The 115,343-nt window shown below is 49.1% G+C and carries 102 protein-coding genes, 5 tRNA genes, 1 other RNA gene and 3 pseudogenes (1 of these 111 running past the window's edge); 67 read left to right on the top strand and 44 right to left on the bottom strand.

All coding sequences use genetic code 11. The features are described from left to right. From UF06_RS14120 to sucD, 5 genes are all read left to right on the top strand, one after another. Window positions 1–430 carry the 3' portion of a succinate dehydrogenase iron-sulfur subunit gene (locus UF06_RS14120; RefSeq protein ID WP_045571007.1) on the top strand. 281 nt of this gene lie to the left of the window's left edge, so only the last 430 of its 711 coding nucleotides appear in the window; its start codon lies beyond the left edge, outside the window; the stop codon is at window positions 428–430. A 102-nt stretch (window positions 431–532) separates the two neighbouring features. Next, entirely contained in the window at window positions 533–3,355 is a 2,823-nt protein-coding gene (gene sucA / locus UF06_RS14115; RefSeq protein ID WP_045571006.1) for a 2-oxoglutarate dehydrogenase E1 component, read from the top strand. Between the two features lie 28 nt (window positions 3,356–3,383). Beyond that, window positions 3,384–4,592: a 2-oxoglutarate dehydrogenase complex dihydrolipoyllysine-residue succinyltransferase gene (gene odhB / locus UF06_RS14110; protein ID WP_045571005.1), complete on the top strand. Its 1,209-nt coding sequence runs from the start codon at window positions 3,384–3,386 to the stop codon at window positions 4,590–4,592. 190 nt (window positions 4,593–4,782) lie between these two features. Continuing rightward, window positions 4,783–5,949: an ADP-forming succinate--CoA ligase subunit beta gene (gene sucC, locus UF06_RS14105; RefSeq protein WP_045571004.1), complete on the top strand. Its 1,167-nt coding sequence runs from the start codon at window positions 4,783–4,785 to the stop codon at window positions 5,947–5,949. Further along, a complete protein-coding gene (gene sucD / locus UF06_RS14100; RefSeq protein ID WP_039424829.1) occupies window positions 5,949–6,821 on the top strand; it encodes a succinate--CoA ligase subunit alpha in 873 nt (290 codons plus the stop codon). The genes sucC and sucD overlap by 1 nt, the downstream gene beginning before the upstream one ends. A 75-nt stretch (window positions 6,822–6,896) precedes the next feature. On the opposite strand, the gene znuB is transcribed toward sucD, so the two are convergent. Continuing rightward, complete coding sequence (gene znuB, locus UF06_RS14095) at window positions 6,897–7,682, bottom strand: zinc ABC transporter permease subunit ZnuB (RefSeq protein WP_045571003.1); 786 nt, start codon at window positions 7,680–7,682, stop codon at window positions 6,897–6,899. Next, the gene (znuC, locus tag UF06_RS14090) at window positions 7,675–8,460 is read right to left on the bottom strand and encodes a zinc ABC transporter ATP-binding protein ZnuC (protein ID WP_045571002.1); all 786 of its coding nucleotides are present in this window, start codon (window positions 8,458–8,460) and stop codon (window positions 7,675–7,677) included. The genes znuB and znuC overlap by 8 nt, the downstream gene beginning before the upstream one ends. A gap of 80 nt (window positions 8,461–8,540) precedes the next feature. Between znuC and znuA the strand changes: the two genes are divergently transcribed. From znuA to UF06_RS14065, 5 genes are all read left to right on the top strand, one after another. Next, window positions 8,541–9,413 carry a zinc ABC transporter substrate-binding protein ZnuA gene (gene znuA / locus UF06_RS14085; RefSeq protein WP_045571055.1) on the top strand — a complete coding sequence of 291 codons (873 nt, stop codon included), beginning with the start codon at window positions 8,541–8,543 and terminating at the stop codon, window positions 9,411–9,413. Window positions 9,414–9,589: 176 nt separating this feature from the next. Beyond that, the gene (locus tag UF06_RS14080) at window positions 9,590–12,964 is read left to right on the top strand and encodes an AraC family transcriptional regulator (RefSeq protein WP_045571001.1); all 3,375 of its coding nucleotides are present in this window, start codon (window positions 9,590–9,592) and stop codon (window positions 12,962–12,964) included. 659 nt (window positions 12,965–13,623) lie between these two features. Continuing rightward, window positions 13,624–13,851, top strand: coding sequence for a FeoA family protein (locus UF06_RS14075; RefSeq protein WP_045571000.1), 228 nt, complete (start codon window positions 13,624–13,626; stop codon window positions 13,849–13,851). Further along, the gene (feoB, locus tag UF06_RS14070) at window positions 13,852–16,125 is read left to right on the top strand and encodes a Fe(2+) transporter permease subunit FeoB (protein ID WP_045570999.1); all 2,274 of its coding nucleotides are present in this window, start codon (window positions 13,852–13,854) and stop codon (window positions 16,123–16,125) included. It begins immediately after the preceding gene. Beyond that, on the top strand, window positions 16,122–16,352 hold the full coding sequence (locus UF06_RS14065) for a FeoC-like transcriptional regulator (protein WP_045570998.1): 231 nt from the start codon (window positions 16,122–16,124) through the stop codon (window positions 16,350–16,352). The genes feoB and UF06_RS14065 overlap by 4 nt, the downstream gene beginning before the upstream one ends. Window positions 16,353–16,403: 51 nt before the next feature. On the opposite strand, the gene UF06_RS14060 is transcribed toward UF06_RS14065, so the two are convergent. After that, window positions 16,404–16,832 carry an HIT domain-containing protein gene (locus UF06_RS14060; RefSeq protein WP_039424844.1) on the bottom strand — a complete coding sequence of 143 codons (429 nt, stop codon included), beginning with the start codon at window positions 16,830–16,832 and terminating at the stop codon, window positions 16,404–16,406. Window positions 16,833–16,958: 126 nt separating this feature from the next. Beyond that, on the bottom strand, window positions 16,959–18,692 hold the full coding sequence (gene argS, locus UF06_RS14055; RefSeq protein ID WP_045570997.1) for an arginine--tRNA ligase: 1,734 nt from the start codon (window positions 18,690–18,692) through the stop codon (window positions 16,959–16,961). 218 nt (window positions 18,693–18,910) lie between these two features. Here argS and UF06_RS14050 point away from each other — a divergent pair, with 218 nt between their 5' ends. Further along, complete coding sequence (locus UF06_RS14050) at window positions 18,911–19,513, top strand: VOC family protein (RefSeq protein ID WP_045571054.1); 603 nt, start codon at window positions 18,911–18,913, stop codon at window positions 19,511–19,513. A gap of 51 nt (window positions 19,514–19,564) precedes the next feature. Here the strand turns inward: UF06_RS14050 and purU are convergent, their stop codons facing one another. Beyond that, window positions 19,565–20,398, bottom strand: coding sequence for a formyltetrahydrofolate deformylase (purU, locus tag UF06_RS14045; protein WP_045570996.1), 834 nt, complete (start codon window positions 20,396–20,398; stop codon window positions 19,565–19,567). Between the two features lie 195 nt (window positions 20,399–20,593). On the opposite strand from purU, the gene UF06_RS14040 reads away from it, so the two are divergent. From UF06_RS14040 to rnd, 8 genes are all read left to right on the top strand, one after another. Then, complete coding sequence (locus tag UF06_RS14040; protein ID WP_045570995.1) at window positions 20,594–20,791, top strand: hypothetical protein; 198 nt, start codon at window positions 20,594–20,596, stop codon at window positions 20,789–20,791. 107 nt (window positions 20,792–20,898) lie between these two features. Further along, a complete protein-coding gene (locus UF06_RS14035) occupies window positions 20,899–22,818 on the top strand; it encodes an ATP-dependent DNA helicase (protein WP_045570994.1) in 1,920 nt (639 codons plus the stop codon). Then, on the top strand, window positions 22,819–23,520 hold the full coding sequence (gene tsaB / locus UF06_RS14030) for a tRNA (adenosine(37)-N6)-threonylcarbamoyltransferase complex dimerization subunit type 1 TsaB (RefSeq protein WP_045570993.1): 702 nt from the start codon (window positions 22,819–22,821) through the stop codon (window positions 23,518–23,520). It begins immediately after the preceding gene. Window positions 23,521–23,555: 35 nt separating this feature from the next. Continuing rightward, entirely contained in the window at window positions 23,556–23,852 is a 297-nt protein-coding gene (locus UF06_RS14025; RefSeq protein ID WP_045570992.1) for a hypothetical protein, read from the top strand. A gap of 42 nt (window positions 23,853–23,894) precedes the next feature. After that, window positions 23,895–24,449, top strand: coding sequence for a Slp family lipoprotein (locus tag UF06_RS14020; protein WP_045570991.1), 555 nt, complete (start codon window positions 23,895–23,897; stop codon window positions 24,447–24,449). Beyond that, a complete protein-coding gene (locus UF06_RS14015) occupies window positions 24,449–25,303 on the top strand; it encodes an alpha/beta hydrolase (RefSeq protein WP_045570990.1) in 855 nt (284 codons plus the stop codon). Before UF06_RS14020 ends, UF06_RS14015 begins: the two co-directional genes overlap by 1 nt. Window positions 25,304–25,429: 126 nt before the next feature. Continuing rightward, window positions 25,430–27,127: a long-chain-fatty-acid--CoA ligase FadD gene (fadD, locus tag UF06_RS14010; protein WP_039464413.1), complete on the top strand. Its 1,698-nt coding sequence runs from the start codon at window positions 25,430–25,432 to the stop codon at window positions 27,125–27,127. A gap of 87 nt (window positions 27,128–27,214) precedes the next feature. Next, window positions 27,215–28,330 carry a ribonuclease D gene (gene rnd, locus UF06_RS14005; protein WP_045570989.1) on the top strand — a complete coding sequence of 372 codons (1,116 nt, stop codon included), beginning with the start codon at window positions 27,215–27,217 and terminating at the stop codon, window positions 28,328–28,330. Between the two features lie 98 nt (window positions 28,331–28,428). On the opposite strand, the gene minE is transcribed toward rnd, so the two are convergent. The 3 genes from minE to minC are packed head-to-tail and all read right to left on the bottom strand — an operon-like array spanning window position 28,429 to window position 30,191. Continuing rightward, a complete protein-coding gene (gene minE, locus UF06_RS14000; protein WP_039424871.1) occupies window positions 28,429–28,692 on the bottom strand; it encodes a cell division topological specificity factor MinE in 264 nt (87 codons plus the stop codon). A gap of 3 nt (window positions 28,693–28,695) precedes the next feature. Beyond that, window positions 28,696–29,508, bottom strand: a complete 813-nt coding sequence (gene minD / locus UF06_RS13995) for a septum site-determining protein MinD (protein WP_039433895.1) — start codon at window positions 29,506–29,508, stop codon at window positions 28,696–28,698. A 20-nt stretch (window positions 29,509–29,528) separates the two neighbouring features. After that, the gene (gene minC / locus UF06_RS13990; RefSeq protein WP_045570988.1) at window positions 29,529–30,191 is read right to left on the bottom strand and encodes a septum site-determining protein MinC; all 663 of its coding nucleotides are present in this window, start codon (window positions 30,189–30,191) and stop codon (window positions 29,529–29,531) included. Window positions 30,192–30,366: 175 nt separating this feature from the next. On the opposite strand from minC, the gene UF06_RS13985 reads away from it, so the two are divergent. From UF06_RS13985 to UF06_RS13970, 4 genes are all read left to right on the top strand, one after another. Continuing rightward, window positions 30,367–30,648 (top strand): YcgL domain-containing protein, encoded by a 282-nt coding sequence (locus tag UF06_RS13985; protein ID WP_039445542.1) that lies wholly within the window; start codon window positions 30,367–30,369, stop codon window positions 30,646–30,648. Window positions 30,649–30,692: 44 nt separating this feature from the next. Beyond that, the gene (locus UF06_RS13980) at window positions 30,693–31,664 is read left to right on the top strand and encodes a lytic murein transglycosylase (RefSeq protein ID WP_045570987.1); all 972 of its coding nucleotides are present in this window, start codon (window positions 30,693–30,695) and stop codon (window positions 31,662–31,664) included. Between the two features lie 58 nt (window positions 31,665–31,722). Next, window positions 31,723–32,667, top strand: coding sequence for a LysR family transcriptional regulator (locus UF06_RS13975; protein ID WP_045570986.1), 945 nt, complete (start codon window positions 31,723–31,725; stop codon window positions 32,665–32,667). Window positions 32,668–32,890: 223 nt separating this feature from the next. Next, window positions 32,891–34,090: a NupC/NupG family nucleoside CNT transporter gene (locus tag UF06_RS13970; RefSeq protein ID WP_045570985.1), complete on the top strand. Its 1,200-nt coding sequence runs from the start codon at window positions 32,891–32,893 to the stop codon at window positions 34,088–34,090. Between the two features lie 317 nt (window positions 34,091–34,407). Here the strand turns inward: UF06_RS13970 and UF06_RS13965 are convergent. From UF06_RS13965 to UF06_RS13880, 18 genes are all read right to left on the bottom strand, one after another. After that, a tRNA-Pro gene (locus UF06_RS13965) sits at window positions 34,408–34,484 on the bottom strand. Window positions 34,485–34,625: 141 nt separating this feature from the next. Beyond that, window positions 34,626–35,855 (bottom strand): beta-ketoacyl-ACP synthase, encoded by a 1,230-nt coding sequence (locus tag UF06_RS13960; RefSeq protein WP_045570984.1) that lies wholly within the window; start codon window positions 35,853–35,855, stop codon window positions 34,626–34,628. After that, window positions 35,852–36,577: a 3-ketoacyl-ACP reductase FabG2 gene (locus UF06_RS13955; protein WP_045570983.1), complete on the bottom strand. Its 726-nt coding sequence runs from the start codon at window positions 36,575–36,577 to the stop codon at window positions 35,852–35,854. Before UF06_RS13955 ends, UF06_RS13960 begins: the two co-directional genes overlap by 4 nt. Beyond that, on the bottom strand, window positions 36,574–37,038 hold the full coding sequence (locus tag UF06_RS13950) for a hotdog family protein (protein WP_045570982.1): 465 nt from the start codon (window positions 37,036–37,038) through the stop codon (window positions 36,574–36,576). Before UF06_RS13950 ends, UF06_RS13955 begins: the two co-directional genes overlap by 4 nt. Beyond that, window positions 37,031–38,218, bottom strand: coding sequence for a beta-ketoacyl-[acyl-carrier-protein] synthase family protein (locus UF06_RS13945; RefSeq protein ID WP_045570981.1), 1,188 nt, complete (start codon window positions 38,216–38,218; stop codon window positions 37,031–37,033). Before UF06_RS13945 ends, UF06_RS13950 begins: the two co-directional genes overlap by 8 nt. Window positions 38,219–38,232: 14 nt before the next feature. Then, the gene (locus UF06_RS13940) at window positions 38,233–38,841 is read right to left on the bottom strand and encodes a DUF3261 domain-containing protein (protein WP_242402017.1); all 609 of its coding nucleotides are present in this window, start codon (window positions 38,839–38,841) and stop codon (window positions 38,233–38,235) included. Continuing rightward, entirely contained in the window at window positions 38,838–41,147 is a 2,310-nt protein-coding gene (locus UF06_RS13935; protein WP_045570979.1) for an MMPL family transporter, read from the bottom strand. The genes UF06_RS13940 and UF06_RS13935 overlap by 4 nt, the downstream gene beginning before the upstream one ends. Further along, window positions 41,137–41,757: an outer membrane lipoprotein carrier protein LolA gene (locus UF06_RS13930; RefSeq protein ID WP_045570978.1), complete on the bottom strand. Its 621-nt coding sequence runs from the start codon at window positions 41,755–41,757 to the stop codon at window positions 41,137–41,139. Before UF06_RS13930 ends, UF06_RS13935 begins: the two co-directional genes overlap by 11 nt. Then, complete coding sequence (locus tag UF06_RS13925; RefSeq protein ID WP_045570977.1) at window positions 41,751–42,197, bottom strand: acyl-CoA thioesterase; 447 nt, start codon at window positions 42,195–42,197, stop codon at window positions 41,751–41,753. The genes UF06_RS13930 and UF06_RS13925 overlap by 7 nt, the downstream gene beginning before the upstream one ends. A gap of 8 nt (window positions 42,198–42,205) precedes the next feature. Next, window positions 42,206–43,750 carry an aromatic amino acid ammonia-lyase gene (locus UF06_RS13920; protein WP_045570976.1) on the bottom strand — a complete coding sequence of 515 codons (1,545 nt, stop codon included), beginning with the start codon at window positions 43,748–43,750 and terminating at the stop codon, window positions 42,206–42,208. Then, entirely contained in the window at window positions 43,728–45,437 is a 1,710-nt protein-coding gene (locus UF06_RS13915; protein ID WP_045570975.1) for a glycosyltransferase family 2 protein, read from the bottom strand. Before UF06_RS13915 ends, UF06_RS13920 begins: the two co-directional genes overlap by 23 nt. Further along, complete coding sequence (locus UF06_RS13910; RefSeq protein ID WP_045570974.1) at window positions 45,430–45,801, bottom strand: 3-hydroxyacyl-ACP dehydratase; 372 nt, start codon at window positions 45,799–45,801, stop codon at window positions 45,430–45,432. The genes UF06_RS13915 and UF06_RS13910 overlap by 8 nt, the downstream gene beginning before the upstream one ends. A 19-nt stretch (window positions 45,802–45,820) precedes the next feature. Next, on the bottom strand, window positions 45,821–47,194 hold the full coding sequence (locus tag UF06_RS13905) for an AMP-binding protein (protein ID WP_045570973.1): 1,374 nt from the start codon (window positions 47,192–47,194) through the stop codon (window positions 45,821–45,823). Window positions 47,195–47,201: 7 nt separating this feature from the next. Then, complete coding sequence (locus tag UF06_RS13900; RefSeq protein WP_045570972.1) at window positions 47,202–47,759, bottom strand: hypothetical protein; 558 nt, start codon at window positions 47,757–47,759, stop codon at window positions 47,202–47,204. Window positions 47,760–47,762: 3 nt separating this feature from the next. Continuing rightward, the gene (locus tag UF06_RS13895) at window positions 47,763–48,017 is read right to left on the bottom strand and encodes an acyl carrier protein (RefSeq protein ID WP_039424926.1); all 255 of its coding nucleotides are present in this window, start codon (window positions 48,015–48,017) and stop codon (window positions 47,763–47,765) included. A gap of 16 nt (window positions 48,018–48,033) precedes the next feature. Further along, window positions 48,034–48,294: a phosphopantetheine-binding protein gene (locus UF06_RS13890; protein ID WP_045570971.1), complete on the bottom strand. Its 261-nt coding sequence runs from the start codon at window positions 48,292–48,294 to the stop codon at window positions 48,034–48,036. A gap of 82 nt (window positions 48,295–48,376) precedes the next feature. After that, window positions 48,377–49,135 carry a lysophospholipid acyltransferase family protein gene (locus tag UF06_RS13885; protein ID WP_045570970.1) on the bottom strand — a complete coding sequence of 253 codons (759 nt, stop codon included), beginning with the start codon at window positions 49,133–49,135 and terminating at the stop codon, window positions 48,377–48,379. Continuing rightward, on the bottom strand, window positions 49,132–49,863 hold the full coding sequence (locus UF06_RS13880) for a beta-ketoacyl synthase chain length factor (RefSeq protein ID WP_045570969.1): 732 nt from the start codon (window positions 49,861–49,863) through the stop codon (window positions 49,132–49,134). Before UF06_RS13880 ends, UF06_RS13885 begins: the two co-directional genes overlap by 4 nt. Before the next feature lie 74 nt (window positions 49,864–49,937). On the opposite strand from UF06_RS13880, the gene UF06_RS13875 reads away from it, so the two are divergent. The 11 genes from UF06_RS13875 to ugpC all read left to right on the top strand — a co-directional run bounded on the left by UF06_RS13875 (window position 49,938) and on the right by ugpC (window position 64,208). Further along, window positions 49,938–50,327 (top strand): hypothetical protein, encoded by a 390-nt coding sequence (locus tag UF06_RS13875; RefSeq protein WP_045570968.1) that lies wholly within the window; start codon window positions 49,938–49,940, stop codon window positions 50,325–50,327. Window positions 50,328–50,359: 32 nt separating this feature from the next. Continuing rightward, window positions 50,360–51,433, top strand: a complete 1,074-nt coding sequence (locus UF06_RS13870; RefSeq protein WP_045570967.1) for a class I SAM-dependent methyltransferase — start codon at window positions 50,360–50,362, stop codon at window positions 51,431–51,433. Window positions 51,434–51,452: 19 nt separating this feature from the next. Continuing rightward, on the top strand, window positions 51,453–52,706 hold the full coding sequence (locus UF06_RS13865; RefSeq protein ID WP_045570966.1) for an NAD(P)/FAD-dependent oxidoreductase: 1,254 nt from the start codon (window positions 51,453–51,455) through the stop codon (window positions 52,704–52,706). A gap of 205 nt (window positions 52,707–52,911) precedes the next feature. Beyond that, window positions 52,912–55,929 (top strand): M6 family metalloprotease domain-containing protein, encoded by a 3,018-nt coding sequence (locus UF06_RS13860; protein ID WP_045570965.1) that lies wholly within the window; start codon window positions 52,912–52,914, stop codon window positions 55,927–55,929. A gap of 149 nt (window positions 55,930–56,078) precedes the next feature. After that, a complete protein-coding gene (locus UF06_RS13855; RefSeq protein WP_045570964.1) occupies window positions 56,079–57,548 on the top strand; it encodes a protein adenylyltransferase SelO in 1,470 nt (489 codons plus the stop codon). Between the two features lie 108 nt (window positions 57,549–57,656). Next, entirely contained in the window at window positions 57,657–58,385 is a 729-nt protein-coding gene (locus UF06_RS13850) for a response regulator (RefSeq protein WP_045570963.1), read from the top strand. Between the two features lie 12 nt (window positions 58,386–58,397). Next, complete coding sequence (locus UF06_RS13845) at window positions 58,398–59,834, top strand: ATP-binding protein (protein ID WP_045570962.1); 1,437 nt, start codon at window positions 58,398–58,400, stop codon at window positions 59,832–59,834. Between the two features lie 119 nt (window positions 59,835–59,953). Next, on the top strand, window positions 59,954–61,201 hold the full coding sequence (locus tag UF06_RS13840) for an ABC transporter substrate-binding protein (RefSeq protein ID WP_045570961.1): 1,248 nt from the start codon (window positions 59,954–59,956) through the stop codon (window positions 61,199–61,201). Between the two features lie 111 nt (window positions 61,202–61,312). Next, window positions 61,313–62,236: a sugar ABC transporter permease gene (locus UF06_RS13835; RefSeq protein ID WP_045570960.1), complete on the top strand. Its 924-nt coding sequence runs from the start codon at window positions 61,313–61,315 to the stop codon at window positions 62,234–62,236. After that, window positions 62,233–63,090: a carbohydrate ABC transporter permease gene (locus UF06_RS13830; RefSeq protein WP_045570959.1), complete on the top strand. Its 858-nt coding sequence runs from the start codon at window positions 62,233–62,235 to the stop codon at window positions 63,088–63,090. Before UF06_RS13835 ends, UF06_RS13830 begins: the two co-directional genes overlap by 4 nt. 5 nt (window positions 63,091–63,095) lie before the next feature. After that, the gene (gene ugpC, locus UF06_RS13825; protein WP_045570958.1) at window positions 63,096–64,208 is read left to right on the top strand and encodes a sn-glycerol-3-phosphate ABC transporter ATP-binding protein UgpC; all 1,113 of its coding nucleotides are present in this window, start codon (window positions 63,096–63,098) and stop codon (window positions 64,206–64,208) included. Here the strand turns inward: ugpC and UF06_RS26880 are convergent. Then, window positions 64,205–64,381, bottom strand: coding sequence for a hypothetical protein (locus UF06_RS26880; RefSeq protein WP_156478459.1), 177 nt, complete (start codon window positions 64,379–64,381; stop codon window positions 64,205–64,207). The genes ugpC and UF06_RS26880 overlap by 4 nt on opposite strands. 274 nt (window positions 64,382–64,655) lie before the next feature. Here UF06_RS26880 and UF06_RS13820 point away from each other — a divergent pair, with 274 nt between their 5' ends. From UF06_RS13820 to UF06_RS13810, 3 genes are read left to right on the top strand one after another with little or no spacing between them, the layout of a single operon-like run. Continuing rightward, the gene (locus UF06_RS13820; RefSeq protein WP_045570957.1) at window positions 64,656–65,654 is read left to right on the top strand and encodes a TRAP transporter substrate-binding protein; all 999 of its coding nucleotides are present in this window, start codon (window positions 64,656–64,658) and stop codon (window positions 65,652–65,654) included. 57 nt (window positions 65,655–65,711) lie between these two features. Then, window positions 65,712–66,380 carry a TRAP transporter small permease gene (locus tag UF06_RS13815; RefSeq protein WP_045570956.1) on the top strand — a complete coding sequence of 223 codons (669 nt, stop codon included), beginning with the start codon at window positions 65,712–65,714 and terminating at the stop codon, window positions 66,378–66,380. A gap of 3 nt (window positions 66,381–66,383) precedes the next feature. Next, entirely contained in the window at window positions 66,384–67,745 is a 1,362-nt protein-coding gene (locus tag UF06_RS13810) for a TRAP transporter large permease (protein ID WP_045570955.1), read from the top strand. 76 nt (window positions 67,746–67,821) lie between these two features. Here UF06_RS13810 and UF06_RS13805 read toward each other — a convergent pair whose 3' ends face one another. Further along, entirely contained in the window at window positions 67,822–69,165 is a 1,344-nt protein-coding gene (locus tag UF06_RS13805; RefSeq protein ID WP_045571053.1) for a sigma-54 dependent transcriptional regulator, read from the bottom strand. Next, window positions 69,165–70,955: an ATP-binding protein gene (locus tag UF06_RS13800; protein ID WP_045570954.1), complete on the bottom strand. Its 1,791-nt coding sequence runs from the start codon at window positions 70,953–70,955 to the stop codon at window positions 69,165–69,167. The genes UF06_RS13805 and UF06_RS13800 overlap by 1 nt, the downstream gene beginning before the upstream one ends. Before the next feature lie 89 nt (window positions 70,956–71,044). Between UF06_RS13800 and UF06_RS28385 the strand changes: the two are divergent. The 8 genes and pseudogenes from UF06_RS28385 to UF06_RS13765 all read left to right on the top strand — a co-directional run. Beyond that, a pseudogene (locus UF06_RS28385) lies at window positions 71,045–71,245 on the top strand (hypothetical protein). Window positions 71,246–71,501: 256 nt separating this feature from the next. Further along, complete coding sequence (tig, locus tag UF06_RS13795; RefSeq protein ID WP_045570953.1) at window positions 71,502–72,800, top strand: trigger factor; 1,299 nt, start codon at window positions 71,502–71,504, stop codon at window positions 72,798–72,800. Window positions 72,801–72,905: 105 nt separating this feature from the next. Further along, window positions 72,906–73,532 carry an ATP-dependent Clp endopeptidase proteolytic subunit ClpP gene (clpP, locus tag UF06_RS13790; protein ID WP_039433834.1) on the top strand — a complete coding sequence of 209 codons (627 nt, stop codon included), beginning with the start codon at window positions 72,906–72,908 and terminating at the stop codon, window positions 73,530–73,532. Window positions 73,533–73,602: 70 nt separating this feature from the next. Further along, window positions 73,603–74,883: an ATP-dependent protease ATP-binding subunit ClpX gene (clpX, locus tag UF06_RS13785; protein ID WP_045570952.1), complete on the top strand. Its 1,281-nt coding sequence runs from the start codon at window positions 73,603–73,605 to the stop codon at window positions 74,881–74,883. 116 nt (window positions 74,884–74,999) lie between these two features. Continuing rightward, window positions 75,000–77,351: an endopeptidase La gene (gene lon, locus UF06_RS13780; protein ID WP_045570951.1), complete on the top strand. Its 2,352-nt coding sequence runs from the start codon at window positions 75,000–75,002 to the stop codon at window positions 77,349–77,351. 193 nt (window positions 77,352–77,544) lie between these two features. Further along, on the top strand, window positions 77,545–77,817 hold the full coding sequence (locus UF06_RS13775) for an HU family DNA-binding protein (RefSeq protein WP_045570950.1): 273 nt from the start codon (window positions 77,545–77,547) through the stop codon (window positions 77,815–77,817). A 175-nt stretch (window positions 77,818–77,992) separates the two neighbouring features. Further along, window positions 77,993–79,852 (top strand): peptidylprolyl isomerase, encoded by a 1,860-nt coding sequence (gene ppiD / locus UF06_RS13770; protein WP_045570949.1) that lies wholly within the window; start codon window positions 77,993–77,995, stop codon window positions 79,850–79,852. A 132-nt stretch (window positions 79,853–79,984) separates the two neighbouring features. Then, window positions 79,985–80,206 (top strand): annotated as a pseudogene (locus UF06_RS13765) (helix-hairpin-helix domain-containing protein); the annotation flags it as partial. A gap of 115 nt (window positions 80,207–80,321) precedes the next feature. Here UF06_RS13765 and rrtA read toward each other — a convergent pair. Further along, on the bottom strand, window positions 80,322–80,873 hold the full coding sequence (gene rrtA / locus UF06_RS13760; protein ID WP_045570948.1) for a rhombosortase: 552 nt from the start codon (window positions 80,871–80,873) through the stop codon (window positions 80,322–80,324). A 3-nt stretch (window positions 80,874–80,876) separates the two neighbouring features. Between rrtA and UF06_RS13755 the strand changes: the two genes are divergently transcribed. Continuing rightward, window positions 80,877–81,488 carry a DTW domain-containing protein gene (locus tag UF06_RS13755; RefSeq protein ID WP_045570947.1) on the top strand — a complete coding sequence of 204 codons (612 nt, stop codon included), beginning with the start codon at window positions 80,877–80,879 and terminating at the stop codon, window positions 81,486–81,488. Here the strand turns inward: UF06_RS13755 and UF06_RS13750 are convergent. The 3 genes from UF06_RS13750 to UF06_RS13740 form a co-directional block, all read right to left on the bottom strand. Then, window positions 81,485–82,804, bottom strand: a complete 1,320-nt coding sequence (locus tag UF06_RS13750; RefSeq protein WP_045570946.1) for an anti-phage deoxyguanosine triphosphatase — start codon at window positions 82,802–82,804, stop codon at window positions 81,485–81,487. The two genes, UF06_RS13755 and UF06_RS13750, sit on opposite strands and share 4 nt — an antisense overlap. 20 nt (window positions 82,805–82,824) lie before the next feature. After that, window positions 82,825–83,409, bottom strand: coding sequence for a 5'-deoxynucleotidase (gene yfbR / locus UF06_RS13745; RefSeq protein ID WP_045570945.1), 585 nt, complete (start codon window positions 83,407–83,409; stop codon window positions 82,825–82,827). 80 nt (window positions 83,410–83,489) lie between these two features. Further along, a complete protein-coding gene (locus tag UF06_RS13740) occupies window positions 83,490–84,704 on the bottom strand; it encodes a pyridoxal phosphate-dependent aminotransferase (protein ID WP_039424998.1) in 1,215 nt (404 codons plus the stop codon). A gap of 242 nt (window positions 84,705–84,946) precedes the next feature. Between UF06_RS13740 and UF06_RS13735 the strand changes: the two genes are divergently transcribed. From UF06_RS13735 to UF06_RS13705, 7 genes are all read left to right on the top strand, one after another. Then, window positions 84,947–86,269, top strand: coding sequence for an isochorismate synthase (locus UF06_RS13735; protein ID WP_045570944.1), 1,323 nt, complete (start codon window positions 84,947–84,949; stop codon window positions 86,267–86,269). Then, window positions 86,266–87,969, top strand: a complete 1,704-nt coding sequence (menD, locus tag UF06_RS13730; RefSeq protein ID WP_045570943.1) for a 2-succinyl-5-enolpyruvyl-6-hydroxy-3-cyclohexene-1-carboxylic-acid synthase — start codon at window positions 86,266–86,268, stop codon at window positions 87,967–87,969. Before UF06_RS13735 ends, menD begins: the two co-directional genes overlap by 4 nt. After that, window positions 87,932–88,723 carry a 2-succinyl-6-hydroxy-2,4-cyclohexadiene-1-carboxylate synthase gene (gene menH, locus UF06_RS13725; protein ID WP_045570942.1) on the top strand — a complete coding sequence of 264 codons (792 nt, stop codon included), beginning with the start codon at window positions 87,932–87,934 and terminating at the stop codon, window positions 88,721–88,723. Before menD ends, menH begins: the two co-directional genes overlap by 38 nt. Before the next feature lie 26 nt (window positions 88,724–88,749). After that, window positions 88,750–89,616 (top strand): 1,4-dihydroxy-2-naphthoyl-CoA synthase, encoded by an 867-nt coding sequence (gene menB / locus UF06_RS13720; protein WP_045570941.1) that lies wholly within the window; start codon window positions 88,750–88,752, stop codon window positions 89,614–89,616. A 111-nt stretch (window positions 89,617–89,727) separates the two neighbouring features. Then, complete coding sequence (gene menC, locus UF06_RS13715; protein ID WP_045570940.1) at window positions 89,728–90,714, top strand: o-succinylbenzoate synthase; 987 nt, start codon at window positions 89,728–89,730, stop codon at window positions 90,712–90,714. Then, a complete protein-coding gene (gene menE, locus UF06_RS13710; protein WP_045570939.1) occupies window positions 90,711–92,150 on the top strand; it encodes an o-succinylbenzoate--CoA ligase in 1,440 nt (479 codons plus the stop codon). The genes menC and menE overlap by 4 nt, the downstream gene beginning before the upstream one ends. A gap of 97 nt (window positions 92,151–92,247) precedes the next feature. After that, window positions 92,248–92,427: a hypothetical protein gene (locus UF06_RS13705; RefSeq protein WP_045570938.1), complete on the top strand. Its 180-nt coding sequence runs from the start codon at window positions 92,248–92,250 to the stop codon at window positions 92,425–92,427. Here the strand turns inward: UF06_RS13705 and UF06_RS13700 are convergent. The 3 genes from UF06_RS13700 to UF06_RS13690 form a co-directional block, all read right to left on the bottom strand. Then, the gene (locus UF06_RS13700; RefSeq protein ID WP_139046362.1) at window positions 92,424–93,284 is read right to left on the bottom strand and encodes a putative sulfate exporter family transporter; all 861 of its coding nucleotides are present in this window, start codon (window positions 93,282–93,284) and stop codon (window positions 92,424–92,426) included. The two genes, UF06_RS13705 and UF06_RS13700, sit on opposite strands and share 4 nt — an antisense overlap. 173 nt (window positions 93,285–93,457) lie before the next feature. Next, window positions 93,458–95,332, bottom strand: a complete 1,875-nt coding sequence (locus UF06_RS13695; protein ID WP_045570937.1) for an MFS transporter — start codon at window positions 95,330–95,332, stop codon at window positions 93,458–93,460. A 15-nt stretch (window positions 95,333–95,347) separates the two neighbouring features. Then, window positions 95,348–95,938 (bottom strand): TetR-like C-terminal domain-containing protein, encoded by a 591-nt coding sequence (locus UF06_RS13690; RefSeq protein ID WP_039464453.1) that lies wholly within the window; start codon window positions 95,936–95,938, stop codon window positions 95,348–95,350. Between the two features lie 245 nt (window positions 95,939–96,183). On the opposite strand from UF06_RS13690, the gene UF06_RS13685 reads away from it, so the two are divergent. Next, complete coding sequence (locus tag UF06_RS13685; protein WP_045570936.1) at window positions 96,184–97,056, top strand: Tim44 domain-containing protein; 873 nt, start codon at window positions 96,184–96,186, stop codon at window positions 97,054–97,056. Window positions 97,057–97,236: 180 nt separating this feature from the next. Here UF06_RS13685 and UF06_RS13680 read toward each other — a convergent pair. The 4 genes from UF06_RS13680 to UF06_RS13665 all read right to left on the bottom strand — a co-directional run bounded on the left by UF06_RS13680 (window position 97,237) and on the right by UF06_RS13665 (window position 97,817). After that, a tRNA-Tyr gene (locus UF06_RS13680) sits at window positions 97,237–97,321 on the bottom strand. Window positions 97,322–97,402: 81 nt separating this feature from the next. Further along, a tRNA-Tyr gene (locus UF06_RS13675) sits at window positions 97,403–97,487 on the bottom strand. A gap of 80 nt (window positions 97,488–97,567) precedes the next feature. After that, a tRNA-Tyr gene (locus tag UF06_RS13670) sits at window positions 97,568–97,652 on the bottom strand. A gap of 80 nt (window positions 97,653–97,732) precedes the next feature. Next, window positions 97,733–97,817: transfer RNA gene (locus UF06_RS13665), tRNA-Tyr, on the bottom strand. 376 nt (window positions 97,818–98,193) lie between these two features. Between UF06_RS13665 and UF06_RS13660 the strand changes: the two genes are divergently transcribed. Genes UF06_RS13660 through UF06_RS13650 form a run of 3 tightly spaced genes read left to right on the top strand, consistent with a single transcriptional unit; the run spans window position 98,194 to window position 102,733 of the window. Then, a complete protein-coding gene (locus UF06_RS13660) occupies window positions 98,194–99,258 on the top strand; it encodes an efflux RND transporter periplasmic adaptor subunit (protein ID WP_045570935.1) in 1,065 nt (354 codons plus the stop codon). A gap of 2 nt (window positions 99,259–99,260) precedes the next feature. Continuing rightward, a complete protein-coding gene (vexH, locus tag UF06_RS13655) occupies window positions 99,261–102,374 on the top strand; it encodes a vibriobactin export RND transporter permease subunit VexH (RefSeq protein ID WP_045570934.1) in 3,114 nt (1,037 codons plus the stop codon). A 38-nt stretch (window positions 102,375–102,412) separates the two neighbouring features. Further along, window positions 102,413–102,733 carry a DUF1244 domain-containing protein gene (locus tag UF06_RS13650; RefSeq protein ID WP_039445713.1) on the top strand — a complete coding sequence of 107 codons (321 nt, stop codon included), beginning with the start codon at window positions 102,413–102,415 and terminating at the stop codon, window positions 102,731–102,733. 59 nt (window positions 102,734–102,792) lie between these two features. Here the strand turns inward: UF06_RS13650 and UF06_RS13645 are convergent, their stop codons facing one another. Further along, window positions 102,793–103,878 carry a PLP-dependent cysteine synthase family protein gene (locus UF06_RS13645; protein ID WP_039433807.1) on the bottom strand — a complete coding sequence of 362 codons (1,086 nt, stop codon included), beginning with the start codon at window positions 103,876–103,878 and terminating at the stop codon, window positions 102,793–102,795. A 124-nt stretch (window positions 103,879–104,002) separates the two neighbouring features. Between UF06_RS13645 and UF06_RS13640 the strand changes: the two genes are divergently transcribed. Beyond that, window positions 104,003–104,467, top strand: coding sequence for an Lrp/AsnC family transcriptional regulator (locus tag UF06_RS13640; RefSeq protein WP_039445624.1), 465 nt, complete (start codon window positions 104,003–104,005; stop codon window positions 104,465–104,467). A 31-nt stretch (window positions 104,468–104,498) separates the two neighbouring features. Here the strand turns inward: UF06_RS13640 and tesB are convergent, their stop codons facing one another. Next, the gene (gene tesB, locus UF06_RS13635; RefSeq protein ID WP_045570933.1) at window positions 104,499–105,362 is read right to left on the bottom strand and encodes an acyl-CoA thioesterase II; all 864 of its coding nucleotides are present in this window, start codon (window positions 105,360–105,362) and stop codon (window positions 104,499–104,501) included. Between the two features lie 174 nt (window positions 105,363–105,536). Between tesB and UF06_RS13630 the strand changes: the two genes are divergently transcribed. Further along, window positions 105,537–105,962 (top strand): YbaY family lipoprotein, encoded by a 426-nt coding sequence (locus tag UF06_RS13630; RefSeq protein WP_045570932.1) that lies wholly within the window; start codon window positions 105,537–105,539, stop codon window positions 105,960–105,962. Window positions 105,963–105,998: 36 nt separating this feature from the next. Here the strand turns inward: UF06_RS13630 and UF06_RS13625 are convergent, their stop codons facing one another. Further along, window positions 105,999–106,301: a DNA base-flipping protein gene (locus tag UF06_RS13625; protein WP_045570931.1), complete on the bottom strand. Its 303-nt coding sequence runs from the start codon at window positions 106,299–106,301 to the stop codon at window positions 105,999–106,001. Window positions 106,302–106,449: 148 nt separating this feature from the next. Between UF06_RS13625 and UF06_RS13620 the strand changes: the two genes are divergently transcribed. The 6 genes from UF06_RS13620 to UF06_RS13600 all read left to right on the top strand — a co-directional run bounded on the left by UF06_RS13620 (window position 106,450) and on the right by UF06_RS13600 (window position 113,254). Then, window positions 106,450–107,193 carry a hypothetical protein gene (locus UF06_RS13620; protein ID WP_039433796.1) on the top strand — a complete coding sequence of 248 codons (744 nt, stop codon included), beginning with the start codon at window positions 106,450–106,452 and terminating at the stop codon, window positions 107,191–107,193. Window positions 107,194–107,330: 137 nt separating this feature from the next. After that, the gene (locus UF06_RS13615) at window positions 107,331–109,304 is read left to right on the top strand and encodes a GGDEF domain-containing protein (RefSeq protein WP_045570930.1); all 1,974 of its coding nucleotides are present in this window, start codon (window positions 107,331–107,333) and stop codon (window positions 109,302–109,304) included. Window positions 109,305–109,483: 179 nt separating this feature from the next. After that, window positions 109,484–109,580, top strand: an RNA gene (gene ffs, locus UF06_RS24520) — signal recognition particle sRNA small type. 119 nt (window positions 109,581–109,699) lie between these two features. Continuing rightward, window positions 109,700–110,323 carry a TnsA endonuclease N-terminal domain-containing protein gene (locus UF06_RS13610; protein ID WP_017420303.1) on the top strand — a complete coding sequence of 208 codons (624 nt, stop codon included), beginning with the start codon at window positions 109,700–109,702 and terminating at the stop codon, window positions 110,321–110,323. 2 nt (window positions 110,324–110,325) lie between these two features. Next, window positions 110,326–112,191, top strand: coding sequence for a Mu transposase C-terminal domain-containing protein (locus UF06_RS13605; protein ID WP_045570929.1), 1,866 nt, complete (start codon window positions 110,326–110,328; stop codon window positions 112,189–112,191). After that, window positions 112,157–113,254 carry a TniB family NTP-binding protein gene (locus UF06_RS13600; protein WP_045570928.1) on the top strand — a complete coding sequence of 366 codons (1,098 nt, stop codon included), beginning with the start codon at window positions 112,157–112,159 and terminating at the stop codon, window positions 113,252–113,254. Before UF06_RS13605 ends, UF06_RS13600 begins: the two co-directional genes overlap by 35 nt. A 3-nt stretch (window positions 113,255–113,257) precedes the next feature. Here UF06_RS13600 and UF06_RS13595 read toward each other — a convergent pair whose 3' ends face one another. Next, window positions 113,258–113,566: a helix-turn-helix transcriptional regulator gene (locus tag UF06_RS13595; RefSeq protein ID WP_017420300.1), complete on the bottom strand. Its 309-nt coding sequence runs from the start codon at window positions 113,564–113,566 to the stop codon at window positions 113,258–113,260. A 101-nt stretch (window positions 113,567–113,667) separates the two neighbouring features. Between UF06_RS13595 and UF06_RS13590 the strand changes: the two genes are divergently transcribed. Next, window positions 113,668–114,204, top strand: a complete 537-nt coding sequence (locus tag UF06_RS13590) for a hypothetical protein (RefSeq protein WP_020480147.1) — start codon at window positions 113,668–113,670, stop codon at window positions 114,202–114,204. A 2-nt stretch (window positions 114,205–114,206) separates the two neighbouring features. Next, window positions 114,207–115,217: pseudogene (locus UF06_RS13585) on the top strand (DEAD/DEAH box helicase family protein); the annotation flags it as partial. Between the last annotated feature and the right edge of the window lie 126 nt (window positions 115,218–115,343).

The following is a 115,343-nucleotide window of genomic DNA, read 5'->3' as shown; positions in this document are numbered from 1 at the left end:
TTTGCCTGTAGTACGCGATCTTATCGTTGACATGACACAGTTCTACGACAACTATGCGAAAGTTAAGCCATTCTTGATCGATGACGGTGCGTTGCCACCTTCTCGCGAGAATCTGCAATCTCCAGAAGAGCGTGCGCATTTGGATGGTTTGTACGAATGTATCATGTGTGCATGTTGTACAACATCTTGCCCATCGTTCTGGTGGAACCCGGACAAATTTATCGGTCCAGCAGGTCTTTTGGCTGCATATCGTTGGTTGATTGATAGTCGCGATACTGCAACAGATGAACGTCTGTCCAATCTTGATGACGCATTTAGCGTTTTTCGTTGCCATGGCATCATGAATTGTGTAAGTGTTTGTCCTAAGGGACTAAACCCAACAAAAGCCATTGGTCACATCAAAACAATGTTGGTCAATCGTTCGGTTTAATAGACAAAAATTGCCGGCTAACTCTTAACCAGATTTAGCCGGCTCTTATAGTAGCTCGGCGCAGACCGAAGCAAACGTGAAAACTACTGGTTAAGGGAAAATATGCACAACGGCGTGATGAAGGCATGGCTCGAGTCTTCACACTTGGCTGGCGCCAATGCAATGTATGTAGAGGACCTCTACGAACTGTATCTAAGTGATCCCGATCTGGTAAGTGAGGAGTGGAAACGTGTTTTTGATGAGTTGCCCAAGCACTCAGAAGTGGCTGAACAGCCGCACTCACGTGTCCGTGACTACTTCCGACGACTCGCTCAAGAAACAAAGCATTACAGTGTCCAGGTCAGTGATCCAGATGTCGATGCTAAGCAAGTAAAAGTACTACAGCTGATAAATGCCTACCGCTTCCGCGGCCATGAAGCAGCTCAGTTAGACCCCCTAGGGTTGTGGCAACGTCCTCAAGTGGCGGAGCTTGATCCTGCATTCCACAATCTCACTCAAGATGACTTCGAAGAGACTTTTAACGTAGGTTCTTTTGCCATTGGCCAAGAAACTATGCAGTTGAAAGACATCTTTAATGCCCTGAAAAAAACCTATTGTGGTTCGATTGGTGCAGAATACATGCACATGACCGACACAGAGCAAAAACGTTGGATTCAGCAACGTCTTGAGTCTGTTATCGGCCAGCCTTCCTTCGAAAAAGAAGAAAAAATTACATTCCTGGAAGAGCTGACCGCAGCAGAAGGTCTCGAGCGCTACCTTGGCGCAAAATTCCCCGGTGCTAAACGTTTCTCTTTGGAAGGCGGTGACGCCATGATCCCAATGATGAAAGAGTTGATTCGTCATGCGGGTAAAAGCGGTATGCGTGAAGTGGTAATTGGTATGGCTCACCGAGGCCGTCTCAATATGCTGGTTAACGTTTTGGGTAAGAAGCCACAAGATCTGTTTGACGAATTTGCCGGTAAACACGGCGAAAGCTGGGGAACGGGTGATGTGAAGTATCACCAAGGCTTCTCTGCAGATTTCGCTACTCCCGGCGGTGATGTGCACCTTGCCTTAGCATTTAACCCGTCCCACTTGGAAATCGTTAACCCAGTGGTGGTGGGGTCGGTACGTGCTCGTCAGGATCGCCTTGGCGATGAAGATGGCAGTAAAGTCCTACCTATCACGATTCATGGTGATTCGGCGATTGCAGGCCAAGGTGTCGTGGCAGAGACGTTCAACATGTCTCAAGCCCGTGGTTACTGTGTCGGTGGTACTGTTCGTTTGGTTGTGAATAACCAAGTTGGTTTCACGACCTCAAACCCACGTGATACGCGTTCCACCATGTACTGTACCGATATTGCCAAGATGGTACAGGCACCGATTTTCCACGTTAATGCCGATGATCCAGAAGCAGTCGCTTTTGTGACGCGTATTGCCTTAGATTACCGCAACGAATTTAAACGCGATGTCGTGATTGACCTTGTTTGTTACCGCCGTCATGGTCACAACGAAGCTGACGAGCCAAATGCCACTCAGCCTCTGATGTACCAAAAGATCAAGAAGCATCCAACACCGCGTAAGCTGTACGCCGACGTGCTGATTGATCGCAACGAGTGCGATATCGAAACCGCAACCCAAATGGTCAATGAGTACCGTGATGCGCTTGACCACGGTGAAGTGGTGGTCAAAGAATGGCGCCCAATGGCTCTACATTCTGTAGACTGGTCTCCTTATCTGGGGCACGACTGGGAAACACCTTGGGCAAACGTATTCGATAAAAAACGTTTAGTCGAGCTAGGACGACGCCTATGCCAATACCCAGAAAGTCACGTTTTGCACAGTCGAGTGAGCAAGCTCTACAGTGATCGTGTTGCGATGATTGAAGGGGAGAAAGAGTTCGACTGGGGGATGGCAGAGACGCTTGCCTATGCGACCTTGCTTGACGATGGAAAACGTATTCGTATTTCTGGTCAAGATTCAGGCCGTGGAACCTTCTTCCATCGTCACTCTGTACTACACAACCAAACTGACGCCAGTACCTATATCCCATTGGCAAACATTCATGACAAACAAGGCCCATTCGAGGTGCTTGACTCTGTGTTGTCGGAAGAAGCGGTGCTGGCATTTGAATACGGTTATGCAACGGCAGAACCAGGTGGTCTGACCATCTGGGAAGCGCAGTTTGGTGATTTCGCTAACGGCGCTCAAGTTGTGATTGACCAGTTCATCTCTTCTGGTGAGCAGAAGTGGGCTCGTTTGTGTGGCTTAACGATGTTGCTGCCACACGGCTATGAAGGTCAAGGCCCTGAACACTCTTCTGCACGTTTGGAGCGCTACCTTCAGTTGTGTGCAGAACAAAACATGCAAGTGGTTGTACCATCAACCCCTGCGCAGGTTTACCACATGATTCGTCGTCAGGTGGTTCGCCCAATGCGTCGCCCACTGATTGTGATGTCGCCGAAGTCGCTGCTACGCCACCCATTGTGCACATCAACGCTGGATGAGCTGGCGAACGGTACATTCTTACCAGCGATTCCGGAAATTGACAACCTTGATCCTGCCAAGGTCAAACGTGTCGTTTTCTGTTCTGGTAAAGTCTATTTTGATCTACTGGAACAACGTCGTAATAGTGAGCAAGAGGATGTGGCGATTGTTCGTATCGAGCAACTTTACCCGTTCCCACTCGATCAGGTGAAGGACGCCATTGCGCCATACGTCAATGTTGAAGACTTTGTATGGTGTCAGGAAGAGCCTCAAAACCAAGGTGCTTGGTACTGTAGTCAACACAATTTCCGCGCGGCCATTCCAGTTGGCGCAGATCTAAAATACGCCGGCCGCCCGGCTTCTGCTTCACCAGCAGTAGGCTACATGTCGGTGCACTTGAAACAACAGAAAGCGTTGATAGAAGACGCTCTGAACGTGAATGCAAAAACTTCGGATTAAGAACTAGAAGTGAAAGGAAGAAACAGACATGACAATTGAAATTCTGGTTCCAGACTTACCTGAATCAGTCGCGGACGCAACCGTAGCGACTTGGCACAAGAAACCGGGCGACAGAGTAGAACGTGATGAAGTTCTCGTCGATATTGAAACGGACAAAGTCGTTTTAGAAGTACCTGCGCCAGAAGCGGGTATTTTAGAGGCTATCCTAGAAGACGACGGTGCTACGGTGCTTTCAAAGCAGCTTCTTGCGCGCCTAAAACCCGGCGCAGTGGCAGGCGAACCAACCAAAGACACGACTGAAGAATCGGTAGCTTCACCAGACAAGCGCCACAAAGCTTCGCTAACGGAAGAGAGCAATGACGCATTGAGTCCAGCTGTCCGCCGTTTGCTGGCTGAACATAACCTAGAAGCGCATCAAGTGAAAGGCACAGGTGTTGGTGGCCGTATTACACGTGAAGATATCGAGGCGCATTTGGCTAACGCGAAAGCGGCAGTCAAAGCTGAGGCTCCTGCCGTTGTTGCTGCGCCAGCTGCGGCTCGCAGTCAAAAACGCGTACCGATGACTCGTCTACGCAAAACGGTGGCAAATCGTCTGCTTGAAGCGAAAAACAGCACAGCAATGCTGACGACGTTTAACGAAGTGAACATGAAGCCAATCATGGATCTTCGTAAACAGTACGGAGATCAGTTCGAAAAACGTCATGGCATCCGTCTCGGCTTCATGTCTTTCTATGTCAAAGCCGTTACTGAAGCGTTGAAACGTTATCCGGAAATCAACGCCTCGATCGATGGCGATGACATTGTGTATCACAACTACTTTGATATCAGCATGGCGGTATCAACACCACGTGGTTTGGTTACGCCAGTACTGAAAGATTGTGACACGCTAGGTTTTGCTGATGTTGAAAAAGGCATCAAAGAGCTCGCTATCAAAGGTCGCGATGGCAAATTGACAGTAGATGAGCTGATTGGCGGCAACTTCACTATCACCAACGGTGGCGTATTTGGTTCACTGATGTCAACCCCAATCATCAACCCACCACAATCCGCCATTTTGGGTATGCACAAGATCCAAGATCGTCCAATGGCGGTTGACGGTAAGGTTGAAATCTTGCCAATGATGTATTTAGCACTCTCTTACGATCACCGTTTGATTGACGGACGCGAGTCTGTTGGTTTCCTCGTGACAGTGAAAGAGCTGCTGGAAGCTCCTGCACGTCTGCTGCTCGATGTGTAATCGAAATTAGACGTTCGGTCACAGATGGCTGGACGTCTAAAGTTTTCAGGGCTAACTCGCTCAACGTCTGGCCTTCATTTGAGTCATCTGTGGCTTATTTGAGAAGCACCCTACGTACGTATAGCGCAGCGGTTGCTGCACTTTATGGAAATAATAAATCCCATAAGGGATAAACATACGGAATAACACAATGAATTTGCATGAATATCAAGCCAAACAGCTGTTTGCAGAATTCGGTTTGCCTGTACCGGAAGGCTACGCTTGTGACACCCCACAAGAAGCGTTTGAGGCTGCAGGTCGTATTAGTACAGCCAAGAAAGTCGTAAAATGTCAGGTTCACGCTGGTGGCCGCGGTAAAGCGGGCGGTGTTGAACTGCACGATACTAAAGATGGTGTGAAAGAGTTTGCACAAAAATGGCTAGGTAAAAACCTAGTTACTTATCAAACCGATGCAAATGGTCAGCCAGTCACCAAGATCCTTGTTGAAGAAGCGTCAAACATCGCTAACGAACTGTACTTGGGCGCGGTAGTCGACCGTGCAACGCGTCGTATCGTTTTCATGGCATCTACCGAAGGTGGTGTGGAAATCGAGAAAGTGGCGGAAGAAACGCCAGAGCTGATCCACAAAGCGGCTATCGATCCACTGGTAGGCCCTCAGGCATATCAAGGCCGTGAACTGGCTTTCAAACTTGGCCTTACGGGCGATCAGATCAAACAGTTCGTGAAAATCTTCATGGGTTTGGGTCAGATGTTCTCTCAGTATGACCTGGCACTATTGGAAATCAACCCGCTAGTGATCACTGCTGAAGGCAATCTGCTGTGTTTGGATGGCAAGATCAACATCGATTCAAACGCGATGTACCGTCAGCCAAAACTGCGCGAAATGCACGATCCTTCGCAGGAAGATGCTCGTGAAGCGCACGCGGCGCAGTGGGAACTGAACTATGTCGCACTCGATGGCAACGTAGGTTGTATGGTTAACGGCGCTGGCCTAGCAATGGGCACCATGGATATCGTTAACCTGCACGGCGGCAAACCTGCCAACTTCCTAGATGTCGGCGGCGGCGCAACGAAAGAGCGCGTTGCAGAAGCATTCAAGATCATCCTATCTGATGATAACGTGAAAGCGGTATTGGTTAACATCTTCGGCGGTATTGTCCGTTGTGACATGATCGCAGAAGGTATCATCGGCGCCGTAAAAGAAGTCGGTGTTAACGTACCTGTGGTTGTTCGTCTCGAAGGAACCAACGCTGAGCTAGGTCGTAAAGTGCTTGCCGAGTCTGGTCTGGATATCATTGCAGCTGAGTCGCTAACCGACGCAGCTCAGAAAGTTGTTGCTGCTGCGGAGGGCAAATAATGTCTGTACTAATTAACAAAGACACCAAAGTAATCTGTCAAGGTTTCACCGGTGGTCAAGGCACATTCCACTCCGAACAAGCGATTGCTTACGGCACACAAATGGTTGGTGGTGTTTCTCCAGGTAAAGGTGGCCAAACTCACCTAGGCCTGCCAGTCTTCAATACCGTGCGTGAAGCGGTGGAAGCAACGGGCGCGACAGCAACGGTTATCTACGTTCCAGCACCATTTTGTAAAGATGCGATTCTCGAAGCGATCGATGCAGGTATTCAACTGATCGTCACGATCACCGAAGGCATTCCGACGACCGACATGATCGACGTGAAAGTGAAGCTGGAAGAAACTGGCGTGCGCATGATTGGCCCTAACTGTCCGGGTGTGATTACGCCTGATGAATGTAAGATCGGCATCATGCCAGGTCACATTCACAAGAAGGGCAAAGTGGGTATCGTTTCTCGCTCTGGTACTCTGACGTACGAAGCAGTAAAACAAACCACAGACGAAGGCTTCGGTCAGTCTACCTGTGTTGGTATTGGTGGCGACCCAATCCCGGGTTCAAACTTTATCGATATCTTGAAACTGTTCCAAGAAGACCCAGAAACTGAAGCGATCGTCATGATTGGCGAGATCGGTGGTACAGCAGAAGAAGATGCTGCTGCGTTTATCAAAGAAAATGTGACTAAGCCAGTGGTGTCTTACATCGCAGGTGTGACCGCGCCTCCAGGCAAACGTATGGGCCACGCCGGCGCAATCATCTCTGGCGGTAAAGGGACAGCGGACGAGAAATTCGCTGCACTGGAATCGGCTGGGGTGAAAACAGTCAAGAGCCTTGCTGACATCGGTAAAGCGTTGCGTGAAGTAACAGGTTGGTAATCTGACCAAACAATAGAGTAAAGCCAGGCTCATGCCTGGCTTTATTTTTACTTGATAAATGTGGTGGTCGCACACTTAGCTGTTGCGTGGTACGAGCTGTGAAAGCACAAACAAGCTTGTTGCGCTGATGACGACAGATGGCCCAGCAGGTGTATCGAAATGCCATGAAAGCGTTAAGCCAGACAAAACCGAGATAACGCCTAAAAACGCAGCCGTAAACGCCATTTGTTCAGGAGAAGAGGCAAAACGTCTGGCGGTAGCGGCGGGGGTAATCAGCAGAGAGGTCATAATAAGAGCGCCGACAAACTTCATCCCGACAGCGATGACAATGCCGACCATGAGCATCAGTACCAGACGAATCAAATCGGTGTTGACTCCTTCCACTGCGGCTAACTCTTCGTTCACCGTCGTTGACAGTAGCGGGCGCCAGAAAATAAACAAGGCGGCGGAAATCGCCACGACGCCAGCGTAAATGAACAGCAAATCTTGTGCGGAGACCGCCAAAAGATCGCCAAACAGATAGCTCATCAAGTCCACACGTACATTATCTAAAAAGCTTACCGCGACTAAACCGATGGAAAGTGCGCTGTGGGCGAGAATGCCAAGCAAGGTATCTGACGCAATCAACTGTTGTTTTTGCAAAGTGACCAAAATGACCGCTAAAGTCAGACAGCAGACGACTAAGGCTAAGTAGAGATTGATATCGAGCAGAAAGCCGAGCGCTAATCCCATCAGGGATGCATGGGCTAGAGTGTCACCAAAATAGGCCATTTTCCGCCAAACAACGAACGAGCCAAGAGGTCCGGCGATAAGTGCGATACCGATACCGGCGAGAATCGAAGGCAACAAAAATTCAATCATGATGATGTCCGTGATGATGATGACCGCAGCTTGTCGCCTCGCCGGAAACGGGTTGACCCGCTAAATCATGGTGGTGATGATTGTGTTGATGGTGATAAAACGCCAGCGATTGCTGAGTGGCTTTGCCAAACAACGCAATGTAAGAGGGGTGCTGGGTAATATCTGCGGGCGAACCTGAACAACAGATATGGTGCTGCAAGCATATGACGTCGTCAGTTTTCGCCATCACGAGATGAAGATCATGAGACACCATAAAGACCGCACAGTGGAAGCGATGACGAATACTCTCAATGAGCTCATACAGGTCAATTTGCCCTTGAATGTCGACGCCCTGAGCAGGTTCATCCAGCACCAACAGATCTGGCCGTTGCAGTAGGGCCCGAGCAAGCAAAATGCGCTGAGTTTCGCCCCCAGAGAGTTTGTGCATATTACTCTCTAGCAAATGCTCCGCGCCAACCAGTTTCACCGCTTCAAGCGTTTCTTGCGGACTGTATTTGCCTGAGAGATTGAGAAAGCGCTTTACCTTTAGCGGGAGCGCATCATTGAGTTTGAGTTTCTGTGGCACGTAACCGACTTTGAGCTTGTCCTGGCGAGTAACGCTACCATCACTGGGTTTGACCAGACCAAGGATAACTTTGACCAGTGTGGATTTACCCGCACCGTTTGGCCCGATAAGTGTGGTGATTTTACCTTTATGCAATTCGAGGTTGATATTATCTAGGACTGCTTTTTCGTCAAAAGTTACGCACAGGTTCTTTAGACTGACTAACGCCGACATGAATGGAACTTATTTGCAATTGATGAGTGTTATAAAGTAACATTTTACTACACTTAATGCTACTGCCTTACTGGGGAACGATGATGCGCGCGTTTTTAACTGGATTCTTACTTTTATTGCCAACCACGGCCGGGGCTGTGGAGGTTCTTACCAGTATTAAACCCATCCAAATGATTGTCCATGAACTTATGCTTGATGTCGATAAGCCGGATGTACTACTCGCTAGCAATGCTTCTCCACATGATTATGCGTTGCGTCCTTCTGATATGAAGAAAATCCGCCATGCTGACTTGGTGATTTGGTTTGGCCCAGGTTTAGAGCCTTTTATGGAAAAGTTGCTGGAAAGCCATCCGCAGGTGATCACGATCGGCGCTATTAAGGATATTCCGCTGCGTGAATATCAAGATGATCACGGTCATGAAGGACACAATCATGGTAACTATGATCCTCACTTCTGGTTAGGCGTGGATGTCGTTACTATCGCGGCCAAAACAATCAGTGCAAAACTGGTTGAATTGGATTCGGCCCACCAAGAGATTTACCAGCGCAATCTCACTCGTTTTCTTACGCAGTTGTCCAGTACGGATGTGCAACTTAAAAAGCAACTGAACGACGTTTCGACGCTCGGTTACTTTGTTTTTCACGACGCTTATGGGTATTTTGAGTCTCGATACCAGTTGAACAACCTTGGCCATTTTACCGTAAGTCCAGAGCGAAAGCCGGGCGCGAAAACCTTGATCCAGATCCGCAACCGACTGGCAAAAGGGGATGTGCAGTGCGTGTTTGCTGAACCGCAATTTACGCCAGCCGTAGTGGATACGGTGATTGGTAACAGTCCTGTGAATCGAGGCGTGCTAGACCCGATTGGCAGCAAGTACACCGTTGAAAATGGCAGCTACTTCCGTTTTCTCAACGGCTTGGCTGGCGATTATCTGCAATGTCTTAAGCAATAATAACGATTTTACCGAACCAGTTTACGTGATCTAACAAGAAAAATAGCGCAAGTTGACGCCATGAGCCTTTCATCAGCTCGTAATTGATATATCATACCAGATAATTATCAGCTCAAAATAACACCATTGCTGATGAGTGTCCGGTTGATGACCTGACGTATGAAAGGAATGTTCTCTTGCTCCGTATACTGGCCCTCATACTATTTGGGCTTGTGCTGCCGTGGGTAGCACAAGCTGAAAATGGCCAATCTGTTATTTTCTATCCACTGCCCGGACAGGAGCAGGGTACCTTTGTGGCTGCAAAAAACCTTTTTATCGGGAAAGAAGGTGGGCTGTGGATCCATGATGTGCATGGCCGGGTTCAGTTCTATGATGGCAACACGGTGCTTCCCAAAAAAGGTAGCCTTTTAGAGTTCAACGCTGAACAGGTCGCCTTTCATGAGGGGAGTTTCTGGACTTTTGTTGACAATGAAGTCTTTCAAACCTATCCAAATCGTAAACGCTCCTTAGTGTTTAGCCTCAGTCCTGGTACGCAAATTCGCAAAATCGGCAGTTCAGACCAGTATATTTGGGTCAGTGACGGGATTAATTTTTACACCTATAACGTAGAAAATGGCCTGCTTGATACCTACTCGCTGCTATCACTTTATCAAAACAATCATAGTAGTTACGTCTATATCAATGATGCGCAACGTGTACTCAGTAAATGGGTGTTGGGCACAACCGCAGGGGCTTATCTCTCACAAGACAAGCAGTTTACCCACATCAAAGCGTCGGGTAAGCATACGGTCTCGAAACTCTATTTTTCCAATACCCGCCGCGAGTTGTTAGTGGGCACTATGCGTGGAGCTGTGCTGGTGAATATTTTCCAACCGTTACAACAAGAAGTGACGATTGGAGACTCTCATGTATTGTCCATTAGCGAAACGAGCCAAGAATATTGGGTAGGAACAGAACATGGGTTGTTTAGCTATTCATTTCTGGATGGGCAAGTTACGCCAGTCCAATCTTCTGCACATCAAGGAATTGACTTAGCAAAAAGGAAAATCTACGCACTGGTGAATGATGGCAGCGGTGGCATCTGGATCGCGACCAATGCAGGTTTGCTTTATCACTCTTTATTTAGTCGTAAGTTTGAACGGTTTAGTCCTTTCTCAGTTGGGAATGCGAGCCGATTGACGGGATACATCCACAAAGCGCTGTATGATTCTTCTGGGGGGCTGTGGCTGCAAGATGGACAAACTCTTTATCGTATGGACTCAGAACGCGTGCTCATACCTATCCATCTACCGGGGAAAGTCAACGACTTCGCTATTGCTCATCAGCAAGCTTGGATTGCAACGGATAAAGGGGTATTTATCTACGATATTGTCAAGCAACGCCTTAGACAAAATGAGGCAGTTGCTGAACTGGCGGGTAGGTCCGTTGACTATGTTGCCATCGATCAGCAAGGCACGGTGTGGTTTAACGGCGGCTATCGCTTGTTTGCTTTAGACGCGGTTACGCAACAACTAAAAGATTATGGCGACAGATGGATAGTAGCTACTTACTTACCCGCACAGGTCCTCGGTCTTGAAGTCGATACAGGAGATCGTCTGGTTGTTCGCACGGACCACGGTGCTTACACTTTGGCGGAGAATAAAATTCGCTTTGATCGTAGCAGTTCTGTGCTGGGCGAAAGCATTGATATAGTCCGTGCTATGGACGAGACCCTTTGGCTGGCAGGTTCGTATGGGCTCTATCGTAAACGTAAAGGTGACAACACTTTTATCGAACTTCCTTTGCCACAGGAGAACGTGAGGCCAGCTTGTTTAATTCCAGATAAAGAAGGGGTTTGGATGTCAAGTTCGGTAGGATTGAGTTTTTACAATTTTGCCGGAGAGCTAGTCAAGCATTTTGGTGAACCGAACGGGGTTCTAAGTAACGAGTTTTTACAAGGTGTGTGTGCGTCGAGCGCGCTGAATGAGGGCGCTCTTGGACAACTGCTGTTTGGCTCTAAAGAGGGGCTGTTGTTTGTTAATCGTCAAGAGCTGTTGATTTCAAAACTCCCCCCTGTACAGGCGGTGATCAGCCAAATGCGGGTCGATAACCAAGTGCTGGTTACAGGCTATCATCAATCCGTTCCTGATCTTATTCCCTATGGTGCTTCGGTCAGTTTTATGCTTGGCGTTATGCCCGTTGCGTATAACCAGTCACTTTATTACCGTTTGAATCAAGATAAGTGGCAAGCCACAGAAGCTGGCCAAATCGCTTTTGAGCATCTCTCGCCAGGCTCTTATCAGCTAGAAGTGAAAGCGGCACAAGGGAACATGCCTGGGGCATCGATTCATTTTGTCGTCGAAGAGCCTTGGTATCTAACCAAAGTTGCCTGGTTGCTGTTTGCGTTCTCTTCGTTTGCGCTTGTCGCTCTGCTGTTTGTTTGGCGTTCGCGCTATGTAATGGCACACAACCGTGAGTTAATGGCCCAAGTTGCCTTGAAAACCAATCAGTTGCGGCATCAGAGCCGAGTGCTACTCAACAGTAACCAACAGTTGCGTAAACAGATACAAGTACGCAATCTCTTGGTGGATAACGTAGCTAAATCGGTGAAATCTAGCTTAAATGCCATTGTTCCTCAGTCTGACGTTTTGTTGGAGGGAGATAGTCGTGATCATCTGAACAAAATCCACATGCAGTTGGATGAATTGCTTAGTTCCCCTAACGGGTCAGAGGAAAACGCGCTTCAACAGTATAATTTAAGCCAAGTGATACACTCTGTGGTGGCCGTATGGTTTGACGATCTGACAAAAGCGGGTATCACAGTTGATATGAGTCAAGCGCAAGCCAATGTCAGAATCACGGTTGATTGTTTCAATTTGGATGTGATCTTGAATAGCATCCTCGCGAGTGTCGTGCGGCGAACCTACCGTGGACAGACGTTGGAAATTCATCTGCGAGAAGCAGAGCAGTATGCGGAGTTGTCATTTATTGACTACGGAAATGCGCTGCCTTTGAGTTTATCTGGTGACGCTCTAAGCAGCAGTGTGGGAAGTAAAACTCAGATAGACCTAAGTATTGAAAACGTACCTGCGTTGGTTGCAGCCAGCGGTGGTCAATTTAGTGCCTTTATCGGTGATGCCCGCAATAAATTGCATCTTTGTTGGCTAAAAGCGCCCGAGTTCGATTACCTACCCGCGCCGCTGTTGCCTGGCATGGAAGAAATGAAGCCGCCAGCAACGCCAGAACTCGACTGGCTAAACAAAGTAGAAAGTCTGGTTGCAGAACACTATCAAGACGCGGAATTTGGTACTGCTATGGCAGCGAAGATGTTGTATGTTTCGGAGCGAAGTTTACAGCGCCGCTTCAAGTCAGCCAGTGGAAGAACGTTTAAAGATTATCTTACCGAAGTACGTTTAGAGCGTGCGTGTGAAAGCCTACTTGCCGGCGAGAAAATTGCCGATGTCGCCTTTTCTTCTGGTTTTAACGATCCTTCCTATTTTAGCCAACGGTTTAAAATACATTTCGGATTATCCCCTTCAAAATTTGCAACGCACCAACAAGAGCAAGATTAATCAACGCACCACTACTTTTGGCAACTTTCGCTAATGCTAATGATTTAGGGTTAGTTTGTTGGCTGAGACTAGCGGCAGAACGTTAATGGGTTGAGAAACAGCGGTCTGGTGCAACAATATCCTACAGAACTCAATGACGACTAATGAAGCGTAGTTAGAAGCGTGCAGTAAAGAATTGAGCGTGTTTGAGAAGTGACGAGAGTAGAAAAAAATATCGTGGTATAGCCGGGGGGACTATACCACGGGTGTCAAGGACACCTTCGCTTGCTGCCGGAGTGACACGAGTAAATCGCGTCACCTCTGGAATTTCTGAGAGAACGTGCTCTCGATGGGTTCACTATATGAGAACTCACTTATTTTCTTTATAAAAATAACGCCATCATTACCTGACTAATACGACATTATAATTACCTTTTTGTTAAGCATTTGAAGATAAACGATTTATTACATTATTTTACGGAATTGTAAAAATATTGCCAATTTAAAGTTTGAATACGGATGGTGATTTTGACGAAAGTGACGAGGCGTAAATTGACGAAAGTTACGGCTTCAAAAATGTAAACTTTGATTTCACGCAATAAAGCGATGGGTATTGAACGATAAAATTACACCACTAATAATAATCCTTCTCATTTCAATTTCCGATTAAGGTACCCATCATGAAGTTATCCGAATTAGCGCAGGGGCAGCGTGCGACCGTGTGCGCTTTCCTCTCTCTCTCAACTGATGTCAGGAAAAAACTCATGGTGATGGGGATATTGCCAGATACCGAGATCAGACTGATACGCCGCGCACCGATGGGTGACCCGCTGCAAGTCGAAGTTCGTGGTGTTTCTCTCGCCGTTAGGGAAAACATTGCCGCGCAGATCGAAGTGGAGAGCAAATAAATGCAGTATCAAATTCTGACCGTTGGCAATCCGAATAGCGGTAAAACAACGTTGTTCAATGGTTTGACAGGTGCAAAACAGCAAGTGGGAAACTGGGCGGGGGTCACCGTTGAGAAAAAAACTGGTCGTTACATGCACGCCGGAGATGATTTTTCTCTGACGGATCTGCCCGGTATTTATTCACTCGACAGCGGTAATGACAGTAACAGTATTGATGAATCGATTGCCGCTCGAGCTGTATTAACACCCCCCGCCGATCTGATTATCAATGTTGTGGATGCGACAAGTCTTGAACGTAGTCTCTATATGACGTTGCAGCTGCGTGAACTTGGGCGACCAATGATTGTGGTGCTGAACAAAATGGATGCTCTGAAGAGAGAGCGACAACTACTCAGCGTCGATGAGCTGGAGAAAGTGTTAGGTTGCCCTGTGGTCACCCTGTCTGCCACCGATAGCAAACAAGTTCTCCAGTTTAAAGAAAAACTGCATAAACTTTTGTTACAGGGGGTAGCGCTAAACGACGTTGGATTAGATTACGGCACCGAGATGGAAGCGGCGATCAAAAATTTACAGCCGATGTTTACGAGTGCTGAAGTCGCTTACCGCGCGTTGGCGATTCGTGCTCTGGAATCGGATACTCTTGTGCTAAATGGCCTTAGTGAAGGTCAACGAAATCAAGTCTTGGTGCAAAAAGGTAATCTAGATCTTGATATCGACTTGCAAGTAGCCAATGTGAGATATACGTTTTTGCATCAAATCTGTAAGCGTGTGCGTCGTACCGAGGGCAAGTTAAGTCGCAGCACCACCGAGACCTTGGATCAGTTCATCCTCAACAAATGGATCGGCATCCCTTTCTTTTTTGTTGTCATGTATTTGATGTTCATGTTCTCCATCAATATTGGCAGTGCCTTTATTGACTTCTTTGACATCGGTGTAGGGGCTTTACTGGTTGATGGCGGCCACCACTTGCTTGATGACCATTTACCTGTATGGCTAGTGACGATTTTAGCCGATGGCATTGGTGGCGGCGTACAAACGGTTGCTACCTTTATTCCAGTGATTGCTTGTTTGTACCTTTTTCTCGCGATGCTAGAGAGCTCCGGCTATATGGCAAGGGCCGCATTTGTGTTGGATAAAGTGATGCAGAAAATTGGCTTGCCGGGTAAGGCTTTTGTACCACTGGTGTTGGGCTTTGGCTGTAATGTGCCTTCAATTATGGCAACGCGCACTTTAGATCAAGAACGTGAGCGAAAGCTGGCTGCATCAATGGCCCCTTTTATGTCCTGCGGGGCTAGATTGCCCGTTTATGCCCTTTTTGCTGCCGCCTTTTTTCCCGGCGCGGGTCAGAACGTTGTTTTTGCTTTGTACCTGCTTGGCATTGTGGCGGCGATTTTTACCGGGCTGTTTTTGAAGAAGACGTTGTATCCTGGCAGTAGCGACAGTTTATTGATGGAAATGCCTGACTACGAATTCCCGACGATGCAAAACGTGCTGTTAAAAACATGGCAAAAGCTAAAACGTTTTGTATTGGGTGCAGGGAAGACCATCGTTATGGTAGTCGCCATTCTCAGCTTTCTGAATTCGCTTGGCACTGATGGCAGTTTTGGTAATCAGGACAGTGAACACTCCGTGTTGTCGAAAGCGGCGCAGGTAGTCACGCCAATTTTTGCACCGATAGGCATTACCCAAGAGAACTGGCCTGCAACTGTAGGGATTATCACGGGGATTTTTGCTAAAGAAGCTGTGGTGGGGACGTTGAACAGCTTATACACCACGTCCGGTGAGGAAGAAGCGGCAGAGTACGATTTGGCAGACAGTTTAAAAGAAGCGGTGATGACAATTCCAGCTAATTTAGCTGGCCTGAGTTTTTCCGACCCGTTGGGGATTGAAGTGGGCGATCTGTCCGATTCAACAGCAGTTGCGGAAGAGCAAGCCGTGGATGCCTCGATTTTTGGTAATTTAAAAGCGAAGTTCGCTTCTGGCCACGCCGCGTTTGCCTATCTGATCTTTATTTTGCTTTATACGCCCTGTGTTGCGGCGATGGGGGCTTATGTGCGTGAGTTTGGTGCGCCTTATGCTCGCTTTATCGCCCTGTGGACGATGGGATTGGCCTATAGTGGAGCGACATTCTATTATCAAGCGGCTCACTTAGCCGATCACCCTGCGCGTAGTGTGGTATGGATGGTCGCTATTATTCTACTGTTTGTCTTGACCTATCAGCTACTGAGACAAGTGGGTAAAAAAGAGCGCAGCTTAGAGGCAACGTTAGCGTGATCTTAGATGAACTGTATCAGTATATCGCCGCGCAAGGGATGGTTTCTCGTCGTGATTTAGCCAAACACTTTGGCATGAGTGATGACGGTGCTGATGCCATGCTTAACGTGTGGATCAAGAAAGGTAAGATAAGTCGCTTAGTTGATACCAACCAAGCGAATCACGTCACTCGTGTGCGCTACACAGTGACAAAGCAACAGGGCTTGTCTCTCACCGTCACAATGTGACCATAAAGAAAAGAGCCGCATCTGAAGCGGCTCTTTTTCATACCTGCGGAATTATCCTTTTTGAAACAGTGAGCTCAATGACAACACATTGCGGATGCGTTCGAGCATCTCTGCTTGCTCTGCTTCGTTGCGGAACTCACCTTGCGTATTTCCCCAAATTGGGCCGGGCCAGGCAACATCGGTCTGAAAACGCGCAATATGATGGATGTGCAGCTGCGGCACCATGTTACCTAATGCGCCAAGGTTGAGTTTGTCTGGGCGAAAAGTCGCTTCCAATGCTTGGCTAACGGCTTGAGATTCGAGCAAAAACTGTTGCTGCTCTTGCATGGGTAAGTGGTGCAGCTCTTTTAAGTTGGCACGTTTGGGTACCAATATAACCCACGGCACGGCATTGTCTTTATGCAGCAATGCCACACACAGCGGGAAGTGACCGATGAGAGTGGTGTCTTTTGCCAATTGAGGGTGCAGTTCAAAACTCATTGTTGTTGTCCGGTTTGAAGAGAGTGAAATCAGTATACGTCAGATAAAACAAAAGGTTGACGCTTTCACGTCAACCTTTCTTAATTGCCTAGAACCTAGAACCTAGAACCTAGAACCTAGAACCTCTTACATACGCTCCAACGTATCGATACCGAGTAGAGACAGACCTTGCTTGATGGTCTTCGCTGTTAGCGCTGCTAGTTTTAGACGGCTTTGTTTCACTGCTTCATCTTCAGCCACTAGGATAGGGCACGCTTCGTAGAAGCTAGAGAACTGGCCTGCGAGTTCGAATAGGTAGCTACACATGATGTGTGGTTGACCTTCACGCGCGACAGATTGCACCGCTTCTTCAAACTGCAGCAGTTTGGCGATAAGCGCTTTTTCTTTCTCGTCAGTGATCTTGATATCACCTTGTAGCTCATCCATAGAAACGCCAGCTTTAGCGAATACAGAGGCTACGCGAGTGTAAGCGTATTGCATGTACGGTGCCGTGTTGCCTTCGAATGCGAGCATGTTGTCCCAATCGAACACGTAGTCTGTAGTGCGGTGTTTCGAAAGGTCGGCGTACTTCACCGCTGCCATTGCTACCGTGTTCGCGATCGCTTTCTTCTCGTCTTCTGCGAGTTCTGGATTCTTAGACTCGATCAGCTGCGCTGCACGAACTTCTGCTTCATCTAACAGATCGGCCAGACGAACCGTACCACCAGCGCGCGTCTTAAATGGACGACCATCTTTGCCGAGCATCATGCCGAACGCGTGATGCTCAAGAGAGACAGATTCTGGCACGTAACCGGCTTTGCGAACGATAGTCCACGCTTGCATCAAATGCTGATGCTGGCGTGAATCGATGAAGTACAGTACGCGGTCCGCGCCTAGCTGCTCGTAACGGTATTTCGCACACGCGATGTCGGTTGTGGTGTAGAGGAAGCCGCCATCACGCTTTTGGATGATCACGCCCATTGGCTCGCCATCTTTGTTCTTGAACTCTTCAAGAAACACCACTTGCGCGCCGTCATCTTCAACCGCTAAGCCTTTCTCTTTTAGATCGGCAACAATCCCTGGCAGCATGTCGTTGTACATGCTTTCGCCCATCACGTTTTCACGTGTTAGTGACACATTGAGTCGGTCGTAGTTGCGCTGGTTTTGGATCATGGTGACATCCACCAGCTTCTTCCACATCTCGGCGCAGAATTCGTCACCGCTTTGCAGCTTAACTACGTAGCCGCGAGCTTTTACCGCGAACGCTTCGTCTTCGTCGTAAAGCTTTTTCGATTCGCGGTAGAAGGCTTCCAGATCAGCCAGTTCCATGGAAACTTCGCCAGACTCTTGCTGTACGCGCTCAAGGTTGGCGATAAGCATACCGAACTGAGTGCCCCAGTCACCGATGTGGTTGGCGCGGATCACTTTGTGGCCTAGAAACTCAAGAGTACGCACCACTGCATCGCCAATAATGGTTGAGCGCAAGTGACCAACGTGCATCTCTTTGGCTACGTTTGGCGCCGAATAATCGGCTACGATGGTTTTCGCTTCTTCAGCGGCTACGCCGAGGCGTGCATCTGCCAATGCGGCATCGGCTTGTTTAGCGAGGAACTCTTCACTAAGGAAAATGTTGATAAAGCCCGGACCTGCGATTTCGGTTTTGCTTGCAATGCCTTCTAGGTCTAGAACATCCAGTACTTTTTGCGCAAATTCTCGAGGGTTGGTACCCAGTTGTTTTGCTACGCCCATAACGCCATTGGCCTGGTAATCACCAAATTGTGGCTTAGCGGATTGGCGAACTGCTGCAGGGCTGCCTGCAGGAGCGCCAGCAGCTTCGAGAGCCTGAGATACTTTGTCGTTAATAAGTGCTTGGATATTCACACGCGTTTCCTTCAATTCAAGGACGAAAAACCCAGAAAGCAAGTGGCCGGGTTCTGTTTGAGTTCACAAAAATGACGCTAATGATAACAATTTTCTTGGTGATCATATAGAGAGGATTTGGTGAAATTTCGACTTTTTCCAGCAAGATGAAAATGCCTGCGATTTTGCGATGGAGTTGCTACTATGAGGCCGAAAATCCGAGCTTTCGTGAGAGCAAAATGAATAGATTACTAGAAGAAAAACGCCTGACACCTGTGCAAATGCTTGAAGATTTAGACGGTTTTATGCAAAAAATTGAGTCTTTAGCTGATTTGCTGCAATTAGATTTGAGTTTAGCTCAGGCTGATCATCTGGCGCTGCGAATTAATCAAGCACATCTTGCCAAGGCGGCGCATCTGGCTTGGTCTGATTATGGCGAGACTATTTCCGAGGCGATGATCAATGGTCGGCCCATTATCGTGATCGCCTTCAAGCAACCATTGCATGCGCGTGGCTGGAAAATCGAATGTTTGGAGTTGCCATACCCTGCACCGGGGAAAACTTACCACAGCGAAAGTTGGGAGCATGTGGAATTTGTCGTGCCTTCGCACGCGCAAAGTGCCGAGGCATACCTAGAGGACTTACAGCATACCTATCCCGCTTTTGGTGCTCAGTTTGCCAAGCTGGAAGAACGAGGTGTGAAGACCAAGCTGTCGAGCCCGAAAGGGGAGGGGGAGCGTTTGAATAACCCAACTGTGGCGTTTAAGTACCAAGGCGTCTGTATTAAGCTTCATCCGCACTCCCTCAAACGCATTGTTGAATCGGAACAAAACGCGCATTAAAAAAATAGAGGGTTGCCACTTGGCAACCCTCATTCACTGCTAAGTCAAATCTTAGAGAATCACGGTCTTATTGCCGTAGACAAAAACATGGTCGTTAAGCACTTTATTCAGCGCTTTGCTCAAGACATTTTTCTCCACGTCACGCCCAGCCTGCGCCATATCTTGCGCACTGAAATTGTGATCAACAGGAATAACGTCCTGTTTGATGATCGGCCCTTCATCTAAATCATTGGTGACAAAGTGGGCAGTGGCGCCAATGATCTTGACGCCGCGCTCATAGGCCTGTTGATAAGGCTTGGCACCGATGAACGCTGGCAAAAAACTGTGGTGAATATTGATGATCTTGTGGTGGTATTTCTCGACAAAAGCTGGGGTCAAGACGCGCATGTACTTTGCCAGCACCAGATAATGCGGCTGGTAGCGGTCAACCACCTCCAGCATTTTCTGTTCATGTTCTTCGCGGCTTAACCCTTCGTGCGACACATAATGGTATGGAATATCAAAACGCTCGGTAAGGGTCTGCAATTTGTCGTAGTTACCAACCACAGCGGCGATCTCGACATCGAGGCTGCCATCGTAGTTCTTCATCAGAATATCGCCCAGACAGTGGGCTTCTTTAGTTACCAAAATCACAATGCGCTTGCGCTCAGAGCTGACCAGTTTACGCTTTGCTCCGCTTGGCAAAGCTTGGTCTAGATCGGCGAGAAAGGTGTGATCGTTGAAGTATCCTTCCAGTTCGGTGCGCATGAAAAAATGACCGCTGGCGTTATCTACGAACTCATTGTTGTGAATGATATTAAGTTGGTGTTTGTAACAGATGTTGGTGATTTTCGAGATCAGACCCGGCGCGTCTGAGCAATGAGTCAGTAGTGTTTTCTTTTCCATATTTAAGATACTTCCGTGAATAATTTTTTTATGGTACGAATAATTGTTTGGGCGTCGAATAGTGAGCTAAACCGCAATACAAGGCTAATAGATAATCTATTATTAATTTGGTTTCAACATATTCTCTGGGCCAAACGTTTTGCTAAAGAGGATTGCTGAGAAGAGCCGTCAAAACGATACACAAGGTGGTAACTTATGGACAAAGATCTATTGGCTCGAAAACTGTACCTAGAAAGAGTCTCGACTCTGGTCGGTCAGCACGAAATCGATGAGGAGCTTATTACGGAGATGTGGCAAAATCGCGCCTCCCCAGCAGAAGCAGCCAAAGTCATTTTAGAGGGTGAACATTTTAGCGGTCCGGCATGGCTAAACCGTTACCTGAATCGCAAATAATCGAACAGCATAGATTCTACATCACTGCGAGGCGAGCCAAATCCGATTCGCCTCGGCTTCGCAAAACTGCCATAATCAGCCCCACTTATCCATCACCAGCATACAGAATGATAGCCAAAACCTTCTCTTCCAAAGGCGCATTAGGCAAAGCCATCCCTGGATTTCAGGCTCGTCAGCCGCAAATTGACATGGCCGAAGCGGTCAGCCAGGCGATTCAAGACAAGAGTCAACTGGTGGTGGAGGCAGGCACCGGAACCGGAAAAACCTTTGCCTATCTTGTACCTGCATTATTGAGCGGCAAGAAAACCATTATCAGTACTGGATCGAAAAACTTGCAAGAGCAGCTCTTTCACCGCGATCTGCCGTTGATGGTCGATGCGTTGGGTTTTTATGGTCAGGTTGCGTTGCTAAAAGGACGTTCGAATTATCTCTGCTTAGACAGGCTCAGCCGACAAATGGTGGAAGTGCATCATCATGAGGCCGATTCGACGCAATTGAGTCAACTGGTCAAAGTGCGCAGTTGGTCGTCGGAGACCAAAACGGGCGATCTGGGTGATTGTGACGATTTGCCAGAAGACAGCCCGCTGATTACGACCATCACATCAACCAATGACAATTGTCTGGGTAAAGAGTGCCCGAGCTATCAAGATTGCTTTGTCCTTAAAGCACGCAAAAAGGCGCTGGATGCCGATGTGGTAGTGGTTAACCACCACCTATTTTTAGCCGATTTGGCGATCAAAGAGACCGGATTTGGCGAACTGATCCCGGAAGCCGATGTGTTTATTTTCGATGAAGCCCATCAGTTGCCGGATATCGCCAGCGAATATTTTGGACAATCACTCTCAAGCCGACAGATCCACGATCTCGCCAAAGACATCGAGATTGCTTATCGCACGGAAGTGAAAGACATGCGTCAGTTGCAAAAAGTGGGCGATAAGCTGGTGCAAACCTCGATGGATATGCGCATTGTGCTGGGAGAGCCCGGTTTTCGTGGCAACTGGCGTGATGCGTTGCAGTCACCATCGATAAAGCGTGAAGTCGAGCGCTTAGTCGATGCGTTAGATCTCACCATCGATGTGCTTAAATTGGCGCTCGGGCGCTGCCAGTTGCTCGATACGGCCTTTGAGCGGGCCAATTTGATCAAAGCGCGCTTGGAGCGCGTGTGCGATACCAGCGTAACGGGGTATTCTTACTGGTTTGATACCTCCCCCCGTCATTTCACCCTGCACATTACTCCGCTGTCGGTGGCCGATAAGTTCCACGAGCAGATTGAGATGAAACCGGGCGCGTGGATTTTTACCTCCGCGACTTTGGCGGTCAATAGCGATTTCGGCCACTTCACCGCAAGATTGGGGCTAAAACCCGCGAAACAGTTCTCGCTGCCTAGCCCTTTTGATTATCAGCAGCAGGCGCGTCTTTGTGTTCCGCGCTATCTGCCTGAACCCAATAGCCCCGGTTTAGCCGACAAACTGGTGCGTATGTTAGCGCCGTTGATTGAAGCGAACCAAGGGCGCTGTTTTTTCCTTTGTACCTCTCACAGCATGATGCGTGAACTGGGTGAACGCTTTCGCGAGGTGCTCAGTTTGCCCGTGCTGCTGCAAGGGGAAATGAGTAAACAGAAAACGCTGGCAGAGTTTATGGTGCTGGGTAATGCGCTACTGGTGGCGACAGGCGCTTTTTGGGAGGGGATTGATGTTAGAGGTGATGCGTTAAGCTGTGTTATCATCGACAAACTTCCTTTTACATCACCCGATGACCCCTTGCTCAAAGCACGAATTGAAGATTGCCGCTTGCGGGGTGGAGAACCTTTTGAACAGGTCCAGTTGCCTGATGCCGTTATCACCTTAAAACAAGGGGTAGGACGTCTAATTCGCGATCAAAAAGACCGCGGCGCACTGATTATCTGTGATAACCGCTTGGTGACCCGTGAGTATGGTGGCGTCTTCCTCGCCAGTCTCCCTCCGATCCCAAGAACACGCGATCTGGACATCATTCAACAATTTCTAACAGAACAAACAGAGAACTAAATGAGCGCAAAAATTCTCGCTATCGACACAGCCACGGAAAACTGCTCTGTGGCACTCCTAGTTGGTGAGCAAGTTTTCTCACGCAGCGAAGTGGCTCCGCGTGACCATACCAAAAAAGTGTTACCTATGGTGGACGAAGTGCTGCAAGAAGCAGGGCTGACTTTGCATGATCTGGATGCGCTAGCGTTCGGCCGAGGCCCGGGCAGTTTTACTGGCGTGCGAATTGGCATTGGTATTGCACAAGGTTTAGCGTTTGGTGCGGATTTGCCCATGATTGGCATTTCGACACTGGCGGCGATGGCGCAGGGCAGCTATCGTCAAAATGGGGCGACTCATGTGGCGACGGCGATTGATGCACGAATGAACGAAGTGTACTGGGGACGTTACCAGCGCCAAGAAGATGGCCGTTGGCAGAATGTAGATGACGAATGTGTTATTCCCCCTGCCGATTTGGCGGCGCAGTTAGACTCAGATGTACAGACTTGGACGACAGCGGGAACAGGTTGGGATGCGTACTCCGATGCGTTGGGCGCATTGGCCATTTCTGTTGAAAAAGGCGACATCCTCTATCCAGACGCGCAAGATATTGTGGTGTTAGCAGGTCACGAATGGGCAGCGGGAAACACCGTCGCGGTTGAAAACTCGAGCCCGGTGTATCTGCGTGATAACGTTGCGTGGAAGAAATTGCCTGGGCGAGAGTAGTCGCCCAACTCACTGAATAATAATGGTGGAATGCGATGGCCTCAATTAATGGTTTACCTCCTGCGATTATTCCCGGCACGGGCCGGACCAATAAGAGCAGCCGTAAAAAGGTCAATAAAAGCCAGCAACAAGTCGCACAACCTTCCAAGGTGGCCGATGCGGTGGCGCATTCCATCCGTCATGTCTCTCAAGCGGATGTAGAGCGTGCCCAGTTGCAATACGACCTTCCTGAAGGACGCGCGCGCCGAGCGATGGAAGAGTATATGGATGTAATGAATCAAGCGCGTAGAGAGGAACTTGCCCAACTCGTTGGTGTCGATATCTACGTGTAGCGCTCTGGCAATGTGCATTGAAACGTTAAAGGTGAGTGAAAGATGAAAAAAGAGTGCCGTTTACTATTCACACTGGTTGCGCTGTTTACCGTCAGTGCCTGTAGTTCGCTGCCAGAAGAGCTCAATGCGCGCAATGAGTCTGTGCTAACGGATTACAAAACCTTTGCCAAGCAGCAAGGCCAAGTCACAGAGGAAGTTCGTCTTGGTGGTGTGATTGCCAAAGTCGATAATCTATCAGATAAAACCCGAATCGAACTGGTTAATTTGCCGATAAGTAAAGAAGGCAAGCCCGATATCGGCCAAGAGCCTAGTGGCCGTTTTGTTGTCTACCTTCCTGGGTATCTTGAACCTGTCGCATTCAGTCAGGGTCGTCTAATGACGGTTGTGGGGCAAGCTGGCGGTGAAGAAAAAGGCAAAATTGGTGATTATGATTACGTCTTCCCTGTGATCCAAGCTTATGGTCACCGACTCTGGACCATCGAAGAGCGAGTCCGAGTTTACGACACTTCCACTTATCTCTATCCTTGTTACTCCATTTCTTGCCGCCAACTGCGTGATTTCCCTCGTGATGGAAAAATCATTAAAGACGTCAACTAATGCGTGATTCCCGTTATACGCTGGCGGACTTGAGTCTCGCGGCACTTGAGATTGGTGATGCAAAAACGGCTGATTTATCAGTCGTTTTTATTCATGGCTGGTTAGATAACGCCGCCAGTTTTCTCTCTGTTATGCAGCATCTTCATCATCTTTGCCCTAGATTGCATCTGTGTGCGATCGATCTGCCGGGGCATGGGCATTCTGACCACAAAGCATCGGGCAATTTTTACCCTTTTCACGACTACATTGATGATATTCATCAGTTTTTGCACATTTTATCGCCAAACAGACTGCTGTTAGTCGGCCATTCTCTTGGTGCATTGATTGCGAGTTGCTATAGTGCCGCCTTTGCTGAACAGGTGGATGCACTGGTTCAGATAGAAGGTTACGGGCCTTTGGCTGAAGCCCCGCAAAACGCGGTTCAAAGGCTCAGGCAAGGGGTGCTCAGCCGTAATCGTTTGCGTACCAAACCCTCCCGTAATCTCGCCAGTTTTGACGAGGCACTACGCCTTCGCGTGATGGCAAATCAGCTTTCTCCAGATCTGTTACGGCCGATCGTCGAGCGCTCAGTGATTGAGCAGCAAGGCACTTGGCAGTGGCGGCATGATGCAAAATTGAAATGCGACTCGCTCTATCGCATGTCCCACAAACATGCTGCAACAATGGTAGAGCAGATTTCTTGTTTTCATCTGGTCATATTAGGCGAAAATGGCTTTCGCGAGCTTAAGGATTTCAGCCACTTAAACGTGAGCAATCCTGCAAAAATCGCGACAGTTGCGGGCGGTCATCATTGTCATTTAGAGCAATCGCTCGAGGTGGCTCAGCGAATTCTTGGTGTAGTTAACAAAATTTAAACAAGTGTTTGAGAGTTTCGTGCTCAAGCATGACGGCTGTGCTGTAATAGCGAACAAAATAAGAAAGGACGCTATTGCGCAAGACAAAAGTCTTTCGTTAGCCAGCTATTGACGAGGAGTAACATCGTGGAAAAACCATGGCTTTCACGTTATCCAAGTGACGTACCTGAAACCATCAACCCAGACCAGTATGAATCGCTGGTGGAAATGTTTGAGCAATCGGTGCAAAAGTACGCCGACCAGCCTGCGTTCATGAACATGGGCTCGGTGATGACGTTTCGCAAATTAGAAGAACGCAGTCGTGCTTTTTCTGCCTATCTGCAAAACGAGCTCAAGCTGAAAAAAGGCGATCGTGTTGCCTTGATGATGCCAAACCTGCTGCAATACCCAGTTGCGCTGTTTGGCGTGTTGCGCGCCGGTCTTATCGCGGTTAACGTCAACCCTCTTTACACTCCTCGCGAGCTGGAACACCAGTTAAACGACTCTGGCGCCAAAGCGATTGTGATTGTCTCCAACTTTGCCAACACGCTTGAGCAAATCGTTGATAATACGCCAGTGAAACACGTGGTTTTGACGAGTTTGGGGCAAATGTTGCCACGCGCGAAAGGTACCATTGTTGATTTTGTCGTCAAATACGTCAAAGGCATGGTGCCTAAGTATGATCTGCCTGGGGCGATTTCAATGCGTAAAGCGCTGCACAAAGGGCGACGCCTGCAATACGTCAAACCGTTTATGACCGGCGATGACATCGCCTTTTTGCAATACACGGGTGGTACCACAGGCGTGGCAAAGGGCGCGATTCTCACCCACCGCAATATGGTGGCAAACGTCTTGCAAGCCAAAGGCATGTATGGTCCTGTCCTGAGTCAGGGGCGTGAGTTAGTGGTAACGGCTTTGCCGCTTTATCACGTTTTTGCGCTGACCGTGAACTGTTTGCTGTTTATCGAAATGGGTGGCCGTAACCTGCTGATTACCAACCCTCGAGATATTCCTGGGTTCATTAAAGAGCTGCAAAAGTATCCCTTTACTGCGATTACCGGGGTCAATACGCTGTTTAATGCCTTGGTTAATAATGAAGATTTCCACGAGTTGAACTTCAGCAATCTCAAACTTGCTGTGGGCGGCGGCATGGCGGTGCAGCGGGCGGTGGCGGAAAAATGGAAAAAAACCACAGGTTGCTACCTGCTTGAAGGTTACGGATTAACCGAGTGTTCACCTCTGGTTGCCGCCTATCCGCACGACTTGGTTGATTACAACGGTTCAATTGGCCTGCCTGTTCCTTCAACCGAGGTGCGTATTGTCAATGATGAAGGCGAAGCCCTAGCCAACAGCGAAACGGGTGAGCTGCAAGTGCGCGGCCCGCAGGTGATGCAGGGGTACTGGCAGCGTCCGGAAGCGACCAAAGAAGTGATCAATAGCGAAGGCTGGTTATCGACCGGGGATGTGGTGAAGTTCGATCAAGAGGGCTTTTTGCACATTGTTGATCGTAAGAAAGACATGATTTTGGTCTCCGGTTTCAATGTCTATCCGAATGAGATCGAAGATGTGGTTGCGCTGCATGGTAAAGTGCTGGAAGTGGCCGCCATTGGACAACCACATGAAGTCTCTGGTGAAGTGGTGAAAATCTACGTGGTGAAGCGTGATCCAAGTTTGACCAAAGAAGAAATCATCAACCACTGTCGCCAGCATCTCACCGGTTATAAAGTGCCGAAGCTGATTGAATTCCGCGAAGAGCTGCCCAAGACTAATGTCGGAAAAATATTGCGCCGAGTATTGCGTGACGAGAACGACGCAAAACTGGCGAAAAATGATGCCGCTGCGTAATCCGCGCAAAGTGTAACAATCAATGCTAGAATGCCAGCCTATGTTTTCAGGCTGGCATTTTTATTTTCAAGCGATAGCGAGTGACGAGTGAATTATCAGATTATTACCGATGAAAAAGAGCTCAATAGGGTCTGCCACCAAGCGCGACAAGCGGATGTGGTGATGTTGGATACCGAATTTGTTCGAACGCGAACCTACTATCCTCAACTTGGCTTAATTCAGTTATTTGACGGGGAAAACTTGTCGCTCATCGACCCAACGACAGTGAAAGAGATGGATGCTTTCGTTGAGTTGTTGCAAGACACTGCGGTGATTAAAGTGCTGCACGCTTGCGGCGAAGATTTAGAAGTGTTTCACAACGCTTTTGGTTGCACGCCAGTTCCCATGGTCGATACGCAAATTATGGCGGCCTTTCTCGGTCACGGGCTGTCTACTGGCTTTGCCGCTTTGGTTGAGCAATATTTGCACGTTCAACTGGATAAAAGTGAATCCCGCACGGATTGGCTAGCGCGCCCATTGTCAGACAAACAGCTGGAGTATGCCGCGGCTGACGTGCATTATTTGCTGCCGCTGTATGACATTTTGCGAGACCAAGTGCAGCAGGCCGGCTGGTGGCAAGCCGCGCAGCAAGAGAGTGAACTACTGGCGGGCAAACGCGTGCGCACCCCAGATTTAGCAAACGCCTATCTCGAGATCAAAGGGGCATGGCAACTTAAACCGCGTGAATTGGCCATCTTGAAGCCGCTCGCGACTTGGCGAATGCAGGAGGCAATTCGTCGTGACTTGGCGCTCAACTTTGTCTTTAAAGAGCAAGATTTGCTAACGGTTGCCCGTTTGGGCCTCACTAGCTTTAAACGCATGGAGCAAGAGGGGATGGATTTACGTTCCGTGCAGCGCCATGGCAATAAAATTGCGGCCATCGTTAGAGAAGCGCTAACGACGCCGGCTGACGAGTATCCTGAAGAGATAGACCGTTTGATGGACTTGCCGGGTTATAAGCAGCTGTTTAAGCAGCTCAAAGATCAAGTGACCTTAGCAACGAAAAACACCGGTCTGGCCTCAGAGTTTTTGGCATCGAAGAAGCAAATTAACCAGTTGATTACCTGGGTGTGGAAAAAGGATCGCGATCCAGAGAGTTTGCCGGATCTGATGCAAGGTTGGCGTTTGCCCATTTTGGGCGAAAAAATGAATGCGCTAATCTAAGCGCGGAATATGCGGAATATAAAAAAGACAGATGGTTTGATCGTCTGTCTTTTTTTGTAAGCAAAACACAACAATATGTGTTTTTACAGCGCCTGCGCTTATTTCTCTTCGTCGGGTAACTTGACGTTCAGCTCCAGAACCGAAATATCATCGTCTTTATGTTCGAAAGTGAGATCGACCATCGACGGGTCAACGGCAACATACTTGCTGATCACTTTCAAAATATCTTCTTTTAACTGAGGAAGATAAGAAGGCGCGGGATCGTTCTGGCTACGACGTTCCGCCACAATAATTTGCAGACGTTCTTTCGCCAAGCTGGCAGAACTCTTTTTTTGTGGGCGGAAAAACTCTAAAAGTGACATAAACTAGCCTCCGAACAGTCTTTTGAACAGTCCTTTCTTCTCTTCCGTCAGGAAACGAAAATCCACCTGTTTACCCAGTAGACGTTCGACCGTATCCGCGTAAGCCATACCAGCATCCGATGCTTCATCAAAAATGACTGGCACCCCTTTGTTCGAAGCATTTAGCACCGCTTGGCTTTCTGGAATGACGCCAAGCAGAGAGATGTGCAGGATCTCTTCCACGTCTTCCACGCTGAGCATCTCGCCTTGACTCACACGAGTTGGGTTATAACGTGTTAATAACAGGTGCTGTTTCACGGGTTCAAGCCCTTGCTCGGCGCGCAGTGATTTTGAATCCAAAATACCGAGAATCCGGTCGGAGTCGCGAACCGAAGAGACTTCTGGGTTGGTGGTCACAATCGCTTCATCTGCATAGTATAGCGCCATCAGCGCGCCTTGCTCGATGCCTGCTGGCGAGTCACAAATGACAAAATCAAAGCCCATTTCATCCAATTGATCCAGCACGCGTTTTACGCCATCTTTGGTCAGTGCGTCTTTATCGCGGGTTTGCGATGCAGGCAGAATGAACAGGTTCTCAGTGCGCTTGTCTTTAATCATCGCCTGATTGAGGGTGGCTTCGCCGTTAATCACGTTGACGAAATCGTATACAACGCGACGTTCACAGCCCATGATAAGGTCTAAGTTACGCAGGCCAATGTCAAAATCGATCACGGCCGTTTTTTTGCCTTGTAGCGCGAGGCCAGAGGCAATGGCGGCGCTTGACGTGGTTTTACCAACCCCACCTTTGCCAGACGTAACAACAATAATGCGTGCCATTGTGTTTTCCTTTCTAATCTTTAAAGAGTGAGCAATTCGAGGTGGAGTGATTCATCCACTAGGCTCAACATAATTTTTTGTTGCCAGAATTCGCGGTCGATCTGATCGCTCAGCCAGTAGTTTCCAGCGATGGAGATCAGCTCCGCTTGCAAATCATGGCAGAGTATTCTTGCTTCTTTTTGACCACTCGCGCCAGCGATAGCTCGCCCGCGTAGGGTGCCGTAGATATGAATCGAGCCATCGGCAATCACTTCGGCACCGGCACTGACGTGACTTAAAATGACCAAATCCGCGTCTTTGGCATAAATTTGTTGTCCGGAGCGAACCGGCGTACGCACCACTTTCGTCGGAGCAATTTTAGCCGGAGCTTGGGTCGGTGATTTGCTGGCTGACATAATGGCGAAACCCGCTTGTGAAGCGAGATTTTGCGTGCGCTTATCTTTGCAGCCCGTAATGCCAACTGGGATCAAGCCCGCTTTTGCAATCCCCTGTTTCAGGCGGTCGAAGTCGATATCGCCTTCGACCTCGGCAATATTGATCACGACTGGGGCAGAGGCGAAAAACGCCGGTGCTTGGTCAACTTTTTCTTGCACAAATTCAATGGCGCTGTCGACCGAGCAATCTGTTAGGTGCAACACCGACAAGGTGAAGCTGCTACCTTTTAAATCAGGGGTACGAGACATCCGATACTTCTTGCCTTTATTGAAAGAGCGTTGTCTTTTACTAAGGTTGTCATGTTATATTTCATCCCTGCACGCAGCAAGTTATCTTGCGGTCATTTAGGTGATTTTGTCTGAAAAATTACGTTTTAATTAAATTTCGCGTGTCGGATGCGGAAATTAACAAAAAAGGCTTGTCATGCTTTGTTCTATCTATAAAAGTTCTAAGAAAGAAGGCACATATCTTTACATTCCTAAAAAGGATGATTTTTCAAAAGTTCCTGAACAATTAATGGCAATGTTTGGTAAGCCACTGCCAGTAATGACGATAAATTTGCAAGGTCGTACGTTGGCGTTGGTCAGTGTCGAGAAGGTTCGCGAATCACTAATAAATGACGGTTTCTTCTTGCAACTGCCGCCACCACCGAAAAATCTTCTCGAACAACATAAAGAACGCAAAGCGCAGCAGAAGTCAGATTAACGGCGTGGCTGGGTTTGCGGGCCGATTGGCTCAAGGAGGGCAATATGAGAACACTGTTAACAGCGATGCTCGGTATGAGCCTAAGTGCTTCGGTATGGGCGAACTCGGAAAGTTTCGAGCAGTATATTGAACGCTTGAAAGCACAAGCGCGCTCGGAAGGTATTAGCGCACAAACCATTGCGCAGGCGTTTCACAATGTCGAGTACAAGCCCCGAGCGGTAAAAGCGGATCGCAATCAACCAGAAAAAAAACTGACGCTGGATGAGTATCTTCCACGCGCGGTGCCCGATTGGAAAGTACAGCAGGCAAAAGATCTCTACCAAAAACATGGCGCAGAACTGAAGCAAATTGCTGAACACTATGGCGTGCAAGCGCGCTTTATTGTCGCGCTTTGGGGCGTAGAAAGTAATTTCGGTAAATTTACCGGCAATTTTCCTGTGGTCGACGCGCTCGCGACTATGGCCTATGAAGGGCGACGCGAGGCGTTTTTCCGCGCCGAAACCATGGCGGCGTTGAAGATTCTCGATCAAGGACACATTGAATACGAGAATTTTAAAGGCTCTTGGGCGGGAGCTATGGGGCAATGTCAGTTTATGCCCAGTTCGTTTTTGGCCTACGCTGCTGATGGCGATGGTGATGGCAAAAAGGACATCTGGAGCAATACCCACGATGTATTTGCCTCGACCGCTAGTTATCTCAGCCAGTCTGGTTGGGATGACAAGTACACTTGGGGGCGGCAAGTAAGAATCCCTAAAGGGTTTGACCTTTCCTTGCAGGGCAGGGAAGAAGCCAAAGGTAAGTATTTGCAAGAGTGGAAAAAGCTAGGTATTACCAATTATGTGGGCGGGGCGTTGCCGATGCTCAATCAAGATATCAAAGCCTGGCTGGTGATGCCGGATGATGAAAATGGCCGGGTTTACTTGGTGTACAACAATTACAATGTACTAATGAAGTGGAACCGCTCTCACTACTTCGCTCTGGCCGTTAGCCATCTGGCTGATCGCATTAAAGATTAACCACCAACTTAGGCTTGTCTCATGCGTTGCGTGATGGCAAGGCCTTCTTAACGACAACATGTTATCTGAACGCGCAGCACAAATGGTGGTTTTTTCCGCCTTGGTTAAACATCGCAACTTCACTCAGGCGGCGAAAAGCTTAGGTGTGTCGGTTTCACACGTCAGTAAGCAGCTTGCGTTACTCGAAGCCTCGCTTGGCATCAAGCTGATTCAGCGCACCACGCGCAGTTTTACGCCGACCGAAGCAGGGCTGAGCTTTTATCGTCATTGCCATCAGGTGGTGCAAGCGGTGAACAATGCGCAGTCTGAAATGGAGAGCCAGCGTGATGAGGTGGCTGGTTTGGTGCGTATCGGTTTGTCGCAATCTTTCGGTACGTTGCATGTGCTGCCTGCGATCGACGAGCTGCGTCAGCGCTACCCACAATTGCAAGTCGAATTGCACCTGTTTGATTATAAAGTGGATATGTTAGACGAAGGGCTGGATGTGTGGATCACCAACCACGAGAAATTGCCAGAGGGGTATATTGCCCAGCGTTTGGCCGATTGCCAATTCGTGGTTGCTGCGTCACCCGACTACTTAATGCGTCACGACACGCCTGCACATCCAACGGACCTTAGCGAGCATAACTGTTTGATTTATCGCAGTTGGGAACGTGATTACACCAGCTGGGCTTTTCGCCGCGCCGACGAAGAGTTATGCGTCAAAGTAGCAGGCAACTATTCCGTTGATTTGGCCGAAGCAGTGCGCGATGCCGCGATTGCCGGATGGGGGATAGGCTATCTTGCCACCTATTTGCTGAGTGATGAGTTTCGCAGCGGAAAACTGATTCAGCTATTGCCAGAATGGCGCGCCAGCCAGCAAATGCCGTTTTATGCGGTCTACCCAAGTCGTCAACACATGCCAAAGAAAACCTCAGCGGTGATCGAATTTATTCGGCAAAAGATCGGCGCACCATGTCACTGGGATCAAAAGCTGTTGCCTTATATCACCATTGCGCATTGAGTGATTTTCGTCACATATTATTTCTCTGTTGGGAAACATTTTCCTTATATGGAAACAATACCAAATAGCAAACGTTTATCTTGATTTTTTTCAAAGAGTTAAGTGTATAGGCGTTGGCTGCTGTTCTTCCTGTTCCACTTTATTAACATTCCCGACTTGCATCCCGCGTTTGTCACTATACAATCCGCGCCTTCCTTGTTCCCCCTCTCTCTGGAAACCTTCTATGAACTCTTTACTGGGTATTGTGGCCATTATCGTTGTCGCGTGGCTATTATCTACCAACAGAAAAAACATTCGTTTGAAAACAGTACTACTGGCGTTTTGTCTGCAAGTCGCGTTTGCCTTACTTGTGCTCTATGTTCCTGCGGGCAAAAATGCGCTGAATACAGTGACGGGCGCTGTGTCAGGATTGATCAACTATGGGCAGGAAGGCATCGCTTTTCTGTTCGGCGGTTTGGCAACCGGCGGTTTCACTTTCGCCATTAACGTGCTTGGGATCATCATTTTCTTCTCCGCGCTGATCTCGGGTCTGTATCACATTGGCTTGATGCCCAAAGTGATCAATTTGATTGGTGGTGGCCTACAGAAACTGCTCGGTACGGGAAGGGCTGAATCGCTCTCCGCGACGGCGAATATTTTTGTCGGCATGATTGAAGCCCCCCTTGTGGTCAAACCGTACCTAAAGCACATGAGTGATTCGCAATTTTTTGCAGTGATGACTTGTGGTCTTGCCTCGGTTGCTGGTGGTACCTTGGTCGGGTATGCCTCGCTCGGTGTAGAACTGAACTATCTGATTGCTGCTGCGTTTATGTCGGCACCAGCGGGCCTGTTAATGGCGAAGATCCTCATGCCAGAGACAGAAACTGAGCCACAAGCGGCACAGATGGAAAACATTGAAATGCCAAAAGCCACCAATGTGGTGGAAGCGATGGCCGATGGCGCGATGTCGGGGCTACGCATTGCCGTTGCGGTGGGCGCGACACTGCTGGCGTTTGTCAGTGTGATTGCGCTGTTAAACGGCATGTTGGGTTGGATTGGCAGCTGGTTTGGTATCAGCCTGAGTTTTGAGCTGATCCTCGGCTATTTATTTGCTCCCGTCGCGTGGCTGCTAGGTATTCCTTGGCAAGAAGCGATCACCGCAGGCTCATTGATTGGCAATAAGATCGTTGTTAACGAGTTTGTCGCTTTTATTCAGTTGATGGAAGTGAAACAGCAACTAAGTGCTCACTCTCAAGCGATTGTGACGTTTGCGCTGTGTGGTTTCGCCAACATTTCGACCATGGCGATGCTGATTGGTGGTTTAGGTAGCTTAGTGCCGGAGAAACGTACCTTTATCTCGACCTATGGTTTTCGCGCCATTGCCGCTGGTGTGCTGGCAAACCTAATGAGCGCCTCGATTGCTGGTGTGATCTTAAGCTTGTAATTCGTCTACGCCATTGAACTTGGCAGATAGCATTGTCACTTCTGGACAAAGCCGATGCTGTCTGCCTTTATTCTTTCTCTTCTCCCTGATTTTCTTGTAACTCTTCTCTACGCGGTTCGCGCCTTTCCCACTGCTATTCCCTTTCTTTCTCATGCAAAGCGACAAGTAGGAGCATTTGATGGACGGCCAAAAAAGCGGTTACATGAAATGATGAAATGATGAAATGATGAAGAGATAAGGATTGAAGATTGGCGCTGTTAAGCTATTTTAGGCGAGAAAGCAAAAGAGAGAGCCGAAGCTCTCTCTTTCTAGGTGTATGGTCGGACTGAGAGGATTTGAACCTCCGACCCCCGACACCCCATGACGGTGCGCTACCAAGCTGCGCTACAGTCCGATGGCGTCTACTCTAATCGGAAGTTCTGGTTAGGTCAACACTTTGTTTCACAACAATAAAAGCTCGTTGATAGAATGACCAGTTTGCGCATTTAATGGCCAGAAAAAGTGAGCCACAATATTGAGCGCCGTAATGGCAAAGTTAATCACGTACGCGTTTAAAGATGATCGAGGTGTTAATGCCACCAAAAGCAAAGTTGTTGCTCATCAGATACTCGATATCCATCTCGCGCCCGTTGCCTGTGATGTAATCGAGATCGCCGCATTCGGGGTCGAGATTGTTGAGGTTGAGAGTGGGGTTAAACCAACCGCTGTTCATCATCTCAATCGCGATCCAAGCTTCAATTGCGCCGCAAGCGCCCAACGTGTGGCCAAAGTAACTCTTTAGTGAACTGATAGGCACCTTGCCGACGGCATTTTGTGTGGCGTTGCTTTCGGCAATGTCACCTCTGTCGGTGGCGGTGCCGTGGGCCGACACGTAGCCGATGTGTTTCGGATGTAGATTGGCGTTTTGCAGTGCCATCTCCATGCAGATTTGCATCGTTTCCATTTGTGGCTGAGTGACGTGCGCCGCATCGCAATTGCTGGCGAAACCGATAATTTCTGCGTAGATCTTCGCCCCTCGAGCCACCGCATGTTCATACTCTTCCAGCACCAGTGTTCCCGCGCCTTCGCCAATCACCAGCCCGTCACGATCTTTGTCGTAAGGGCTCGGCGTGGTTTTCGGTGCATCGTTTTTCAGACTGGTGGCAAAAAGGGTGTCAAAAACGGCGGATTCTGTCGGGCATAACTCTTCTGCTCCACCTGCGACCATGACGGTTTGGTAACCGTGCTTGATGGCCTCATACGCATAGCCAATCGCTTGGCTACCTGACGTGCAGGCGCTGCTGGTGGGAATCACTCGGCCCCGTAAACCGAAAAACAGCCCAACGTTGACTGCGGTGGTGTGTGGCATCATCTGTACATAAGTGGTCGCGGTGATCGCTTTGGTGGTTTTATCGTTGAGCATCACGCCGAAAGCACCGATCGCATCGGTAGAGCCAGTTGATGACCCATACGCGATACCGGTTTGGCCATTGGTTAGCACCTTATGACCTATTAAGCCTGCTTGCTTGAGCGCATTTTCCGTTGCGACGGTGGCGAGCTTGGAGACGCGCCCCATGCCGCGTACCTGCTTGCGTTTATAGTGCGATGGGAGTTCAAAATCGACCACGGGGGCGGCGAGTTTTGTGTTTAGCCCTTCATATTGCGCGTAGTTTTCCATGTAGCGCGTGGCATTTTCTAAGGCTTTGAGACGCGGCTCAACGCAGGCCCAATCATGACCAAACGCGGTCACACCAGACATGCCAGTGACAACGACTCTGCGGTTCATATTAAACCTCCGTTGACCGAAATCACTTGGCGGGTAACATACCCGGCGATGTCGGACATCAGATAGCTGACCAAACCAGCAATCTCTTCAGGTTGCCCCATACGGCGCATCGGCACTTGCGGTAATGCATGTTCTTTGACGTGTTCATCGACCATACCTGTATCGATTAAGCCGGGCGCAACACAGTTAACGGTGATTTTGCGTTTCGCCAGTTCAAGTGCCAGCGATTTGGTTGCGCCAATCACACCCGCTTTTGCCGCTGCATAGTTGGTTTGGCCACGGTTGCCCATCAAGCCAGACACCGATGCCAGCGTGACGATGCGTCCACCTTGACGCTTTTGCACCATCGGCATGACGCATGGGTGCAGCACGTTGTAGAAACTGTCGAGATTGGTGTGGATCACGCCATCCCATTCTGCCTCTGTCATCGCTGGAAACGCAGTATCGCGTGTGATACCGGCATTGTTGACCACGCCATAATATGCGCCGTGAGCGGCGATGTCGCCTTCAAGCTGTTCTCGGCATTGGGTGCGATTACTGATGTCAAACTGGATTAAACGGCCTGTGCCGCCCTGTGCCTGAATGGCTGCTAAGGTTTCTTCAGCGCCGTTTTTATCTCCCATGTAATGAACGGCGACGGAAAACCCATCTTTTGCCAATTGAATCGCAATGGCTTTACCAATTCCTTTACTGGCCCCGGTGACTAACACTTGTCGGGTCATTGTTGACTCCTGATTTTCATTTCTTGTAATTTTTCTTCGGTTGGTACGTAAACATTCAACTGGCATTGTGCAAGCAATTGGCCAGCCAGTTCGATTTGACCGCTAAAGACGGCCATACCGCTGTCTTGCATGATTTGTTCGGCGAAAATATCCAGCGTTTGGCCCTGGAGGAAAAGATCGCAATGGGCTTGATAACGGCGGCTGCCGAGTAAGAAACCGATCGGTGGTTGTTCGCCTTTCTGCAGTGCATGATAACCAGACCAAGCGGCAATCGACTGAGCCATAAATTCAATGCCGACGTAAGCGGGAATGCTGCATGTTTCGCTGTCAAAAAAGACATTGTGTTCACCAATGTCTACTTGGCAGTGAATGCGAGTTGGCTGTACGTCTATCGCGCGATCAATCAAAATCATCGGCGCATCGTGTGGCAGCAGAGTGGCGATGTCAGCAAGGTTATTCATGAGTGAGTCCAAAAATTAGCGCAATGTTGTTGCCACCAAAGGCGAATGAGTTGCTTAAAATCGCTTTCTTCTTAAGCTTGGTAGGCGTTTCCACCAAGCGGATTGCAATATCTTCTGCTTTGTTCTGGCATCCTTGCTGCGGCAAATCCAGATCGTATTTGAGGATGTTCCAAGCGATAGCCGCTTCTACCGCGCTGGCGGCGCCCAAGGTATGACCGGTGAGATGCTTGGTTGAGCTGACGGGCACTTTGTCACCAAATACACGATAGATGGCTTTGCTTTCCATGCTGTCGTTGAGTGGGGTAGCAGTACCGTGTGCGTTGACATAGCCAATATCCTCGGCAGAAAGATGGGCATCGAGCAGTGCCTTTTGCATCGCTTCTTCAGCGCCGTTGCCTTGAGGATGAGGTGCGGAAATATGGTGCGCATCTGAGCTGTCGCCGCAGCCAAGCAGAGCGACATCACTGGATTCTAAGCTCAGCAACATAAAAGCCGCTGCTTCGCCGATATTAATCCCATCGCGATCGGCACTAAAGGGCTGACAATGCTGGTTTGACAATGCTTCTAAACCGTTAAAACCGTTGAGGGTTAGACGGCACAGGGTGTCTACGCCGCCGACAATCACAGCATCGGCCATACCCGTTTGCAACAAGCGTTTGGCCGAGATAAACACGCGGCCGCTGGATGAACAAGCGGTCGAGATGGCGTAGCTTGGGCCTGTGAGGGCGAAATAGTCGGCGACAAAATCACTGACGTTGCCGAGTTCTTGTTTTCGGTAGTGAAAACTGTGAGGAAATGCACCGCTTTGGATCTTCTCTCGATAGGCGATTTCACCGTCGGCAATGCCGGAGGTGCTTGAGCCGATGACAACCGCGATACGATGACAGCCAAAGCGCTGCTTGGCTTGCTCGACTTGCGCTGCAATTTGTTTTAACGCTGAGAGCGCTAGACGGTTGTTGCGTGTGTCATAATCCGTCAGTTGCAGCGGCATGTCAGGCAAAGGTTGGGTCACTTTTCCGACGACCGTTGCGGTTTGAGTGTTGAGCAGCGAAGGCTCAACGATCATTTGTTCGCTGCGGTTTAGCGCTAGGCATTGATGGATCTGCTCTGGGGTTGAACCTAATGCAGAATGAAAGCCACAGCCATGAATATAAATGGGTTGAAAAGAGTGCGAATTCATTTGGCTTATTACAGTTAGGGTTGTGTTATCTGGTAGTTGAGCGTCTCAATGGTAATACTGTAGTGATTTTGCACCGAGTAAAAATGGACAGTGCCGTCAAAACCGCGGCCATTCTCATACTCAATCTGGAGCGTCTCTTTCCCGTTATTATCAATGATGGTGCGCTGATTGGTGCTATCAATAAGTTGCCACTTTACCTGATTTAGCGGTGCTTCCCAAGCTTGTTGCGGCCAGAGCGTGATCATCAGATTAAAAAGAACCTGCTCCGGCTGCGGTAGGGTATTTTCTAACCCGCTTAAGACTTGCGTTTCTATCTCGCCATCTTGATAAGTTAGTGAGAGCAGCCGTGTTCCCCACGACGAGAAACCCGCCAACACCACTTTATTCGCATCGACTTGCAACTGTACAGGAAGCTGCTGGGTCTGCTGGCCTTGTTCTGCCTGCCACGTGGCCGTGATGAGCTGAGTGGCGCTGATATGTTGGCCCAGTTCACTTGGTGAGGGTAAGGTGACCTTGACCTCTGGCGTTATCTGCACTGTTGAAAGTGGAGCAGACGGTGTCAGAGCGCATCCTTGCAGCACAAAGCTGACGATGGCCAAAAGCCATAAGCGTGAAAGCGTCACGATGATTTTCCTTTGTTGTCAATCGCCATTGGTGCCAGAAGCCATGCGACAAAAATGCCACTTAGGACCGTTAGGCCAAAACTGTGAATGGCGTGTGTGGCACTCAGTGCTAGCAGGCCAAACGACAGCAGGGTGGTGATGGCGGAGAGTGTCACCGCGAGCAAGGTGCTGTGACTTGCTTGTTGCTCGGCAAAAAACAAGGTGTAGTCGATACCAATGCCAATCACCAACACCAGCGCAAGCAGGTTAAACAGATTGAGTGTGGAGCCAGTGAACACAGATACTGCCAGACCAGCAAGGCAGGCGATGAGACATGGTAGAACGATGCGCACGCTGTGTCGCACTCCGTAGCGCCAACTGAGTAAGCTGAAGATAACCAGCAGAGCGGCGCCGATGAGTTCCATCACTTTGAGGCGATACTGGCTAAGCAGCTGCGAGATATCTTCTGTTTTGTTGAGATAAAGGATTTCGGCATCTTGCTCGGCAAACTGTTTGATTGCGCTTGAATCACTGACTTCTTTGAGCAAAATTGCGGCAGAAACCTTTTCGTCGATCAGCCCAAGATACATAAAACGCACCGGCTCGGAGACGGGAGATTGCAGATAATCTTGTAAAAAGACCGGATCAAAAGCCGCATCGAAGCTGGCGACCTGCTTGAGCCCCAAACTTTGGCTCAGTGAGCCGGAAAACCCCTGATAAAGCGCTTTGATTAACTGATAATCCTGCTGCTGCTGGGTGACCGAATGGATCGTTTGTGCAAGGCTTTGATGAGCAGAAATGAGCCCCTTATGTTGCCAATCGGCCAGCGTGGGTTCCAGTGACTCTAAGCGCTGCAGCAGTTTTTCGTTGTTCTCGGCGCGAACAAGCAACATTTGCTGTGAGGCGTGCACGCCAGTGAGCTGTGCGATGACACTCTCTTGGCTCTTGAGCTGTGGCGGCAGTGCTTGCAACTGGCGGATATCATCGTCGTAACGGATCTGGGTAACGGCGAGTAGGCTGGCTAGGGCAATAGCTGCGGGAAGATAAACAGCGACGCGTTTTTGTTGCCAGCAGGCAAGCCAAGCCTGCCAGAGAGCAAGGCCCGGTAAAGAGCGTTCTTTTGATGGGCGCGCAGCCAGCCAGGGATACCAAGCGACAACGGTTAAGTAGGCAGCAAGAAGGCCTGTTGCGGAGAAAAGCGCAAGCTGCTGTAAACCGGGAAAAGGCGCAATCAGTAAGCCCAAATACCCAATTAAACTGGTGATCAAACCTAAGGTGATGGCGGCAAAAATGTGTTGCAGCCCCGAGATGCTGTGCCACTTTCTGCCAGCGGCTAAGCGGTCAGTGAGGTAGTGAAACGCGTAGTCAATCGAAACGCCAATCAGGCTGGCACCAAAGACCAAACTGAACAGATGAACTTTGCCAAACAGCCACAAGGTGACACAAAACGCCACCAGTAGCCCGATAGTGATAGACAGCAGGGCGAGTAGCAGTGGGGTGGCGCTACGAAACACCCAAAGCATCAATAGTACAATGCCTGCAAGCGATGCCATGCCAATGGTGCTGATCTCTTGCTTGGCGCTTTGAGTGCCAAAATCGGCGTAAAACAGCACCCCCGTATGGTAAAACTCACTACCCGTCTGAGTCGACAGTTGCTGTTGCCACTGTGAAATCTGCGCGACCGCGCGTTGGGCATCCAAACTGTACGGCGAATCGGCTAATTGTGCGCTGAGCAACACATAGGTGGTGTGATCTTTCTCCAGGGTGAGGAATCCATCGCGTACCTTAAACGTGCCCGCGCGCTGTGAGAGCTCATTGAGATAATCACGAAACATCAGAAAAGGATCGTTAGCGAGCTCAGTGCCAGTCACGCCGGAAAAGGGGTTATACAACGACTGAATCACGTATTGCACTTGCTGCTGGGGTTGTTCATTGAGCCTTTGTCGCTGCTGTGCAGTGAGAAACTGAAAGCGATGAGTGAAATAGTAGTTGGCCCACTGCTGCTGAGCGTTGGCATCAATCTCGCCAATCACTTGATGGAAATAGCCGCTTTGTTGCAGCTTTTCCGCCAGTTGGCGACTGGCTAAAAAAGCAGAGGAGGCGTCTTGGTTAGCCACCACAAACACCACCTGTTTGCCCATCGAATCAGCCATGTGCGAGAAGGCTTGTTCGGCCACGGGATTTTGTTTGTCTTGTGGCAAAAGCTTGAGAATATCCGTTTCGATCGGGGCGCTTGCGCTTTGGTTCCACAGTTTCAGCAGTAGAATGAGCGCGGCGATCACGAGTGCAAGCCAGCCAAAGGCGAAGAGAGGAGATTTAAAACGCAAACTGCTGCTGCTCCGTGCTGGTCAATTGAGCGGGTTGATGGCTGTGTGCTTGGAAATGTATTTCGCTGCGATCGCCACGTTTTTCCAGCAGTTCAATCTGCTCTATCTCATCTTCGCCCTGCAAAACAATACGCTCAAACACCGCATTTAAAGGGGCGGATTTTGGCGCTAAGGTCAGCGTCCATTTGGCATCATCGGTGCTGAGTGACAGGTCAAACTCGTTTTGTAAGGCGTTGGTATCGCCATGAAATACGGCTAAAAAAATCCGGCTGAAGTAAAATGCCATCGGATTTTGTGCCGACGTGATCACCTCTGGCGCTTGACCAGCAATACTCTGCCTGAGTTTATCTTGTGTCAGCACCAAATTGACCGGAAACGGCGCTGTTTGTTGCCACAGCAAACCGTGCTGCTTATCCAACACAAACTGACCTTGCGAGCTGAGGGGCTGGGCAAACATCTGCAAATGGCGAAGCTGGGTAAACTGGCCGCGCACCAGAGCATGACTAGAGAGCTGCTTTTGCAGCGAATCTAGGTTGTCCACCTTGGCAAAGGTGACGAAAGAGAACAGGCTTAGCAGTAGACAAAGCGGTTTTTTCAAGCGGTTTAGCATTGATATTTTCCATGCTGATGCCACTGTGCCACACGCTCAAGGAGTGCCGCTGGCGAGGCAAGGCGCATCTCTTTGTCTTCAATCCCCACCGCCACTTGGGTGGTGTGGCCTTTTGTCATGCGTTGACCAGTCTGAGCATCGTAGATTTCATAGTGGACACGCAGCCGATTTTCCCATTCCGTCAGGCGGGCTTTGACCCGAATCGGATGATTAAACGCAATGGCTCGGACATACTTTACCTGAACATCAATCACTGGCCACATAAAGCCCGATTCGGTCATTTTGAGATAGCCGTAATCGATTTTCTCCATCATTACCCGGCGAGCTTCTTCAAAAAAGCGAAAATAGTTACCGTGATAAATCACGCCCATCGGATCGGCGTCTTGAAAGGAGGTGACCAACGTCACCTCCGCTTCCAGAGGGTAAAGTATGTCTGTCATAGAACCTCTTAATACAATGACCAGTGGCGCTGTTGAATACGCGTGATAAAGTGGCGCAGGTCCTTCTCTAGCGGGCGATCTTCGCTTACAAAATCAAACTCTTCCAACACGTGAGCGCACATCGCACGCAGTTGGTCGCTCATATGTTGCTGGTTCAACTCACCGCGACGACGACGAATTTCGATCGCTTGTGTGGCGGCAAGCAACGAGGCTGCGGCCACTTGTTCCGTCAGCTCCAGTACACGTAGACAATCGCGCGCGGCGATAGTGCCCATGCTCACTTTGTCTTGGTTGTGACATTCAGTTGAACGTGAGAACACGCTGGCTGGCATGGTGTGCTTCAGTGCTTCTGCTGTCCAAGCGGAAATGCCGATCTGCACCGCTTTAAAACCGTGGTTGATCGGTTTGCGCTCGCCTTCAGCACCACTTAGGTTAAATGGTAGGCCGTTATTGAACTTATAGTCCATTAACTGCGCCATTTGTCTGTCCAGCAGATCCGCCAAGTTGGCAATCGCCGTTTTTAGCGTGTCCATCGCCATAGCGATGTGGCCGCCGTAGAAATGGCCGCCGTGCAGAACGCGTTCATTGTCGCCATCGATGATGGGGTTGTCATTGGCGCTGTTGAGCTCGTTTTCGATCAATTGGCGCAGCCAAGGCAGGGCGTCTTGCACCATGCCAATCACATGTGGCGCACAGCGCAGCGAGTAGCGATCTTGCAGACGGTCACTGTTACGCGGCGGTTGTTCAGCCTTAAGATCGGCACGCAGCCACGCCGCGATCTGTTGCTGACCTGGGTGCGGTTTGACGGCAAAAAGGGCTTCATCGAAATGGAAGTCATTGCCTTGCATGCCAACCGAAACCATCGCGGTGATTTTGCTTATAAGCTGAGTGAGATATTCGGCCCGTTTAAACGCTAGACAAGCGAGTGCGGTCATGACCGAGGTGCCGTTCATCAGCGCCAAACCTTCTTTTGGCCGCAGCTTAATAGGCTGGATCCCCAGCTCAGCAAACACCTCCGCGGTGGCACGTTCTTGGCCGCGATATAACACTTCGCGCTCGCCAATCAAGGCCGCTGCAAGATAGGAGAGCGGCGTGAGATCGCCACTAGCGCCGACCGAACCTTCTTCTGGGATGCGCGGGGCGATGTCGTGATTGATCAGCGTGACAATCTGCTTGAGTAGCTCGTGACTCACGCCAGAAACACCTTGCGCGAGTGAGCAAAGCCGTGTCGCCAGTACCGCGCGCGCTTGTTCATGAGTGAGTACTTTGCCAAGGCCGCAGCCGTGAAAGCGAGTTAAGTGCAGCGGAAGCTCTTCAACCAGTTGGCTTGGAATTGCCACAGTACAAGAGTCACCATATCCGGTGGTGACACCGTAGATAACGCCTTCTTCTTTGAGTAACTTCTCTAAAAAAGCCACGCCACGGTCGATTTTGGCGTTGAACTGGGCTGAGTCATTTAAGCGGGCTTTTGCCCCCTGTGCAATTGCGCTGACGTCTTCAATCGTCAGGCGTCCCTGCCCAAAGGTGATGTTATGTTCTGTTTGCGTTGTCATGTTGCTGATCTGTCAGGTTCCAAAAATCGAAAAAGTTATACCACTGCAAAGGAGCTTGCAGCGTGTAATGTTCTAAGCGTTGCGCGTATTGTTGCACAACCATTTCTAAAGCGGCCTGTCTCTCTTTGCGAGGCAGAACAATTTTGTCGCTAAAATGCTCGAAATAGACATCAAAATGCGCTGTGGAACTGGTGTCATCCCGTAAACCAAACAACAAATAAACCGGTGCTTTTAAGATGGACGCCAGCATAAATGGCCCCTGAGGGAAAGGTGCTGGCTTGCCGAGAAAATCGGCCCAGACCGCTCGGCTCTCTTTGCTGGTGGAGGTGCGGTCGCCGACAATCACTATCCACTCACCTTGCTCAATTTTCTGTTGCAGCAAGATAGCGGTGTCCGGCCCTAACGAACTTACTTGGATCAAGTTCAGCTCCGAGCTCGGATTCACCGCTTTCATCACTGCGTTAAAGCGCTCGGCATGCTCAGTGAACACCAGCGCATTGATCTTGACGTCAGTATGGCGTCGCCCCAGTGCGCGACACAGCTCAAGGTTGCCTAAATGTGAGCCTAAGATCACCACGCCCTGCTTATTCGCGACCATTTGGTCGAACTGTTGTTGGCCGTGAATAGTAAGATTGTGCGCTGAAAAGTCACCTTTCCACGCGGCCAGTTTGTCGAGCATGGTGTGACCAAACGAGAGCAAATGATTGTAACTGGTGAGGTGGTCGGGTAGCTCGATCTGCTTGTCACTGGCGTAGTGTTGCAACTGGGCCAAATAGGTTTGCGAGGCGCTTTTTGCCTGCTTGCCTGTGGCATGGTAGTAGCCGATCACTAAACGCAAAATTAGGTTGAAAGTCGGCCTGCCAAGCAGAGTGTAAATCGCCAGCAGCAGCTTAATCCCGAGCACGGTGCCTTTTTCCTGCTGTTTGGACCAATGGGTTCTTAGTTGCGAATTGGGCTTTTTTCGGCCTAGAAGTTTGGGAATACGCGGCAACATGCCGAAAAATAGCCGAGTGTGCATCCAACTGATTTTGACATTGTCCCACAGCGCATCGAAGTGGGAGATGCCGCCTTCGGGGTAAATGACCCGAGTTTCGATAAACTCAATGTCGCTCCCTTCCCAGTACATCCGCACTAAGATCTCGATATCAAAATCCATCCGACTGCCAATTCGGTACTTATTGAGCACGCTGACGGTTTTCGCCACCGGGTAGGCGCGAAAACCGCACATGCTGTCTTCGATGGCCAAGGATAAGGTTTCAATCCATACCCAAACGTGCGTCACGTAGCGTCCATAGAGTCGAGATTTAGGCACGCTCGCATCGTAAATCGGCTTGCCGGAGATGAGGCGCTCGGGATGCCTTTGAGACGTTTCAAGCAGTTTTGGCAGAGCTTGAATATCATGCTGCCCATCGGAGTCAATCTGGATAGCATGAGTAAAACCGAGTTTATTGGCATGGCGAATCCCCGCCATGACTGCGCCACCTTTGCCTTGGTTGTGCGCCAGCCTGACCAAATGAACATTGTCGCGCTTTGCTTGCCGCTCAAGTTGCTGCTGTGTAATGAGGTTACTGCCGTCATCAACCAAAATAATCGGCAGTTGGTATGGCAGTAGGGCATCAATGACCTGACCAACGGTGCTACCGTGGTTGTAGCATGGGATCAAAAAGCAAGCGTGGTAATTACTCACTAGGGTTCCCCAACTTCATTTTTCCAGTAGAGTGATTGACCACTGTGCCATTTCGTTGTGACGTGTAGGCAAACTGCAATTTTTGTTTTTCGTCATCCCATTTGAGCTGTAGCGACACTTCGCTATCTGGCAGAATCGGTTCTTGGAATTTGATCACTTCCATGCCTTTAAAGGAAGGTGGCGTATGCAAAAACTCCTTGGCATAAGCGACCGCCCAATCAATTTGGGTCACGCCCGGCAACAACGGAAAATGACTAAAGTGACCGGAAAAGTCCAGTATGTCGTGATCAACACGCAAATGCAGTGTGGCTTGGTTTTGTTCGACCATAACGGATAACAGCGTTGGCTTTCTTTTTGGGGTCATGATGTTCTATTTTTTGTCATTAATTGGACTGAAAAAGCATCTCGATTTCGTTGTTCAGCCGTTTTCCTTGGCTGTTGAGTGGAATGTGTTCCACTAGGCGATAGCGCCGAGGTACGGCAATCGGCTCTAGCCACTGGCGCAGCTCAGCGCGCAACTGCAACCAGAATTTGCCTTTGCCGATATCTTCTATCTGTTGTTTGCCTGTCTGATTTAAGACCAGCGCGGCGACCAGTACTAAGCGATCATTTTCCTGCATCGGTATGACTGCGCTTTCGCTGATCCATGCTAACTGCTCAAGACGCTTTTCCACTTCGACTAACGAAACGCGTTTCTCTTCGATTTTAATCACGCGGTCAGTGCGTCCTTTGAGGATAAATTGTCGCTCACCGAGCAACTCACATTCATCGGCGGTCTGATACCAGTGGTGCGGATCGATATGCGGAGAACGTAAACGTAAGCATCGTTCTTCATTGAGCATAACCTCAACGCCGGGGAACAGCGTCCACGGTTGCTGGTCGCAAACCTGCTGGCGATAGGCAATTCCGCCCGTTTCGGTGCTGCCAAACACTTCAATCGGCCACTGAGTAAACAACTGTTGCGCATCGTGGGCGGCCTGAAAACTCAGTGGTCCGCCGGATGAGAAAATAGCCGCGAAAGCGCCAGTCTGATGCTCCTGACCCAAACGTTTTAAGAGCGCAGGGCTACTGATCAGCGCGACTGTCTCCCCAGCGTGGGCGATCAACTGCTCAGGATATTCCAAGTTATAGCGTGCAAACGCTCGACCTGCGCACAAAGGCCACAACAGGCGAAATAGTAAGCCATAAATATGCTGATGGGAGACAGTACTCTCAATGCGACAGTTCGTCAGTTGAGCGCCGAACAGACGCTGTAAGATCTCAATCTCGATATCAAGTTGTTTGATTGTTTTGGCGATTGCTTTTGGCACTCCACTCGAGCCAGAAGTAAATAAGGTCAGAGTGAGGTTTTCCACATCCAGCGGCTCAAACACATAGCTGGCGCTTTCCATCGACTCTGACTCAAGCAAAAGATGAGGAAGTGACGTGCTTTGCGCAATCTTATGATCGCAAAGGAGCAGATCAAACTCACTGCTGAGTTCTGTCAAAGCGGATGGCTGATAGTTACCCGGCAGAATGAGCGCTTTCTGGCTGTAACACAAGGCAAAAAAGCCCACGGCAAAGTGGTAGCTGTCCAAACAGCACAGGGCGATCTTTTTCGCCGGCTCGCGGTTGAGTCGTTGGCAAAGTGCGGCAACCTGCGCCGAGAACTGCTGCCAGTGGAGCTCTCCCTGCGCATCAAATGCGATCGGGTGATTGGGCGCTCTGCCAGTTGCCAAAAGCGTCGACAAAGAGAGAAATGGTTGAGTTTGACTCATCGAATGTTTAGTCCTTGCGAACACGTTGGCGTACGATCCACTCTCCGGCAAATAAGCTCCCCGCTGCCAAATAGCTGATCAAACCGTTGTACAGTGTCCAGACGTGCAATGGCTGAAAGCAGGTATACAGAGCGATGGCCGCGTTGCAGACAAAAAATGCGCACCACACTTTGGTGACGGTGCGCGTGTAGCGCACGCCACTTTCAGGCAGATCCGGTTGCTGTAATCTGGCCAAACGTTCAATCACCGTTTGTGGTTGAGTTAAACTGAGGGCAAAAACGGCCAGCATAGACAGGTTTATCACCACCGGATAAAAGGTCAGCCAGCCTTGCTGCTTGAAAATTGCCCCAAGCGTGACCAGAGTGACACCGACCATGCCGCTTAATACTGCCAGATGTTTCAGCTCTTTAAGCTTGGCCTGATGGCCAGAAAAGATTCTTAGCAGGAACACTGCGCCTAAAAGGAGAGCGACCACGTTAAGACCAAGCTTATCGATACCGAAGTAAACCGCAAATGGGTAAGCGAGCAATACGATTGCAGACAGAACTGTCAGCAATGTGCGCATCGGTTAGCCCTTCACGAGTTCAACAACCGCGTCCACGACATCATTGACGGTACGTACGGTTTTAAATTCCTCTGGTTGAATCTTTTTACCGGTCACTTTTTGCAAGTGGACCACAAGGTCAACCGCATCAATGCTATCTAGATCTAGGTCCTGATACAGATTGGCTTCGGGCTGGATATCATCTTCATCCAGCTCAAATAGCTCAATCAGAGCGGCTTTTACTTGCTCAAAGACTTGTTGTTGATTTACTACTGACATATCAGGGCCTACTAAATTAGTGTTCGGTTTGTGAAGAAATATAATTCGCCAAGTTAGCTACAGAGGCGAAGTGTTGACGGGTGTTATTATCATCCGCATCAATAACGATATTGTATTTCTTTTTAATGGCCAAACCGAGCTCTAATGCATCGATAGAGTCTAAGCCTAAACCATCACCAAACAGCGGTGCTTGCGTTTCGATATCATCAATCGAAATGTCTTCAAGGTTAAGGGCGTCGATGATCAGTTGTTTGATTTCGTTATGTAGTACTTCCACTGGGACCTACTTATATTGACTGATATTGTGAAAAAAACCCGAGAATGAGCGCAAAATGCCATAAGAAGGGCAAATAAGTCACTTAACTTGGGAAAATGGTCTTAGCCAGATGTTGATTTAATCTTCTAGCTGCTGACGTTGGGTTGCTAGTTTGCTCTATAAATGGTTTTACCTCAACCTTATGTTTTACCTCTATATGAAAGAAGGGTTTGGTCTCTGGCACTTGATACCACTTTTTCTCTTTTGTTAGAAAACTAGGCGTTACGGTAATGTGCACAACGCGCATATCGCGCTCAGTACGAACTGCCACTTGGGCAGCGCCGCGTTGTAAACTAGATTTTATTCCAGGTGTTGTACGGGTTCCTTCAGGAAATACCAACAATACATTTCCACGCGCAAAGCGCTGTTCACACTGGTTGAGTAATTCATCAGGGGATTTATTGGGAATATAACCAGCGCCTTTTACGACGTGCTTCATAAAAGGATTATCCCAAATCGCCGCTTTAACTAAACAATCGCATTGTGGCAACTGTGAGGCAATTAACACGTAATCAATCAAACTGGGATGATTGGCAATTATTAAACAGTTCTTATCACTGGCTAAAATATCAGCGCCGGTTATTTTGTAGTCGATCGCGCCAGTGTATTTCATCAACTTGCAAAGCAGATTGAAGGTTATTTGGATCGTGTTTTGTACGCGATATTCACGCCGCGTTTGATCTTTTTCAAGCAAGTGAATGAGAGGGATAACCACAAAACTCAGTGCTAATCCACCAATACCAAACATGGCAAAACAGAAACCCGTGGCGACAATACGCCAGTACTGACCAATTTTTCTCATCTCTGTTGCCATATCCAAGTGTGACGACGAGTGGAAACTGGCCATGTGCGAACTGAACTCGCCAGATAGTGTTGCAAAAATTGCAACGCTTGTGGGCGTGGTGTGACTGGATCCACACTAGGTGCGGCTTGACTGATGGTGAATTGCTCACCTTGGCTAATCACCAATGCAAGGGCATAACCGCGGTACGATTGTTCTTCGAACTCGGCATAATCCTCGGGCAAAGGCTCATCGAAATCCACCAATAAGACCTTTTTGTCAGGGTGTTGCTGTAAATAACAGAAGGTTTCAATTAGAGCGCTGTGGAAGGTATTTTCGCCCGCGGCGATAGAAGTCAATGGAATGGACTTTTTACTGGCGATGGTGGCCAGCCCAGCTGCGGTATTATGCACAGATTGAGAAAACGCCATGGGCGAGGCCTCTTCACCTAGTAAAATATCTTTAACTAATGCGATGCTGCGATGTAACTCTCCATGCCGACTGGAAAAAACCATATAATCTACCGAGGTTTGCGAAAGTAATTCCAGTGCGCTGTGCACCGCGTGTTTACTTAATTCGCTCATCCGCCGACGCATCATTGCTGGGATATTAGTAAATATCGTTTCGCTATTTTCGGGATATTGACCGTTCAAAGCCCAATCTTGCCAAGCTTGGCGATCATTCAGTCCAACTGAACTTGCATACCACTTTTCAATATTTAAACAGATAAAAGAGGATGAAATTGACATAGGTTGTTGATTTGTTTCCAACGGAGTTCATACTAAGGGCTTCTATTTCGTTTGAATTCAGGAGCAATATCTAGATGAACACCTTTAAAATTATAATTTCTTTTTGTTTGACGTTGTTGTTAGTTGGCTGTGGTCGTTTACAACCAATTATGGAGATACAGGATACTCCGATCAGTTATGATCTTCAAAGCAAACAAGTGAAAAGCGCGATAGTGTTAGCAGCAACAAAGCGTGGTTGGGGCATTACCGAAGTTGAACCGGGCGTTTTGACCGCAAAACTGCATCTTCGATCGCATATTGCAGAAGTCATGATCCCTTATGACACTAAATTTTATTCAATTCTTTACGTTAAATCAGAAAACCTAGATGAAGATGATGGCAAAATCCATCGCAACTACAATCGTTGGATCAATAACTTAAATGTTGATATTCAACGTCAGCTTGCGGTTACGGCTAATCAGTAACCTCTTCTTTTAACTATTAGTTAGGTTTTTTCGTGTTAAATCATAATTTAGACCCTTACAACGCTTTACAAGCAAAAACAGAGGCACAGAAACTCTCCTTTGCACCGATTTTATTTCACACCGCTCGAACGTTGAGAGATTTGAATATCCTTACGGTCCTCGACGCCGCTGGTCAGGCGGGGTTACCTGCTGTGGAGATTGCGGAAAAAACCGGCGTCTCCGAATACGGTGTCAAAGTGTTGCTGGATATGGCGTTAAGTGCACACATTGTGGTGTGGAAAAAGCCTAACTACGTGTTGGCAAACGTTGGTCATTTTTTGCTGCATGATGGCATGACCAAAGCCAACATGGATTTTACCGCGGACGTTTGTTATGCGGCGATGATGCATCTGACGGAATCGATTACCACAGGCACACCAGCAGGGTTGAAAGAGCTCGGCGACTGGAACACCATTTACGAAGGGCTTTCACGTCTACCGGAGAAAGCAAAAGAGAGCTGGTTTAAGTTCGATCACTATTACTCCGACCGTTCCTTTCCGATCCTGCTAGAGCGGGTGTTTGCCGACAAACCCCAACACATCGTAGACATTGGTGGAAACACCGGAAAATGGGCTCTTCAGTGTTGCAATTATGATCCGGATGTCAAAGTGACCATTGTCGATCTGCCACGCCAGTTAGAACTGGCGATGTCCAATGCCCGTGAGCAAGGTTTTGCTGAGCGAATATCCCCTTTCCCAGCCAATATGCTGGATAAAAATCAGCCTTTGCCGACACAAGGCGATATCTGGTGGATGAGCCAGTTTCTTGACTGCTTCTCGCCAATGGAGATTCTCAGCATTTTGACTCGCGTTAAAGAGAGCCTTCAGCCCGGAGCAGTAGTGTATATTCTTGAGCTCTTTTGTGACGCACAGAAATACGACGCCGCATCTTACAGCCTTAATGCGACCTCGCTGTACTTTACCTGTTTGGCCAATGGCAACAGCCGTTTTTACCGCAGTGACGATTTTCTGCAAATTGTCGCTGAAGCGGAGTTAGAGGTGATTGAAAGAACCGACAACATCGGTCTTGGCCACACCTTGCTAAAACTGGTCGCAAAATCACATTAAAAACTCAGGATAAAATGAGATGCAAAAGCAATCGACTCAGGTTGTGATTATCGGTGCTGGCCCATCTGGGTCGACGGCCGCTGCGCTACTGAAAGCGCAAAACATCGACGTCATTGTATTGGAAAAAGCGCTATTTCCGCGTTTTTCAATTGGTGAGAGCTTATTACCCGCTTGCATGGAAGTGATTGAACAGGCGGGTATGCTAGATGCGGTGAATCAGGCTGGTTTTCAATTTAAAAATGGTGCCGCATTTAGAAAAAACGGCGTTTACACCGAATTTGATTTTACTGACAAATTTACCCCCGGCCCAGGAACGACTTATCAAGTCCAACGCGCGACGTTTGATAAAGTGCTGGCCGATGATGCCGAACGTCAAGGGGTCGAGATTCGCTATCAACACGAAGTCACTCGCGTTGAGATGAGAGGCAACACGTCACTGCTGAGTGTGAAAGACGAGCTTGGCCAGGCTTATCAGTTAGAGGCGAATTTCCTACTGGATGCCAGCGGCTTTGGCCGGGTGCTGCCTCGCTTGCTTGACCTTGAAGAGCCCTCTTGTCTGCCACCACGCCAAGCGATTTTTACCCATATCGTTGACCATATTGATACTGGGGACATGGCGTATACCCGCGACAAAATTCTTATTTCCGTGCACCCACAACACGCCGATGTCTGGTACTGGTTGATCCCATTTTCTAACGGCGTTTGCTCTTTGGGTATCGTCGGTACGCCAGCATTTTTTGCCAACTACCCGCAAGATAAAATCTCGGCGATACAGCAGCTTGCTAGCGAAGAGCCCGGTTTGGCGAAGTTGCTTAGCCGCGCCCAATACCCCAATCCGGCTGGGGAGCTTGGCGGTTATTCGGCCAACGTGAAGCATTTGGCAACGGAACATTATGCACTGCTTGGTAACGCCGGTGAGTTTCTTGACCCAGTGTTCTCTTCTGGCGTAACCATTGCGATGAAATCAGCTCAATTCGCCAGTGCTTGTGTGGCAAAACAGCTCAATGGGGAACGGGTAGATTGGCAACGTGACTATGCGCAGCCGCTCATGGTCGGGGTGAACACTTTCCGCACCTATGTCGAAGGTTGGTACGATGGCACCTTGCAGGATGTGATTTTCTTTGAAGAGCCCAATGAACGAATTAAGCAGATGATTTCCTCCATTTTGGCCGGATATGCTTGGGATGAAGCAAACCCGTATGTCAAGGAATCGCAGCGCCGTTTAGCCTGTCTTGCTGAATTTGTCCGCCAAGAGAACGCGGCGATAAAATAAGGGTCTGCACGCAGTGCTCACTTGTCAAAAGGCTCGCTTGGGCCTTATTTGAGTGATTGTCAATGACAACAAATTATTTTGCTGAATGATTCGCGTATTTTATAAATTGTTCTTGTGTCTGAGCTGGAGATACATAAGGTGTGTGCTTTCGTTTCGTTATTGAGACACAAGCCAAAGAATATCTTAAAGGGAGTTAGGGTTAAGAATGAAAAAATGGCTTTCTACGCTGGCGTGTAGCGCCGCAACGATGGCATTGTCAGCCTCAGCGCTGGCAATGGTTCCCCCGGCACCGATTTGGCATGAGATAGTGCTGCCGGATGGTTCCAGTACTCAAATTCGCCTGCAGGGCTCGGCCCATTTTAGCTGGTTCGAAGATGAGCAAGGCAATGCTCTCATCCAGCAAGGGGATAACTGGTACTTTGCTGAAATCCAAAGTGATTCAACAGGCGCTCAACTGATTTCAACCGGAGAGCTTTTGCTTGCGGGCGCGCTAGCACCGACGCGTTCTCAATTACGCCCGCCGCTTAATTTGCCTGACGCCCTTAACACAGACAGTGCTAACCAAGTTCTCCGCTCACGCAGTTTTACCCCCAACAAAAGGCTGGCTCGCAGTGCTTTCTCTGCGCCAGCGCAGCCGTTTGAACAGCCGCTGTTGGTGGTGCAAGTTTCCTTTTCCAATGTCAACATGGTGCACGATTTTACCGAGCGAGTGTTTGGTGAGGCAGGGCAGAGCGTGGTGGATTACTACGCGAAAAACTCGGCCGGTCAGTATCAAGTCGTACCCGCGAAAGAAAGCTTTGGCACGGCGAATGATGGTGTCATTGATATTACGCTCGATCAGTTCCATCCCAGCTGCCATGATTCAGCCTGGTGTACCAACCGCCTCAACAGCATTTTTCAGGAAAGTTATCAAAAACTCGATCAATACGTCGATTTCGCCCAATACGATGTCAACGCGGATGGCACCATTGATCCCACCGAACTGTCAGTAATGTTTGTCTTCGCGGGGGGCGATCGCTCCACAGGCGTCGTCAATCGACCTTCGATCTGGCCTCACATGTATTACCACAACGACGCCCCCGTTGATGGGAAAACCATTTCTGCTTACTGTTTGTTTGGTGATTATCAAGTCGATCACCAAGCTACACTCGGGGTGATTGTCCATGAACTGGGCCATCTGATGCTTGGCCTGCCGGATCTCTATTCTTACAAACACGATGGCTCCGTTGGCCAGTGGGGTGTGATGGGGGCGGGGTCTTGGGCCATGACCCCGGATGATCAGTACGCCGGTGACACGCCAGTCAATATGAGCGCGTGGAGCAAACACGCTTCCGGCTTTGTTGCGCCGCAGGTGTTGAGTCAATCGCAAGCGGCAGTGCAAGTGGCAAACGCAGAGGCGGGGCTTATCTATCTTGACCCTTATTTGAAGGAGTTTGGCCCGCGATTGTATGTGGAAAATCGTCGCAGTGTCGATTACGACCGCGCTTTGCAGGCCGAAGGGATGCTGGTGACCTCGGTTAACGTCAACAATGCATTTAACGAAACTGGCCCAATGCAGGTGCAGATCATGCAAGCTGACGGATTGGGCGAACTGGAGCGCGGCGGTCGTGCCGACAGTGCCGACATCTACCCGGGTCTTTATGGCAATACTCAAATTTCGGACAACTCACAGCCGAATTTAACCAGCGTCGCTGGCTTTGAAACTGGCGTTAGCCTCACTGGGATTGTCAGTGGTGAGCACGCTGCGCGTTTTGATTTTGTCAAACCGCAAGATGGCGAGAAGTTCGCTTGGTTAACCAGTTTACGCCGGAGCTATGTGCAAGCGGAAGCGGGCAAAGACGCGCTGGCGTTTGAAGTGAATTTGCCCAAAGCCACCCAGATTGATGGCGTTCAACTCTATTACCAAGTGGTGAATAGCTCGCTGCCAGTTCGCTATACCGTTTCTCGCTATCCACAAAATGGGGCAAACTTTGCCAATCTGCTGTTAGACAGCAGCCAGCAAGAACGATTAGCCGAAGGGGTAGTGAGCCGCTCTGGCCGAGTGATGTTTAGTACTCCCGCAAAGCTCGCCGTTGGGACTCATACCTTGGTGGTGGAGTTGCAAAATGCCGTTTTGGAGCAAAACTATCTCTTCAGTGATTTACAGAATATGGAGCCGACGGATGAGAAAAAAGCGTGGCTCGGTAGCCGGTTAGAGAAAGAGAGCAATGGCCTGAGTAAACTGCTCGGTTACCAAACGGTGGCTTTTGCTGCGCTGTTTGATGTCGACCTCGCAAGTTTAGTCCAACCTATGGCAGATAAGGTTGAAGTTGATAAAAACGGCTCGGTGGCGTTGGATGTGATGACCAATGACAATATGGACGCGGGTTATGTGTTCCAGGCCGAACTGGTTTCGCCACCGACTAACGGCACAGTCACAAACTGGGTTTACACGCCGAAAACCAACTTTGTTGGGCAAGATCAATTGACCTATCGCTTACGTTCGACCGCTGGAAACCTTGTTTCTTCAGTGGTGACGGTCGAGATCGATGTTACGGGCAGCAACGCGGCTCCGCAAGCCAAAGCGTCAGTTGCCGAGGTTGCACTGGTCGCAGGAGCACGGATTACGCTGCTGGGTGATGCAAGCACTGATGCCGACGGTGATGAGCTGCAATATCAATGGCGACAAATATTTGGACCCCAAGTTAACTTGAACAATGCCAGCAGCAGTACTGCCGAATTTGTGGTGCCAAAAGAGGTGATAATGGGCAATACGCTGGCTTTCGCGCTAACGGTCACTGATCCAAGTGGCTTGAGCGATAGCGCCACGATTCAGCTTGAAGTGGCTAACAGTGCACCGATGGCGAAGCAAGATGCCATCAGCCTCTCCGCTGGCTCTAGTGTCGACATTATGGCGTTATCCAATGACTACGATCAGGATAACCACGTACTGACGCTCATCTCGGTATCAACCCCAGAGTTCGGTTCGGCCAGCGTAGCGAACAATCAAATTCACTACCAAGCGCCAAACAGTGTGGCGCAGGAAACTGTGGTGACGCTGGAGTACCAAATTCAGGATGCAGAAGGGGCAATTGCCAGCGGAACGGTGCTGGTAACGGTGACACCAGAGATCAATGCGACCTCGTTTACCGCCAGCTCTTCTAGCGGTTCATCCGGCGGTTCGCTTGCCGTACTACCTCTGCTATTTCTCGCGTTACTTGGGCGCAGACGCTCGCGCACCTAACTCAGCTAAAACGCGCCTTCGGGCGCGTTTTCACTTTAGGCTCCACCGACAGAGCCATATGGCACAAGCAATTTCCCTGCTGCCAATCGGTGTTTGTCACCTTCACTCTGTGCTAGTTTGGAGAGGATTTCTCTTTTTTGGAGCCCTTTATGTCTGCTTGGCCATCGGTCACATTCTCACAGCGTTTTTCTTCGCTTCCTCGCGCCTTTTATACTGCGGTTAAGCCGCAGCCGCTGCAAAATAGCCACTGGGTGGTGTGGAACGCACCTTTAGCCGCCCGTTTTGCTTTGCCGGAGGTTGCGGATGAAACCTTGCGCTGCGCTTTTGCGGCTGAGCAAGTGCCGGATTGTTTCTCGCCGCTGGCAATGAAATACGCCGGGCACCAGTTTGGTGTCTATAACCCCGATTTGGGCGACGGTCGCGGCCTGCTGCTGGCCGAAATGCAGGACAAACAGGGCAACTGGTTTGACGTGCATCTCAAAGGGGCGGGGCAGACGCCGTACTCGCGCATGGGCGATGGCCGTGCTGTGCTGCGCTCAACCATTCGTGAATATCTGTGCAGTGAAGCCATGGCGGGGTTAGGCATTGCCACTACGCGCGCGCTGGGGATGTTGAGTAGCGATACCCCAGTTTATCGCGAGCAGACCGAGCGCGGCGCGCTGCTGATCCGTTTAGCCACCACTCACATCCGTTTTGGTCATTTTGAGCACTTTTTCTATACCAATCAGTTGGCTGAGCACAAACTGCTGGCTGACAAAGTCATCGAATGGTATCTGCCGCAATGCCAACAAGCGGCTAAGCCTTATTTGGCGATGTTTGAGCAGATTGTCGCGCGCACTGCACTGATGATTGCGCAGTGGCAAGCGGTCGGTTTTGCTCATGGGGTGATGAATACCGACAACATGTCGATTTTGGGCGAAACGTTTGATTACGGCCCGTTTGGGTTTCTTGATGACTACGAGCCGGGCTACATCTGTAACCACTCCGATTATCAAGGTCGCTATGCTTTTGATCAGCAGCCCAGAGTCGCCTTGTGGAATCTCTCTGCCCTGGCCCACGCGCTTTCGCCATTGATCGAACGTGCCGACTTGCAAGCCGCGTTGGCGCAGTTTGACGTTTTATTGGGTCAGCACTTTAGCCGCTTGATGCGCAGCAAATTGGGTTTGAACGCGCGACTTACCGGAGATAGTGAGTTGTTTGACCGACTATTCGCCCTGCTGACGGAAAACCGCACCGATTACACCCGTTTTATGCGCACGCTGTCGGAGTTGGATCGCCATGGCAAACAAGCGGTGATCGATCTCTTTATTGACCGAGAGTCGGTAACGCGCTGGTTGGATGATTATCTGGCGCGCTGCCAACAAGAAGTGCAAGCAGACGGTTCGCCGCTGTCAGAAAGTATGCGCTGCGCGGCCATGCGTCTGGTGAATCCTAAATACATTTTGCGTAATTATCTGGCCCAGCAAGCGATAGAAAAAGCGCAGCAAGGTGATTTTAGCCAAGTGCAACAACTGGCAGAGCTACTTCGCCGTCCTTACGATGACGCACCGCAATTTGAGCACTACGCGCGTCTTCCGCCTGAGTGGGGTAAGAAAATGGTCATCAGCTGCTCTTCCTAACTGTGATCCAAACGCGGATTTGCCTCAAATTTCACTAAACTATCTCTCATTATTGATTGGCGAAATCGATAGACTATGTAAATGAATTGTAATGATAGGTAGAGGCGAATGCAGGAAGTAAGCCGAATTTTGGTGGTTGACGACGACGAAGAGATCCGTGAGCTGTTGGATGAGTATCTGACGCGCAGCGGATATCAGGTAAGAACCGTCGCCGATGGTGTACAGCTCAAAGCACATCTTAGCCAAGAGGGCTTTCCGGATTTGATCCTGCTCGACATCATGCTGCCCGGCGAGGATGGTTTTAGCTTGTGCCAGTACATTCGCCGTGAATCGAGCGTGCCGATCATTATGCTTACTGCTGTCTCGGAAGAGACCGATCAGATCATTGGCTTAGAAATTGGCGCTGATGACTACATCGCGAAACCGTTTAATCCGCGCCACCTGATCGCCCGCATCAAAGCGGTGTTGCGCCGTGTGCAAGTTCGACAAGAAAAGGGCAGTGATACGCTGCCAAAGCAAATTCTGTTCGGTGATTGGAGCCTAGACACTCTGGCCCATCGCCTTACCCATCAGGAAACGCAAACGCAACACGAACTCTCTGGCAGTGATTTTGCTTTGCTGATGCTGTTTCTGACTCGGCCAAATGAGGTGCTGGATCGCGACACCATCTCCTATGCAACTCGAGGGCGAGAATCACTGCCATTCGAGCGCGGTATCGATGTGCAGTTGAGCCGTTTGCGCCAGCGTTTGGGCGACAGTGCGCGCTATCCGCACTACATCAAAACCATGCGCGGCAACGGTTACATTCTCTCTGTCCCTGTCAGTTATGAACATTAAGCGAGATGAGTGATGCTGAGATTTAGGCCCCATTCATTGGTTGCGCGAACCTTGATGTTGACGCTACTGGCGGTGGTGATTGCCCAAGGCATCGCCACCGCGATTTGGTATAGCCAGTCGAAACAGAAAGAACTTGAAGGGATTCGCTCGACGTCAGCCAGCATGGCGAGCATGTTTGCTTCGACTGTGACCTTTTTCCAATCTTTACCGGTCAACTACCGCCATATTGTTTTGGATCAGATCCGCAATATGGGCGGGACGCGCTTTTTCGTCTCCTTTAACCGAGAAAAATTACAGGTCGAGCCGATTGAAAATACCCGCTTAAAAGAGGCTTCGGTCAGCGCAATCAAAAGTGTGCTGAGGCAAAAGCTCACGCGGGTTGAATCGGTGTCGGTCGATTTTTCCAGCCCGGAAACACTACGGCTGCTCAAAAACGACATTTATCTGCACGACTTACCCAAATCGTGGGCGCACCACACCTTAACTTTGGCGCCGATTAATCCGCCTGTGCTGGTGGTGCAAATTGAGCTGAGTAGCCATGAATGGATCTACATCGCTGCGCTTTTGCCTGCCCCGTATCTGACCTTGGATGACGAGCTGCTGGGGCGAGAGCAGATGCTGTTTCTGTTTTTGTCCACCAGCTTATTGCTGCTGCTCACCTATGCGATGATCCGTCGGCAGGTGAAACCGCTTAAACGTCTGGCGCGCGCGGCCAATGAGATGAGCATGAATATTGAACAGCCGCCTCTGGTGGAGGAGGGGGCGAGTGAACTGGTCACCGCCACGCGCGCTTTTAATCGTATGCAGCAACGTATTCGTCGTTACGTGGTGGATCGTGAGCACCTGTTTTCGGCTATTTCCCATGATTTGAAAACGCCGATCACTCGCCTGCGTCTTAGGGCCGAGCTGTTGGACGATGAGCGTAAACGCAGCAAATTCAATCAAGATTTGGATGATCTGGAGATGATGGTCAAAGGCGCGCTGCAGTGCGTGCGTGACACGGATTTGCATGAAAATAACGACTATATCGATCTCAACGTTATGCTGGAGCAGATCATCGAAAGTTACAATCAGCATCAGGTTCGAGTCCACTTTACCCCGCATCCGATGGAGCCCTTGGTCGCGAAACCGTTGGCCATTAAGCGAGTACTGACCAACTTGCTGGACAATGCGCTCAAGTATGCAGGCAGCGCCGAAGTGCAGTTAGAGGAAAACGATAACTGGGTGAAAGTGACCATCACCGACTCAGGCCCGGGCATTCCCAACCATAAACTGGAAGCGGTGTTTGAGCCCTACTATCGCTTAGCGCGTGATACTGATGGCCACGGTTTGGGGCTGGGTATCTGCCGCAATATTTTGCACGGGCACGGCGGAGATCTCACTCTGAGCAATTTGCCAAAGGGCGGCTTGAAAGTGGAAGTGCTTATTCCATCAGGGCTTGAAGTGTAATGTAACTCAATTGTTACATTGTGGTTACTGTTTGTTGCAATCCATACGGTTTATTACGGATAGACTGCTCAATATCAGACCAAGCCTGGTTTGACTAAGCCGATACATGGAAGATAACAATGAAAATGACCAAAACCCTACTTACCCTCTCTCTTCTTTCTGCGACTTCATTGGTTCAGGCTGGTGAAGTGGAAGTACTTCACTGGTGGACTGCTGGAGGCGAAGCCAAATCTGCCGCTGTGCTGAAACAGATGCTGGAGCAGCAAGGCCACACTTGGAAAGATTTCGCCGTTGCTGGCGGCGGCGGCGAGTCTGCGATGACCGTCCTCAAAACCCGTGCCGTTTCTGGCAATCCGCCTTCTGCGGCGCAAATCAAAGGCCACGATATCCAAGAATGGGGTGGGCTCGGCTTTTTGACATCGCTAGACGCGACGGCGAAAAAAGAGAATTGGGATGGCATTCTTCCTGCCGTGGTCACCAAAGTGATGAAATTTGATGGTGAATATGTGGCAGTTCCTGTCAACGTGCACCGCGTCAACTGGCTGTGGGCCAACCCAGAAGTGCTGAAAAAGTCGGGCGTTGCGCTACCCACCACCTTAGATGAATTTTTTGCCGCTGCCGACAAAATCAAAGCTGCGGGCTTTATTCCACTGGCACATGGTGGTCAACCTTGGCAAGACGCAACGGTATTTGAAGCGGTAGCACTCGATGTCCTTGGCAGTGCCGACTACAACAAAGCGTTTGTCGATCTCGATATGAATGTGCTCTCGGGCGACAAAATGGTCGAAGTGTTTACTAAATTTAAGAAAATGCGCAGTTACATTGATGACAACGCGCCGGGACGTGACTGGAACGTGGCCACGTCGATGGTGATCAATGGCGAAGCAGCAATGCAGATCATGGGCGACTGGGCAAAAGGAGAGTTTTCTGCGGCGGGCAAAGTCGCGGGCAAAGATTACATCTGCGCGCCAGCGCCGGGCACAGCGGGGCAGTTTACCTTCAACATCGACAGTTTTGCTTTCTTTGAGCTGAGCAATAAAGCCAACCAAAAAGCGCAGCAAGACTTGGCAAAAACCATTTTGACCAAAGAATTCCAAGAAGTCTTTAACCTCAACAAAGGCTCCATTCCAGTGCGTCTGGACATGGATATGTCTAAGTTCGACCAGTGCGCGCTGGACTCTATGGCGACCTTCAAAGCCAGTGCTAAGTCGGGCGATCTTGTGCCGAGTATGGCGCACGGTCTTGCCACCACCAGCTACGCGCAAGGTGCCATCTATGACGTGGTGACCAACTTTTTCAACGACAGCAAGGCCGATCCGAAAGAAGCGGCGAAAAAGCTGGCGAAAGCGGTGAAAGCGGCCATCTAACTCTTGGGGCGGGCAGGCTTGTGGGGAGCCTGTCTGCCTATTTCCGCCACTCAATACTATGGACAACGGGCGACGTTGGCCACGACTGAGTGTTTGCTACAAGGAATCGTTATGGAGCATGTTTTGCACGGGTCATCTGCCAAAAACGCACCGAAACCGGGTTTTGCCGACCGCTTGCAACATTGGCTGCCAAAAATTGTTTTGGCACCAACGATGCTGGTCACTGTGGTGTGTATTTATGGATTTATTTTCTGGACAGCAGCGCTGTCTATGACCAACTCGCGCTTTTTGCCGAGTTTCAATTTTGCGGGTTTCGATCAGTACGCCAAACTGATGGACAACGACCGCTGGTTAACTTCGATCACCAATCTGGGGGTGTTTGGGCTGCTATTTATGCTGGTTGCCATCGTTTTGGGCGTTGGGCTGGCGATTCTTCTGGACCAAAATATTCGCCAAGAAGGGGCGATTCGCACCATCTATCTCTACCCGATGGCGCTGTCGTTTATCGTCACGGGCACGGCGTGGAAGTGGATTCTAAACCCCGGCCTCGGGATTGAAAAACTGATGCATGATTGGGGCTTTACTGGTTTTGAGTTTGACTGGTTGGTGGACTCCGATATGGCTGTCTATACCTTGGTGATTGCCGCGGTCTGGCAATCGTCTGGCTTTGTCATGGCGATGTTTTTAGCTGGACTGCGCGGGATTGATTCTTCGATTGTCAAAGCGGCGCAGATTGATGGCGCGAGTCTGCCGACCATCTATTGGAAGATCATTTTGCCTTGTTTACGTCCGGTGTTTTTCAGCGCGGTGATTATCACATCGCACATTGCGATTAAGAGTTTCGATTTGGTCACTGCCATGACCGCAGGTGGACCGGGTTATTCCTCTGATTTGCCTGCGCTGTTTATGTACGCGCACTCCTTTACCCGCGGGCAGATTGGCCTTGGCGCAGCCAGTGCCATGATGATGCTGGCTGGCATTCTTGCCATTTTGGTGCCGTATCTTTATTCCGAACTTAGGGAGAAGCGTTCATGAACAGTCAAATGAACTTGGCCCGCCTGACGATTTACGCTGCCTTGGTTTTCTTCTGCTTGGTGTATCTGATGCCGCTGTTTGTCATGGTGATCACCTCATTTAAAACCTTACCCGATATCAAAGCAGGCAACTTGATGTCTTTGCCGCAAGAGTGGGTGATGGATGCGTGGTACAAAGCGTGGAACAGCGCCTGTACCGGGGTGAAATGTGAAGGGGTGAAAGGCTATTTTTGGAACTCCTTTCAGATGGTCATTCCGGCGGTGGCGATATCCACTTTGCTTGGCGCGTTCAACGGCTATGTGGTAACCAAATGGCAATTTCGCGGCTCCAACCTGTTCTTCAGTTTGCTGCTGTTTGGCTGTTTTATTCCCTTTCAGGTGATTTTGTTACCGATGGCGGCTGTGCTGGGCAAACTGGGTTTAGCCAACACCACCACAGGCTTGGTGTTGGTTCACGTTATCTATGGTATGGCGTTTACTACGCTGTTTTTCCGCAATTTTTACATTGGTGTACCGGATGAGTTGATCAAAGCCGCTAAGCTCGATGGCGCTGGCTTTTTCACCATTTTCTTTAAGATTTTGCTGCCGATTTCTACCCCCATCATCATGGTGACGGTGATTTGGCAATTTACCGCCATCTGGAACGATTTCCTGTTTGGCGTGGTTTATTCCGGCTCAGAGACGCAGCCGATCACCGTGGCGCTGAACAACTTGGTTAACACCAGTACCGGGGTCAAAGAGTACAACGTTGATATGGCGGCGGCGATCATCGCGGCGCTGCCGACGCTGCTGGTGTATGTATTAGCAGGCAAATATTTTGTGCGTGGTTTAACGGCAGGATCAGTAAAAGGATAAGTAACATGGCAACTCTAGAACTCAAACAGATCCGCAAAACCTACACGAAAGCGGACATTGAAACCCTCAAGGGAATCGATATCAGTATCGACTCTGGCGAGTTTTTGATCCTCGTTGGTCCATCTGGCTGCGGAAAATCAACCTTGATGAACACCATTGCTGGGCTTGAGAACATCTCCTCAGGGCAAATTGTGATTGATGGGGTGAACGTGGCGGAGGTCGAACCGAAAGATCGCGACATCGCGATGGTGTTTCAATCCTATGCGCTCTATCCCAATATGACGGTGCGCGGCAATATCGAATTTGGCCTTAAGATCCGCAAGATGGCGAAAGCCGAGATCGATGCCGAGGTGCAGCGCGTGGCCGAGATGCTACAAATCGACCACTTGCTGGATCGCAAGCCGTCCCAGCTTTCTGGCGGTCAACGCCAGCGGGTGGCGATGGGGCGAGCACTGGCACGTCGGCCGAAACTCTACCTATTTGATGAGCCGCTATCGAACTTGGATGCCAAATTGCGCGTGGAAATGCGCCATCAAATTAAACGGCTGCATCAGCAGCTCAACACCACCATTGTCTATGTGACGCACGATCAGATAGAAGCGATGACGCTGGCAGACCGTATCGCGGTGATGAAAGACGGCATTTTACAACAGCTCGGTACACCACAGGAGATCTACAACAAACCGGCCAACATGTTTGTCGCCGGATTTATGGGCTCGCCTTCGATGAACTTTATTCACACTATGGTGGACTTGGATGAACAAGATCAGCCCGTGATTAAAGTGACGGGCGGCTGTGGGCAAGAGCATCACATTCGCTTGCCAGTGTCGATGCGTGAGCAAGATGGAAAGCAGGTGGTGATTGGCCTGCGACCTGAACATATCAGTGACAAACCGAGTGATGATCAATCGGCGTCGACTTGTCTTAATCTTAAACTAGAGGTTTTGGAACCGACGGGGCCAGACACCATCGCGATGATCAAAGTTAACGATCAAGAAGTGGCCTGCCGTTTATCGCCAGAACTGCAAGCAAAAGTGGGCGACGCCGCGCCGCTCTATTTCGACTTGTCTAAAGCGGTTTACTTCGACGCGCAAAGTCAGGCGCGCATCGAGTTCTAACCCGCTTGCGTCGTTTGTGCTTTCTCCGGGCAAACGACGCCTCTATTTGCGTGTCCTCTATCGCGTTCGCAGTTGGCACAGGCTGCGACCGGCACAATCGGGGGAGAGTGACCAGAGCGCTTGCTGTCTGGTGTGAGGACACGCCCTTCTTCTCCATTCCGTTCTCTTTTCACTTACTCGTTCTCTTCTCACTTACTCATGCTGTTCCTGATTTAAGCACCCAGTTTCAATGGGTCATTTTCCACCCTTTGGCGATTTTTAATGGGTCATTTTCCACCCATTTCTTGAATGAATGATCAGCGAAATATTATTCGCTATAAATGATCTTATCTTATCTTATTGATTTTTAATGGTTAAAAAATTGTTAGCAAATGTGGCCTAGTTGTTGCTCTTAGTGAAACATCAGTCCCCAAAGAAGGGGCTGCTTACTTCAACAAGGAGAACACAATGTTTAAACCTCTTACCCTACTTGCTGCTTCTGTTCTTGCCGTGACCAGCTTTACCGCCGCCGCGAACTGTGATCCGGGCGAAATCGTGATCAAGTTCAGCCACGTGACCAACACCGACAAACACCCGAAAGGGATCGCCGCTTCTCTGTTGGAAGAGCGCGTCAATAAGGAGATGAACGGTAAAGCGTGTATGCAGGTTTATCCAAACTCAACCCTTTACGATGACGATAAAGTGCTTGAGGCGATGCTCAACGGTGACGTGCAACTGGCTGCGCCGTCGCTTTCCAAATTCGAGAAGTTCACCAAGAAATACCGCATTTTTGACCTGCCTTTCCTCTTTGAAGATGTTGACGCCGTAGACCGTTTCCAAAACTCTGAAGCGGGCGAAAAGCTGAAAAACGCCATGAATCGTCGTGGTGTCCGTGGCCTCGAATTTTGGCACAACGGCATGAAACAGATTTCGGCCAGCAAGCCAATCATGGTGCCAGCCGATGCCAAAGGCTTGAAATTCCGCGTTCAGGCGTCGGATGTGTTAGTGGCTCAGTTTGAGCAGCTTGGCGCGAACCCACAGAAAATGTCTTTTGCCGAAGTGTACGGTGGTCTGCAAACCAAAGTTATCGATGGTCAAGAGAACACTTGGTCAAACATCTACGGTAAGAAGTTCTTCGAAGTTCAGGACGGCATTACCGAAACCAACCACGGCATTCTGGATTACTTGGTGGTGACATCAACCAAGTGGTGGGATGGCCTGCCAAGCGATGTGCGCAATCAGCTCGCCACCATCTTGAAAGAAGTAACTGAAATGCGTAACGCCGAATCGAACAAAGTGGAGCTGGCGAACAGACAGTATGTGATTGAAGCCGGTGGTGTGGTGCGCACCTTGACGCCAGAGCAGCGCCAAGAGTGGGTCACGGCGCTAACGCCAGTATGGAAAAAGTTTGAAAAAGATATCGGTTCTGATCTGATTGACGCAGCGCTGGCGTCAAACAAGAAATAACGAAAAACGGCAGGCCTCAGCCGTGAGGCCTGCCAAAAATAAAGAGCGAAAGCGATTATGGAACAATCAATGATGGCCAAAATCGGCCAGTTTACCGACCGAGTCGAAGAGGGGCTGATTGCCTTTTTCTTAGGGGCGATGACCTTGCTAACCTTCATCAACGTGGTGATGCGTTACCTGTTTAACGACAACATTTTATGGGCCTTGGAGCTGACGGTGTTTATGTTTGCCTGGATGGTGCTGGTCGGCGCGTCCTACGGCGTGAAGAAGCACTTCCATATCGGAGTCGATGTGGTCATCAATAAGGCACCACCACAAGTTCGCAAGGTGCTGGCGTTGTTGGCCGTGGCTTGTTGTCTGGCGTTTGCCATCCTGCTGCTGATTGGCTCGTGGAATTACTGGTATCCGTTTGCCACCGAACGTGCTTGGTATGAGACCGACGATATTCCGATGCCGGAGATGTTCCAATTTTTATCTGTGTGGTTTAACGAAGGGGAGTTGTATGAAAAGATCCCGCGTTTCCTTCCTTACATGGCATTGCCTATTGGTATGGGGCTGCTCACTTTCCGTTTTCTCCAAGTGGCTTGGCTTATTGTGACTAATCAACAAGATCGCATGATCGCGGGGCACGAAGCGGAAGAAGATTTAGAGAGCTTGAAAGCGGAGCTAAGCGGCGCAGAAGCCATCATGAGCAAATCGCAACAAACCGACAGCAAGGAGCGTTAATCCATGGCTATTCTGATTCTGTTTTTGATGGTGATCGCCTTCATGCTGATTGGCGTGCCGATCGCCGTCTCGCTGGGCTTATCCAGCATTCTGTTTTTGATGTGGCATTCAGACGCCTCCCTCGCATCGGTGGCGCAGACGTTGTTCAATGCCTTTGAAGGACACTACACGCTGCTGGCCATTCCTTTCTTCATTCTGGCATCGAGCTTTATGTCGACTGGCGGGGTGGCCAAGCGGATTATTCGTTTCGCCATTGCGATGGTGGGCTGGTTTCGTGGTGGTCTAGCGATGGCTTCTGTGGTGGCCTGTATGATGTTTGCCGCGCTGTCGGGGTCTTCACCGGCAACGGTGGTGGCGATCGGTAGCATTGTGATTGCCGGGATGATCAAAAATGGCTACTCGAAAGAGTTTGCCGCCGGGGTGATTTGTAACGCAGGTACGCTTGGCATCTTGATCCCACCTTCTATCGTGATGGTGGTCTATTCGGCGGCAACCGACGTGTCGGTCGGGCGCATGTTCCTTGGCGGCGTGATTCCCGGTCTGCTGGCGGGATTGATGTTGATGGTGGCGATTTACATCGCCGCAAGAGTGAAAAACCTGCCCAAGCAACCTTTTGTTGGCTGGAAAGAAGCAGTGGCCGCCGCCAAAGACGCCAGTTGGGGCTTGCTGTTGGTGGTGATTATTTTAGGCGGTATCTACGGCGGGGTCTTCACCCCAACCGAAGCGGCTGCGGTGGCTGCTGTTTACTCATTCTTTATCGCCAATTTCGTCTACAAAGACATGGGCCCGTTTGCCGACAAAGAGAACACTCGTCCGGCACTGGTGAAAATGGTCGAAACCTTTGTGCACAAAGATACGCAAAAAACGCTGTTTGAAGCGGGTAAGCTGACCATCATGTTGCTGTTTATCATTGCCAACGCGCTGATTCTCAAACACGTACTGACCGAAGAACGCATCCCGCAGATGATCACAGAATCCATGCTGTCGGCAGGTCTTGGCCCAATTGCTTTCCTTATCGTGGTCAACGTGCTGCTGCTGATTGGTGGTCAGTTTATGGAGCCGTCGGGCTTGCTGATTATCGTCGCGCCACTGGTTTTCCCGATTGCGATTCAGCTTGGCATTGACCCGATCCACCTTGGCATCATCATGGTGGTCAACATGGAGATTGGCATGATCACGCCACCAGTTGGCCTCAACCTGTTTGTGACCGCAGGGGTGGCACGAATGTCGATGATGGGCGTGGTGAAAGCGGCGCTCCCTTGGGTAGGCGTCATGTTCCTGTTCTTGATTATCGTGACCTATGTTCCATGGGTCTCGACGTGGTTGCCGACCACCTTAATGGGACCGGAGATTATTACCAAATAGTCGCTAATTAGGCCAAAAAGAGCCGCCTCGGCCTATTTGTCGAGGCGGCTTCGTTATGAGGTCGTAATCATGAGGCTTAATCGTTTTTATAGTGACTTTTATCTAAATCGTAACGCTGCATCTTGTCGTAAAGCGTTTTGCGCGCCACTTTGAGTTTTTCCATCGTCTCCTTGATGCTCCCCCCGCACTCGATCAGTGTTTGTTCGATGATGCTTTTCTCAAACTCCGCCACTTGTTCGACTAAGCTTTGTGCATTGTTACTGACGCTGGGGAGATCGCCCAATTGTGCCAGTTTACCCAGTAGTGTGTAGCGCTCAGCGGCGTTGCGCAGCTCTCTGACATTGCCCGGCCAGCTGTGGGCGAGCAATTGTTGTAAATCGCTGCTATTGAGAGCAGGAACGGTTTTGCCGTAGCGGGAAGCCGCGACTAAGAGAAAGTGATGAAAGAGGGCAGGGATGTCCTCTTTACGCTCGCGCAGAGGCGGCAGATCCAGCGTGACGACATTGAGGCGGTAGTACAAATCTTGACGAAATTCGCCTTGCGCAGCCGCTTGTTTGAGATCGACTTTGGTGGCCGCTATCACACGAATATCGAGTGGTAACAATTGGTTTGAGCCGACGCGCTCAATCACTCGCTCCTGCAGTACACGCAACAGGCGAACTTGCGCTTGCATCGGCATCGATTCAATTTCGTCCAAAAACAGCGTACCGCCTTGGGCGAATTCGAATTTGCCGATGCGCTGGCTGTCTGCGCCTGTGAACGCGCCTTTCTCATGGCCATACAGTTCGCTTTCAATCAAATTTTCCGGCACCGCCCCGCAGTTAACGGCGACAAAATTTTGCTCGCGGCGACTGCTTTGTTCATGAATCGATCGAGCAATCAGCTCCTTCCCGGTTCCCGTCTCACCAAACAGTAAAATATCCGCGTTGGTATCCGCGATATGGCTGATGGTGTCGCGCAGCTCTTGAATGCACGGCGTTTCTCCGATGATGCGCGGACCGAGTGCCTTGCTTGCTTTGAGCGACTGGCGCAGCGCTTGGTTTTCGTTGGTCAATTGACGTTTTTCAATCGCCCGCTTGACCGTTTCGACCAAGTGCTCCGGCGAGAAAGGCTTCTCAATAAAATCGTATGCGCCTTGACGCAGCGCTTTCACCGCCATGGAAATGTCACCGTGACCAGTAATCATGATCACGGGCAGATCTTTATCACGATGGCTGAGAGTGCTCAGCAGATCCATCCCTGAGATCCCCGGTAAACAGATATCGGTCACCACCACACCGGGTTTGTCGTTCCCTTTCATCGCCAACAGGGCGCTCTCGGCATCAGCAAAAAAACAGGCTTCGATATCGGCCAGTTCAAAGCTTTGTTCGATGGCCAGCCGCAGATCCGACTCATCGTCAATAAAATACACTAGACACATCATGACACCTCTGTGTTAATCACCGGCAGCACTACCGTGAAGCGAGCGCCGCATAACGCGCTTGTGCTCACACTCAGTTTTCCTTTCATGCCGGAAAGAATTTGTTGAGAAATTGATAGGCCAAGCCCGAGACCATTTTTTTTGGTGGTGTGGAAAGGCTCGCAAAGCGTAGAGAAAGCATTGAGTTCGATACCTGGCCCGTTGTCGTCAATGTGGATGGCGACCATCGCGTTTGCATTTAACTCGACCGTGATCACTAGGCGTTTGTTGTCACACTCGCTCATCGCTTCCATCGCGTTTGTCAGCAAGTTAATCAGCACCTGTTCCAGTTGAATGGTGTTGGCCAACAGCCAAATATCATCCTGAGGAAAATCGGTTTCCAGATGGACCCGTGCAGACTTAAGCGCGGGTTTCATCAACTCTTTGGTCGAGAGCAAAATCGGCAAAAGTTTGGTTTCAACCAACTTATCCCCTGTCGTCTTGCGTGCGAAGGAGCGTAACTGTTGACTGATCTTCGCCATACGATCCGTGAGGGCAGATATCCGGCTGAGGTTGTCATCGACCCGGTCATAGTGTTCTTTGTGCAAAAACAGCTTGCCATTTTCTGCAAAACTGCGAATCGCGGCCAGCGGGTTATTGAGCTCATGACTGATGCTGGCGGACATTTGCCCCAATACGGCCAGTTTGGCGGCTTGAATCAACTCATCTTGGGTGACGCGCAGCACTTGCTCGGTCTTGGCGCGTTGGGCAATTTCTGCCTGCAATTCGGCAGTGCGTTCCATCACCTGAAATTCGAGCTTTTGATTGGCCTCTTGCTGTAATTGTTCTATTTGACGGTGTTTTTGCTGACGATGGTAATAAAGCTGTCCCAGTAGAAATAAGATGGCAAAAACCAGTGTCAACACCAGCAGAGCGCCAAGGGTATTGAACACGATGGTGTGTTTGGACGAGAGAACGCGAATGGTCAGATCCAGCTCAGGCAGCGCATGGGAGGAGACAACCAAAGTGGCAGAGCGATAATGACTGCCTTGACGGATTTCACTGTGTTCGCTGGTGAGATCGCCGACAAAATTGAGTGATTCAATCTTTTGGTCGAGATATTGGCGTGATGCGCTGATCTGCGCCAAGGTCTCTTGGCTTAGAGTCGTTAGGCTTTTAAACAGCCAGTCGGGATTACTCGACATAAATACAATTTGGTTGCGGTCACTGGCAACAAAAATACTGCGCTTTTCACGCCAGTTTTCCTCTATCGAGGTAAGATCCATTTTGACCACGACAACGCCAATCGGTGCGCCAGCATACGTCATGGGGTAGGAGTAGTAGTAGCCGCGCTGGCCAGAGGTTGACCCAAGGGCAAAGTACTGGCTCTGTTCTCCCACAATCGCCTGCTTGAAATAAGGGCGAAAGGCGAAGTTGCGGCCAATAAAAGTGCGGTCGAGATTCCAGTTACTTGCGGCAATGGTGTTGCCAAATTGGTCAATCAAATAGGTATCGACCGCTTTAATCACGTGATTGACCTCTTGCAAATAGCGATTGGTGACATCGATTTGTGCGCTATTGTTCGGATGAAGCAAGGCTTGGAACAGTGGCTCATCTTTGGAGAGCAGCTGCGGGATATGGGCGTATTTATCCAATTTATTCTGAATATGGCTAGCAAAGCGTTCTAATTGAGATTGGTGCTGCTGCAGTAGAGAAGCGTAGGTGGTTTGCCAAACCCAATGCCCAGTGACCATTAGCGAAAAGAGGTAAAAGGCGATAAAAATCAAAATAATGCGTCTGCGTTGTGACATTCCTTGCCTCCAGCTACTGACACGGATAAAACATCAAAACGGGACCAGCGTAGCGCAAACGCTGGTCTGATAAATTTGTTATCGCGTTTATGTTATCGAGTTGTAGAGAATAGTCGCGGAAAAGATCTCAACTCTGTGGAGCAAAACAAGAGCAAGATCTCTTTTTGGGCTTTTGGATAAAAAAAGCTGTCGATTCTCTTGAAAAAGTCGCTATTGTCCCAATCTTAGCGATAAGGCAGCGCATATTGCGACGTAAATTCGAGTTTTTAGGACAGACATTGCTCACATAGTGGCGATTGGCTCGACAGGGTAGGATCAGATCGTTAGAATGTCGCGTCTGAAATTTCGTCCTGAGACTAATGGGAGATACCTTTGGCTAACCGAAGATATCGCTGATTAGTCAGGTGTGAACTTTCGCACCGTACTCGATTTTTAAAATAGGTGCTCAGCAGAGCACAGACAAGGATGCAGCTGGTCAGGCCGCTCTAGCGACCGTCTGGCTCATACGCTCAGAGTAATCTGAGCCATTTTTGAGGTTTATATACAATGCAAGTTACTGTTGAAACGCTAGAAGGCCTACAGCGCCGTCTGAATATTACTGTTCCTGCTGCTAACATCGAAGATGCAGTGACAGCTGAACTACGCAACATCGCGAAAAACCGTCGTTTCGATGGTTTCCGTAAAGGCAAAGTGCCAATGAAGATGGTTGCGAAAATGTACGGTCGCGCAGTACGTCAAGACATCCTAGGTGAAGTGATGCAACGCCACTTCATCGAAGCGATCATCAAAGAGAAAATCAATCCAGCTGGCGCTCCAACTTTCGCTCCTGTTGAGAACAAAGAAGGTGCAGACCTAGTATTCAACGCAACTTTCGAAGTTTACCCAGAAGTAGAACTGAAGGGTCTTGAAAACATCACTGTTGAGAAACCAGCGGTTGAAGTGAAAGACGCAGACGTTGAAGAGATGATCGAAACACTGCGTAAGCAACAAGCAACTTGGAAAGAGATCGAAGGTGCGGCCGAAGTTGGTACTCGTGCAACCATCGACTTCGTTGGTTCTATCGACGGTGAAGAGTTTGAAGGCGGCAAAGCAGAAAACTTCCCACTAGAAATGGGCGCTGGTCGTATGATCCCAGGCTTTGAAGATGGCATCGTTGGCAAGTCTAAAGGCATGGAATTCGAAATCGATGTGACTTTCCCAGAAGATTACCACGCAGAAAACCTGAAAGGTAAAGCGGCGAAGTTCGCAATCAAAGTCAACAAAGTAGAAGCCCGTGAACTGCCAGAACTGAACGACGAATTCGTTGCTAAGTTTGGTGTGGCTGAAGGCGGCGTTGACGCTCTGAAAGCTGAAGTGCGTAAAAACATGGAACGTGAACTTAAGCAAGCGGTTAAAAATCGCATCAAAGAACAAGCGATTGACGGCCTTGTAAAAGAGAACGAAATCGACGTACCAGCAGCGCTTATCGACCAAGAGATCAACGTTCTGCGTCAGCAAGCGGCTCAGCGCTTTGGTGGCAATGTTGAAGCAGCAATGCAGCTTCCACGTGAACTGTTCGAAGAGCAAGCAAAACGCCGCGTGGTGGTTGGCCTGCTGCTAGGTGAAGTGATCAAAGCCGACCAGCTGAAAGTGGATGAAGAGAAAGTGAAAGCACTGATCTCTGAAATGGCGACAGCGTATGAAGATCCAGCAGAAGTGGTTGCTTACTACGAGCAAAACGAACAGCTAATGAACAACATGCGTAACGTTGCTCTAGAAGAGCAAGCTATCGACGCAATCATTGCTAAAGCGCAGGTTTCTGATAAAGAAGTTAGCTTCAACGAGCTAATGAACCAACCAGCTTAATCAGCAATATCGAGCGTAGAAGGTTGACTAAACGTTAACTATTCTGCTAACAATGGTCCGTGTGATAAGCATCATCCGGGCCATTTATTTTAGGGACATAAGAATATGAGCTACCAAGAAAAAAATGCAATGTCGCCAATTCTTGACGCACTAGTACCCATGGTGGTTGAACAGACTTCCCGTGGTGAGCGTTCTTACGACATCTACTCTCGTTTGCTCAAAGAGCGAGTGATTTTCCTTACGGGACAAGTTGAAGACCACATGGCAAACCTTGTTGTGGCTCAGCTACTGTTCTTAGAATCTGAAAACCCAGACAAAGATATTTTCCTGTACATCAACTCTCCTGGTGGCAGTGTGACCGCAGGCATGTCAATCTACGACACCATGCAGTTCATCAAACCGAACGTGAGCACTGTATGTATGGGTCAAGCGTGTTCAATGGGCGCTTTCTTACTTGCGGGTGGTGCTCCAGGTAAACGTTATGTTCTGCCAAATTCACGTGTGATGATTCACCAGCCTCTGGGCGGTTTCCAAGGCCAAGCATCGGATATTCAGATCCACGCTCAGGAAATTCTGACGATTAAGAACAAACTCAACCGACTGTTGGCAGAGCATACAGGCCAGCCGCTGGAAGTGATTGAGCGTGACACCGATCGTGATAACTTCATGGCGGCAGAACAAGCAGTAGAATATGGATTGGTGGATGCAGTTCTCACTCACCGTGGTGCATAATTGCCTACGCAAGTTGATACGAATTGTTATACACTCAAAGCATAATGAGTAAAGGCTAAGAGGTTAGCGAATGACAGATAAAGGCAAAGAGGGCAGTAGCAGTAAACTGTTATACTGCTCTTTCTGCGGTAAAAGCCAGCACGAAGTTCGCAAGTTAATCGCGGGTCCTTCCGTTTACATCTGTGATGAATGTGTCGACCTTTGTAACGACATCATCCGTGAAGAAATTAAAGATGTGCTTCCAAAGCGCGAATCCGAAGCGTTACCAACGCCGCGTAAAATTCGCGAACATCTTGATGATTATGTAATTGGTCAGGACCGAGCGAAGAAAGTGCTCGCGGTTGCAGTATATAACCACTACAAGCGTTTACGTAATGGTGATACGACTAACGATGGCGTAGAGCTAGGTAAGAGTAACATTTTGCTGATCGGCCCAACGGGTAGCGGTAAAACGTTGCTTGCTGAGACGCTAGCGCGTTTCCTTGATGTACCTTTCACCATGGCAGATGCGACCACATTAACAGAAGCGGGTTACGTGGGTGAAGATGTTGAAAACATCATCCAAAAGCTTTTGCAAAAATGTGACTACGACGTCGCGAAAGCCGAGCGTGGCATCGTTTATATCGATGAAATTGATAAGATTTCTCGCAAAGCGGAAAATCCATCCATTACGCGTGATGTGTCAGGTGAAGGTGTTCAACAAGCACTGCTAAAACTGGTTGAAGGCACCATCGCTTCAGTACCACCACAAGGTGGACGTAAGCATCCTCAGCAAGAGTTTCTCCAAGTCGATACATCGAAAATCCTCTTTATCTGTGGTGGTGCGTTTGCAGGCCTAGATAAAGTGATTGAGAAACGTGTTGCTACTGGTACAGGTATTGGTTTCGGGGCGGAAGTGCGCTCGAAAGATGAAACGAAAACCGTTGGTGAATTGTTCACTCAGGTTGAGCCTGAAGATTTGGTGAAATATGGTTTGATCCCTGAGTTTATCGGCCGTCTTCCAGTCACCGCTTCATTGACCGAACTGGATGAAGAAGCGTTGATTCAGATCCTTTGTGAGCCGAAGAATGCGCTAACCAAACAGTACGCGGCGTTGTTCGAACTTGAAGATGCCGAGCTTGAGTTTCGTGAAGATGCGCTGCGCGCGATTGCGAAAAAAGCGATGGAGCGTAAAACAGGTGCTCGTGGATTGCGCTCTATTCTTGAGAGCGTACTACTGGAAACCATGTACGAATTGCCATCCATGGATAACGTAAGCAAAGTGGTTATCGACGAATCGGTGATTAACGGTGAATCAGAACCGCTGCTAATCTACAGCAACGCTGATAGTCAAGCCGCTGGCGCTGAGTAAGTTCCCAAAACGAAAAAAGGAGGTAATTACTTACCTCCTTTTTTAATTTCTATTATTGAATCCAAATAATTAGCCCCCATATACTGCTCATATCAGTAAGTGGAAGAGAGAATTATATGAACTTGGAACGTTCCGAGCTTATCGAGATCCCCGTACTACCTCTGCGTGACGTGGTGGTTTATCCACACATGGTGATTCCTTTGTTTGTTGGCCGAGAAAAATCCATCAGTTGCCTTGAGTCTGCGATGGAAACCAACAAGCAAGTTCTGCTGGTGGCACAAAAGCAGGCAGATACAGACGAACCTAAGATTGATGACCTCTTTAACGTTGGTACGGTCGCGACCATTTTACAGCTACTGAAATTACCAGATGGCACCGTTAAAGTATTGGTGGAAGGCCAGCAGCGCGCCAAGATCACCCATTTTAAAGAGAGCGAATTTTTCCTCGCAGAAGCGCAATATGTTCTGACGCCAGAGTTGGATGAGCGTGAGCAAGAGGTGGTCGTGCGCAGTGCGATCAATCAGTTTGAAGGTTTTATCAAGCTGAACAAAAAAATTCCGCCTGAAGTATTAACTTCATTAGGTGGCATTGATGACGCAGCGCGCCTTGCTGATACCATTGCTGCCCATATGCCCTTAAAACTTCTAGACAAACAGAAGGTGCTTGAAATTGTCGACGTCACCGAACGTTTAGAATTTCTTATGGGACAAATGGAATCTGAGATTGACCTACTGCAAGTTGAAAAACGCATTCGCAATCGAGTGAAGAAGCAGATGGAAAAATCTCAGCGCGAGTACTATCTGAATGAGCAGATGAAAGCGATCCAGAAAGAGCTGGGTGAGAGTGAAGACGGCGTTGATGAATTTGAAGTGCTGAAACAGAAGATCATCGATGCCAAAATGCCACAAGAAGCACGCGAGAAGACCGAACAAGAGCTGCAAAAGCTGAAAATGATGTCTCCCATGTCAGCAGAAGCAACGGTAGTTCGTAGTTACATTGATTGGATGGTGAACGTGCCTTGGAACAAACGTTCCAAAGTGAAGAAAGATCTGGCGAAAGCAGAAGAGATTCTTCATGAAGATCACTATGGCTTAGAGCGAGTAAAAGAGCGCATTCTAGAATACTTGGCGGTGCAAAATCGCATCAACAAGTTGAAAGGGCCTATCTTATGTTTGGTCGGTCCTCCAGGTGTAGGTAAAACGTCATTAGGCCGCTCAATTGCCGCGGCTACTGGTCGTAAGTATGTCCGTATGGCGCTAGGTGGGGTGCGCGATGAAGCCGAAATTCGCGGCCATCGTCGTACTTACATCGGTTCATTGCCGGGTAAGCTTATTCAGAAAATGGCAAAGGTTGGCGTGAAAAACCCGCTATTTTTGCTGGATGAAATCGACAAAATGTCATCGGATATGCGCGGTGACCCGGCGTCGGCGCTGCTTGAAGTACTTGATCCAGAACAGAACAACACCTTCAATGATCACTATTTGGAAGTGGACTACGATCTCTCTGACGTGATGTTTGTCGCGACATCAAACTCGATGAACATTCCAGGACCTCTACTGGATCGTATGGAAGTGATTCGTCTCTCTGGTTACACCGAAGATGAGAAGCTCAACATCGCTAAGCGCCATTTGGTTGCGAAACAGGTTGAACGAAATGGTTTGAAAGCGCACGAAATCACCATTGAAGACTCGGCGATAGTTGGTATTATCCGCTACTACACGCGTGAAGCGGGTGTGCGTGGCCTTGAGCGTGAAGTGTCGAAAATCTGTCGTAAAGCGGTGAAGAACATTCTGCTGAAACCTGAGTTGAAGTCGGTGACGGTCACCATGGAAAACTTGAAAGAGTATCTTGGTGTGCAGCGTTTCGATTACGGAAAAGCGGATGAAAGCAACCGCATTGGCCAAGTGACTGGTCTGGCTTGGACAGAGGTGGGCGGCGACCTGCTGACCATTGAAACGCAGGCGATGCCAGGCAAAGGTAAGTTGACGCAAACGGGCTCACTGGGTGACGTGATGCAGGAGTCGATTCAGGCCGCAATGACTGTGGTGCGTTCTCGTACAGAAAAGTTGGGTATTAACAGCGATTTCTACGAGAAAAAAGACATTCACGTGCATGTACCGGAAGGCGCGACACCCAAAGATGGACCGAGTGCTGGTATCGCGATGTGCACCGCGTTGGTATCCAGCTTGACGGGCAATCCGGTCAAAGCGGAAGTTGCCATGACAGGTGAAATTACGCTGCGTGGTGAGGTGCTACCTATTGGTGGTTTGAAAGAGAAGCTACTCGCAGCTCACCGTGGTGGTATCAAAACGGTGTTGATTCCTAAGGATAACGAGCGCGATCTCGAAGACATTCCAGACAATGTGATTGCTGATCTGCAAGTCATTCCGGTGCAGTGGATTGATGAAGTTTTAAAAGTCGCGCTAGAAAAAGACCCAACTGGGGTCGAATTTGACGCGAAAAAATAGTGATGTGCTGCAAAAATAAGTAAAACTTTGCGCTGACAAGTCCGAAAAGGCTTGTCAGCCTTTTTTTTGAGAGCTAACTTAGACCTCGATAGCGGCCAGCCCTTTTGTAATAAGGCTTGGCGCTGATTTTTTGTTTTAATGGAACGAAAGTCATCTAAAAAAATAATCACAGATGACACAAAGGGGAATAACAGTGAACAAAACTCAACTAGTAGAATCCATCGCTGCAAATGCAGATATTTCTAAAGCGTCAGCAGGTCGTGCCCTGGATGCATTCATTGAAGCCGTAAGCACCACCCTTGAGTCTGGCGAGCAGGTCGCTCTAGTTGGCTTCGGTACGTTCAGCGTCCGTACTCGTGCAGCACGCACTGGTCGTAACCCAAAAACGGGTGAAGAAATCCAAATCGCAGAAGCAAAAGTACCTTCATTCAAAGCGGGTAAAGCTCTGAAAGACGCTTGTAACTGATTTTAGTTGAACATTTTTTGTTCTAACAAATCAGTTTGAAGCAAATTTTGCGTTGTAACAGCCGAACTTTTCTAAATTATGCGCATCCTACTGATGCGCATTTCTTTTTCTGGTATTATCGCGCGATTAGTTTCTTAAGAAGCAGATGGCTTCGTGAGCGGAGAGTAGTTTAGTTATGATGGATCGATTACGCGAAGGCGTTAATAGCATCGCGGTAAAAATTATCCTAGGATTGATCATCCTTTCTTTCATCTTTGCGGGTGTTGGTAGTTACCTGGTCAGCGGTAGCAATAATGCAGCGGCAAAAGTGGGCAACAGAGAAATCGGTCGTGGTGAGTTTGAAATGGCTTACCAGAATGCGCGTAACCGTATGCAAGCGCAGATGGGTGATTACTTTTCCCAGTTGCTCGCCGATCCAGGTTATGTTGAATCGTTCCGTAAATCGGTACTTGACGACATGATCAACGATGTGTTGCTCGACCAGCATGCAGAGTCTCTAGGGCTACGTATTAGTGACGCGCAGATCCGTACCATTATTCTGAATATGCCAGAGTTCCAAGTGGAAGGTAAATTCAATCAGGATATCTATCAATCAATGCTGCGCCGGTCCGGTCATTCACCCGATTCCTTTGCAGAGTACATGCGCCGCCAGATGGTGCGTAGCCAGTTGATGGAAGCGCTGCAAGCCAGTGAGTTTACTTTACCTGGCGAAGTGGATTCTGAAGGTAAGCTGTTTACTCAAACTCGTGACATCCGCTCGATTGTTTTAAGTCTGGATGACTTCGCGAGCAAAGTCACGCTCAGCGATGACGAGATTCAGCAGTACTACAATGACAACAAAACCAATTTCACTCGCCCTGCGCAAGTAAAAGTGGCTTACATTGAGTTGAATGCACAAGATCTGAAAAAGCAGATTTCAGTATCAGATGAACAAGCAAAGCAGTATTACCAACAACACTTGGATAAATACTCTTCAGAAGAGCAGCGCCGTGTTGCGCACATTCTGGTAGAAGGTGATGACGAAGCGAAAGCACAAGCCATTTTGGATGAGCTTAATGCGGGTGCTGATTTTGCCGCGCTTGCGAAATCGAAATCCGATGACTTTGCTAGCGCAGAAACCGGTGGCGATCTTGGCTGGATTGAGCGTGACGTGATGGATGCCGCATTTGAAGACGCCGCATTTGCCCTGCAAAAACCGGGAGAGACAACTGGTCTAGTTAAGTCTGACTTTGGCTACCACATCATCAAGCTTGAAGAGCTGCGTGAACCTGAAAGTAAACCGTATGAGCAAGTGGCTGAGCAGATCAAACAAGAGCTGAGCGATCAGCAAGCGATTGATCACTTCTACGATCTGCAAAGTGAGCTAGAAAAAGTGGCGTTTGAATACCCAGACTCACTCGATCAAGCCTCCAAAGCGGTTGACATAGCAGTTCAGCGTACGGATTTCATCTCTGATGCGGATGCGCCTGCTGTGCTGCGTACCCCAGCGGTCATGCAAGCGCTCCAAACCGTTGAAGTGAAGGAAGACGGTCTCAACTCACAAGCGATTGAAATCGCGCCAGAGCACATTGTCGTGGTTCGCGTCGAAGACGCTCGTGCAGAGACGGTGTTACCACTGGATGAAGTGAAATCAAAAGTGGTTGAGGAGCTATCGAAAGTCAGAGGCGAACAACAAGCGATTGAACTTGCGAGCGACTTGGTCGTCGCGCTGAAAGCGGGAAATACTGAGCTTGTGGCTGAAAAAGGCCTAGCGTTTGGCGATGTCGAGCAGATCGATCGTCGTTCACCATTGGCGCAAACCGTGTTTGCGATGGTTAAACCTGAAGAAGGTAAAGCCGTGTATGCTCAAACCAGAGACTATACGGGCAACGTGGTGGTGGTTGCGCTAGAAAAAGTACAAGAAAGTCTAGATCCTGCTTTGGCGCCACAACTTGCTACGCAACTTCAGCGTGTCTCTGCGCAGCGTGACTTGACGTCTATCTTGTCTGTTTTGCGTGCCAACACCGATATCGAGTATTACGTCGTGAGCAACTAACCAGTTGCCGTGTAATTGATATGTTACTTAAAACGGGTTGCGAAAGTGACCCGTTTTATTTTTTATCAGACCGTGTTTCTTTCCTTTGTTGGCGTTTGTATAAACAGCAATACACAATCAAAGGAGAAGTTTATGAAACGGATACTGGTATCTATCGCACTTGTTTTGAGTTGCTTGTTTTCCTTTACGGCAAACGCTAACGAGGCGCCTGCGAAAGTCGATAAGCATGAAGGGATTGAGATCACCGTCAACATCAATACCGCAAGCGCTGAAGAAATCGCTGCTTTGCTAAAAGGCATTGGGATTAAGAAAGCGCAGCAGATTGTTGCTGATCGCGAGGCTAATGGCCCCTTTTAATCGGCGGAAGATTTAGCGCGTGTTAAAGGAATTGGTCCATCAACGGTGGCGAAGAACCAAGAACGGATCAAGTTGGAGTAGTGTTGGCTCGCTACGTCTGGCAAGGCTGGTGTTATACCGGCCTTTTTTTATCGATACCAAAACATATGAGGGCGAAAACTAAGCCAGAAAGCATGCCAAATAGATGGGCTTCAATCGCCACTCGCGCGGCAATCAGCTCGCTGGTCGAAATTGACGCGCCAAAGCTGTGTTCCCACCACACTTTGCCGATCACCCCGGCAACCAATAGCCCACTGCTCTTTCGGCCATGCAGATACTCCGTCAAGGCATAGAACGCAAACAGTCCGTGTAATGTGCCGGAAAGACCGACATAGCTCGACATAGAGGTCGAGAGGTTTGACACACCGACCAGCAGACTTACCAAGCCTAGTAGCCAAGCGACGCTTGTCCAACGTGGCTTGAACAGATAACAGATGACCCACAACCCCGCGAGATTCATGGTCAAATGGGCAAAGTTGGTATGAGTGAAATTTCCTGTTAGGATTCGCCACCATTGCCCTTGCTCTATGGCCAATTTATTCCACTCAGCGAGTTCACTCAACGCGGGATATTGAAGCGCAAGACACACGGTACTGATAATTGAAAGAAAGATAAAAAGGTTCACTCTATGTCCCGTTATTGTTCCCGATGTGGTAAAGCAAAAAAAGCCTGTCTGTGTCAGTGGATACGTGCACTGCCAGCGGATACCGAACTTATCATTCTTCAACATCCGAGTGAAGAACATCGTCCATTGGGCAGCGCGAGAATTCTCTCGCTCTCACTTGCCAATAGCCGCTGTTTTATCGGAGAGGACTTCACACACCATCAAGAACTGAACCATCTGCTTTGTGAAGAAGGTTACCAACACTGGCTGCTTTATCCCAGTGACAAGGCGTATCCACTCAGTGACCTTACCCAGAAAAACGCCGCAACGAGCAAACTCAGGGTGATTTTACTGGATGGGACCTGGAAGAAAGCGTTTAAAATGTGGCAGTTATCGAGCAACTTGCATACATTGCCTTGCGTCAAGCTGCCAGACAATCTGGTTGGCAATTACGTGATTCGTAAAGCGCCGAGTGAAAACAGTTTGTCGACGCTGGAAGCGGGCTATCATCTTTTGTCTCTGCTTGAGCCACAGCGAGACTTCACGCCATTGCTGACGGCATTTCACAATATGATTGAGTTTCAAATTGCGCAAATGCCGCCTGGGGTGTTTGAGCAAAACTATCGTAAACGTTAATGGTGTGAAGAGAAGAGCTGCTGGTGTAAACGCTGTGCATGGCCGTCGGTCATCGAGGAGATGTAGTCTGCGATCACCCGCATCTGCGCGCTTTCCTCTTGCGCCGCTTGCCAAAGCTGCCGAGTTGCAATCGGCAGCAAGCGCTTGGGATCAGCGCTAAAGGCTTCAAAGAGGTCCATGATGATCTGTTGGCCCTTATATTCGACAATTTGCACCTGTGGGATCTGAATGACATAGTGGCTGACGAAGTTTTTGAGTATGGTCAGTGCTTGATCCATTCCCGGCTCAAGAAAGGCGTTGTACGCCAGAAGTTCGCTGGCAAAATCGGCCTCTACGCGCTGGACGCGGATGCTGGTTAGCAGCGCATTGACCATGCCGCCGATGGCATCTTTTCTTTGATGGTGTTTACCGCTAAACAGCATGTCACCAATCGAACTAAGATGTTGTTCAAACCAAGCATCACCACAATCCGCCAGTTTGCTGGCTGCGCCTTCTTGCCATTGCCCGCGATTGACCAAACCCAGCACAATAGCATCTTCGAGGTCGTGTACACCGTAGGCGATGTCATCGGCCAGCTCCATGATCGAACAGTCGAGAGATTTGAAGCGCGTTTTACGATGAGCACAAGGATTTTCTGGCGCGATGCGCATTTGGCCAAGCAACTGCTGGTCATGGGTGTTAAGTGGCGCCAACACCCATTCAAACAGCGCTCGGTCACAGTCATAAATGCCTTTCGCGGGCATCCAGTCACTGGCTTTGAGCTGTCTCTGGTGGGAAACCGCTTTAGGTTGCACAAGCGCTTGAGTTTGACTGATAAGAGCGGGGTATTTGATCAAACCCAATAGAGTGCGGCGCGATAAATTCATGCCGAAATGTTCGGTATACGGCTCCAGTTGGGTCACAATGCGAAAGGTCTGCGCGTTGCCCTCAAAGCCCCCGTGGTTGCGCATCATGTAGTTCAACGCGATTTCACCGCCATGCCCATAGGGAGGATGGCCGATATCATGAGCAAGGCAAAGTGAGTCGATCAAGCTTTCAGTTGGCAGCAGATCGCGAAACTCCGCTTGTTTCTTCTTAATTTGCGCGACAATGCCGCTACCCAGTTGCGCTGCTTCTAGCGAATGGGTGAGGCGAGTGCGGTGAAAATCTTCCAGACTGTTGCCATGCACTTGGGTTTTGGCTTGCAGGCGACGAAAAGCGGCCGAGTGCAGTATTCGCGCCCGGTCACGTTGATAGGGACTGCGGTGATCGTCTCTGCGGATCTTATGTTCATCATCATGGCGTTCCAGCCATTGTGGGCTAAGGGTTACTTGCACTGTCTTGCTCCGCTTGGGAATTAACTGATTTCGTCGAGCGATAACTCGAAACTGGGGGCAAAGGTCTGCAGGAAATAGACCATTTCCGGCGTGTCACGCTCGGCCAAAGTGATGTCTAGTCGTTTCTTAGCCAAGGCAAATTCGTGATTGCCAGCACTGAGCTCTTCTAAACATTTTAGGTAGGCGCAGATCGAGTCGGCTTGCTTTACGATGTTGGCTTCGTCTTGCGGTGCTTCTTCTGAGAGTAGGAAAGGACGAAAATCGTCCTGAAACTCTTCAGGCAGCATCGACAGGAGCTTTTTTTCCGCCGCTGCTTCGATCTTTTTATACTCTTTGGCAATGTCAGGATTGTAGTACTTCACTGGCGTTGGCAAATCCCCAGTCAATACTTCGCTGGTGTCATGGTACATCGCCATCAACGCGATCCGTTCTGGGTTGACATTGCCAGCGAATTTTTTGTTTTTAATCAGTGCCAAGGCGTGGGCGACAAACGCCACTTGCAGGCTGTGTTCCGAGACGTTTTCGGTGGAGACAGAGCGCATGAGCGGCCAGCGTTGGATTAGCTTCATTCTGGCGAGATGGGCAAAAAAATGGCTTTCTTTCATCACAGACCTCATCGACAGCAAAAAGGAAAAGGTGTTCCAGATGGAACACCTTTAAGCATATGAAAGTTTTACACTAATTACTACTGTCGATAAGTGTGTAAGAAACGTTCGAAACGGCCGATCGCGGTTTCGAGATCTTCAATGTGTGGCAGAGTCACGATACGAAAGTGGTCAGGTTTTGGCCAGTTAAAGCCTGTTCCTTGCACTAACAGCACTTTTTCTTGTACTAGGAAGTCGAATACCATCTTCTGATCGTCGGTAATGTTGTACTTTTTCACGTCGATTTTCGGGAAGAGGTACATCGCGCCTTTTGGTTTAACGCACGACACACCGGGAATTTGATTGATCAGTTCCCACGCGCGATCACGCTGTTCCAGCAAACGTCCGCCCGGCAAAATGAGCTCATTAATGCTCTGATACCCCCCGAGCGCAGTCTGGATGGCGTGCTGCATGGGTACGTTGGCACATAAGCGCATCGACGCCAGCATGTCCAACCCATTGATGTAACCCTGAGCCAAGTGCTTTGGTCCGGTGAGGAACATCCAACCGCCACGGAAACCGCACACACGATAAGCTTTCGACAGACCGTTAAACGTCATCACCAGCACATCGTCAGTCAGTGTCGCAACCGAGGTGTGCACGGCACCGTCGTACAGCACTTTGTCATAGATTTCATCGGCAAAAATCATCAGTTTGTGCTGGCGAGCAATTTCGATCATTTGCAGTAGAAAATCCCGACTGTAGACGGCGCCTGTCGGATTATTGGGGTTGATTAGCACGATGCCGCGCGTCTTAGGCGTGATTTTCTTTTTCATGTCTTCGAGATCAGGATACCAATCCGACTCTTCGTCACATAAATAGTGCACCGCTTTGCCGCCAGAAAGCGATACAGCCGCCGTCCACAGTGGGTAGTCCGGTGCTGGCACTAACATTTCATCACCGTTGTTCAGCAGTGCTTGCATCGCCATCACAATCAGTTCAGACACACCGTTACCCACGTAGACATCTTCGACATCGAGCGAACGAATTCCCTTGCGTTGATAATGCTGTACAACTGCTTTGCGTGCGGAGTAGATACCTTTGGAATCGCAGTAGCCCTGAGAGGTTGGCAGATTACGAATCACATCGACCAGAATTTCATCAGGGGCGTCAAAGCCAAACGGGGCGGGGTTTCCGATATTGAGTTTAAGGATTTTATGCCCTTCTTCTTCCATGCGTTTAGCATGTTTGAGTACCGGACCCCTGATGTCATAGCAGACATTATCAAGTTTTGACGACATCCCGATATTTTGCATTGTATAATTCCTGAAAAATCGATAATTTCTTTATTAAAGCACACTAACTTGACATTCTTTAGGATAAAAATCTACAGCAAAGTGCAATTAACCCTAAAGTTTCTGTAATACGCACTTTGTGTGTTTGAAAGAGCGCGAACGAATGAGCGCCTGTTATCACAGGATCTGGTAAAAGATGTCCTACAACCTTGATTTGATCAGGGTCTATCAATAGAGTAGCGACAGTATTTCTTTATCCTCTAATGTTCGAGGTAGATTTGTCGTATTTTCATCAAGCCATTGGCCAACTGATTGAACGAGTCAAAAATGCTGGAGAGGACGAGAGCCGTCTGATTGAGCCCATCGACACCGCGCTGAAATTCACCTTAATTGATTGGCTTGAAGCGCAGCCTATTTTCCCTAAATTCTATTGGCATTCTCGTGATGGCCGCGAACAGGTGGTGGCGCTTGGCCAACTGCATACGTTTACCGAGCCAGCACCTGCTTACGCAATTTTGGCCCCTGGGCAGCGGGTTTGGGGAGGGCGTTCATTTGATGGACTGAGTGAGAAAAATCGTCGCTGCATGTCCTCATTTTTCTTTTTGCCACAGATCGAACTACTTCAACAAGATGGCAAGCTTTCCCTTGCGGTCAATTTGGGCGCTGAGCGTTCCCGCTTACTGGCAAGTTTACGCAAGCTGGTGTGCGACATTTCGCTACTGGCGCCGCTGGCTGCGCACATTTGCCACATCGATCATTTGCCAAGTCAGGATCAGTGGCAGAGTTTGGTAGATAAGGTGCTGCATGGCATTGAGCAAAATGCTTTTAAGAAAGTGGTGCTGGCGCGTAAAACCAGCGTGCAGCTTGATACGCCACTGTGCGCCTCGCAGCTGCTTAAAGCCAGTGCTCAGCACAATCACCACAGTTTTCATTTCATGTTAAGCCTAGATAGAAAACACAGTTTCATCGGCTCAACGCCAGAGCGGCTCTATCTCAGACACGATAGAGAACTGCATACCGAAGCGTTAGCTGGGACGATTGGCCGCGGCGTTAATGCCACGCACGATCTCGAACTAGCCAATTGGCTGGCGCAAGATGCTAAAAACCTCAACGAAAACCAATATGTGGTGGATGATATAGTCGAGCGTTTGACACCACATGCCGAGACGGTGCAAGTGGAAGCGGATCCGCGTTTGGTTCGTTTGCGCAAAGTGCAGCATTTAAAGCGTGATATTCACGCGCGTCTCAAAGAGGGGGTCAATGGCGTACAGCTTCTCTCGGCGCTGCAACCGACGGCGGCGGTGGCTGGATTGCCTCGTCAGGCATCGATGCAGTTTATTCTCGACAATGAACCATTTTCTCGCGGCTGGTATGCCGGTTCGGTCGGCTATTTGAGCCACGATAAAGCGGAGTTCTGTGTCGCTATTCGTAGTGCATTGATTGTCGATGACGAGTTACAACTGTTTGCGGGCGCAGGTATTGTCCCCGGTTCGATTGCTGAGCACGAATGGGCCGAGTTGGACAAGAAAATGTCCACCTTATTGTCGCTCATCGCAGAGTACCCACCGCTGGGTGTTGCTTCATGAAACACGACCAAGCGTTATTAAATCGGGTTTGGTGCCAAGTTCTGCTGGAAGAACTGCGCCGTTTTGGTGTGCAACAGGTGTGCGTAGCTCCGGGCTCTCGCTCGACGCCGTTGACCTTAGAAGCCGACGCCAACCCGAATCTCCATTTGCACACCCATTTTGATGAACGTGGATTGGGCTATTTGGCTCTCGGCTTAGCCAAAGCCAGTGGTAAGCCAGTAGCGATCATTGTCACTTCGGGAACCGCCGTCGCCAATTTGCTGCCAGCGGTGGCAGAAGCGGGCCTAACCGGGGAGAAACTGGTGCTGCTTACGGCCGATCGGCCTGTCGAGCTGGTGGATTGTGGCGCCAATCAAGCGATTCGCCAAGTAGGCATTTTCGCTCCCCATGTTTGCGCCGAGCTGGATTTGCCTAGCCCTACCACCTCGATTGGTCTGCCTTGGCTGCTGACTTCGGTTGATCAAGTCATGCACCGTCAAGCGGCCGCCGGGCACGCGGTGCACATCAATTGTCCTTTCCCTGAACCACTGTATTCTGATGGCAACAAAGCGCTCTACGCCGAGTATCTCGCATCGATTGCCTCGTGGTTGCGCAGTGAACAAGTTTATAGCGCGCAATCACTTCATCTGCACAACAACTTGCCCATTGGTGAGGCGTGGTGGCAGAAAAAAGGGCTGGTGGTGATTGGCAGTTTGCCTCTGGCCGATGCACAAGCGGCGTTGGTCTTCGCCAAGCGGCTTGGCTGGCCAGTGCTGTGTGATGTGCAAAGTGGCGTGAGCTCTGAATGGGCAGGGTATGACCTCTGGCTACAAAACCCCAAAGCCTCTGCGCAACTTGCGCAGGCGGAGTTGGTGGTTCAGTTTGGCAGTCGTCTGGTGTCAAAGCGCTGGAATCAGTGGCTACCAACGCAGATCTCGAGTCAATGCAACTATTGGTATGTCTTTCCTCAGTTGGAGCGAAACAACCCTGCACATCTCCCGCAGAGACACTTTGTCGCCAGCGCGCAGCAGTGGCAGTGCCAAGCACTGAGTGAATGGCAAGGAGACTCGCCGCATTCGGGCTGGGCAGACGAGCTGAAATGGTACTCACAGCGCAGCCAATGGGTCGCCGAAAAAATTGCCAACCAGCCAATCAGTGAGCTCTCTCTTGCCTGCCAACTTGGGCAATGGGCAACGAGTACAACGCTTTTTCTGGGCAACAGTTTATTTGTGCGCTTAGCGGATATGGTGGCTCGGTTAGATGGCCGGGCTGTGTTTACCAATCGCGGCGCGTCGGGTATTGATGGCCTGTTTGCCACCGCAGCGGGTGTGCAGCGCGCGCAGCAACAGCCGCTTTTGATGATTTTGGGTGACACTTCTGCGCTGTATGATCTCAACTCCTTAGCGCTGTTTGCCCACAATCCACTCCCCGCGGTGCTGGTGGTGGTGAATAATGATGGCGGAGCGATTTTTGATCTCTTGCCTGTTCCCGCGCAGCAAAGGCAAAGTTTGTATCAAATGCCGCACGGCTTTGGTTTTGAGTTCGCTGCCCGCCAGTTTGCTTTGGCCTATGCTCGGCCACAAAACATGGCGCAATGCGGGCAAATGATTAAGCAGCATTTGGCCTCTGGCCAAGGCACCTTGCTAGTGGAAGTGAAAACCGCGCCACTTGAAGCCAGCAACGATGTTAAGGCTCTTTGCCGTGCCGTTGCCGAGCTCTAGTGTGACCGCGCCCACCTTGGTCTATTTACATGGCTTGCTTGGCAGCAGCGCCGATTGGGCGGCGCTGCAAGGTTGCCTCACTGAGTTTGAGCACGTCGCTATCGACTTGCCCGGCCATGGCGTTCACCAAGCCGTGCGTTGCCAAGATGCCCTCGCATGCGGCGAGTTTGTCGCGCAGCAAATGCAATCAATGATTAAGCCCGGCACGCCCCTGATTTTGCTCGGATATTCGCTTGGTGCGCGCATTGTGATGCAAAGTCTGGTGAGTCGACTGTTTGCCCAACTGAATCTGCAAGGGGTCATTTTGGAAGGTGGCCATTTTGGCCTTGCTTGCGTCTCAGAGCGAGAAGAGCGGCTACGAGCGGATACGCGCTGGGCAAATCGCTTTCGCCGCGAACCCATTGAGCAGGTATTGTCCGATTGGTATCAACAGCCGGTATTTTCCTCACTAAACCATGAGCAAAGACAAACTCTGATAACAAAACGTAGTGCTAATCTTGGCGCTGCCGTTGCAGATATGCTGTTATCGACTTCTCTTGGCAAGCAAGCGAACTTGCTAGCCGATATCCAGGCTCTTTCGCTGCCAGTGCATTATGTATGCGGTGCAAAAGACACGAAATTTAGCACATTGGCGTTGCAAAGCGGTTTGCCTTGTACGCCAATCAGTCAGGCGGGCCACAACGTTCATCAGGAACAGCCTATGGCGTTCGCGAAAACGGTCCGCGCATTTATTCAATCGGTTTATCAACGATAACCACAACGAAAACAATGGGAATCACCATGGCTAAAACCGTAGGCATCACCGAAGCAGAACTCTACGCCCCAGTCAGTTGGAACGACTGCAGCGCAGGCTATGAAGATATTCACTATCACAAGTCGGAAGATGGCATTGCTAAAATCACCATCGCGCGTCCTCAAGTGCGTAATGCATTTCGCCCGCAAACCGTTAAAGAGATGATCCAAGCGCTTGCAGATGCTCGCTATGACTCTAACGTCGGTGTGATTATTTTGACCGGTCTAGGTGAAGACGCGTTCTGTTCTGGCGGTGACCAAAAGATTCGCGGCGATTACGGCGGCTATAAAGATGACTCCGGAGTTCACCACCTAAATGTGCTTGATTTCCAACGTGATATTCGCACTTGTCCGAAACCCGTTATTGCGTCTGTCGCAGGTTGGGCGGTCGGTGGTGGTCACGTGCTTCATATGATGTGTGACTTAACCATTGCCGCTGACAACGCGCAATTTGGTCAAACTGGCCCTAAAGTTGGCTCATTTGACGGAGGGTGGGGCGCTTCCTACATGGCGCGCATCGTCGGTCAGAAAAAAGCGCGTGAGATTTGGTTCTTGTGCCGCTTCTATAACGCGCAAGAAGCGTTGGACATGGGCCTAGTGAATACCGTTGTCCCTGTTGAAGAATTGGAAAAAGAGACGGTGCGCTGGTGCCGCGAAGTGCTGCAACATAGCCCAATGGCTCTGCGCTGTCTGAAAGCGGCCCTCAACGCCGATTGCGATGGCCAAGCGGGGCTTCAAGAGTTAGCGGGTAACGCCACCATGATGTTCTACATGACCGATGAAGGTCAGGAAGGACGTAACGCTTTTAACGAGAAGCGTCGACCTGATTTCAATAAGTTCCCGCGCAATCCTTAATCGCCTCGCTTTATCGGCTGCAGCGCAGTGACTGGTTGCGTTGTGGCCGCACTTTTCTGCTCTTTGTGGTGCAACAAAGAGCAACGGGCGTTAAGAGATCAAGGAATAATCATGAAATCAGCCAAACTTTTTCGTTATACGCTGCCGATGGACAGCGGTGTGATTTTAAGAGATGAAAAGCTGACAGAGCGAGTCGGCTATGTTGTTGAGCTAAACCAGAATGGGCAACGAAGCTACGGTGAAATCGCCCCTTTACCCGGTTTTAGTCTCGAGTCGGTAGAAGAGGCGGGCATTCAGGCGCAAGCCCAGCTTGAACTTTGGCTAGCCGGGCAAGCGTTAGAGTTTGATGCTTTGTATCCTTCGGTCGCGTTTGGTCTGTCGATGGCGCTGTTGGAGCTTTCGGGAGCGCTACCTGTCGAGGGGAATTACCTTGCTGCGCCCTTATGTACTGGCGATCCTGACGAACTGCTGCCTATTTTGAGTGCCATGCCAGGAGACAAGGTAGCAAAAGTCAAAGTCGGTTTGTATGAGCCGATCCGTGACGGCATGCTGGTCAATCTGTTTTTGGAAAGCATCCCAGATCTCACGCTGCGTCTGGACGCCAACCGTGCTTGGACGCCAGAAAAAGCCAACAAATTTGCCCAATATGTTACCCCCTCTCTACGTCAGCGCATCGTTTTCATTGAAGAACCGTGTCAAAAGCCGGGCGACAGTTTGTCGTTTGCCATTAACACCGGTATCGCCATTGCGTGGGATGAGACTTTGCAAGAAGCGGTGAAGCGAGACGATTTTCGTCTGGAAGATTTAACGGGCGTGAAAGCGATCGTCATCAAACCGACCTTGATTGGCTCTGTGCAACGCTGTATCGGGTTGATCGAGCGTGCTCAGGCGCTTGGTATCAAAGCGGTTATCAGTTCAAGCCTTGAATCGAGCTTAGGTTTGAGCCAGTTGGCTCGGTTGTCCCACTGGAAACTGCCGAATGTCACCCCGGGATTAGATACCATTGGCCTGTTTAAAGCACAGTTGCAAATGGCGTGGCCGAGTTGTGAACTGCCAGTGACTCCTTTGTCTGAGCAGAACTTGGTTTGGCAGTCATGAACAACATCACAGTGCCTGCGGCACTGCCGATGTGGCGCCATTGGGCGCAAACAACCCCTTTTTCGCAGGCGCTGAAGCTGCCTGCTTGCTCACTCACTTGGCAGCAATTAGCCCAAGTGGTGGATAGCTACGCTGGATTCTTAGCAGAACAAGGCGTTACAAGCGACGAGGTGGTGACGCTGATTGGCAAAAATCGTCCGGAAAGTGTCTTGCTCTGTTTAGCCGCGCAGCAGTTAGGCGCTTTGGTGGCGTTTGTTATGCCTGCTCCAGCGAAGGTGCTGACAGCAAAACTCAACGCTCTTTATCGCCCTGAGCAGCGCCGTTTTATCTATTGCACGGCTTTTGGCGATTGCCCAGAGGTCGACGTTCAGCAAGATTGGGCTCAACTGCCACGTTTTCATCCGCAACTGCTGCACATGGCTGCATCTGACACGGAGCCGATGGCGTATCATTCCTCTCGCTTGGCAAGCGTGCTTTTTACCTCGGGCTCGACTGGCGCGGCCAAAGCGCTGGCGCACACTCATGCACAGCACTTTGCTTCTGCGCAGGGTTTACTGCAAGAGTTCCCCTTCACCTCGCAAGATTGCTGGCTGCTCTCTCTGCCGCTCTACCACGTTGCTGGCGTCGCCATTGTTTATCGTTGGTTGCTGGCTGGCGCGACGCTGAAAATAGGCCAGGGTGCACTTGCCGACGACATATTGTCGGTCACGCACGCTTCTCTGGTGGCAACGCAGCTTAAGCGCTTGCTGGATGCTGATGCCAGTCTATCGCTCACGCATGTCCTTCTGGGGGGCAGCCATGTTGAGCATTCGCTTGCAACCCGAGCGCAACAGCAAGGGATTGAAACTTGGCTCGGCTATGGCATGACTGAAGCGGCTTCAACCGTTACGGCCAAGGCAATCGATGGTATGAGCAATGCTGGGCATGTGCTGAAAAATCGCCAAGTGAAATTGGTTGATGGGCGGATTTATATTGCCGGACAAACCTTGGCGCAAGGCTACTACTATCAAGGTGGATTAACGCCTCTTACCGATGAGCAAGGCTGGTTTGACAGCAAAGATCTTGGTGAATGGCAGGATGAGGAGCTGCGGATCGTCGGCCGAGCGGACAACTTGTTTATCTCCGGCGGAGAAAACATCCATTGCGAAGAGATTGAAAGTGCGCTGTGTCAGCACGCTGAGATCGCCGCTGCGATCGTGGTACCGATTGCCGACGCCGAGTTTGGCCATCGCCCTGTCGCGGTGTTACAAACCACGGCACTCTTCGCCAAGCCAACCTACGATGCGCACTTAATGGGTAAGCTCGAAAAATTCAAGTGGCCAGTCGCTTATTATCTATGGCCCGTCTCACTACAAAGTGGCGCGATTAAACCAGCGCGCCATGAGATCAAACAGTGGTTGGAGCAAAGACTCGCAGAGGGTCGTTTGGCGAATTAGTCAATTTAGGAATGATTTAGTCGCAAAGGGAATTTCGCTTAGTTATAACTGTGAATCATAATCATCTGGGATTTGAAGATGATAAAGGTATAAGGTTATGGCTAAGCGAATTCTATTCGGCGTCGTACTGTTGCAAATCGGCGTCGCGCTCAGTAACGAAGGGCTCTATCGCTCCCTAGCGGAATTAACGGCCTTCCTCATTTTGTCGGCGCTGTTTGTGCTGCATCGCCAGCAAACGCTTGGCAATAATGGCATCACTCAATCGACGGAGAGCTAACGGAGCAGCAGCCAACCGAGTGATGTGCTCGATATCACCAGCCACAAACCAACGCCAAACAGCAGCGGTTTTGCGCCCGCTCTTTTGAGTTTTTCCACTGAAATACTGCACCCAATCAAAAATAGACACACAACCAATGCCTGTTTCGCTACGGCAAAGATACCTTGATAGATCCAGTCAAATTGCGGCAGGGTATCGCTGATGCCAATTGCCGCGCAGTACCACAAAATAAAATAGGGGATAACGACGCGTTTTGCTTGGTTGTCGCCTTTGCGCTGAAATAACCAAGCGCTGAGAAGCGCAATCGGTACTATCCAGAGCGCTCTCGCCAATTTTAACGTTGTTGCCGTGGTGAGTGCTTGCTCTCCATAAGCCGAAGCGGCACCAACGACGGAAGAGGTGTCGTGAATGGCAATCGCCGCCCAAGTGCCAAATGTCTGTTGATCTAAATCGAGCGCGTGACCAATCACCGGAAACAGGAACAGCGCCAGAGAGTTGAGCACGAATACGGTCGCTAGGGCGAGAGCGATCTGATCGTCTTTCGCTTTAATCGCAGGCGCCACGGCGGCAATAGCGCTGCCACCGCAAATCGCCGTACCTGTCGAGATCAGATAAGCGGTAGTGCTTTCTAGTCTGATCATCTTGGCTATTAACCAACCTAAGCTCAGCGTGCCAAAAATGGTGGCAACAATTAACCCGATACCATCGGCAGTGACGGCTAATGCTTGCTCGAAATGAATGCCAAAACCGAGGCCAATAATCGAGTAAGCGAGGAGCTTTTTGGTGTAAGTCGAGATGGGGAGATGCGAGGGTACGTAGCCACAGCTTGCGAGGAGAAAGCCGATCACCAGTGCCATCGGCGAGGAGACAAATGGCGTAAGGCAGCAAAACAGTGCAAGGCCAAAAACAAGCAAGTTTTTTTTCAAGAGAATCAGCGTAATCAAGGATCGGGGCGACAGTATAGCGTAACGCTACGATCAGCAAGTTTTAATGAATTGAACAAGTGTTCATCTAATCTGAACACTTGCGGTTATTTCCAATCGCCTCGCAGTGCCTGCACTTTCTCTTGCATCCGTGACGCTGAGGCGTCATTGGGTGGCACAGGTGCGCCGGCTTCTATCTCCAAGCGAGACCAAAAACGCTGTGGTAAGCCTTTACATGCTCTGCCACGAGCACGACTGAAAAAGCTGCCCCACAACCCTTTGATCGCCATCGGCATCACCGGAACTGGGCTGCGGCGTAAGATGAGGTCAATACCGCGCATAAAGGGCTGAATCTCTCCATCAGGGGTGAGCCGTCCTTCAGGGAAGATGCACACAATATGGCCTTCGTTCAACGCTTGTTCTACGTCATTAAACGCGCGGCGTATTGAACTGCGGTTAGAGGCGGAAATGGGGATTACTCCTGCGGTGCGCAAAAAGCGATTCAAGAGCGGCAAAGAGGCGTACTCTTCTTCCATCACAAACCGGATCAATCTCGGGCAGACCGCACTGAGCAGTAACGCGTCCATATAGCTGACGTGGTTGCACACGATGAGCATTCCGCCTTGTTCTGGCAAGTGGTGCAGATTTTTGTGTTTGACGCGATAGAGAGTGTGGGTCAGCAGCCAAACCAAAAAACGGACGACAAACATAGGTGCGGACAAGAACAGGTATGCTGCCACGAGTAAGTTGAGTAACGCTAGCAGAGCAAACAGCGACGGAATGCTCATCTCAATCACACTCAGGCAAATAATGCCGAGAATGGCACTGGCGACCATAAACAAGGAGTTGATGATGTTCAGCCCGGCGATCACCTGCGCCCGCTCGCTCTCTTTAGCTCGATGTTGCATCAGTGCGTACAACGGCACAATAAACAGTCCGCCACAAGCGCCAATCATCAACAGATGAAAAAACAGAGGCCAAAGTGGTTCAAAGCCAATGAATTCAGCGAAGGTTTGGAACTGTGGTAAACCCTCTTGAATGGCGGTGGCCATTTGGTAACCGAAAATGGTCATGCCGATGGCACCAATCGGTACAATGCCCACATCGATACGTTGTTTGGACAGTGTGTTACACAAGAGAGAGCCGAGCGCAATGCCGACAGAAAAGAGTGCCAAAAGAAATGAGACTGCGCTCTCGCTGCCATTGAGATAGTGCTGGGTAAAATTAGGGAACTGAGTCAGATAGGCTGCGCCTAAAAACCAGAACCAACTGATCGCCAGTGTGGCCTTAAAAATGACCGGATCCGCTTTACTAATAGAGAGTGTGTGCTTGGTCTGGCGATAAGGTTGCCAGCGAAATTTAATATTGGGCGCGCTGGCCGCAGCCATCGGAATCGCGCGACTCGAAAGGTAGCCAAACAGAGCGAAGATCACCACACTCAGCGCAGCAATGTATTTTGCCTGTTCAGCAGAGGCAATAATGCCTGCGCCAAGCGTACCGAGCAAAATGGCGATAAAAGTGCCCGCTTCAACCAGTGCGTTGCCCGGCAACAGCTCTTTAGTCGTTAATTGTTGCGGCAATAACGCGTATTTGACTGGCCCAAAAAATGCCGATTGGGTGCCCATCAAAAAGAGTAAAAGCAGCAAAACGCCGTAGCTTTCGGTAATAAAGCCAATTGCACCAAGCAGCATGATGGCAATTTCAAATAATTTAACTTTGCGGATAAACCACGACTTTTCGTATTTATCGGCCAACACACCGGCGGAGGCGGAAAATAGGAAAAAAGGCAGAATAAAAAGTCCTGCCGCTAAATTGATAAATAGATTGCTTGAAATTGGTAGCGCACCTGTGCCCGCAAAAGCAACAAACAGCAACAAAACATTCTTAAAGATATTGTCGTTAAAAGCGCCGAAGAATTGTGTGACAAAATAAGGCAAAAACTTTCGTTGTGTTAACAGCGAAGGTTGTCGATTGCGGGACATGATTAAGCCTTGTGGTTACCAGTTGGCAAGATAATTAGACAATAGATTGTTAATCAGCTGTTTGCCATCTACCGGTTCGGCTGAAAAAAACTTGTCGTCGACGCTTAAGAGTGTAATACCATGCACTCCGGACCAAAGCACTCGGCTGGCTTGCAATACTTCAGAGGGATTATGCTCAGGGCTTATCTGGATGAGTAAAGATTCCAGCATGCCTGTCATGTGATCGATTCGCTTCGCTTGCCACTCTGGTAGTTCAGCGCCGTTCATGTTGTGTTCGAAAATCAGTTGCCACCGGTATGGGTTACGTTGGGCGAAATCATGGTAGCAATAGGCGAGATTAAACAGCGCTTGCTTACTGTCCGGAGAATTTTGCATGGCGGTCATGGCTTCGTTAGACAGCTCATCCAAGGTCTGAGCAATGGCATGGAGCAAGAGCAAATTGTAGTTGCCAAAAACATTGACCAAAGTACTGGGCACATAACCAATCATGTTTGCCAATTTACGTAAACTGAGTTCGTGATAGGAATTTTCGCTGAGGAAATCTTTAACGGTTTGAAGGGTTAAGGCAACCAGTTCTTCTCTGGTGTGATCGTTTCTACGGGCCATTTTCTGCTACTACAAATTGAACAACGTTCGATATTTTAGACGTGTCTGATATACCCGTCAATAATTCATCGCGGTGTAAATCGTTCTCTGTAGCAATATTCTGATACAAGTCCAATTCTCGCCAGCATTTAAAAGCAACTAAGATACTTGTATGATTCCAAGTGACCAATTCTCTTGTTAGCGCGCCATGACTTGGCCTTCCCGAGGATTGGAATTTGTTTCAATAAGATAACAAAAGGATAAAGATGAAACGTTTATTATCGATTGTTGCCCTGCTCATCGTCTCTGTCGCGGTAATGCCGATTGCAGAAGCGAAAAAGTTTGGTGGCGGTAAATCGCTCGGAAAGAGCTACAAAACCGCACCTGCACCAAAACAACAGCAGCAGGATACCAACACCATCGGCAAAGATCAGGGTGCGAAACAGGGTTCGAAGAAAGGTCTCATGGGCGGAATCCTAGGGGGATTGTTAGCAGGTGGCTTGCTGGCGGCTTTCTTCGGTGGTGCGTTTGAAGGCATTCAGTTTATGGATATCCTGATTATCGGCCTGATTGCCTTTATCATCTTTAAACTGATGCGTAGCTTGCTTGCCGCCAAGCAGGGCAGTATGAATCAGCATCGTCAACAGCCTGCATTTGGTGGTCAAGCGCCTAAGTTTGAACAAGCCAATGTACATAACTTTGAACAAACAGCGGGTTCTTCATCCAATGGCAGTTTTGGTTTTGCCAATCAATCTGATGTGCCGCACAACTACCCACCAGGGTTTGACCAAGTCGCATTTGTCAATGGTGCGCGTGAGCATTACCGAACACTGCAAGGTGCTTGGAACCATAATCAGTTGGATACGATTGAAGAGTACGTTTCGCCAACACTGTTTGCCGATCTGAAAGCAGAGCGTGAAAAGCTCGCTGGTGAGCAGCATACGGAAGTGATGTATGTCGATGCACAGATCGTTCGTGCCGAGTACGACGACACTAAAGCGCAGTTGAGCTTGCAATTCAGTGGTCGCTATCGTGACGCGGTTGAAGGCATTGAAGAAGATATCGAGGACATTTGGCACTTAGAGCGTGACCTAACCCAAGACAACGCGCCTTGGCTGATTGTCGGTATTCAGGGATAAAAACAACCCCTTCCAATTTAGTCTTACTAAAATCCCGCTCATCAAGGTGAGCGGGATTTTTTATTGCGGTAATTTTATTTGGCTATCAAGCCGTTGACGTTTTGATAAGCATCGTTAATACGATGATCAAGTCCAGAAGCAAAACAAAAAAGCCAGCTCAATGAGCTGGCTTCTTGTGTATGGTGGAGGGGGACGGATTCGAACCATCGAAGGCGGAGCCGGCAGATTTACAGTCTGCTCCCTTTGGCCACTCGGGAACCCCTCCAGAGGGTTTTTATACTTAGAAAGTGTTTTCCCAACACGGCTTTCCAAGTGCTTTCTCATGACAAGATCACAAGAAACAATATGGTGGAGGGGGACGGATTCGAACCATCGAAGGCGGAGCCGGCAGATTTACAGTCTGCTCCCTTTGGCCACTCGGGAACCCCTCCAGGGATTTTTATACTTAGAAAGTGTTTTCCCAACACGACTTTCCAAGTGCTTTCTCATGACAAGATCACAAGAAAAAACATGGTGGAGGGGGACGGATTCGAACCATCGAAGGCGGAGCCGGCAGATTTACAGTCTGCTCCCTTTGGCCACTCGGGAACCCCTCCAGGGATTTTTATACTTAGAAAGTGTTTTCCCAACACGGCTTTCCAAGTGTTTTCTCATGACAAAATCACAAGAAAGAATATGGTGGAGGGGGACGGATTCGAACCATCGAAGGCGGAGCCGGCAGATTTACAGTCTGCTCCCTTTGGCCACTCGGGAACCCCTCCAGGGTGTTTTTCTTTTCACTAACTGAAAAGCTTAAGCGACGTTTTCCCAACGCATCGCTCAAGTGCGGAGCGCATCATAACAAACCATTTGTGACTGTAAAGCCTTTTTCTGGCGTTTTTGGTTTGAATGCTTCCTTTTTGGGCAAAGTTGCCAGAAAGTATTCATTTTGAGTGTTAAGTCGCCATTTGATCTGAATGGTCGCTATCGTGCGTATAAGGTTTGCGATAATTTACACAACTTGACGTTACCTGAGTTTTGAGCTGATAAACTAACAAACTCAAATACTTTTGCTCTGCTTGGCGGTTCCCGTCAAATAAAACGTATTCAGATGAATTGAGCAAAACTCTCCAACTTACATTCTTTGATTGATGGACTATGAATAAGCGCATTCTAATTTCTATGTTGGTGCTCACTTTGTCAGGACACTCGTCGCTGGCAAGCGCTGCACCTAAAGGGCCAACCGCAGTGACGGTGGTTGCAGAACAGGTTCAAACGCACCAGATAAACCAGTCGCTCTCTTTGGTTGGTAAGCTTGAGGCGGTACAGTCGGTGGTGATCGCCTCTGAAGTCTCCGGAAAAGTGGAGTCGATTCAGGTGAAAGCGAACCAAAACGTGCGCCAAGGGCAGTTATTGATTAAGTTGGAAGATGGCAAGGTACTGGCGGCGCAAACAGAAGCGAACGCTTATTTGAAGGATGAGCAGCGTAAACTGAAAGAGTACGAGCGTTTGGTAAAACGCAATGCCATCACCCAAACCGAGATAGACGCACAAAAAGCGAGTGTTGAGATTGCCGAAGCCCGTTTGGCAGCAGCAAAGGCGAGTTTGAACGATTTGCATATCTCGGCGCCGTTTGCGGGCACTGTCGGTTTTATCAATTTTAGCCGAGGGAAGCTGGTCAGCGCTGGAACGGAATTACTGACATTAGACGATCTTTCGCTGATGCAGCTCGATCTACACATCCCAGAACGTTATTTGTCACAGATTTCGCTGGGAATGGCAGTGACGGCCAGCTCTAATGCATGGAAAAATGAGACATTCCAAGGAAAGATCGTCGGCATCGATTCACGCATCAATGCCGAGACGCTCAACCTGCGCGTTCGTATCCAATTTGCCAATCCAGAGAACAAGCTTAAGCCGGGCATGTTGCTCAATGCGGCCTTAGCTTTCCCTGCCATCGAAGCGCCGATTATTCCAGTGCAGGCATTGGAGTACTCTGGCACAAAACGCTACGTCTACGTGATTGATGAACATAACAAAGCGCGCCGAACTGAGGTACGGCTTGGAGCTCGGGTTGAAAACCAAGTTGTGATCGAATCGGGCGTCAATATAGGCGACAAAATTGTGGTGCAAGGCATCGTCAATATGCGCGATGGCGTGTTGGTCAAAGAGCTTGTTGGTAGTGCCAACAGCGCTCAGCCAGAAACCAAGAAGGATAGCTAACCATGCTGTTGTCTGATGTGTCGGTCAAGAGACCGGTAGCAGCGCTGGTACTGAGTTTGCTGCTGTGCGTGTTTGGCTTTGTCTCTTTTACTAAGCTCTCAGTGCGGGAAATGCCCGATATCGAGAGTCCGGTTGTGTCGATCAGTACCCGTTATGAAGGGGCATCGGCCACCATCATTGAAAGTCAAATCACCTCGGTGCTGGAAGATCAACTTTCTGGCATCAGTGGGATTGACGAAATATCTTCTACCACGCGCAATAGCTCTTCGCGTATCACCATCACCTTTGAACTGGGTTACGACCTCAACACGGGGATCAGTGATGTGCGAGACGCGGTAGCCCGCGCGCAGCGTGCTCTGCCGGAAGAAGCCGATGATCCGATTGTCTATAAAAACAACGGTAGCGGTGAGGCGTCAGTCTACATCAATTTAAGCTCATCAGAAATGGATCGCACTCAGCTCACCGATTACATTGAGCGCGTGTTGATGGACCGTTTTAGCTTGATCACTGGTGTCAGCTCGGTGGATGTTTCTGGCGGTTTGTACAAGGTGATGTACGTCAAATTGCAACCGGAGTTGATGGCGGGGCGCAGTGTCACCGCTACCGATATCACTTCGGCACTGCGCAGTGAAAACCTCGAAAGCCCGGGCGGTGTGGTGCGAAACGATCAGACGGTGATGTCGGTCAGGACAGCGCGCAGCTACAAAACCGTGGAAGATTTCCAATACTTGGTGGTCAAACGGGCCAGCGACAATACGCCGATCTATCTGAAAGATGTGGCGGATGTTTTCATTGGCGCCGAGAACGAAAACTCGACGTTCAAGAGTGACGGCGTAGTCAACGTCAGCATGGGGATTGTACCGCAATCGGATGCCAACCCGCTGGAAGTGGCCAAACGTGTCCATGAAGAAGTGGAGAAAGTGCAGAAGTTTCTGCCCGAAGGCACCCGTTTAGCGATTGATTATGACTCGACGGTGTTTATTGAGCGTTCCATTTCTGAAGTCTACAGCACTCTTTTTATCACGGGTGGCTTAGTAATTTTGGTGCTGTATATTTTCATCGGTCAGGTGAGAGCAACGCTGATCCCGGCGGTGACGGTACCGGTGTCACTGATTTCTTCATTTATTGCCGCCTACTACTTCGGCTTCTCGATCAACCTCATTACCTTGATGGCGCTGATTTTGTCGATTGGTCTGGTGGTCGATGATGCCATTGTGGTAGTGGAAAATATTTTCCACCACATTGAGCAAGGTGAGCCGCCACTGTTGGCAGCCTATAAAGGTACTCGCGAAGTCGGTTTTGCGGTTATCGCCACGACTTTGGTGCTGGTGATGGTCTTTCTGCCTATCTCCTTTATGGATGGTATGGTCGGCTTGCTGTTTACCGAGTTTTCAGTGTTATTGGCGATGTCGGTGATCTTCTCGTCTTTGATCGCCTTGACCTTAACGCCAGTACTGGGCAGCAAAATGCTCAAAGCCAACGTGAAGAAAAATCGATTCAATGATTTGGTCGATTTTCTCTTCGCCAAACTGGAAACCGCTTATCGCGCCGTGCTGAAAAAAGCTTTGGCGTGGCGCTGGCTGGCTCCCGTCATTATTCTCGCTTGCGTAGGGGGCAGCTACAGCTTAATGAATCAAGTGCCGGCGCAATTAACACCACAAGAAGATCGCGGTGTGATTTTTGCCTTTGTACGCGGCGCGGATGCAACCAGCTACAACCGCATGGCGGCTAACATGGATTTGGTCGAACAGCGTTTAATGCCGTTACTTGGGCAGGGCTTCTTGAAGTCATTCAGCATTCAATCGCCCGCGTTTGGCGGACAAGCTGGCGACCAAACCGGTTTCGTTATCATGATTTTGGATGATTGGAACGAGCGTAACGTGACGGCGCAGCAAGCACTTGGCGAAGTGCGCAAAGCCTTAGCGGGGATTCCGGATGTGCGCGTGTTTCCGTTTATGCCCGGATTCCGTGGAGGTTCAAGCGAACCAGTGCAGTTTGTTCTTGGTGGCTCAGACTATGACGAGCTAAAAGTGTGGGCGGAAAAACTGAAAAATCTCGCCGAAGAGTCACCGATGATGGAAGGGGCAGAGATCAACTATTCGGAGAAAACCCCTGAGCTGGTGGTGTCGGTAGATAAGAAGCGTGCGGCTGAACTGGGCATTTCGATTGCCGATGTGTCAGACACGTTAGAAATTATGCTGGGCGGCAAAAAAGAGACGACCTTTGTCGACCGAGGCGAAGAGTACGATGTTTACCTGCGTGGTGATGAAAATCGTTTTAATAACGCCGCCGATCTCAGCCAGATCTACCTACGCACAAGCAGTGGCGAGCTGGTTACGCTTGATACAGTGACGAAAATTGAGGAGATCGCCTCGTCCATTCGTCTCTCTCACTACAATAAGCAGAAAGCCATTACGGTCACGGCGAACTTGTCTGACGGGGCAACCCTAGGCCAAGCATTGGAGTTTATGGATCAGCAAGCGATTGAGTTGTTGCCGGGCGATATTTCGGTCAGTTATTCCGGTGAGTCGAAAGACTTCAAAGAGAATCAGTCCAGTATTGTATTGGTGTTTGCGCTGGCGTTATTGGTTGCCTACTTAGTACTGGCAGCGCAATTTGAGAGCTTCATTAACCCGCTAGTGGTGATGTTTACCGTTCCTATGGGGGTGTTTGGTGGTTTCCTCGGGCTGATAGTGATGAGTCAAGGACTGAACATCTATAGCCAGATCGGTATGATTATGCTGATCGGTATGGTGACGAAAAACGGCATCTTGATCGTCGAATTTGCCAACCAGTTGCGTGATCGCGGCTTTGAGTTCGAAAAAGCGATTGTCGATGCGGCGGCGAGGCGTCTTCGCCCGATCTTGATGACGGCCTTCACCACACTGGCAGGCGCTATTCCACTGATTATGTCCAATGGGGCCGGATATGAGAGCCGCGTTGCTGTCGGTACGGTGATCTTCTTTGGTATGGCGTTTGCCACGCTGGTGACTCTGCTGGTGATCCCGGCGATGTATCGCTTGCTATCTCGTCACACTGAAGCTCCCGGTCATGTCGAAGCCGAGTTGAATAAAGCGCTCAGCCATGATACCAAAGGGCGGGTAAGTCACGGTTGATGCCAACAGAGGCTGGATATGATCAAAAGGAAGGTAAAGTGGCAGAGTTTAAATATCAGCAGTTGACGCAGGAGCAGCAGGATAAGTTGGATGCAGCGGCATTTCGTCGTTTACTGGCCCATCTTGATGCCAATAAAGAGGTGCAAAACATCGATTTGATGATTTTGGCCGGTTTTTGCCGCAACTGCTTTAGTAAGTGGTACTTGGCAGAAGCGCAGGCGCTGGAACTGGATATCAGTCTCGATGATGCCAGAGAAAGGGTGTATGGCATGAGCTACGATGAGTGGAAAGCCAATCACCAGCCGCCAGCCACGCCAGAACAATTGGCTGCTTTCGAAAAGAAACAGCAGAAAGCGTAAAAACATGCCCGCCAGTGTGCGGGCATGTTTCTTTTCAGAATTGCTTCATTTTTTATGCATCATGCAGGGCAACAAAGGGGTTCGACGCAGCCATCACGTTCGATGATCGCCAGTTGCTCTAAATAAGGCGTAATATCGCCAATATTGTGTTCGACCCACTGCGGGTTGTAGTAGGTGTCGAGGTAGCGCTCGCCGCTGTCGCACAGAAGAGTGACAATCGAACCTTGCTCACCACGCTGCTTCATTTCACACGCCAATTGCAGCACGCCATACAGATTTGTGCCAGTGGACGCGCCGACCTTGCGACCAATCAGCTTGGATAGCCAATGTGCACTGGCGACTGAAGCGGCATCGGGGATCTTACGCATTTCATCGACCACGCCAGCAATAAAACTTGGCTCGACGCGTGGGCGGCCGATCCCTTCTATCTTGCTGCCTGCATCCAGTGTGATTTCTGCGTTTCGCGATTGGTAGTAATCAAAGAAGACCGAATTTTCTGGGTCTACCACGCACAGTTTGGTGTTTAGTTTCTGATAGCGGATAAAGCGGCCGATAGTGGCTGAGGTGCCGCCGGTGCCCGGGCTCATGACAATCCAGCTCGGCTCGGGGTGCTCTTCCAGCGTCATTTGGCTGAAAATTGAATTGGCAATGTTGTTGTTACCGCGCCAGTCGGTCGCACGTTCTGCATAGGTAAATTGGTCCATGTAATGGCCATTGAGTTCTTGCGCTAAGCGGCGTGATTCGGCGTAAATTTGATCCGAGCGATCGACAAGATGCGCTTGGCCACCATAGAACTCGATCTGCTCAATTTTTTTGCGTGCAGTACATTTTGGCATCACGGCGATAAATGGCAGGCCAAGTAGACGCGCAAAATAGGCTTCAGACACCGCAGTACTGCCCGATGAAGCTTCAATTACTGTGGTTTCCGGACCAATCCACCCGTTACAAATCGAGTAGAGAAACAGGGAGCGCGCCAAGCGGTGCTTGAGAGAACCGGTTGGATGGGTACTTTCATCTTTAAGATAGATATCAATGCCTTGCAACGAAGGAAGGTCGAGTTTGAACAGGTGGGTATCCGCTGAGCGTTGATAGTCCGCTTCAATCTTGCGGATGGCGTTGTTAATCCAGTCGTGATCAGTACACATGTTGGCTTTCCATAATGGGTTCGATAGTGACAAAGTACCTACTCATGTGGAGAAATGCTTTGCTTTCTCGTTGGTGATTTCTCTATATTGTAGAAAAATTTTCTCTGAAAGCGGTGAAACTGAGATGTTAGATAAAACCGATCGCACCTTGTTAGCGCTGTTGCAGCAAGACGGCACTTTGTCACTCAATGATTTGGCCGAGAAGGTGAACTTAACCACCACGCCGTGTTGGAAACGCTTGAAGCGCCTTGAAGACGAAGGCTTTATTGAAAAGCGAGTTGCACTTCTCAATGCAGAAAAGTTGGATCTCTCCTTTATAGCCTTCGTGCAAGTGAAAACCTGTGACCACTCTTATGCTTGGTATGACCGTTTTGTCTCAACCGTTAATGAGTTTCCAGAGGTGATGGAGTTCTACCGTATGGCAGGGGAATACGACTACATGATGAAAGTGTTGGTTAAAGATATGAAAAGTTTTGATGAGTTTTACAAGAAGTTGGTCAACAGCGTCGCGGGGATTTCCAATGTGACCTCGACTTTTGCCATGGAACCGCTCAAGTATACCACTGCGTTGCCGTTAAACGCGTTGTAGCGCTTTGTACAACGCAGTGATCGAATGCTGCTTATTTGTCGGTGAAGCGCATCACTCCTTCCTGCACGGCGGTAGCGACGAGGTGCCCTTGCTGATTGTAGATCTCACCGCGTACCAAACCGCGCGTGTTTGAAGCGGTTGGACTTTCTATCACGTACAGTAGCCACTCATCCATCTTGAATGGACGGTGAAACCAGATCGAGTGATCGATGGTGGCGACCTGAAAATTGGGCGTCATTAAAGATACGCCATGCGGGTGTAGCGCGGTGACCAAAAATCCCCAATCGGAAGCGTAAGCGAGTAGATACTGGTGGATCAGTTGGCTGTCAGGCATGTCGCCATTGGCGCGAATCCACAGACACTGTTTCGGTTCAGCTTTTTGCGGTTTGAGCGGGTTAATCACCGTCACAGGGCGGGTTTCAATCGGCTTTTCGCCGCAGAATGTTTTGCGCAGTTTCTGTGGGAGAAACTCAGCAATATGGCTGGCGAGCTCTGTCTCCGAGGCGAAATTCTCCGGCCCTGGAATATCGGGCATCTGATTTTGATGTTCAAACCCCGGCGCATCGCCGTGATAAGAAGCAGTGAGGTAAAAAATCGGCCGGCCATTTTGCACCGCTTTGACGCGTCGAGTGCTGAAACTTCGGCCATCGCGCAGGTTTTCTACATCATAAATGATCGCTTTCTCGGGATCGCCCGGATAGAGAAAATAGCTATGAAAGGAGTGCACCGTTCGATCTTCCGACACAGTATAGCGAGCCGCTGACAGTGCCTGACCCAATACCTGGCCACCATAAACTTGAGGAAGGCCGAGATTCTCACTTTGCCCGCGGAAAAGACCTTCTTCCAGTTTTTCTAATTGCAGTAAACTTAGGAGTTCTTTTAAGGGTTTACTCATAATTTGGCGTTCCTTTGAGTGACCTGTGTCATGTTGTTGTTGGTTCTGATTGGTACGCGACAGTGAAACCGTTATTTTTAGCTTAGTCAATATCAGGCGTAAAGTTCTGTTGTGCAAGACAGATCCCAATCGCGAGCCTATAATCCTTGGTGAACTATCAATGAGATCTGTTTTATGAAGAAAATTATTTACGCCGTAATGTCATTTTTCGTTGGCGTTATTCTAGTCGGTTGTCAAAGTGCTGAGCCGATTGTTCAGGAGCAGGGCATCAAAACCATTAAAGGAACGGTCAGTTATCGTGAACGTATTGCGTTGCCGGATGATACGACGGTGATTGTGCTACTTGAAGACGTGTCACGCGCGGATGCGCCATCGAAAGTGATCGCAAAATACAAGGTCATCACCAATGGCGCACAAGTGCCAATATCATTTGACTTGGCTTACGATACAAAGAAAATCGATTTCAAGCACACCTACAATGTTCGTGCGCGCATTGAAGTGAATGGACGTTTGCGATTTACCACCGACACCATCACGCCAGTTGTGACTGATGGCAGCAGAACGCATCACGTTGATTTAATGCTGGTCGGTGTACGTTAACCTCAAGATTTCTCATGCTTTCGAGAATGGCAGCCGTTATGGCTGCCATTTGTATTTGCGCAGATTGATCCGCCCGCTTTGATTGACCTCTATCTGTTCGGCTAAGAGCTTTTCTCTTTGCCGCACAAAATCCTCTCCGCTGAGTGATATTTTCCCTTGGCTATTGATCACCCGAAACCAAGGTAATTTGCTGCCTTCGGGTAAGTTACTCAGCGCTTTGCCGACATGGCGTGCATAGCCGGGATAGCCAGCCATCCGTGCAACTTCTCCATAAGTCGTCACCTTGCCGAATGGAATTTGGTGAATCACGGCAAAGATTTGTGGCAAAAATTGGTCCATACTGAAACTGTCCTAGTTCGTGATTACCAAGGATTGGTAAGCCAGACATTCTGGAAAACGAGCCCGCTTAGCGTACACCCTTTTACCGTAAAGTTTCCATCGTTACGCTGAGTCTGAGTTGTACAGATACGGGTCTTAAGGAGGCGCTATGATATTTTCCGTACTTCAATTTGTCATCACTAGCTTGCTGGCGGTGGTGTGTGCCAGAGCCATCAGTATGAATCCGGGGGACATCCCAGTTTTGGCGTTGGTAATCCCAGCGTTATGGATTCTGCCTCAAGGCGGCTTCTTTGGCCTTATCCTACTTGCGGCCATGACGGCTTACGGCCTGACTCTACCTTTGCAGCCGATTGCTTTGTCCGTCTGTGTCTGGATTCTGTTTCCACTTTTGATGGTGGTTTTCTCGCGAAAAAGCAGCCTTGGCGTGCTGTTGACCTCCGGCATGATTGTCCTCACCTTACAAGTCGGCATTATGGTAACCCAATCGGCAGGAAAGCTCGGCGGCACACCCTGGGTCACGGTCGTGCAAACTTTGTCTGTGATGGTGATTTGGTGGGCGGCACGTCATTGGAAACCGTCAAATCGTCATAGCTGGTGGCCGCTGCTGCTGCTGATCCCTCTTTGGGTCGCAGACCTGCCCAACGCCGTTTTAGTCGCGCTGTGTATCACTGGCATTATGGCCTGCATGGAAAGTTTGAATACACTGAAAAGCTTCTCGTGGAATACCTTATTGTGTTGGACCCTGCCAACCGTCGGGTTCGCCGCTCTGGTGGTCACGCCAAGCGTTGAGGTGCCTAACTCTGTCTTTGTGGTTTGGATCTGTTTGCTTGGCACCGCTTGGATGACCGACTACATCCTCAAAGCGGCGGAAGAGATGGAAGAGCAAGATTAAGCTTGGCAAGAAAAGTGACCAATATTAAAGAATGCTAATTTACCGTATGCATATTTATAATAATTGGTATATGTTTCATATCAATCACTCAGGCTTATTGAGTTATTCCTAGATAATTAGCAGAAAAAGTTGTCAGTATGGTCAGGGAAATTTGTTGGCTGCTGGTTGGCCTGTTGTTTTGCCTTCCGCATAGCTCGTTGGCAAAAAACAAAGAAATCACAGTCGCCACGGAAGCGGATGATGTCGTCACGCGCATTTTGTTTGATGCCTTAGCGGAGCATTTTTCACTGGATGTTCGTTATGTCCATCAACCAAGCTTCGACGAAGTGTTGCATTCCGTCGCCATAGGGCAAACCGACTATGCTGCCAACGTCACTTACACTCCTGAACGTGCCAAACTGTTTAATTATTCCTATCCCACTAATATCGAATACACCTATCTCTACTCGTTTAACGAAAGTACCTTGGACGATGTGTCTGTGGTTGGAGTACCCGATGAGACAATTTATAGCGAGCTGATTGCGGCCAATTATCCGCATATTAAGCAGGTGAGCTATCAGGGCCATGAACAGGCATTCCAATTGCTGGAAACGGGAGCGGTTGACGGCGTTGTCGATGCCATCAATCAGCTAAAACCGATGCTGTTACGAGGTCTGGATGCGCAGCTACTTAATGACCAGATCTCGATTAAGCCAGTGTCGATTGTCAGTGCGAAAGGCCAACACGAGAAAGAGCTTGCGGCGTTCGCCAAATACATTCATAGCGAAGCGGTACAAAAGCGCATTCGCGATGAGATCAGCGACTATCAATTTTCCATTCGTAAAAGAGCACTGCAGATCGCCCTTGCGAGTACTCGTATCGATTTAAATCAGCCGCTTACAATTAAACTAGAGCCGATTTTCCCTTACGTGATTTATCATCCTGATGGTCGCATTGACGGCATTACCGCTGACGTGGTGCAGCAGAGCTGTCAGATTTTGGCCCTCAACTGTCAAATAGTCAGCCATGCCAATGAGACGTGGGGAAACATGTTGGGCGAGTTTACCAGGCAAGAAGTGGATATGATTGCACCGCTCACTTATACCAGCGCCCGTGAACAGATTGCCCAGTTTACCGTCCCTCACTATGCTCCCCAATCGGTGATGGTTAAACGCATCGGCTACAAGGAGAAGGTCTATTCGCATGTTTCTCAACTGATCGCGGAGAAAATCGGCGTGGTCAAAGACGACTTCTTTGATGCTCTGCTTAGCCAGATGTTGCCGCTTAAAGAACTTGTACGCTATCGGGATCGCCAGCAGATGGTCGAGGCTTTACTCCGTGGAGAAGTCGACTACATCGCCATGGATACCGCCACACTAAATTATTTGCTACGTACTAAATCGATGCCAGCCATTGAACAAGACGACGCGATCGGTGTTTTCCACCATTCTAAAATATCGATTGGTCTCGCCAACAATGGCCGTGGGCGAGAACTCGCCCCCTATTTTTCAAAAGCGATTCAAATGCTCGATCTGGATGCCATCACTGAGCGCTACGATCTGCGCCCAAATTGGCGCAGTTCTTTGGAGATGGAGCAGCTATTTGCGTCGCGTACGCAGGCGCTGTTTACTGCGCTGTTTCTCTTTGTCGGGGTCATCTCTTTTTATCTCTATCGTCAGTCGAATACCGATAACCTCACCGGGCTGGGGAATCGTCGCTCACTGGTGCAGAAATATGGCAAAGGCATACCCAGTGATTTGACGGTTCTTTACATCGATCTCAACCAATTCAAACCGATCAACGATACTTATGGCCATCATAGTGGAGATATGGTGTTGAAGAGGATTGGCCAGCAGATCCGCCAGCAATGGTCGGGCAAAGCATTTCGTGTCGGTGGGGATGAGTTTATCCTGATTGGTAAAATCAAGCAGAGCGAAGTGAACGAATCATTACAACGTTTCAGTCGGTTTGTGATTGAAACCGATCTGCTCGGTATGCCGTTGGTGGTCACGGCGTCGGTTGGTATTTCACGAACCAGAAAACAGTACATGAGTTTGCAGCAGGCGTTGCACTTAGCGGATGTGGATATGTACCAAAACAAACATCAGCAGCGAGAGATAGGGTACTCTTAAGCCCTTGTTTATCTGTTGCGCTTGAAAGGTGATGAGGTCACATCATGCCATTTTGCGCAAGAGTTAAGCGGTCAAACCGCCATGTCGGGATAATTACGAGATTGGGGTTGCAATCCGTCAGGCGATGCTTAATAATCGTGCCCACGTTAGGCGGCAGCCCAACAACAGAATCGACGGGGCTCTGGTCCTCTCGCAACAATAATTCGTGAACTCGGTCAGGTCCGGAAGGAAGCAGCCGCAGCGAATGACTTGTGTGCCGGGATGTGGCTGGGGCCCCACCCAATGTGATGTTTGCAAAATAAGTTCGCATAAATTGCAGGCTTTCTTCATATTTGCACCATAAGTTTTCATAGTCTATTTTTTTGTTGTAGGTTTACAACAAAAGTGACTTGGCTATGTTTGACCAAACTAAGAAATCATCTCACGTACACAACATCTGTAAGTTCATGAGCTTGAAGAACGATGCTGTTGTTCGCACTCTTTCCATTTTGGAATTCGATTTCTGTTTTCACCTCGAATACAACCCAAACATCAAAAGTTTTACCTCTCAACCTTTTGGCTTCCACTATCAGTTCAATAATCGCAAGTGCCGATATACTCCAGACTTTTTAGCAATAGATCATAATGAGCAATCAACATTCTTCGAGGTCAAACACTCTAGCCAGATTCTTAAACCTGATTTTAGGGAGCGCTTTGAAGAGAAGCAGAGAGTAGCGTTGAGTGAGTTCAACAGACGGTTAGTTCTCGTTACTGAAAAGCAAATCAGGATGGGACCAACACTAGATAACTTTAAGTTGTTACACCGCTATTCAGGATTGCGCACAGTGACCGAGTTTCAAAAGCGAGTTTTGGCTTTTATTCAACGCAAGCAAATGGTCAAGTTGCAAGAGGTGTCTTTGTATTTTGGTCTATCAGAGCAAGACACACTTATCTCTACTCTACCTTGGATCTCTTCGGGGCACGTTAAAACAGACCTCAACACGATTGGCTTTGGTCTAGAAACCTGCGTTTGGTGCTAACTATGCCACCTGACTCTAATAACATATTTGGGTTCTTTGATGAGTTTGAAGCGTCAGAAGAAGAATCACAGTTGCTCCCAAAAGAACTAATTCTAGAACCCGTTGAAATATCATCGACCATAGATAGTTTGCCAGCAAAAATTCAGGAAGAGGTTCTTCGCCGCATAAAAGTGATTACCTTTGTGGAGAAGCGCTTGAAAGGTGGGTGGACTGAGAAAAACTTGAACCCCATCTTAAGTCTCGTTGAGTCAGAATTACAGCTGACTCCCCCTAGTTGGCGGACTGTAGCAACTTGGAATAAATCCTACTCTGAAGCAGGTAGAGAACCATGGGCACTTATTCCGAAGCATACGTTTAAGGGCAATCGCCAGAAAGAAATGGATTCGCAATCCTTGATTGATGAGGCAATTCAGAACGTATACCTGACACGTGAACGACTTAGCGTTGCAGAAGCATACCGATATTATAAGAGTCGAGTGATTCAAATGAATCGAGGGATTGTTGAAGGCAAAATCAAGCCAATTGCTGAACGTTCTTTTTACAATCGAATAAATGAGTTACCCCCTTATGAAGTGGCGATTGCGAGATTTGGTAAACGATATGCAGATCGGGAGTATCGCTCGGTTGGTCAGCAGGTCGCTGCAACTAAAACTATGGAGTTTGTTGAAATAGACCATACCCCAGTTCCAGTGATTTTGATTGACGATGAGCTAGATATTCCTTTGGGCCGCCCGTATTTGACGATGCTTTATGACCGTTTCAGTAAGTGCATTGTTGGTTGCAGTATCAACTTTAGAGAGCCAAGCTTTGACTCTGTTAGAAAGGCTCTGTTGAATTCACTTTTGGATAAAAGCTGGCTTAAAGCAAAGTATCCATCGATTGAGAATGAGTGGCCTTGCCACGGTAAGATTGATTGCTTGGTCGTCGATAACGGTGCCGAGTTTTGGAGTCAAAGCTTGGAAGATTCGTTACGGCCTTTGGTGTCCGATATTCAATACAGTGAAAAGGCGAAGCCTTGGCGAAAGTCAGGGATCGAAAAGTTGTTCGATCAAATGAATAAAGGGTTAGTTAACGCGCTGCCTGGAAAAACCTTCACCAATCCTACTCAACTACAAGATTACAATCCAAAGAAGGATGCGGTGGTTAGGGTATCGGTATTTCTTGAATTACTTCATAAATGGATTGTCGACTATTACCACATGACGCCTGATTCTAGACAGCGCGAGATCCCATACCACAAGTGGCACCAATCGAAATGGACGCCGTCTTACTATGATGGTGCTGAGAAGGAGCAACTCAGAGTAGAGTTAGGATTGCTTAGACACAGGACGATTGGAGTGGCCGGGATCAGGCTGCATAACTTACGCTATCAGTCCGCCGAGCTTATTGAATACCGGAAATATTGCACACCTAATAATGGCAAAAAGCTGTTTGTTAAGACAAAAACAGATCCTTCTGATATCAGCTACATTCATGTTTACCTAGAATCAGAAAAGAAGTACATAAAAGTTCCAGCAGTAGACAACCGCGGGTATACAAACGGACTTTCACTTTTTGAACACCAGCGCATACAAAAAGTACGCAGACTGAACACCAAGGATCTTGCTGATGATGAGGCTCTTGCGGATACATTTCTATATATGAAAAAACGTATCCACGAAGAAACCGATAGATTCCGTCGTGTTAAAAGTAGCAAGCCCAACCTTCCTAAAACAGGTAATACGTCGAAACTAGCAAAGTTTAATGATGTCGGATCTGAGGGACCAAGCTCAATCAACGTGACTCCTGTTAAGCTCAAATCTGAGGTTGCTTCCTATGCCTCAGAGTACTTAGATGACGATGATTTTGAAGATATTGAAGGGTATTAGTTTGAATTTAACGCCAAAGCAGCTTGAGCAGCTAAAGTCCTTTGAAACCTGCTTTATCGAGTATCCCGCGATAACTGAAATCTACTCCATTTTCGATCAACTTCGTTTCAATCACTCTTTAGGGGGTGAACCAGAATCTTTCTTGTTAACTGGTGAGGCTGGAAGTGGAAAGACAGCTTTGATCAACAACTACTTGTCACGTTTTCAATCGGGTTCAACTTGGGGAAAGCAGCCAGTATTAAGTACTAGAGTGCCAAGTCGTATCAATGAACAGAATACGCTGACCCAATTTTTGGTTGATTTAGATTGTAAATCAGGAGGACGAGGGGTTCGGCGCCGTAATGAAATTGCGCTTGGCGAAGCGGTTGTAAAGCAACTTAAACGTAAATCTGTTGAGCTGATTATTGTTAATGAAATTCAAGAGCTGGTTGAGTTTTCAACCGCAGAACAGAGACAAGTTATTGCCAACACATTCAAATATATAAGTGAAGAAGCAAGAGTCTCGTTTGTGCTAGTGGGTATGCCTTATGCTGATGTGATAGCGACAGAACCACAATGGAACTCGCGGCTAAGCTGGAGGAGAAGGATAGATTATTTCAAATTGTTGAAAGCGAAGGGTCATTCGAGTAGAACGGCATCTTATGGGTTTGACTTAGAACAAAAAAAACATTTTGCCAGATTTGTCGCGGGTCTGAGTTCAAGGATGGGCTTTGATGAGCCACCAGTACTTACAAAGAATGAACTGCTATATCCTTTGTTTGCAATGTGCCGAGGAGAATGTCGAGCGTTAAAACACTTCTTGAAAGACGCGTTGCTTATGAGCTTCAACGACAATGCGGATACGATAGACAAAACAATATTGTCACGCACTTTTGCATTTAAGTTCCCCTACCTAGATAACCCGTTTGATCGTCCTTTAGAGCAGCTTAGTCTTCATCAAATTGACTCTGGTTCTGCTTACCACTTAAATGCAATCACCACTGAAGATAAAATAGTAGCCCCTCGTTTTACGGACGCCATTCCGTTGAGCATGCTATTGAGCAAAAATGGGCTTAAAGCTTAGAGGCTACTTTTCACGGCTTAGGTTATCCAACAGCGCTGCTTTCTCTTCGTCACTCATTTTGTCAATCACGCAAGCCAGTTCAGCACTTAACTCGTTTCTACAGAAAAAGTAGTTTAGTGGTACGTTTAACTCTTCAGCCATTCGTTCGAGCGTGCCAAGATCGGGCACATGTCTACCTTTCTCATAGTGGTTCATTCGCCCACTCGCCGAGCTGGGTTCCATACCTATTTTCACCCCTAAATCTTTTTGGGTGATTTTGGCTTTTTTACGCGCAGCTTTGAGCCTTTCTGGGATTGGGTTGTTTTTTTGCACTTACACATTTCTTTTCAACCTCTAGGTAACTTAGATTGTCTAAGTTTTACTGATTTTTGTATACTTAGCAATCCTAAGTTTTAGCTGTTTGTACTAGTGATATGAATAAAGTGATAAGAATTAACCCTCACATGTTTAACCTATTGATTGAAAAAGGAATGGATGGCTTTTCAGTCATAGATGCTAGGGATACTCTACTAAACAGTGATGTGACCTTCCCGAGTAAGGATGACGCTCGAAAGTACATTTATAAGCAACTTCTATCATTCGAGGAGAAAGGTTGGCTTTCTGTTGTTGGGACCCACAGAGCGAAACGTTACCATCAAACTAGCGAGTTCAAAGCACTCACAGTCGAGCCCCGAGTGGCTAGAAAGAGTAAAGTTAACGTTGATCCAATAGCGATTCAAATTGCTGATACCTCTCTAACTGCATTGGAGCAGGAGAAAAAACAATATGAAGGAGAGCTTGCGATTACTCTTGGGGAGATAGAGGAATATCAGTCTTTGTTGACGCGCTTCCCCCATAGCAGACAAAAGATGCAACCTCTATTTAGCGCAGCGCGAGAGCGATCAGCAAAGCTATTGGGCAAAATCAATGCACTAACCAATTGGATGAAAGTCGCACAAGGTAAGGTGTAACAATGCTAAGGGTATGGCAAGCCGACTGTACAGAGCTGGCTATCAATAAATTTGCATCCAATAGACGACCGCATTTCTTCTGCCAAGCGACTCCTGGTGCAGGTAAAACCGTTATGGCTGCCGAGGTAGCAAGGCGCTTATTTGAAGAAGGTATGATTGACTTAGTGCTCTGTTTTTCGCCATCTTTGTCTGTAGCAGAAGGGATGCAAAAAACGTTTGCATGGAAATTAGAGTGCTCATTCAACGGAGGGTTAGGTTCTCTGGGAGGATCTTATACTTACCAATCTATCCGTTTTTTTGACGATAACTTTTGGAACACTATCAGCAAACATCGAGTCTTAGTTGTATTTGATGAAATTCATCACTGTTCGTTTGAAGAAGATGGTCGATCAAACTCTTGGGGTGTAGAGATAGTCTCAAAGATACAAGGACTTGCACGATACACGCTGGCATTGTCAGGCACTCCTTGGCGTTCAGACAGACTGCCGATTGTGATGGCAGAATATTCTGACCCTGAAGGGATGCTTATCTGCGATTACCAGTATGGCTTAAAGCAAGCGGTTGTAGACGGAGTTTGTCGCCAACCGAAAATTGTCTTAATCGATAATGAGCATTTGAGTATTACGTCTGGAGGCAATAGGCAACATTTTGCGTCCATTTTGGATTGCCTTAAACAATCTGATATTTCTTATCAAAGCGTCATTCACAATGAAGAAGCGATGCATTACATCTTGAACAGTGCCTGTAAAAAGCTAGCGCAGATCAGGGAACTTTCGCCAAACGCAGGCGGGTTAGTGGTCGCTGCTTCTATCAAGCACGCGAAAGATATTCAAAAACGCTTGGTCGAGCAGTTTAATCAATCAGCCAGCATTGTTACTTATCACCATGTAAACCCACTAAATGAAATTGAATCTTTTCGACACTCGAATGTTCAGTGGATAGTCAGTGTTGGGATGATAAGTGAAGGTACGGATATTCCTCGGTTGCAGGTTTGCTGTCATATGAGCTCAGTGTATCCGCCCCATGAACCCACGGGGCGATATTGTTAGTGTTTGAAGTTCCAAGGCAGGAGTGCATCGATATCAGGTTCCGCTTTCGCTAACTCCTGCATGCACTTGACCATGTAGTCGTAAAGGATA

It is taken from the genome of Vibrio sp. S234-5 (genome assembly GCF_000960595.1).
In the GTDB taxonomy this organism is placed as follows: Bacteria; Pseudomonadota; Gammaproteobacteria; order Enterobacterales; family Vibrionaceae; genus Vibrio.
This window is presented reverse-complemented; position numbering and strand designations above follow the sequence as displayed.

Excerpts from the sequence above, each read along its gene's own strand:
- sucA (WP_045571006.1), top strand. The coding sequence starts at position 533 with ATGCACAACGGCGTGATGAAGGCATGGCTCGAGTCTTCACACTTGGCT.
- odhB (WP_045571005.1), top strand. The coding sequence starts at position 3,384 with ATGACAATTGAAATTCTGGTTCCAGACTTACCTGAATCAGTCGCGGAC.
- sucC (WP_045571004.1), top strand. The coding sequence starts at position 4,783 with ATGAATTTGCATGAATATCAAGCCAAACAGCTGTTTGCAGAATTCGGT.
- sucD (WP_039424829.1), top strand. The coding sequence starts at position 5,949 with ATGTCTGTACTAATTAACAAAGACACCAAAGTAATCTGTCAAGGTTTC.
- znuB (WP_045571003.1), bottom strand. The coding sequence starts at position 7,682 with ATGATTGAATTTTTGTTGCCTTCGATTCTCGCCGGTATCGGTATCGCA.
- znuC (WP_045571002.1), bottom strand. The coding sequence starts at position 8,460 with ATGTCGGCGTTAGTCAGTCTAAAGAACCTGTGCGTAACTTTTGACGAA.
- znuA (WP_045571055.1), top strand. The coding sequence starts at position 8,541 with ATGATGCGCGCGTTTTTAACTGGATTCTTACTTTTATTGCCAACCACG.
- UF06_RS14075 (WP_045571000.1), top strand. The coding sequence starts at position 13,624 with ATGAAGTTATCCGAATTAGCGCAGGGGCAGCGTGCGACCGTGTGCGCT.
- feoB (WP_045570999.1), top strand. The coding sequence starts at position 13,852 with ATGCAGTATCAAATTCTGACCGTTGGCAATCCGAATAGCGGTAAAACA.
- UF06_RS14060 (WP_039424844.1), bottom strand. The coding sequence starts at position 16,832 with ATGAGTTTTGAACTGCACCCTCAATTGGCAAAAGACACCACTCTCATC.
- UF06_RS14050 (WP_045571054.1), top strand. The coding sequence starts at position 18,911 with ATGAATAGATTACTAGAAGAAAAACGCCTGACACCTGTGCAAATGCTT.
- purU (WP_045570996.1), bottom strand. The coding sequence starts at position 20,398 with ATGGAAAAGAAAACACTACTGACTCATTGCTCAGACGCGCCGGGTCTG.
- UF06_RS14040 (WP_045570995.1), top strand. The coding sequence starts at position 20,594 with ATGGACAAAGATCTATTGGCTCGAAAACTGTACCTAGAAAGAGTCTCG.
- UF06_RS14035 (WP_045570994.1), top strand. The coding sequence starts at position 20,899 with ATGATAGCCAAAACCTTCTCTTCCAAAGGCGCATTAGGCAAAGCCATC.
- tsaB (WP_045570993.1), top strand. The coding sequence starts at position 22,819 with ATGAGCGCAAAAATTCTCGCTATCGACACAGCCACGGAAAACTGCTCT.
- UF06_RS14025 (WP_045570992.1), top strand. The coding sequence starts at position 23,556 with ATGGCCTCAATTAATGGTTTACCTCCTGCGATTATTCCCGGCACGGGC.
- UF06_RS14020 (WP_045570991.1), top strand. The coding sequence starts at position 23,895 with ATGAAAAAAGAGTGCCGTTTACTATTCACACTGGTTGCGCTGTTTACC.
- UF06_RS14015 (WP_045570990.1), top strand. The coding sequence starts at position 24,449 with ATGCGTGATTCCCGTTATACGCTGGCGGACTTGAGTCTCGCGGCACTT.
- minE (WP_039424871.1), bottom strand. The coding sequence starts at position 28,692 with ATGTCACTTTTAGAGTTTTTCCGCCCACAAAAAAAGAGTTCTGCCAGC.
- minD (WP_039433895.1), bottom strand. The coding sequence starts at position 29,508 with ATGGCACGCATTATTGTTGTTACGTCTGGCAAAGGTGGGGTTGGTAAA.
- minC (WP_045570988.1), bottom strand. The coding sequence starts at position 30,191 with ATGTCTCGTACCCCTGATTTAAAAGGTAGCAGCTTCACCTTGTCGGTG.
- UF06_RS13985 (WP_039445542.1), top strand. The coding sequence starts at position 30,367 with ATGCTTTGTTCTATCTATAAAAGTTCTAAGAAAGAAGGCACATATCTT.
- UF06_RS13980 (WP_045570987.1), top strand. The coding sequence starts at position 30,693 with ATGAGAACACTGTTAACAGCGATGCTCGGTATGAGCCTAAGTGCTTCG.
- UF06_RS13975 (WP_045570986.1), top strand. The coding sequence starts at position 31,723 with ATGTTATCTGAACGCGCAGCACAAATGGTGGTTTTTTCCGCCTTGGTT.
- UF06_RS13970 (WP_045570985.1), top strand. The coding sequence starts at position 32,891 with ATGAACTCTTTACTGGGTATTGTGGCCATTATCGTTGTCGCGTGGCTA.
- UF06_RS13960 (WP_045570984.1), bottom strand. The coding sequence starts at position 35,855 with ATGAACCGCAGAGTCGTTGTCACTGGCATGTCTGGTGTGACCGCGTTT.
- UF06_RS13955 (WP_045570983.1), bottom strand. The coding sequence starts at position 36,577 with ATGACCCGACAAGTGTTAGTCACCGGGGCCAGTAAAGGAATTGGTAAA.
- UF06_RS13950 (WP_045570982.1), bottom strand. The coding sequence starts at position 37,038 with ATGAATAACCTTGCTGACATCGCCACTCTGCTGCCACACGATGCGCCG.
- UF06_RS13945 (WP_045570981.1), bottom strand. The coding sequence starts at position 38,218 with ATGAATTCGCACTCTTTTCAACCCATTTATATTCATGGCTGTGGCTTT.
- UF06_RS13930 (WP_045570978.1), bottom strand. The coding sequence starts at position 41,757 with ATGCTAAACCGCTTGAAAAAACCGCTTTGTCTACTGCTAAGCCTGTTC.
- UF06_RS13925 (WP_045570977.1), bottom strand. The coding sequence starts at position 42,197 with ATGACAGACATACTTTACCCTCTGGAAGCGGAGGTGACGTTGGTCACC.
- UF06_RS13920 (WP_045570976.1), bottom strand. The coding sequence starts at position 43,750 with ATGACAACGCAAACAGAACATAACATCACCTTTGGGCAGGGACGCCTG.
- UF06_RS13910 (WP_045570974.1), bottom strand. The coding sequence starts at position 45,801 with ATGACCCCAAAAAGAAAGCCAACGCTGTTATCCGTTATGGTCGAACAA.
- UF06_RS13905 (WP_045570973.1), bottom strand. The coding sequence starts at position 47,194 with ATGAGTCAAACTCAACCATTTCTCTCTTTGTCGACGCTTTTGGCAACT.
- UF06_RS13900 (WP_045570972.1), bottom strand. The coding sequence starts at position 47,759 with ATGCGCACATTGCTGACAGTTCTGTCTGCAATCGTATTGCTCGCTTAC.
- UF06_RS13895 (WP_039424926.1), bottom strand. The coding sequence starts at position 48,017 with ATGTCAGTAGTAAATCAACAACAAGTCTTTGAGCAAGTAAAAGCCGCT.
- UF06_RS13885 (WP_045570970.1), bottom strand. The coding sequence starts at position 49,135 with ATGAGAAAAATTGGTCAGTACTGGCGTATTGTCGCCACGGGTTTCTGT.
- UF06_RS13880 (WP_045570969.1), bottom strand. The coding sequence starts at position 49,863 with ATGTCAATTTCATCCTCTTTTATCTGTTTAAATATTGAAAAGTGGTAT.
- UF06_RS13875 (WP_045570968.1), top strand. The coding sequence starts at position 49,938 with ATGAACACCTTTAAAATTATAATTTCTTTTTGTTTGACGTTGTTGTTA.
- UF06_RS13865 (WP_045570966.1), top strand. The coding sequence starts at position 51,453 with ATGCAAAAGCAATCGACTCAGGTTGTGATTATCGGTGCTGGCCCATCT.
- UF06_RS13860 (WP_045570965.1), top strand. The coding sequence starts at position 52,912 with ATGAAAAAATGGCTTTCTACGCTGGCGTGTAGCGCCGCAACGATGGCA.
- UF06_RS13855 (WP_045570964.1), top strand. The coding sequence starts at position 56,079 with ATGTCTGCTTGGCCATCGGTCACATTCTCACAGCGTTTTTCTTCGCTT.
- UF06_RS13850 (WP_045570963.1), top strand. The coding sequence starts at position 57,657 with ATGCAGGAAGTAAGCCGAATTTTGGTGGTTGACGACGACGAAGAGATC.
- UF06_RS13845 (WP_045570962.1), top strand. The coding sequence starts at position 58,398 with ATGCTGAGATTTAGGCCCCATTCATTGGTTGCGCGAACCTTGATGTTG.
- UF06_RS13840 (WP_045570961.1), top strand. The coding sequence starts at position 59,954 with ATGAAAATGACCAAAACCCTACTTACCCTCTCTCTTCTTTCTGCGACT.
- UF06_RS13835 (WP_045570960.1), top strand. The coding sequence starts at position 61,313 with ATGGAGCATGTTTTGCACGGGTCATCTGCCAAAAACGCACCGAAACCG.
- UF06_RS13830 (WP_045570959.1), top strand. The coding sequence starts at position 62,233 with ATGAACAGTCAAATGAACTTGGCCCGCCTGACGATTTACGCTGCCTTG.
- ugpC (WP_045570958.1), top strand. The coding sequence starts at position 63,096 with ATGGCAACTCTAGAACTCAAACAGATCCGCAAAACCTACACGAAAGCG.
- UF06_RS13820 (WP_045570957.1), top strand. The coding sequence starts at position 64,656 with ATGTTTAAACCTCTTACCCTACTTGCTGCTTCTGTTCTTGCCGTGACC.
- UF06_RS13815 (WP_045570956.1), top strand. The coding sequence starts at position 65,712 with ATGGAACAATCAATGATGGCCAAAATCGGCCAGTTTACCGACCGAGTC.
- UF06_RS13810 (WP_045570955.1), top strand. The coding sequence starts at position 66,384 with ATGGCTATTCTGATTCTGTTTTTGATGGTGATCGCCTTCATGCTGATT.
- UF06_RS13805 (WP_045571053.1), bottom strand. The coding sequence starts at position 69,165 with ATGTGTCTAGTGTATTTTATTGACGATGAGTCGGATCTGCGGCTGGCC.
- UF06_RS13800 (WP_045570954.1), bottom strand. The coding sequence starts at position 70,955 with ATGTCACAACGCAGACGCATTATTTTGATTTTTATCGCCTTTTACCTC.
- tig (WP_045570953.1), top strand. The coding sequence starts at position 71,502 with ATGCAAGTTACTGTTGAAACGCTAGAAGGCCTACAGCGCCGTCTGAAT.
- clpP (WP_039433834.1), top strand. The coding sequence starts at position 72,906 with ATGAGCTACCAAGAAAAAAATGCAATGTCGCCAATTCTTGACGCACTA.
- clpX (WP_045570952.1), top strand. The coding sequence starts at position 73,603 with ATGACAGATAAAGGCAAAGAGGGCAGTAGCAGTAAACTGTTATACTGC.
- lon (WP_045570951.1), top strand. The coding sequence starts at position 75,000 with ATGAACTTGGAACGTTCCGAGCTTATCGAGATCCCCGTACTACCTCTG.
- ppiD (WP_045570949.1), top strand. The coding sequence starts at position 77,993 with ATGATGGATCGATTACGCGAAGGCGTTAATAGCATCGCGGTAAAAATT.
- UF06_RS13755 (WP_045570947.1), top strand. The coding sequence starts at position 80,877 with ATGTCCCGTTATTGTTCCCGATGTGGTAAAGCAAAAAAAGCCTGTCTG.
- yfbR (WP_045570945.1), bottom strand. The coding sequence starts at position 83,409 with ATGAAAGAAAGCCATTTTTTTGCCCATCTCGCCAGAATGAAGCTAATC.
- UF06_RS13740 (WP_039424998.1), bottom strand. The coding sequence starts at position 84,704 with ATGCAAAATATCGGGATGTCGTCAAAACTTGATAATGTCTGCTATGAC.
- UF06_RS13735 (WP_045570944.1), top strand. The coding sequence starts at position 84,947 with ATGTTCGAGGTAGATTTGTCGTATTTTCATCAAGCCATTGGCCAACTG.
- menD (WP_045570943.1), top strand. The coding sequence starts at position 86,266 with ATGAAACACGACCAAGCGTTATTAAATCGGGTTTGGTGCCAAGTTCTG.
- menH (WP_045570942.1), top strand. The coding sequence starts at position 87,932 with ATGTTAAGGCTCTTTGCCGTGCCGTTGCCGAGCTCTAGTGTGACCGCG.
- menB (WP_045570941.1), top strand. The coding sequence starts at position 88,750 with ATGGCTAAAACCGTAGGCATCACCGAAGCAGAACTCTACGCCCCAGTC.
- menC (WP_045570940.1), top strand. The coding sequence starts at position 89,728 with ATGAAATCAGCCAAACTTTTTCGTTATACGCTGCCGATGGACAGCGGT.
- menE (WP_045570939.1), top strand. The coding sequence starts at position 90,711 with ATGAACAACATCACAGTGCCTGCGGCACTGCCGATGTGGCGCCATTGG.
- UF06_RS13705 (WP_045570938.1), top strand. The coding sequence starts at position 92,248 with ATGGCTAAGCGAATTCTATTCGGCGTCGTACTGTTGCAAATCGGCGTC.
- UF06_RS13700 (WP_139046362.1), bottom strand. The coding sequence starts at position 93,284 with ATGGCACTGGTGATCGGCTTTCTCCTCGCAAGCTGTGGCTACGTACCC.
- UF06_RS13695 (WP_045570937.1), bottom strand. The coding sequence starts at position 95,332 with ATGTCCCGCAATCGACAACCTTCGCTGTTAACACAACGAAAGTTTTTG.
- UF06_RS13690 (WP_039464453.1), bottom strand. The coding sequence starts at position 95,938 with ATGGCCCGTAGAAACGATCACACCAGAGAAGAACTGGTTGCCTTAACC.
- UF06_RS13685 (WP_045570936.1), top strand. The coding sequence starts at position 96,184 with ATGAAACGTTTATTATCGATTGTTGCCCTGCTCATCGTCTCTGTCGCG.
- UF06_RS13660 (WP_045570935.1), top strand. The coding sequence starts at position 98,194 with ATGAATAAGCGCATTCTAATTTCTATGTTGGTGCTCACTTTGTCAGGA.
- vexH (WP_045570934.1), top strand. The coding sequence starts at position 99,261 with ATGCTGTTGTCTGATGTGTCGGTCAAGAGACCGGTAGCAGCGCTGGTA.
- UF06_RS13645 (WP_039433807.1), bottom strand. The coding sequence starts at position 103,878 with ATGTGTACTGATCACGACTGGATTAACAACGCCATCCGCAAGATTGAA.
- UF06_RS13640 (WP_039445624.1), top strand. The coding sequence starts at position 104,003 with ATGTTAGATAAAACCGATCGCACCTTGTTAGCGCTGTTGCAGCAAGAC.
- tesB (WP_045570933.1), bottom strand. The coding sequence starts at position 105,362 with ATGAGTAAACCCTTAAAAGAACTCCTAAGTTTACTGCAATTAGAAAAA.
- UF06_RS13630 (WP_045570932.1), top strand. The coding sequence starts at position 105,537 with ATGAAGAAAATTATTTACGCCGTAATGTCATTTTTCGTTGGCGTTATT.
- UF06_RS13625 (WP_045570931.1), bottom strand. The coding sequence starts at position 106,301 with ATGGACCAATTTTTGCCACAAATCTTTGCCGTGATTCACCAAATTCCA.
- UF06_RS13620 (WP_039433796.1), top strand. The coding sequence starts at position 106,450 with ATGATATTTTCCGTACTTCAATTTGTCATCACTAGCTTGCTGGCGGTG.
- UF06_RS13615 (WP_045570930.1), top strand. The coding sequence starts at position 107,331 with ATGGTCAGGGAAATTTGTTGGCTGCTGGTTGGCCTGTTGTTTTGCCTT.
- UF06_RS13610 (WP_017420303.1), top strand. The coding sequence starts at position 109,700 with ATGTTTGACCAAACTAAGAAATCATCTCACGTACACAACATCTGTAAG.
- UF06_RS13605 (WP_045570929.1), top strand. The coding sequence starts at position 110,326 with ATGCCACCTGACTCTAATAACATATTTGGGTTCTTTGATGAGTTTGAA.
- UF06_RS13600 (WP_045570928.1), top strand. The coding sequence starts at position 112,157 with ATGACGATGATTTTGAAGATATTGAAGGGTATTAGTTTGAATTTAACG.
- UF06_RS13590 (WP_020480147.1), top strand. The coding sequence starts at position 113,668 with ATGAATAAAGTGATAAGAATTAACCCTCACATGTTTAACCTATTGATT.